Source organism: Laceyella sediminis, from assembly GCF_003003125.1.
GTDB classification, from domain to species: Bacteria; Bacillota; Bacilli; order Thermoactinomycetales; family Thermoactinomycetaceae; genus Laceyella; species Laceyella tengchongensis.
In genome coordinates this window covers 57,672-169,666 of sequence record NZ_PVTZ01000001.1, presented here as the reverse complement: position 1 = coordinate 169,666, position 111,995 = coordinate 57,672, and the positions used below count along the sequence as shown (strand labels likewise).

Here is a 111,995-nt window from a genome sequence, read left to right as displayed (position 1 = left end):
GAAAAGAATCACTCCGATGGAGATCTTTAATAAAGATTTCAAGCATGCCATAAGAGGGTACGATATCGAGGAAGTGAATGAATTTTTGGATTTGATCATAAAAAGCTATGAAGATGTATTGCAGGAAAACGAATATTTGAAGGAACAGCTTAAAAAGGCCAAAAGTGCCTCCAGCCGGCGCACGGGTAACACAGCGCCACATTCGGCTGTCGGTAAGAGCGGAGGGGAATATGACGAAGTGATCAAAAACATCCTTAACCGGTTGGAACATCTCGAATCATTGGTGCTCAGATAAAAGGGGGATGGTGATGTGTCCAAGCTACAGCGCTTTTTCAGCGGCGTGGTGGAAACCAGTGACAATGCCAAGGAGAACGAGTTGCGAACGAGGTATTACTGCGACCGTTTGTCAAACGCCGTGGCCGCGCTCAAACAGATTCCTGCTCAATCCCCTCGCTTTCGGCTGATTCATGTCGATGGCACCAGGGGAGAGGTTATGCTGGAATACGCCAATGGATTGGGGTTGAAGCATGATTTGGTGGTCACTGTGATTGAGGTGTCGCCAATGCGACTGGCGGTAGATGTGCATGCGGCTTTGCGGGCTCGTTTTGTCGATATGGGATGGAATGTGCAGGCGATCAGCGTCATCTATGCCATGCTGGATCGGCAGTTGGCTAAAGACGAGCGGTTGCATTGAAGGCGGCATGAGGAGTGCGCCTGCGCACTTCTTTTTTCGCAACAATATTCAGTTTATTCTATTTATATAATATAATGTGGTTATTCCGGTATTTATTGCGAAAAGTGAAGGGATTGGCGAGGGAAAAGGGGGAATCGATGTGAAACGTATTGGATTTATATCGTTGCTTATCCTTTTAGTGGCAAGCGCATGTCTTTCCGGTTGCACCTCTGGGGCCGGTCAAGGCACGGCGGACGACAAGACATTGCAATTAATTTTGAGCGGTGAACCAACTTCGCTTGACCCGGCTGATGCGTTTGACTCTGATACTTTGGACGTGACGCATAATTTGTTTGAAGGGCTGATGCGCTTGGACAAGACGCACAAGCCGCAACCGGCCGTCGCGGAAAAAGCGGAGTTGAGCGCAGATGGCCTTTCCTACACATTCAAGTTGAAAAAAACCTATTGGTCCAATGGCGATCCATTGACAGCCCATGACTTTGAGTACGCTTGGAAACGTGCGCTCAACCCGAAACGAGCTTACCAGACCGCTTTTTTGTTTTACTTTATCGAAGGGGCGGAGGAGTATAACACAGGCAAAGGTACGGAAGATCAGGTTGCCGTGAAAGCGGTTGATGATACGACGCTAGAGGTGAAATTGAAACAACCCACTCCGTCTTTTTTGGAATTGGTGTCTTACCCCGCTTTCTCACCGGTTAACCGGAAAGTGGACGCGCAAAATGCAAATTGGCATGCCGAAGCGAAAACATATGTGAGCAACGGCGCCTTCAAATTGACCGAATGGAAGCACGACGCTGAACTGAAGGCGGAGAAAAACGAAAAATATCACAACCAAGACAAGGTGAAGCTGGCCACCCTCCATTATTCCATCATTAACGATAACAAGACCGCCTACACGATGTTCAAAACGGGTAAGTTGGACGTTGTGTCTAAGTCGCAGGTTCCAGCCGACTTGGTTCCTTCCCTGATAGAGAGTGGGAAGCTAAAACCTTCTGATGGAAACGGACTCGCTTTTTTCCGGTTCAATGTTGAAAAAGAGCCGTTTACCAATCAAAAAGTGCGCAAAGCGTTCGCCCTTGCCATTGACCGTAAAACGATTGCCGAACAGATTATCGCTGGGGGAGAGCAACCCGCCTACGGCTATGTGCATCCATCGGCGCCTAACGATTTTCGCCAAATCGGTGGCAATATGATCCAGGATAATCAGACCGCCGAAGCGAAGCGGCTGTTGGCCGAAGGGATGAAAGAAGAGGGCTGGGACAAGTTGCCGGAAGTCACTTTGCTGTACAGCAATTCCAACGAAAAGAATAAGAAAGTAGCGGAAGCTGTCCAGGAGATGATCCGCAAAGGCTTGGGTGTGAACATCCGGTTGCAGGCCAAGGAGCGAAAAGTGTTCTTCGCCGATGAGCGGTCGCAAAATTACAAGATGTCCTTGGCCAGTTTCTTGGCGGATTATAACGATGTGTACAACTATCTGGAAAGCTTCCAAACGGGACATTCCATGAACCGAACCAATTGGAGCAATGCTAAATATGACGAGCTGTTGAAGGAAGCGGCCAATACGGCAGATATCAAAGAGCGAGACCGGTTGCTCCATGAAGCGGAAAAAATCCTGATTGAGGAAGCGCCGTTGACGCCTTTGTATTTCTATACGAATGCGGTGGTGGAGCAACGCGGGATTACCGGCATCCTTCGCCATCCGGTAGGTCCGTCAGATTATACGCAAGCCGACAAGGTGAATGAAGGCAACGATTAATATGTGTGGGAATAGAGACGGATTCCCATCTGCTTCATGCGCGTCGGGGGCGCTCTCTTTTACCACTCATGCGCCAAATCGGATGCGCTGGGTGCACGCTAACCTGTGTTGACGGTGGGAGCCACCGTAAGCAATCAAAAAACAACTTGCAAATAAGCCTGTTCCGGGTTTCCCTGGAAAATAAAAAGCCCGCGTGGTATTCCCGCGGGCTTTTTGCTTTTTTCGAATGGGGTTTATTAACAGGTAGAGCCCGAGGAAAACGGAGCATACTAACTGCAGGAAAGCGAGAAAGGAGGGGTAAGATGGCTGACAGACCAAATCATCATACAGACGAGGAAGAACGAGTGTCCAAATTGGATCATGATGAGGAAGTGGCGGCAGAGTTTTCACCGACTCCTGCGGGCATTCCCATTCGTACCAAAAACAAGGAACGTAATGAGGGAGAAGATGCGGATACAGAGAACAGCGGGGTGGGACTGGGAATTACCGCGCTTATTTTAGCAGTGCTCTCCTTTTTTATGTTGCCGTTCCTTCTCGCACCAGCGGGAATTATCATCGGTGCGATCGCGGCACGCCGTGGGAGCAGTTGGGGAATCTGGGCGGTTGCGGTCGGCATCATCGCGGTGATTGTTTCCTTGATCGTTTTGCCATTTCGGCTGATATTTTAAGCTCCCCCAAAAAGCTCCCGTTTTGGGGGCTTTTTGTGCTTGCCAACAGATTGGTTCTCTGTTAAAATATAAATTGTCAGCGAACATATTAACACGCGGATGTAGTTCAATGGTAGAACTCTAGCTTCCCAAGCTAGCAGCGCGGGTTCGATTCCCGTCATCCGCTCCACATTTTTTAGGAGAAGAGATGCCTGCAAAGGTATCTTTTCTTTTTATTTAACGCTAAAATTAATTTGTAGGATCACCAATTCAATAAAGGGGAGAAGTTGCTTGCGGGAACAAGAATATGTTCGTTCGCTATTCGCCCAAGAAGATGAAGTGCTTAAAAGCATCGCACCCGGTTTGGATGAGCGGGGTATGCCGCAAATATCGGTGCCGCCGGAAGTAGGCAAAACCCTATATCTGTTGGCCAGTTTATCGGGAGCCAAACGTGTGTTGGAAATTGGAGCGCTGGGCGGATACAGTACGATCTGGCTGGCGCGTGCACTGCCTGCGGACGGGCAAGTGGTTTCGCTGGAATTGAAGGAGGAGCATGCGGCATTCGCGAGGGAGAATGTGGCCAAAGCGGGGTTGGCAGATCGCGTCACGATTATGGTGGGTGATGCCACAGAGAGTTTGGCCACGCTGGTTGACAAGCAAGAGAAATTTGATTTTTTCTTTCTCGATGCTGATAAGCCTAACTATCCGCACTACCTGGAACAAGCGATTACATTGGCTTCGCCCGGCGCGGTGATTGCTGCCGATAATCTTTTCCAAAATGGCCGGATCTTTGATGAATCCTACCAAGGGCCTTCTCCAGTGACGATTCGTCGGTTCAACCGACAACTTGCCGAAGATCCGCGGTTGGAATCCATCATCCTGACCATCGGGGACGGCTTAGGCGTGTGCCGCGTCAAAAAATAAAAACTTCCCTGTGATGGGAAGTTGCCTTTGGTGATGCGGAAGTGTAGACGATCATCACTAAACCGGCGCCTACTCTGCGAATTGCGCAGGATGGGATGCGCCGGCGCCCAGCAAAACATTTCAAAAATCGGCTAGCAGAAACGTTCTTCTCAAGGAGCGCTGTCGCGCGTGAAGTGGGAAAAGGGGATGGCAACAGCTTTCATTCTTGGTCGGGGGAATTTGCACCCCAATTGCGTTTTTTCTTGTTGGGAGGAATGATCCAGCCTTCCACTCGATGAATCCAAGAGTCGAATGTGGCCGACAGCTTGGGGTAACGCGATTTCAAGCGTTCCAGCCATCGCTTGGCCCAAGGGGAGCTTTTTGACAAGAGATAAAGCCCAATCAAAAGGAAGAGGATACCCTGCAAAAACGGAAGGAATAATCCAAGCACGCCGAGAATGAGAAAAAACCAGCCAAAAATGTTATAGAGCAACATGCGTTTCGTCGAATTCATGCAACGAATCGAACTCCTTTGTGCGTGTTTTTTAACAGTATACCCGAGCCGCGCATGGATGAATATGAAGGATTTTTGGCAATGAACTGGGGGGATTCTGATGAGCCAATTGGAAAACATTTTGCAACACAATCGTGAATTTGTGGAGAATAAAGCCTATGATCCATATAAAGCAAACCGTTATCCCCTCAAGAAGCTGTTGGTCGTCACTTGCATGGACACGCGGTTGGTGGAATTGCTTCCTCGGGCGCTCAATCTCAAAAACGGGGATGCCAAAGTGTTGAAAACCGCCGGTGCGCTGATTTGTCAGCCATATGGTAGCATCATGCGTAGCGTGTTGGTGGCTGTCACGAAGTTAGAGGCTCAGGAGATCATGGTTGTCGGCCATCATGATTGCGGCATGGTCGGTCTGACTGCGGAAACGGTGTTGGAGGAACTGACCGAACGCGGAATCACGGACGCCGATCTTACCCGCTTGAGCGAAGCTGGGGTGGATGTAGGCACATGGCTGTGCGGGTGCAAAGATGTGGAGACAGGCGTGATGGAAAGTGTTAAAATGATCCAAAACCATCCTCTGTTGCCCAAAGATGTGCTTGTGCACGGATTGGTGATCCATCCGGAAACCGGAGAATTAACCTTGCTTCACGATGGAAGAAAATGAGTGGAGGGTATGGATATGGCATTGGCGACATTTGGTGCAGGATGTTTCTGGGGAGTAGAAGAAACGTTCCGCAAACTGCCGGGCGTTTTGAACACCGCCGTCGGTTATATGGGCGGGACGAAAGAAAACCCCACATATGAAGAAGTGTGCACAGATAAAACAGGACACGCAGAAGTGGTGCAAGTCGAGTTTGATCCGGAACAAATCACGTATGCAGATCTGCTGGACGTGTTCTGGAACAACCACAACCCAACCACTCTCAACCGTCAAGGCCCCGATGTGGGCACTCAGTACCGTTCTGTCATTTTTTATCATGATGAAACGCAAAAGGAACTCGCGGAGGCTTCCAAGCAAGAGTTGGATCGCTCGGGCCGCTTTAAAAACCCGATCGTCACCCAAGTGGAGCCGGCTACAACTTTTTGGCGGGCTGAAGAATACCATCAGCGCTATCTGCAAAAGCGTGGCATGGATTCTTGCCATCTGTGACGCTACCCCCAGCCGCGATGGGTTGCCCCTTCTTTGGGTCGGTCCGCGGGCTGAAGGCCGTTTTATAACTTGGAGCTGGGCCGCCCTCTTTTGGGCTGGCCCTTTTTCGTTCTCAGAAGGGAGATGATCTAGTGGGCGGGGTGTTTATTCACGGAGCTGTTGTCGACGAAGAAACCCGATGTGTCCACTATCGCAGCGAGCGGGATATCATCGCGATTCGTTTCGCGTGTTGTGGTCGTTATTATCCGTGCATCAAATGCCATCAAGAGGCGGAAAGTCATTTGGTCAGAACCTGGAAACCGGATGAGTGGGATCAAAAAGCGGTCTTTTGTGGCAGTTGCAAACAAGAGCTGTCCATACGGGACTACCTTTCAGCCGCAGGGGCTTGTCCGTCGTGTGGCCGACCGTTTAATCCGGGTTGCCAAAAGCATTGGCACCTGTATTTTGAGATCGGGCAACAGTCTGGATGCCCACGGTAAAAACCTTTTCGATCGATTGCAAGCTGGTTTAGCGCTGTTTAACCAGAAAATGTGTGGTAAGTGGAGTATAATGAAGGTGAACAATGATGGGTGAAGGAGCGCTTTTATGGTTACAATCAAAGATGTTGCAAGACGGGCGGCTGTTTCCCCTTCAACCGTTTCTCGTGTGATCGCGGGAAGCAACCGGATCAGCCTTCAAACGAAGCTGCGTGTGCAACAGGCGATGGAGGAGTTGAATTATGTTCCTAACGCCATCGCTAGAAGTTTGGCCAGAAGCCATACGCGTACCATCGGTTTTACGGTTGCCAGGCAAGCGGATGAAGCTTTTGCCAACCCTTTTTTTTCAGAAGTGATGAGAGGGATGTCTACGGTTGCCCAAGCGCGTGACTACAATATTTTGCTGTCGATTAATCCTTCCGCGGAGGAGGAGCAGGAAAAATGTATGCGCTTGATCAAAGAGCGGCGTGTCGACGGGTTAATTGTTTCTACCTCCCGGATGAAAGACCGCTTGATTGACGCCTTAGCAGAAGAACAGATTCCGTTTGTGCTCATCGGACGAAGTGCGGAAAAGTCGGTGCTGTCGGTCAACAATGACAATGTACAAGCGGCACGAACGGCGACGGTCCACCTGTTTGAACAAGGCTATGAACGGGTCTTATTTCTTGGCGGAGACCGCCGCCTTGTGGTGACGCAAGATCGCCTGGCCGGTTACAAGCAAGCATGTTACGAATGGCAACGCGCATATGATGAATCCCATGCGCTTGAAGCAGAGTTTTCGATCGAAGGTGGGTACCGGGCGCTTTTGGAAGCAAAAGAAAGAGGGATTGCCTTTGACGCTGTGCTAGCGGCGGACGATTTGTTGGCGCTGGGCGCGCTCAAATACGCTGAGACAAGCCATTACCGGGTACCTGAACAATTGGGTGTGGTTGGTTTCAACGACTCTCCGCTCCTTTCGTTTGTACGCCCCCCGATGACCAGCGTCAGAATATTGGCATACGAATTGGGGATTGAGGCGATGGAGCTGTTAATCGACACGTTGGAAAATCCGGCCAAGGCGGGGATGAAAAAAGAAATTCTGCTCCCTTCTGAACTGATCGTGCGCGCGTCAAGTGTTCGAAGCGGAGGAGAGAACACCGCCGGAAGGTAAGGAAGGTATGCTAGGGTGCGTCTGGCAAATCAAGTTGGTGGGGAAGAAGCACCGAAAAACCCTTTTCTCGAGGAGCGCTGATAAACAAGTGTAGCGAATGAGAAAAGGGTTTTGGAGCCCCTGGCCTATTGATCAGAAACGCCCTAGTGGGAAGAAAACCGTCAACATGAGACTGATTTGTCAATAAGCTCACACCTGACTGTCATGTCAGGTGTTTTGTTTTATGTTAGAATGGTGAAGTTATAGAAGTGAGGAGAATGAAAGGAGGGTTGTGCGATGATCTATTTGGACAACAGTGCGACGACGCAAACGGACGCCGACGTGATCAAGGTGATGGCAGATGTGATGGCCAATGTATACGGAAATCCGTCTTCTCTGCATGGGCTGGGGGTCAAAGCGGAACGGTTGATGGAGCAAGCCCGTAAAATCATAGCTCAAGAGCTCGCTGCCAGTCCGCAGGAAATCATTTTCACCTCGGGCGGAACCGAAGCAAATAATATGGCGATCAAGGGAGTGGCCGAAGCGTATCAGCACCGGGGCAAGCACATCATCACCACCGAGTTGGAGCACCCTTCAGTCTATGATACATGCAAACAGCTGGAACAGCGGGGATGGCGGATCAGCATGCTCCCTGTTGACCATTTGGGCCGCGTCAGCCCTGAGTTGGTGGAACAATCCATAACAGAAGACACTGTGCTTGTTTCTGTCATGCACGTCAACAACGAAATCGGAACCGTCCAGCCAATCAGTGAGATTGGGAAACGGTTGAGGCGTTATCCCAAAGTTTTGTTTCATGTGGATGCTGTCCAATCGTTTGCCAAGTTTCCCATTTATCCTGAACAATGGGGGATTGATCTATTATCGGTGTCAGGGCATAAATTTCACGGGCCGAAAGGGATCGGCTGTTTATATAAGCGGAAAAATCTACAATTGACTCCCCTTCTTGCCGGCGGTGGACAAGAGCAAGCCTTGCGATCGGGCACGCAAAATCTGCCCGGCATCGTCGGTTTGGCTAAAGCGACTGCGCTCGCAGGCAAACAAAGGGATGCCTTTATGGAAAGGTGCCGTGCATGGAAGGAGTGGCTGATTCAGCGCATAACCGCTGAAATCAAGGGGGTTCGCGTCAATGGTGATGTGACCGGTAACGGTGGGGCTCCCTACATATTGAGTCTCTCTTTCCCCGGACTGAAATCAGAGGTCATCGTGCATGCATTGGAGCAAGAGGGAGTGGTCGTTTCCAGCAAATCGGCGTGTTCATCCAAAAAAGAGGTGCCCAGTCGGGTGCTCAAAGCGATTGGCTTGGAGGATGAAGCAGCGGTGGGCTCCATACGCATCAGCATGGGCTTGATGACGACGGAGGAAGAGGTGCGCCATGCGGCGGATGCCTTGCTAAAAGTGATTCCATCATTACAACAAGTGATAAAGGTGCGTAAGAGATGAAAAGAAACTGCATTTTGGTGCGATATGGTGAGCTGGCCTTAAAAGGCAAAAACAAAGCGGAATTTGAAGACCGCCTGGTAAAAAATATCCGTGACAAAGTGAGACGGTTTCCAGGCGTTCAAGTGAACAAAACCCATGGGCGCATTTTTATTGAGTTTGGGGAACAAGCTGTCGAGCCTATTTTGGAAGAAGTGTCTCAAGTGTTTGGCTTGGTAGGCATCAGCCCGGCGATTCGTGTCGCCTCTGATTGGGAAGAAATTAAAGGGGCCGTGCGGGAGTTGGTTGAGTCACAACGCGATGCCGTCCGCACGTTCAAAGTGAACAGCAAACGGGCCAACAAAACGTTCCCCATCGGCTCGCAAGAGATGAATCATCGGTTGGGTGGCTATCTGTTGGGGATGTTTCCGCAGCTCAAAGTAGATGTGCACAATCCGGAGCTGACCGTTCATGTCGAAGTACGTGGTAAATATTCTTACGTTTACGGCAATGACATCAACGGGCCAGGAGGCTTGCCTGTCGGTGTGAGTGGGCGCGTGATGTTGCTCTTATCCGGCGGGATTGACAGCCCTGTCGCAGGCTACTTGGCGCTGAAACGCGGCGCTGAATTGCATGCGATCCATTTTCACAGTTATCCGTTTACCAGCGAACGGGCCAAACAAAAAGTGATTGACTTGGCGCAGACGCTTACGCGTTACGGCGGCCGCATCAAGTTACATGTGGTGCCTTTTACCGAAATCCAAACGGAAATTAACAAACACTGTTTTGAGTCGTACTCGATCACCGTCATGCGGCGCATCATGCTACGGATATCCGAAGAGGTGGCTAAGCGCAATGGGGCGTTGGCGCTGGTGACTGGGGAGAGCTTGGGCCAAGTGGCCAGTCAGACGCTTGAGAGCATGAATGCAATTAATGATGTAACCCGGATGCCGATTTTGCGCCCGGTGATCGGAATGGACAAACATGAGATCATGAATATCGCCAAGCGCATCGGCACTTATGAAACATCGATTTTGCCTTATGAAGACTGTTGTACCGTCTTCTTGCCCAAAGCGCCCAAAACCAAACCGGATAAAGAAGTGGCCCGTGCGCAAGAAGCGAAGTTGGACTTGGAGCGGTTGATCCAAGAAGCGGTTGATGGCGTCGAAGTGATTGATTTAGTTCCGGAACAGCCGGATGAGGAACTCTCTTATTTCTGAACGATCGCAGGCTAAAGTGCTGGGAAGCAGGCTACTTACGGTTGTACGCCTTCCTGTCATCGCGCGACCCTTTTTATCATAAGGATAGGGTGACAAGCCTCCCGGCGCCCTTTGACCGGGGCAAGTGCCGGCCTGCCGGTGTGAATCGTTCATTTGTGAGTATCCGTGTTTCGTCCCGGGTTGGGGGATGAGGATTCGGGGTGGATGGATTTGCAGATTACTGCTAGATGAGGGGCTGAACAATGGAAGCGATTGGGTTTATGGATTTGAAATTTTGGGTTGGTTTTTTCAACATCATTATCTTGGACCTTATTTTAAGCGGCGACAATGCGGTAGTGATCGGCATGGCTGCGCGGAATCTGCCGGAGCAGCAACGGAAGAAAGCGATTCTCTTTGGGGCGGGGGCGGCGATTCTGTTGCGGGCAACCTTGACTGCTGTTGCCACATATCTGTTGGAAATCCCGTTGTTGATGACGATTGGCGGGTTGTTGCTGTTGTGGATCGCCCTCAAGCTATTGCTGGAAGAAGATGAAGGCCCTCATGTTTCCGTGGGTACCACCTTGGCTTCGGCTATCAAAACGATCATCATTGCCGATGTAGTGATGAGCCTTGACAATGTGGTCGCCGTAGCCGCCAGCGCGCATGGGAACGTATTCTTGGTGCTGTTTGGACTGGCTCTTAGCATACCAATCATCATGTGGGGTAGCGGATTGGTGGCAAAGGTGATGAACCGCATTCCATGGTTGATGTATGTCGGATCAGCCATACTGGGTTATACAGCTGGTAGTTTGATCGTGGAAGACCCTTATGTTTCCAAAACATTGCTGGAAGGGCAGGAAGGCTGGAGCATCGGGATTCCGATCGTGCTGGCGGTTTTGGTCGTCTTGATCGGGTATACGCTTAAAAAAAACATGGGCAAACATAAAACGGCATAGTCTGTGAAGAATGGCTTCCATCTTGGGGAGCCATTCTTTATTTGTAAGTGTAGAATGAAAAAAGTGGTTGTCCCATATGGGTCAACCACTTTTTTTGGCTGGGGAAGTAGGATTCGAACCTACGCATCACGGAGTCAAAGTCCGTTGCCTTACCACTTGGCTATTCCCCATCGCCGGCATCATTATTGTATGCCGAAGGGGCCGATGTCATGCACCATCCATGAATTTTTTTATTCTTATTTTTTGAAATGGAACGAATAGACGTTCTGTTGTTGGTGAAAAAAGGCAGGATTTTTCATATTAAGGGAGAAAATGTCAAATTGACTCCAAATTTGCCTGGATGAAATGGAGAGATGGGATGGTGGGGAAGAAACACGATGTCATGCAGTTCATCAATCAGTTATTGACTAAAGCGAGCAAACAACGGGCGAGTGACATTCATATTGAGCCGCAGGCAACGCATGTGCGGATTCGACAACGCATCGATGGATTTTTGCTTGAGACGGATCAGATAGCCAAAGCATTTGCCAATGCCCTTATCTCCCACATTAAAATCACCAGCCAACTGGACATCGGAGAGAAGCGGATGCCCCAGGATGGAGCGATGCGGTGGGAGGAACAGGACGTTCGCCTAGATGTCCGTGTGTCTACTTTGCCGACGGCCCATGGCGAAAAAGTGGTGTTACGATTGCTCAAAACCGAGCAACAAGCCTATCAGCTGGATGATTTGGGGATGCCACCCGCAGAACGGGACAGAACGGAGCTTCTCTTGCGGCGGGGAAGCGGACTCGTCATTGTGTCGGGGCCAACTGGATCAGGCAAAACGACCACCTTGTACGCCATGATTCAAGCATTAAACCGGACAGAGGCCAATATCGTCACATTGGAGGACCCCATTGAATTGAAGCTACAAGGAGTTAATCAAGTCCAAATCCGCCCTAAAGCAGGTTTGACCTTTGCTCGGGGGTTGCGGTCGGTGTTGCGCCAAGACCCTGACATCATCATGATCGGGGAGATCCGGGATGAAGAAACGGCCAATATTGCGATAGGCGCGGCGCTATCAGGTCATCTGGTGCTCTCTTCGCTACACACATCTGACGCCATTCGGGCGGTCACCCGCCTGGTTGACATGGGCATCGCACCGTACCGGGTCGCAGCTGCGTTGTCGGGGGTGATCGCGCAACGGTTGGTGCGCCTGGTTTGTGACCAATGCGGTGGCAAGCGGTGTTCTGTCTGCCAACACACGGGATATCATGGGCGAACAGGTGCGTTTGAAGTGATGGGAATGGATGAGGATCTGGAACAGCTGATTGCTAAGGGCGCCTCGTTGGCCGACATGCGGGCCCTTTTGCGGGAACAAGGGGTGAGGGGGCTCAAAGAAGCGGTGAAAGCGTTGGTAGATCAGAATCGAACCACTTATGAAGAATGGATGCGGGTGATCGAAGGTGTGGAGAAAGAACAAATGGAGTGCTGAACAGTACATGTTATACAGCCAGCAGATGGCCCATTTGCTGGACAGTGGAATCCCGTTGTTGACCAGCCTGGATGTGCTCAAAGAACAACGGTTGATCTCCAAGCGGTTTTACAAGCGGCTGGTCCTTCTGTTGAATCAGGGATTCAGCTTGTCCATCGCTTTGGAAAAGTTGGCTTTCCCAGCTCTTTTCATCTCATTCATCCGGGCGGCCGAAGAACATGGGGATTACGCACATGGTTTTAAACAATGCGAGTCTTACTATGAGACGAGAGCCCGCTGGACCCGCGAGCTCGGCAAGTCGCTCATCTATCCGCTATTGGTGCTGGCGATTGCTAGTTTGGCCTTATTGTTCCTGTTGGGGGTCGTGTTGCCCCGGTTCACCGAACTGTACCAGATGATGGACGTGTCGCTTCCGGGACTGACCGCATGGCTGTTTTCCGTGCATGCTTCCGCAGGGGCTTGGATGCCCGAGGTAGCGGTGTGGGCCGGGGGCGGATTGACTGCTTGTGTGGGGACACGTATCGCTCCCAGACCGATTCGAGCGTGGTTGGCTAGAGGCTTGTTTTGCTTGCCACTGGTGGGAAGCATGCTGAAACATCGGCTGACCCATTTTTTCGCCATCCAATTGGGTTCGCTTTTAAAGGCGGGGGTTCCGTTGCTTGATGCGCTTCAGGCTTTACGCAAGATGACGCCGTGGCCGGTGCTCGATAGGGTTCTCGACGCCATCGTGGACAGTGTGATGGGCGGTGCTTCACTGTCGGAAGCGATTAGCAAAAGCGGTCGCGGTTTGTTTTTACCGTCGCTCGTGAAAATGGTGGCGTTGGGTGAGGAAAGTGGGAAGCTCGACCAAATCCTGCTCCATTTGTCTCATGGAACGGGGATGGTCATTAAAAACCGGTTGGAGCGGTTCACCCGCAGTGCTGAGCCATTGTTCATTTTTATCATCGGCTTGTTTATCGCCGTAATCATCATAGCGATGTTTTTGCCATTATTGCACCTGGTGCGGGCGATTTAAAGGAGGTGGAAGGATGAAAGGCAGGGGCTTTTTCGATGAGAGGGGTTTCACTTTGATGGAGATGCTAATCGTCGTGTTCATCATCGGCGTCATCTTGACCATTGCGTCTCCCAACTTGCTGGTGGCGGGGGAGAAGGCTAAACGGCAGGCGGACCGGGCCAACCGGCAGATGATCGCCGCCCAAGCCGACAATTATTATCTGGAGTATGGAGAATATCCAGGTGATGTGAAGGAGTTGGTACGCCGCGGATACTTACGTTCCGCTCCAAAATGTCCCTTCGGTGGCGAATATCAGATACGACGCTCTTTAAACATTACGGCGGAGCAGAGGGTGGTATGCGCCAAATGAAGGCCGGGGAACGGGGATGGACGCTGATTGAGTTGATTATGGTTATCATCGTGTTAGGATGGATGTTTTCTATCACTTATCCCGCTTTCGCAACCATGGGGGAACGAACAGAACGGCAATTTTTCCTTGGGGCGTTGGCCAGTGAGCTGTCTTTAGCGCAGACGGAAGCCGAGAGCAGGGAGAGGGAAGTGACGGTAATACTTGATAACGCTCGCAAGCGAATCACGGTTAGCCAAGGTACTAAGCGCCAAAGAATGTTGCTTATTCCGCCTAAATATGCTGTCACCAGCAATTATCCGAGCAATCAGATTATTTTTCGCGATACCGGACAAGTGCGTGGGGGGACGATCTGGTTAAAGCGCGAAGGGAAACCGATTGGCAAAGTCGTGGTCCATGTGGCTTCGGGCCATCCGAAGGTGGAGTTGGGGCCATGAATTGGCGGGAACGTGGCTTCACCTTGGTCGAGACGATGATGGCTTTTTTGGTGTTTGGGGTTTTAACTGCTTTTGCCGTTCCCTTGTGCCGGGAATTAAATCTGCAACTTCATGAACAACAAATGGAGATGGAGATGGTTCGCATCTTGGAACATAAAATGGAAAGTCTGGCGAGCGACGCGGGAATGGCGGGTTCGGGTGCGGAACGGCTTCCTGGTCGGACAGAGGGAAGTGGACCCTACCACGTTCATTGGCGGACGGTTGAGATTGAACCACGTCTGTATGAAGTGTGGGTGGAGGTGAAGGGAAAGGATCGTGGCGGGAAAATCCATAAAAAACGCTGGGTTACGCACCGGTTTGTCGAAGCGCGGTGACGACGCCGGCTTCACCTATGTGGAACTCATGATCGCCTTCATGCTTTTGTTGCTGTTGTTGCCGGCCCTGTTCTTCATCGCCCATGCGTTTGAAACCAACCTGAAGACGTTCGTCGGGCAGCAGGAATTACAACTTGAGTACATGGCTTTCCGGCCCTTGGTCGAGCGAGACATTGCCCAAGCGATACATATTGCCACCATGGAAGGCGGAGTGCTGGAGCTGATCCATCCCGATGGGAAAGCTGTTCGATACCAGACGAGCAATCGGCAAGTGATCAGGCGAGTCAAAGAGGCCGGTGCGAACCGGTTTTCAGGGGCGACGGTCGTGCTTCGGCACGTGTATTACATGGGGTTTCATCCCGAGCGGCGGGGCGTTCGATTGGATATGGGATTGCAGAATTGGCTGGCAGATTTGGATATAAAGATCTTCATTGCGGGAAGGATGGGCGTTCACCATGCGGCAGACCGATGAGCGGGGCATGGCGTTGCCAGCAGTGACGGCCGTGACCACTCTACTGTTCACCTTTGCAGCTCTTGTGGCCACCATGGCTGTGCGCGCTGATAAGGCAGCAACGCTGTACGAAGAGCGGATGAGGGTCAAATACGCGACCGAAACAGGGATTGCCAAAGTCCAACAGGAGCGGTCATTGGGAAAGCGCCAGGCGGAGACGCTACTCAATGTGGGGGGCGTGATGGTGGTCGTTCAGACCGAAGAAAAAGAAGACGGCACCTTGCGGGTGGTAGCGACCGGTCACGGCGAACAGGGAGTGCGGCAAACTATTGCCGTTTTGCTGGATCAAAAGACGCTGGCGATTATCAAATGGATTGGGTAACATGGTTAATAAAAAACGGAGGCAACCATGCAACACAACAAACGGCATTTGGCACTGATCGGGATGATGGGGACGGGGAAGACCACGGTTGGACGGGCGGTTTCAGAGCTACTTGACATGACGTGGAGAGACACGGATCAGGAATTGGTGGCTAAATGGGGATGTTCCGTTGCCGAATTTTTCGCCCGTTATGGGGAAGAGCGGTTTCGAGAGGAGGAAACGGCGATGCTACGCGCCTGCTTGGAAGAACAAAGGCTCCTGTTGACGACGGGTGGAGGGATCGTCTTGCGCGAGCAAAATCGTCAACTCTTGTCCCAATGGGCTTATGTTGTTCATCTAGACGCTGAACCTCATGAAATCATTGAGCGACTGCGACGCACAGAGGAGGAGCGTCCCTTACTCCGCGGTGATCTGTCTGCACGGGTACACGCTATTTACCAAGCCCGACGCGACTTTTATCGCTTCGCCGATTTGCGGGTGGACACGACGGGCCGCGCGATCAGCGATATTGCAGAGGAGATCGCCCGTGCATGGCGGGAGCATGTTTAAAGGCGGACGGCATCGGCTATGCTAGTGGTGAGGTGGGGCGATATGTCTTTCAAGGATTGGGTCTGTTATCTGCTGGAACGCTGGCTTTGGTACGTTGAGACACCCAAGCACGAACGGAAAGAATTAAAACAGATGAGCAGGGTGCCATGGACGGTCAGATGGTTTGGATTGATTCCTTTTTCTATGAAGATGGCCGTTGACAAACAACGGTCGCGGCTAAGAAGTCGCACCATGGCTAAGCGTTCCATCAGAGAAGCCGAATGAGTTGGCGCACCGCAAATGAAGTTGAAAATGAAAGATTATGTGAAGGAGCAGTTGATGCTCCTTTTCTTTATATATGTGTGGTATACTTTGTAATTGAAGTTTCCAAGTCCTAATTGATAATCATGAAACATGACGCCATGTTGTTGTAAAAAGGAGAGAATCCTTTATGTATCATCGTACGGAAACAAGAGTGGTTAAGGTCGGAAACATACAAATCGGTGGAAACGACCAAGTGGTCATCCAAAGCATGACCACAACCAAGACACATGATGTAAAAGCCACTGTCGCGGAAATCAAGCGTTTGGAAGAAGCGGGTTGTCAAATCGTGCGTGTCGCTTGTCCGGACATGCGTGCCGCGGAAGCGATTGCGGATATCAAAAAAGAGATAAACATTCCGCTTGTTGCTGACATTCATTTTGATTATAAGCTGGCCTTGAAAGCGATTGAAGGCGGCATTGATAAAATCCGCATCAACCCGGGGAACATTGGGCGCCGCGAAAAAGTGGAAGCGGTAGTGAAAGCGGCCAAAGAACGGGGTATTCCGATTCGGATTGGAGTTAACGCCGGCTCATTGGAAAAGCGGATTTTGGATAAATACGGTTATCCCACCGCAGATGGCATGATTGAAAGTGCCAAGCATCATGTGGGCATTCTGGAAGATCTCGATTTTAAAGACATCATTATTTCCATGAAGGCGTCGGATGTGCGTTTGGCGATTGAAGCGTACCGAAAAGCGGCGGAAGCGTTCCCTTACCCATTGCATTTGGGAATTACCGAATCAGGTACGCTTTTCTCCGGCACGATCAAAAGTTCTGCCGGATTGGGTGCCTTATTGGCAATGGGCATCGGTAACACGGTTCGTATCAGCCTGAGCGCCGACCCTGTGGAAGAAGTGAAAGTGGCGCGCGAGTTGTTGAAATCGTTTGGTTTGGCTGCCAATGTTGCTACGTTGATTTCTTGCCCCACGTGCGGCCGGATCGAAATTGACCTCATTAGCATTGCCAATGAGATTGAAGAATACATTTCGACCGTCAAAGCGCCGATCAAAGTGTCCGTGCTGGGATGCGCAGTCAATGGACCCGGCGAGGCGAAAGAAGCGGACATCGGGATCGCCGGTGCACGGGGAGAAGGGCTATTGTTTAGACACGGCCAGATTGTGCGCAAAATCCCTGAAAAAGACATGGTTTCCGAACTGAAGAAAGAAATTGACAAACTCGCTGAAGAGTATTACCGCAAGCAAGCGGCCGACGCCAAAGAGAAAGTGGAGGCGTGAGGGTCGTCTCATGCGCCCCTGTCAGGGCATCTCGTCCTGGCGGGGGCGTTTTTGCGTCATGGCGGGATGGTTATAAACTCCATGGCTTTAAGCCATACTATGAGTAGACCTCGCCATGGAAAGGAGGACAGGGAATGAGAAGTTTTGCCCTAACCTTGGTTATTATCGGAGCGTTGAATTGGCTGTTGATTGGATTATTTCAGTGGGACTTGGTAGCGGCGATATTTGGCGGCGACACGATTCGGGAATCTTCCGCATTCAGTCGGGTGATTTACAGCTTAGTTGGATTGGCGGGGATTTACGCTATTCGTTTCTTCTTTGATGAACGGGCGACAGTAAACGATTGAGTGACATGCGATATATGGAGCCTCAGGTAGATGCCTGGGGCTTTTTTGAATAACATGAACTTTCTCCAGAAGTTCTCGAGTGCGGCTATACACTCTTCACCCCCCTATTCTCATGAAAGTTGATCAACGGCACGGCGCAGGTCCTGGTCCCCTGGTGTGGTATAGATGGCCGTTGTAGCAATGTTAGGGCGACCGTCGGCAGTCATATGTCCTGCCAACATGGCAATCACGTCGAGGGATACTCCCTTGACCGCTAATTCATGACAAAACGTGTGTCGCAATACATGGGGAGTACAATGTTCCAGTCCCGCCCGTTGGCCATATTTTCGCACAACAAACTGAACCGCGCGAGGGGTCATCCGCTCAGACCTGGTGGAAACAAACAGCCAAGGACTTGAGGCAGGACGAACTTCCAACCACGATTCAAGCGCCTTTCGGACGTCACGGTTCAGCGGCACCTCTCGCCATTTCCCACCCTTTCCTTGGCGAACGATCACTTTGCCTTTCCGTTCAGACATCTCCACGTCTTCTAGGCGCAGGAGGCACAATTCCTCAACTCGGAGCCCCGCATGCAGGAGTAAGTACACTATTGCGATGTCCCGCGGCTTTCGCCCTTGTTGAACGGCCCAGAGAAGAGCACGTTGCTCTTTACGATCTAGCCATCGGGGAGCTCTTCGACCCTGCTTGACAGGTCGGATGGCACTCCAGGGAGATTCCTTTAACATTTCTTGTTTCACAAGCCAATCGAAGTACCGTTTCAGTGCGATACGGGTCTTGTTAACTGTGGCTGGTTTGGATCGATTCAGGAGATACTGTTTATATTCTGCTGCGTCAATTGGGGTTACGTTCTCAGGGTTAAATGGTTCCCCTGTCGTCTCTTCAAACCACCTGATAAACCGATGGATCACTCCCTCGTATGTTTTCAGGGTTTTCTGACTTCTTCCGTCCGATTTCAGGTCGAATAAAAAATTGGGAATCGTAGGATGCACAAACCGACCTCCTTTGAAAATCATTCTGCGATAAAAATTCCGAGGGATAATCTGCTCTTTGATCGGCGTTCTCTGATGGAACCCCTTCGATTATATCGCAGAATGGAGTTTCTACGATGGAAACACTAGAAAATTTCTTGGTTAAAAAAACCTGTGTTTAAACCCTAGATTAATGCGGTATACTATTCAATAGATTAGTTGAATAGTTGAAGGGGAGGTGAATGTTGTGAATTTAGATTCGCGTATGTTTAAGGACGCAGTATACGTCCAATTTGCCCGGATCGGCAAAGCTTTATCCAGCCCCCGTAGACTAGAACTTCTCGATTTGTTGTCTCAAAGCCCCAAAACCGTTGAGACATTGTCTCGAGAAACAGGCATGAGTGTCGCCAATGTGTCTCAGCATCTGCAAACCCTTCTGGAAGCCCGCTTGGTTCGATTTCAAAAGAAAGGTAATTACGCCATTTACCGATTATCCGATCCGAAAATCAACCGATTACTTCTTTTGATGCAAGAGCTTGGCGAAGACTTATTGGCCGAAGTAAAGCAACTTCGGGATGAGTTTCTAGCCAATCACGATGTACTGGAACCGATCGGAATCGACGAATTAAAGTCTCGGCTCCAAAATGAGGATCTGGTATTGATTGATGTTCGTCCCAGGGAAGAATTCGAATTCGCCCATATTCCGGGGGCCTTGTCCATACCGGTACAAGAGTTGGAACAACATCTGTCCCGACTTCCACGGGATAAAAAAATTGTAGCCTATTGCCGAGGACGATATTGTGTTTATGCAGCTGAAGCCGTCAAATGGTTTCGTTCCCATGGTATCGAAGCGATTCGTTTGGAGGATGGAGTACGAGAATGGAAAGAGATTCAGACCACTTCTTGATAAAGCATACAGGGAGGTTTTCACGATGATCTTTCGTCAATACTTGCACACGAATCCGATTGCTATTTCCTATCTGTTTGGATGTGGTAGCAAAGCGCAAGGGGTTGTAGTGGATCCTGTGGAAGACATAGACCTTTATATTGAGGAAGCCAAAAAACTGGGCTTGAACATTGAATATGTCTTTGATACCCACCTGCATGCAGACCATGTTTCCGGGGGAAGAAAATTGGCCGAACAAACCGGTGCCAAATACATCTTGCACCGTTCTGCGGATGTTCAATATGACTTTACCCCGGTGGATGACGGGGATGAAATCATGGCGGGGAATACCAAAATCAAGATCTTGCATACCCCCGGTCACACTCCGGAACACATTTCCCTTCTGGTATCGGATACCCCGAGAGGGGATGAGCCCTGGTTTGTTGTAACGGGCCATACGCTGATGGTCGGAGATGTCGGACGTACGGAGCTTGCATCCTCCTTGGAAAAAGGGGCTGGCGATTTGTACGACAGCCTGTTTAATAAACTGATGAAATTAGATGACCACATTGAAGTATATCCAGGAGCCTATTCGGGATCTGTCTGCGGTCGGTTCTTAAGCGGCAAACCTTCTTCGACCATCGGTTTTGAAAAGCGGCTGAATAAGGCCCTGCAAATACAATCCAAAGAAGAGTTTGTGGAATTCATGACCAAAGATATCCCCCCGAAGCCGGAGAACTATGAAAAAATCCGGAAAATCAATGAGGGAAAGGCAAATTAATAAAGGGAAGGCCCCAAAATCGGGGCCTTCTTCAAATCCAGCAGCTGGAGGAAGGTTTGATGAAATATCCAGAAACACGAGAACAAGTAAAAATTGGCTTAAAGGAAAATTTCGCGTTGTTTGCCTTGCTGGTCGTGATTAATTTGTTTGTCGGATCCATGGTCGGCTTGGAACGGACGGTTCTTCCCCTTCTCGGAGAAAAAGTCTTTGGTCTGGCGTCTGCAAGCGCCGCCTTGTCGTTTATCGTCAGCTTTGGATTCACCAAAGCCATTGTTAATTTCCTGGCCGGCCGGATTGCCGATTGGATAGGACGAAAGCAAGTATTGGTCACTGGCTGGATCATTGGACTGTTTGTCCCTTTGATCGTCATATGGGCGGACTCCTGGTGGTGGATCGTCTTTGCCAACGTCCTCTTGGGGATCAATCAAGGGCTGACATGGTCCGTGACCGTCAACATGAAAGTGGATCTGGTTACCGCTCAACAAAGAGGATTGGCCATCGGTCTGAATGAATTCGCGGGATATATCGGCGTTGCTTTGGCCACCGTCCTTTCCGGATATATCGCCTCGCAATATGACCTGCGACCGGAACCCTTTTATCTGGGTATCGGTTTTGTAGGAATTGGGTTGATTTTGTCTCTCATGGTAAAGGACACCGGCAAACATCTGAAACTGCAGTCCCGGCAACAAGAACAAACGGAATCGGATCAACAGATGTCAACCAGCAACGTGTTGCGGCAAACCACGTGGAAGGATCCAACACTGTCCAGTTGCAGCTTCGCCGGTTTATCCACCAATTTGAAAGACGGAATGGCCTGGGGACTGTTTCCGCTGTTCTTCGCCTCGGCAGGTTTGGCTGTCGGAAAAATCGGGATCATCGTCGCTCTCTATCCCGCTGCGTGGGGCTTTTTCCAGTTGTTCACGGGAGTGCTGAGCGACCGGATCGGCCGCAAATGGATGATCGCTTCCGGCATGTGGCTGCAAGCCATGTCCATCTGGTGGATTCTGTTTACGGATTCTTTTGTTTCGTGGATTATTGGAGCAATTTTATTGGGGTTGGGTACTGCCATGGTCTATCCTACGTTGCAAGCGGCGATCAGCGATGTGGCACACCCGGAATGGAGGGCGTCAGCCATGGGAGTGTACCGCCTTTGGCGGGACAGCGGTTACGCGTTCGGGGCCTTGATGGCAGGGATCCTTGCCGATGTATTGAACATCTCTTGGGCGATCGGGATGGTGGCGTTATTACCCTTGCTGGCAGGATTGACGATAGCCTTTCGCATGAAAGAGACATTGAGAAAATGACTTAGTAAACATCCAGGTTCTTTAAAAGAACCGGGAGACTGCTGAAAAGGTAGCAGGCTAGTAGTCTCAAACCTACCGGAGCCACTCTGGTAAAGAGTGGCCCCTGATTTTGTTTTTGGTTTCCGTACCCCGATTTTTATTCGTTCTCGGGTTTCTGGATATTGCATCAGACCTTCCTCCAACTGCTGGGTTTAAAGAAGCACCCGTATTTTGGGACCTTCCTCGAGTATTCTGCTTTCCCATTGATTCTCCGGATTTTTTTATAGTTCTCCGGCTGGGGTGGATTTCTTTGATCATGAATTCTACTCTAAGATTAGAAATGAATAAAAAACCCGATTTTTCACTACGTTAGCGAGAAATCGAGTTTTAGATAATATATCGTTTTAACCGTTTGTATTATCTGGTTTTGACTAGGAGATCCATGGCTTCTTTCAGTAATCTTGTGGTATCTGCGTTTTGATCTTTTTCCAATTCCTTGCGAATACATTGCTCCAAGTTATGAGTGAGAATATACGCGATCGACCGGTCCACAGCTGAACGAATCGCGGATAATTGCGATACGACATCTTTACAATCTTTATCTTCATCCATCATGCGTAATACTCCTCGAACCTGTCCTTCAATACGGCGTAACCGTCTTTTCACATCGTCATCATAAATCATTAGTCTATCCCCCTTACTTGCTTTTTCTGATCGGTCCTTTCCAACGCATGAGTCCACCTTGAAGATGAATCACTTGCTGGAACCCGAGCTTGCGTAATTGTCGAGCGGCTATCGCGCTTCGCGAACCGCTTCGGCAGTATAGATAAATGCTTTCGTTCGGATCCCATTCGGAAGACTTACTTTTTAATAACTCCATTTGGCTTAGCGGGATGTTTATAGCCCCAGGTATATGACCTGACTGAAATTCATGTTTTTCCCGAACATCAATCAAACGAACTTTTTTGTTTTCTGTGATCTTCATTAATTCACTCGGGCTTACTGTTTGAATGCCCCGATTCATGAGGAAAAAATAAAGAATCCCACCTAATAATACGATAATACCAATGAAAATACTATTCATTGAAGATTCCCCCTCCCTTGATAGAAAAATCCCCCATGAAGTTTTGGGGGGATTAAAGGAGATCCAACCAAATTTTTACCGATGTTGCTACAATTAGCACAGCCAAAATCACCTGTAAAACTTTGGGATTCACCTTTTTCCCAACACTAGCCCCCAGTGGAGAAGCGATAATGCTAGCGACAACCATAATGATGGATGGAAGGAAAAGAACCTGTCCTGTCATGATTTTGCCTACAGTTGAACCAATTGAAGAAATGAATGTAATGGCGAGTGAGGTAGCAATGGTCATCCGAGTAGGGATTTTCAAGACGACAAGCATAATCGGAACCAAAATAAAGGCACCTGCTGCCCCTACAATCCCAGAAGCTAGCCCTACGATAAAAGCCGAGACGGCAGCTAGTGTAGGATTAAATGTTACTTGATTGAGAGGAATATCATCAAGACCTTTTTTTGGTACAAACATCATGAGAGCGGCAATCGTAGCCAATATAGCATAAACAAGGTTGATTTGCCCTTCGCTGAGTAGCTTGGAACCATATCCACCGATGAAACTACCAATCAAAATGCTGATTCCCATATAGATGATGAGAGACTTATTTAGATATCCGCCTTTTCGATAAGCGAAAACACCACTAATCGTGGCAAAAAAAACTTGAATCGCGCTAATACCTGACACTTCATGGGTAGTAAAGGCAGCAAATCCCAGTAGAGGAGGGATATAAAGGAGCATTGGGTATTTAATGATAGAACCTCCAATCCCTACCATCCCTGATATGAAAGAACCGATAAATCCGATCAAAAAAATGAGTACCATGAATCCTATATCCATATCCGAACACTTCTTTCTTAGATAAACAAGTTAATGTTTGCCTCATTCGCTTCTGCAAGATAAGATGCAACGCCAGCATACTCAAGTCCGTCAATCAACTCTTCTTTCTTAATTCCCAGTACATCCATAGACATGGTACATGCCACCATTTTAATATCCAGCTCTTTTGCCATTTCGATCAGCTCTTTCAGAGTCGTAATGTTTTTCTTTTTCATGGTGTATTTCATCAATTTGGCTCCCAAGCCACCAAAGTTCATCTTAGAAATCCCCAACTTTTCAGGCCCTCTTGGCAACATCTTGGCAAACATCTTGTCCATGAATGATTTTTGTACAGGTACGTACTGCTCTTTACGAAGAATGTTCAGTCCCCAAAAGGTAAAAAACATGGTCACTTGGTTTCCCATCGCAGCAGATCCCGTTGCAATAATAAAACTCGCAATGGCTTTATCCAAATCGCCACTAAATACAATCAAGGTTGATTTATTGTTTTCCATCTATATCTCCCTCTCCCATTTGATATTTTTAAATGAGATGATCTCCTTCGATCCTTCTCCTTCATGGACAGGATGAAGGAGATCATCTTTGAATCCCTTAGCCCTTTTGGATCCAGAATTTATACACACCGTTATCTTCGCTTTGTTCGATCACTCGATGCCCGGCTGTTTTGGCCCAGGCAGGGATGTCACTTAAAGCGCCTGAATCTGTTGTATGAAGTTCTAAGATCTGGCCTGGTTTTAACTCATCGATCGCTTTTTTGGTGCGAACAACGGGCATGGGACAAGAAAGTCCTCTTGCATCTAACACTTTATCTGCGTTCATTTTTCATCATCCTTCCTGGACAAGTGAATTTAATCATGAACGGCACAACGGTTAGGGCCGATTTCCATTTCGCGTTGTTCATCTTCTGTAGGAGTCAATTTCCCCATATTGGTTTGACGAATTTCCTGATAAGCATTGGGCTGAGGCGGGAGATTCTGCGTCACCATTTTCCGGAATACCTGTTCATCTTCTACTTGCAGTCCTGCGTTTTTGGCATACAGATCTCCCAATTTGGCACACACGCGTCCTTGATCATCCATTTCACTTATTTTTCCAAAATGCGCCGGCAGAACGAGGAGTTCTGGTGAAAGTTGTTTATACAACTGATAGAGAGTGCGACGCAAATCTCCAACCCAGTCTTCGGCTTTTCCAGCCAGGTCAGGGCGCCCGATGGAATCCACAAACAAGATGTCTCCGGAAAGAAGATATTGATCATCCACAATGAGGGATGTGCTTCCAATTGTATGACCTGGTGAGTACAAGGGCTGAATCCGGATGCGCGTGTTTCCGACGAAAATATCTTCTCCTTCTTCTAACGGTTGGTATGAGAAGGTTACTTCTGTCGCATCTTTAGGCGGAAGATAATAGGTTGCCCCCAGTTTTTCAGCAAGTTTGCGACCACCTGAGATATGGTCGGCATGAAGGTGGGTATCAATCAGGTATTTAATCGCGAGTCCTTTTTCTTTGGCAAATTGCTCAAGCGTCTCGGTCATCCTTACTGCATCAATGATCGCCGCTTCGCCATTAGACTCAACCAGATAGGTAAGGCATCCCTTTCCAATCCGGTTAAACTGATAGATACTTCCACCATTCTTCAGATCCCCGATTTTGACCGAATAGAGGTATTCGCTCCACGCTCTCATACCGCCTTGCAGGTAATACACTTCATCCACACCCGCTTCATCCAATTGCTCCGCGACAAATTTGGATGAAGCTTCTTTTGCACAGACGACCAAAATATCTCTCTCATCCTTCGGCAATTTTTCCAATGCGTGTTCTACACCATCAATGAGATCAAAATATGGAATATTGATGGATTCCACGTTTTTGCCTTCAATTTTCCAGTTTCTATAATCCTCTTCATTGCGTACATCCAGGATAAAGAGCTCTTCATGAATCACTTTTTTGGCGGCTTCTTCTGCCGTCATCATTTTTACCATGGAAATGAACACCTCCTCATTAAAATGTGAGTGTGACATCGGCGTCTTGGGCAAAATGCAGGAACGTAGCTGCCCCGCCAACATCGACTCCGTCTACAAAGTCTTCTTTTTTCAAACTCATGACATCCATAGTCATCTGGCAAGCAATCAGCTTGACATTCATTTCTTGTGCCATCTGCAACAATTCAGGAATGGAAGGAACATTGGCTTTTTTAAATCCTTCCATGTAATGCTCTCTCCCTGTGGGGACGGGCAATTGTTGATGCGCGTCCTTATGGATGAGATTTAACCCTTCAAAGGTGAAGAAAATGGCTACTTCTGCATCTGCAGCGGCCGCAGCCGTAGCAATATTGAATACTTTATAGGCATCGAACAAACCGCCATTGCTCGCGATAATGGCAACTTTTCTGCTCATCAATCATCTCTCCTTATTTTTCTTCTTGTTCGACTGGACCTGTCCACTTGGACATTCCCGGAACGACATTAATCACATTTTTAAATCCATGCTTGGTTAACTGTTGGGCAGCCATGTCGCTACGGGTTCCTGTGCGACAGATGACATAAATAGGTTGATCCTTTGGGATTTCATTCATACGCTCTTCCAATTGACCAAATGGAATCGAACAAGCCCCGGGAATATGTCCAAAAGCATATTCCGCTGGTTCACGAACATCTATAAGAATAAATCCTTCATCGCTATCCAGTTTTTTTAATAACTCCTCGTTTTGAATCACATGAGGATGCTTCCGCTCTTCCTTTAATTCGGATTCACTGGCTTTTCGCAAATAATGCTTCAATACATCTCCTTCTTGTTTCGTGCCCAGGTATTGATGCCCCGTGCTTTTTGCCCATCCTTGAATATCTGCCAGGGATCCAGGGTCAGTCGCCTGTACCTCAATCACCTGACCAGGTTCCAGTTGATCCATCGCTTTTTTGGTGCGAACAATGGGCATAGGACAGGAGAGTCCTTTACAATCTAGCTGAGCATCGACTTTGATGGACATATTCTTTTCCTCCTTTTTTATTGCGTCTTTCCTTTCCAAGCGAGCATCCCACCGACCATGTTTTTCACTTTAAACCCTTGTTCTTGCAAAAACTCACAGGCCCGCTCACTTCTGCCACCTGAACGGCAGACCATGATGTATTCATTGCCTGGATCCAATTCATGCAGCCGGTCGGCCAGAGTCCCCAAAGCCATATGTTTCGCTTCCGGGATTTTTCCCTCCGCTACTTCTTCCGCTTCCCGAACATCAATAATGTTCAGTTTCTCTCCTTTTTGGAGCCGATGTTCCACTTCTTGCGGTGTAATGGTTGGAATGGTTTTTTTCATAAAAACTCCCTCCTTTCTTGTCGAAATTAAATTTTCCAAAGGAAGAGATCCTTATACACATACCCATATGGGTATGTGAAGGCGGATAAAAAATACCAACCTAAATGTCGGTGGTTTGGTTGATATACCTATACGCCTATGGGTATAATATAAAGGACACTGCTTTTTGTCAACACCCACTGGATCATTCATTTGAGACTGAAAATAGAAGGAATGAACCGGTCAGTGGTGGCCGCTTTCTTGAAATGATGGGGCAAGATCGGTGTTATTCAAGAAATCCCCATTTATTATCTTTAACAAATCTTAACATTCAATGGATAACATGAATTACAGGTTGAGGGGTTTACGAATGTTACTTCTTTATCCATGAAAAGTGATTTGAAAAGAGGGATTGAATGACTTTAAAGGGGAAGACCATCTTAATTGTAGAAGATGATCCAAACATCAGGCGTTTAATTAAAATTTGTTTAGAAAATGAGGGTTATGAAGTTTTGGAAGCCGGGGACGGAGAGGAAGGGATGAACGTCTTTAGCAAGTACGATCCTTGTTTTGTCATTTTGGACCTCATGCTTCCCAAGAAAAGCGGTGAAGAATTATGTAAGTGGATGCGCTGTGATTTAAAAAGTGATGTTCCCATCATCATGCTGACGGCAAAAGTGAGTGAACAGGAAAAAATCCAGGGTTTGCAGATGGGAGCGGACGATTATATCACAAAGCCGTTTAGCCTGAATGAATTAATCGCCCGTGTGGAGACCGTTCTCCGCCGTACTGCACACCGATGCAGCAAGATCAGCTATAGAGGCTTAACCATAAAACCACTCCGTGGAGAAGTGAAGTATAACGGAAAATCGATTTCGTTGACACAGCATGAGTTCAAACTACTGTACTTTTTCATGAGGCATCCCAATCAAATCTTAACAAGAAAACAAATCCTTGAAGAACTATATCCCCATGATGAAAAAATTGTCCTGGAACGGACGGTGGATGTCCATGTAAGCAAATTGAGGGAGAAAATTGAAACAGACGAATCCGTACCCAACTTTATCGAAACGATACGGGGAATGGGGTATCGTTTTGTTGCCTTTTAGCCGAATTTTTATTTGGAAAAAATCTTTGCAATGGAAATTAATTTTGATCAATGTCCTTGTCATCAGTGTTGTGATCTGGCTTGCCGGAGTTTCCGTGAAAGATTTTGCCTGTCTTTTGGTTGGACAATACCACCTTGTTGGAGAAGATAAGAGCCGTTTTTTCGATAGTACGATGCAATTTTATTTGCTAAGAGCCAGTCTATTGGCTATTGTCGTTGCTTCAGTCATTCATTATTTCTTTATAAATAGAATCTTGGTTCCTCTTCAAAAGCTAGTCGAATCCACCCGATTGATGACTGAGGGAAACTATCCAAAACCACTCCCTGTTTTGTCCCCAGATGAAATAGGAAGGTTAACACGTGATTTTAATCACCTGGTCTTTACATTAAAGAAAACGGAAGAAAGCCGCAAACAAATGCTCAGTGATATATCTCATGAGCTTCGAACACCGCTAACTAATTTAAAAGGATATCTGGAAGCGCTAAGTTCTGGAATTCTTCAGGGGGACCAGACCCTTTACCATATGCTTTACCAGGAATCCATCCATCTTACAGAACTGGTTGAAGAACTCCATCAACTAACCATTTGGGAAGCCAGAAAAATGAAGCCACTCTCCTTCGAAAAAGTGGATGTTCAAGAATTCATGGAAAACTGCCTTCAAAATTTTAAGTTGGAATTACAAAACAAAGAAATGAAGGTCCATGTTTCCATGACTCCTGAGACCGTCTGGATGGATAAAGACGGAATGAAACAAGTACTCAACAACTTATTAAAAAATGCCATTCAATATGATGTGGGACGAAAATTGACCGTGACAGGAAAATCGATAGACAAGAAATATATCATCACCATCACGAACATCGGCCAACCGATTCCCGAAGAAATGCAACCCCGCATATTTGAACCATTCTTTCGCGTAGATCCGTCTCGTCAACGCCATACAGGCGGTTCTGGATTAGGTTTAGCCATCGTGAAAGAAATTGTGGAACAACATGGAGGAAACGTAGGGTTACATTCTAACAAAAATGAACATTCGTTCTGGTTTAGCATTCAAAAAGTAGAATCTGCGTTTGATTGTCATGAGGCGGAATCAAGATGTGTATAGCAAGAACTCACTGTTTGACTTCATCATTTCTTAACAAAATGAGGTTAGGATCAAGAGTTAATCTGAAACTTGTTTTTTCCGAAAAGTAGAGTTAAGAAAAGCTGTTAATAAAACTGCAGCCATGTTATCTTCCATCTGACCCTGAAGGAGGGATGATATATTTTAGACCCGCAATTATTATCTCTGGGACCCTTTCTCGTTCCACTCCCCTGGTTGGTGGTTTTGAGCTTGATATGGATATCTATCAAGATGGTGGACCGGTGGTTCAATCTCGAAAAGAGCAAGTGGTCGGATCTAGCAGTACAAGCAATACTTGTCTTTTTCATCGTTTACAAGATGAGTCCCTTATTTTTTTCGTTCAGAAACATTTTGTCCCATCCGCAATCGTTGTTCTTTTTTGCTGGAACGTTAAAAGGAGCCCTTATCGCAGGTATCGTTACCATTTTCTATTTATGGCTATGGATCAAAAGAAACGGAGTTCCACTTCAACCCTTCCTGGACGCTTTTGCTCTGATTGCTTTACTTGTCTGCGCCGGGTACAACTTGATCTTTCGTGATTTAGGAGAAGCGACTACCATGCCGTGGGGATTAGGGATTCAGGGAGGCAGATATGTATATCATCCCCTCCACTATTATCGCTTCCTCCTCCTTACAGCTCTCTTTCTTTTTTGGTGGGTCAAAAGAAAAAAATGGAAGGAGGGAGAAACATTTCGATTTTTATTTGTGGCGGGAGGCGTTGGTTTATTATTCATTTCCTTTCTCGATTACAAACCGCCTTATATAGATGGACTCACTTTTGAACAATGGGTGTTTACATCTTTCGCGATCATAGGATGGGTTCAAGGATTAACGAAAAATGATTCAGTCAAAAGAAAGGAGAAATGACAGAATGAATTTGCGAAATATACTTATTGGTATTGTTATTGCCATTGCCATAGGAGGAGCGTTTTGGTCAGCGAATACGGGGCAAGGCCCTTCCATGCCACAAGACCCATCTTCAAATAAAACGGAAAACAAACCGGCTCAGTCCCAATCGGAAAAAGGCAGTGTCCAAAGGGATGAGGCACCTCAACAGGAGATGCGTGCCCCTAACTTTTCTCTAAAGACCCTTGATGGTAAAACGGTAGAAGTGAAAAAAAACAATGGAAAACCGACATTAATTAATTTTTGGGCCTCTTGGTGTCCACCGTGCAAAGTGGAGATGCCACATATTCAAAAAGCTTATGAGAAATACGGAGACCGAGTCAACTTTCTGATGGTTAATCTGACAGCGATGGATGATGAAACCAAGATGAAGCAGTATTTAAAAGAGGAAGGCTACAGCTTTCCGGTTCTGTTAGATCGAACAGGGGAAGTCAGTCAGATGTATCAGGCGATTTCCATCCCCACAACGTATATCGTCGATCGGAATGGGATCATCATTAAGCAAATCATCGGAGCGATGACAGAGGACCAATTGACAGAAATAATGGAGCAAATTTCCAAATAAAGAGGAGGGGAAATGATGGTGGAGGTTACCTGGTGGCTGGCGTTGGGAGCGGGCTTTCTATCATTTATTTCACCTTGTGTTTTACCTGTCTATCCTTCTTATCTTTCTTATATTACCGGTGTTTCAGTGGGACAACTAAAGGAAAAATCCCAACCGTGGAAATTGCGGAAAACAACCATGATTCACACCCTTTTTTTCATTCTCGGCTTCTCCATTATTTTTTATGCTCTTGGATTTTCGTTTAGCTGGCTAGGTCAGTGGTTTAAGGAATATCAGGATACTCTACGTATGTTGGGGGCTGTGTTCATTTTCACGATGGGATTATTTATGCTTGGGATTTTTAAGCCTTCGTTTTTAATGAGAGAAAAACGGTTTGAAATCTCTAATAACCGTCTCGGTTACATTGGATCTACATTGGTGGGAATCGGTTTTGCGGCCGGATGGACCCCCTGTATCGGCCCCATTCTGTCTTCCGTACTGGCTCTGGCTACGATAAATCCAAGTGCCGGTTTGGGGTATATCACCGCATATAATCTGGGGTTTGCCATCCCATTTTTTGTGATGGCCTTCTTTTTAGGACGGATCCAGTGGATTCACAGGTACTCGGCTTCGTTAGTAAAGGTGGGGGGAATATTGGTGATTTTCATCGGAATCTTACTTTACTTTAATCAAATGACTCTGATCATCAACTGGTTAAGCACTCAATTCGGTGGATTCACTGGTTTCTAAGGAGGACAAAAATGTTCATGCGAAAACTCGCGTTTCTCATGATTCTGATCGGTGGAGGGGTTGCTCTTTACAATGGATACCAATGGTGGGATCAGGCACAGTTGGTTCATATGAATCCGAAGTTGGCCAGACAGATTGCGAAAGACTGGGAGGATCGAACGTATCAAAAGGGACTGGCTCAAGGGGAAAAACCAAACTGGGAACCGAAAAAAGGAGAAAAAATCGGCGAGCTGATTATTCCACGGATAGGTGCCATTCTTCCTATTGTGGAAGGAACCGAGGCCGAAGAATTAGCGAAAGGTGTGGGCCACTATGTGGGATACGGTACGGTCATGCCGGGAGAAACCGGTCATGTCGTTCTTTCCGGTCACCGGGACACCGTCTTTCGGGAAGTGGGGAAGCTCCAAACCGGAGACCGTATTTATGCTAAATTAAAGAATGGAAAAACGTTTACCTACCAAATTCGAAAAACCTGGATTACCCATGCGGAAGATCGAAGTCCAAAGTAGGGGGAAATTTTCGTAAACTGCTCCCGTTGTTCTCTAACTTAACATATGGAAGAACTCTTTTATAATGGAGGTGAATACACTGCATGCAAATGATTCAGACAGATGGAAATATTCGGTTCAACATGCGTCCGCAAACATGATGAATCCAGACTGGGGAGTGTGGAGAATGAAACCGATCATTGGGATAACGATGTCTCGGGAACACGAACAGCAACAGATCCTGTCAAGAGCATACAGCGACGCAGTCATCCAAGCGGGCGGTGTGCCCCTGTTAATCCCGTATACCACTTCGGACAAGGTGATTAAAGAGATGAGCCGGGTACTGGACGGTCTGTTGTTGTCGGGAGGAGGTGACATCGACCCCACATTGTTTGACGAAGAGCCTTTGCCAGGATTGGGGAGGATCGATCCCGACCGGGACGAGATGGAGATCGCGCTCATTGAACAATTCATTTCTCAAGATAAACCGATCTTGGGCATTTGCCGTGGGTGCCAAATCCTGAATGTTGCTCTGGGCGGCGGGATGTTCCAAGATCTTCCCTCACAAAAGAGCGACTTGTTGCAACACGCTCAGCAAGCTCCGCGATACCACGCCTCCCACACCATCCACATCGAAGAAGGCACCCTTCTCCACCGAATTTATCGCAAATCGGTGGCTAAGGTTAACAGCTTCCATCATCAAGCGGTCAGGGAAGTGCTTGCTCCCTTGCGGGTAAGTGCGGTGTCCCGGGATGGCGTGGTGGAAGCGTTTGAAAGCGAACAGCATCGATTTGTGATGGCCGTTCAATGGCATCCAGAAGAGATGGTGCGCATCGATTCTGATGCTGCCAACTTGTTTTCGGCGTTTGTGGAAGCGTGTCGACAACAACCATAATCTTCGATGTGCATGCGAAAAGCCCCCCCGGTGAGTGGCCAGGGGGCTTTGGAATTATTTTTCGCCGCGCACATATTTGGCGTTAAACAAGAACAGCCACATCAACAGTGCGATGGAAGGGATGAGCAAGAATAGACCGGCGATAAAGGCGCCTACCAAGGCCCAACCCATGGTGCTGTTTGTTAGCGCACTCGAAATGGTGACGTAATCATATAACAGGTAAGGCATATGTGACATTCCGTAACCGAAGAAAGCGTAAGCAAATTGGAACATGACAAAGATAAATTGAATTCCTAAGTTCTGGCGCTTCCACATCAGATAGACTGCGACACAGAAACAGAGGAAGGAAGCGCCAAACATCCAGCCAATGGAGAGGGCATTCTCGAAATGAACCGGATTATGTTTGGACAAGCTCCAAAATACCAGCAGACTGGCGAGAATGGTAGGGCCGCTCCAGAATAAAGTGTATTTGCGCAACAGCTCGCGAGCAGCCGTGTCTCCAGCCCGATCAGCATAAAATGTGAGAAAGCTGGCGCTGATATACAAAATGCTCACCAGAGCTAAGAACACCACGCTCCAAGAATAGGGGCTGGTCAATAGGCGATCTGCGTGGAAAACCACTTCCGTGCCGACTTTTTCAATAAATCCACCTTCCGAAATGGTTAAGACGGTGGACAACGAAGCGGGAATGAACAAGCCGGTCATGCCATACAAGAACATATACACGCGGCTCTGGCGGGCGCCGTAATTGGCAAAAGCGTAAAAGGAGCCGCGGATCGTCAACAGGATCAACGCGATGGAACCGGGGATTAACAAAGCCGTGCCATAATAATAAGCGGTGTCTGGGAAGAAGCCGACGCATCCGACGACAAAAAAGATGAGAAAAACGTTGGTAACTTCCCAGACCGGCGACAAATAACGGCTGATAATGTTATTGATGATATGGTCTTTTTTGGTCAACATGCTGTAGTACGAAAAGAACCCGGCCCCAAAATCGATCGATGCCACAATTAGATACCCGTACAGAAAAACCCATAGGACCGTAATCCCGATGATTTCTAGTTTCATGATCTTTCACCCCTTTAGTTCCCCTGCGAAGGCATGTTCTCAAGCTCCGCTTCAGCGGGTTGGTTTTTGAAGAGGCGATTGAGAACGACCAATGCGACAATGGTCAGGATGAGGTACAGGATAGAGAACAAAATAGTCATCAGCGCGACACTGTCAGAGGTGGTCGCAGCTTTGTCCACGCGCATGATGCCGGTGATAATCCAAGGCAATCGACCGACCTCGGCGAATATCCAGCCACATTCAATGGCGATAAATGAAAGCGGACCCCCGAGGATAATTGCGCGCAACAGCCATTTGTTCCATTCGCTCCCTTTTTTTCTCCACCAACAGTACAGGAAGACGGCGGAGACTAGTGCCAGGTATACGCCGATCGCCACCATGATGTCGAAGAGATAATGGATGTACAGCGGTGGATGGTTCTCCTTTGGAATATCGTTTAAACCAATCACTTCCGTTTTGGTTGAATTGCCTGCCAGGATGCTTAAGGCATTCGGAATTTTGATGGCGTAGCGAACTTCGTTCGTTTCCTTATCCAGCACGCCTCCAAAGTAGAGGGGCGCTTCTGATTGCGTCTCAAAATGCCATTCGGCGGCGGCCAGTTTGGCGGGTTGGTGTTTGGCCAAGAACTTGCCGGAAATGTCTCCGGCCACAAATGTGAGCAAGGAGAAGATGAGACCGGCGATCATGGTTAACCGCAATGCTTTTTTATAATAGACGTGTTTATTGCCGCGCAAGATATGGTATGCCGCGATGGCAGCCAACAAGAAGCCGCTGGTCAGATAAGCAGATGAGACGACATGGGCCACTTTAGACGGTGTGGCTGGGTTTAACATGGCCGCGATGGGATCGATATCCATCAGTTTGCCATCGGCAGCGATGGTGAATCCGGTTGGCGTGTTCATGAAAGCGTTTACCATCGTGATAAACACGGCGGACATGGTTGAGCCGATGATGATGGGAATGGAAGTCAGCCAGTGGTAAATCGGCTTTTTAAACGTATCCCATGTGTACAGATAGATGCCCAAGAAAATCGCTTCAAAGAAAAAGGCGAACGTTTCCATAAAGAGTGGCAAGCTGATGATGTTTCCAGCTAATTGCATGAATTTGGGCCACAGCAGGGAAAGCATGATCCCGATGCACGTTCCCGTCACCACACCGACAGCCACCGTGATGACAAAGCCGCGGGTCCATCTTCGGGCAAGCAGGATATAGTGGGGATCTTTGGTGCGGATTCCCCAATATTCGGCAAGGGAGATGAAAACAGGTACACCCACCCCGATGGTCGCCCAGATGATATGGAACGCTAATGTCGTTTCCGTAAGTACGCGACTCCAGAATACTGAATCCATCCAATCACTTCCTACCTGTTCATTTTCTTTTTCATTATACGTTCACATAACTACTTTGTACACTGTTTCACTAACTTTGACAACAAAATTCAACAATTAAACATACAATTACATCTTAAATGTTCAATAATGAACATGAATACGCCAGAATACCGCGCGTCCAATTCGCCGGCTCTCTAGCACACCTATTGATCCGTCATCACTGCTTGATTGCGAAGGTCATAGCCTGGGTCGGTTTGATGCACACTAAGCGAAAAAAGGGAGTGCGGCGATGAACAAGAAAACGCATGTCATTTTGCTAATTCTCTTGGTGCCCTTGTTGATCTCGATGCCGTCTGTGCCTGTTGTGGCCGCGTCTTCTCCTGAGCCGGCGGCAGTGGATGCCGATTTATCTTTTGTTCCCACCTTGGTGTTGGAACATAGGGGCCAACGCTGGGTTTTCCCTTTGCGCGACATTGGGTTTGATGGGATTGATCCCACCACATTGAACCGCACGTTGGCGTTGGAGTGGATTGCCGGCGTTCTCGAACGAGACTTGAACCGTCCTGCGCGCTCCGCTTACTATCACGAGCGGCGGATTGTTCCAGAACAAGCGGGGTTGAAAGTGGATCGCCAACGCATCGAAGCGTGGTTTGATCGCATCCATGAGGTCATGGGCCAACCGCTCGCGGTTCCGGTGAACATAGTCAAACCAAGGCTGACTGCGGCGAAACTGCGGCGGTTGAAAGAGAAACAAATCGGGAGTTATCTTACTTATTACAATGAATGGAACAGAAACCGTGCGCACAATATTCATCTGGCGACAGAAGCGATTGATCATAAAGTGTTGATGCCCGGTGAGGTGTTTTCGTTTAATAAGACGGTTGGGCCGCGCTCGCAGGCTAGGGGTTACCGTCCCGCCCGCATCATCGTTAAAGGGGAATACAGTGAAGGGGTTGGCGGAGGAATTTGCCAAACCTCGTCTACTTTGTACAATAGCGTGGACAAGGCAGGGCTCAAAATTGTGGAACGGCAAAGACATAGCAAACAGGTGGCCTATGTGCCGAAGGGCCGGGATGCGACGGTGTCTTGGGGAGGGCCGGATTTTAAGTTTCAAAACCAGCTGAACGAACCGATTTTGATTGTGGCTAGAGCCAGCAACGGCCGATTGCTTATTTCTATTTATGGACCGGAAGAAATTCATGCTAAACCGCGAAAGGTTCCGGTTGCGCCCAAACAGGCGGCTTTACTAGAAGAAGTGGAATAAATTGCCGCGAGCGGTCATAAGCCAGGCTCCGTGGGCATAAATCTCAATTAAAATGGATGAATCTATGACAATCCTGCTAGAGTCATAGATAAGGAAGAAAACATCTGCTATAATGGCTTCATTGTTTAGGCTTTACTGCAGAAGGAGGATGTCGATGAAAAAGTTCCTTCTACCCAGCCTCGCGATGTTTTTCATCCTGCTCACGGGCTGTTCCGGTTCCTCACAAACAGTGAAAATTACTTTCAGCGATCAAGATAAAGCACTGCAATTTGAACGCTCAAGCGATACGTTGGCAGAAGCGCTGGAAGGCCAAGGCCATAAGATTGACGAGTTAAAACAGCGTTACCAGCCAAGCATCGGTTGGGATCAAAAAATCGAAGGCCACAGCGAGATCACATTGAAGTGCAAGTGCAAAGTCTCTTTGCGTGTGGCGGGCAAAGACCTCGGCACCTTTGAAACTTTGCAACCCACAGTAAAAGGGGTTTTGCAGGAGAAAAAGGTTGTTCTGACCGAGTGGGATGAGCTAAACATGCCGCTGGATAAGAAGATCATGAACGGTACCAATATCGTGGTCGATCGCATCGAGCAAAGGCTGCAGAAAAGAGTGGAAGAAATTCCTTATAGCACGAAAGAAGTAAAAACAGATAAATTAGCAGAAGGAAAAAAAGAAGTGAAAAAAGAAGGGGAGGAAGGGAAGAAGATTTACGAAGTCCTCCTCGTCTACAAAAACGGCATGCCAGTCATGGAAGACGGTAAGCCCAAAGCAACGGAAAGACTTGTCCAAACAATCAAACCCGTCGACAAAATCGTGAGCATTGGCACGAATAAAGAGATGGCGAAAAAAGATGATGTGGATCTGACTTCAGCCAAGACATTAACAGTGGAGGCGACGGGTTACACCCATACCGGAAGCCGCACGGCGACCGGCACCTACCCCAAGCGGGGCACCATCGCGGTGGATCCCAGTGTGATTCCGCTCGGAACCAAAATGTATATACCGGGCTACGGCTATGGTGTTGCTGAAGATACAGGCGGCGCGGTCAACGGTCACATCATTGACCTGTTCTTTGAAACGCGGGCTGAGGCCCTCAAATGGGGTCGCCGGACAGTAACCATCAAGATTTTAAAATGAGTGAAAAAAAACCTTGCGATGAGCAATTCATTGCAGGGTTTTTTATTTTGACATGGAATCATTAAATAAGAATCTTCCGTGGCTCCCTTTATCTCTCAATCATCCCTTTATCCAACTATCCATTTCTTCCATCCCTCGGAAAAATTTTCTTCAAAAGCGCGTTTTAAATCGTTAAAATAAAGGTATAGTTACTCCAGGATACAAAGCATTGGGAAAATGGCATTTAGGATGAGCAGAAGCGTGAATCGACTTCGGGGTCATGTTGCCGCCCCGATCGTGTGATTGTCCAGTGAATGGACAGGTGAGAAGGATATATGGAATGGGTTTTTGTGGAAAAACTCTTTGTCATATCCTAACCTTTCATATATACTTAATGGCAAGGAAACTAGCATCCGAGGTGTGAGTATGGTAGGCCGGAATGAACCTTGCCCCTGTGGCAGTGGGAAGAAGTATAAGAAATGTTGTGAGAGAGTTGTAGCGCTTGATTCAGTGGAAAAGGCCAGAGCTGAAAGAGAGAGCCGCTTAAAACACGACCTTTTGGTCGATCTGCAACATTGGTTTACAGGGCGGATCTCACCTGAGATGCAGAAAGAATGGGCACAACGCTTTAAAAAACTCATGCAGTTGCCTTTAGACCAGCCGATTTCCCAAGAATATGCCACTTACTTTCGCTTTTGGCTCCTGTTTGACGCACCTTGTTTAAACCGCCGGCGACCGGTAGAAGTGTGGCGCTCTACCATTCGCAATGCCCCGCACAAGGAACGCATGGCCCGCAACATGAGCGAGTCAACCTTTACCTGCTACGAAATTTCACAGACCGACGAACACACCCTGACCTTGACATCCTTGACAACGAAAGAGCAAGTCCAGATTCAAAAAGGGGAATCGATTCCCAGGGAAAAGCTTGTTTTCACTCGATTGCTTCGTGTTGGTCAACGATATGAATTCTTTGGCCCTTATACATCTTTCGCGCATGAGATGAGAGGGGAGATACTCGTGCAGCTTGAGAAATACAATCATCCAGAAGAAGAACGTCAAGAATACACCACCTGGGAAAACGGTTGGAAGGTTTTCGGTTGGTCTATCAAACGAACAGAAGAGGTTGAGCAAGGGATGTTATCTGCGCCTGTTGTGACTGAGCCCATGGTGGAGGAGACGGCTTTTTGGCCGGTCGTAGAGCCGAAAGAAGAGGAATTGCCTTTGCGAGTGATGCAACATTTGGAACAGTTTTATTTCAACCATGTGGCCACATTGCAAAAAGGAACGCAAACTTTGTACAGCCGTTCATTGGAATTGTTGTACAAGTATTTGTCTATGCGTTTTGGTCAATCGTTCGACTGGTCGATGCTGGATGAGGAAGTCCTGTGCCATTTTTTGAGCGTATGGTATTTGGATCAAGGCAAAGTAACTGCTCCCGGTTCAAAAATCTTCCTCAACACCCTGAAGCATCTGTTCCGCTGGTTGAAAGAGGAAGGCATCAGTGATGCGTACCTGTCATTCAGAAAGGTATATGCCTCGTTGATCCGTGCGTTGCCTGTCGCGGTTGAAGCTAAAAAATGGATGGAAGAGAATGGTGTCAAGCCAGACTATCGCAACAACGAGCAAACTGGTTCCACACAGATGGTGATGTTGGCTTTCTCTTCAACAGGTCCGGCGCTATTGATCGAAGACAAATGGCTGCCAGTGAATCTGCTTGGCGTGCCCACCATGTGGAGTGAGCATCGCTTCTGGGTTCACGGAACTGTGCAAATGGAACCGTCCGGCTGTTATTTCACACGGATCGATGGGCTTTATCCAATCATTTCATTGGACAACCAATTAAAAGTGTTAGGCCACAAGTGATAAGGTAGCCGTGCTGAACCAATGCATGGGCTACCTTATTTTTGCATGAACCTCTCCATCTGTTGAGATACTAACAGTACACTCAGCGTAAAGGGGGACTCTTCGCATGTTCGGCTTTTTGCGTTCAAAAAACAAGTTCAAAGAGATGATAAATGAAATGGCAAAAGAACTGGGGATCAAACAAGACGCGCGCGGCAAAAACGGCCAAGACGTGACCCAGCTCGCCGAAGAGTTCAGCAAGGAATTGGGTTTGAAACAGAAGCGCACCCCAGTGGGCCAAAAGGACTTGGTTAAAGAAGTCATGACCGAAGCGGGGAAAGAGTTGGGGATTACGGAGAATACGACTTCCACCAACATGAGTCCCGACCAGTTGGCCCAGCGGATCAATGAAGAGATTCAAAAACGGAAGAAATCACGCTGAGTGAAGCGAGCACCCAAATGGTTCGGGTGCTCGTTTACATTAGATTCACGATTTGTCTATTTTAGATAAGAAGCGATTTCTTCTAATTTCTCTTGAGCCGCCATAATTACCTCATTCGGAATCGCCAGGTTGCGCTGACGCCGCCGTAAATGGGACGCTGCCTCTAATTTCGGTTGCTCGAGGCTGAGTGTGGTTTCATTGCGGGTTTTCATTTGTCGGGTAGGAAGGGAAAGGCGATAGACTTGTCCGGAGGCCAGGTCTCTCATATGCAAGCGATAAATGGGTGCATGAGAGCGAAAACGGCAGAAACCTTGCATTCGCATTATTTTGTCCACTTGCTCATAGGCCGCACACACATTTGTCAGCGCTTTGGCGCGCAATTGCATAAAAATCCCTCCTTGCCGTTGTAGCCGCTTTATTACCCTCGCCAAGAGATATGTAATCCTCTTTTTTTTGGGAAATTTCCGCATGGTGCGGTACAATGAAATGGGTAAGGTGGCGCATCAGCCCAACAAGTCGGAAAGAATAAACACATTGTTTGACAGGAGGAATGAAGCGTGGGACGTGTAGATTTGCATGTACATACGACGGGATCGGACGGATTATTTTCTCCCTCCGAAGTGGTGAAATTGGCTAAGGAAGTGGGGCTTGCTGGCTTGGCGATCACTGACCACGACTCGGTCAGCGGAATAGAAGAGGCGTTATCTGCAGGACGCGAATGGGGTGTCCATGTAGTCCCGGGAGTTGAAATCAGCACGTTGTGGCAAGGGAAAGAGATTCATATGTTAGGATTGCATATCGATTATCGCGACCCGTCTTTACTTGAAAAGTTGAAGCGGCAACGTGAGGTGCGACAAACGCGCAATCGCATGATGATCGAAAAATTAAATGAGTTGGGGATTGAAGTGACCATGGAGGAAGTCATGGCCAAGAAGAAAGGGGAGGGCCAAGCTGACAATGTGGGGCGGCCGCATATTGCTGAGGTGTTGATTGACAAGGGGATTGTGCAATCAATGGATGAAGCGTTTGACCGATATTTAGGGCGGGATGGGCAAGCTTATGTAACGCCGCCGCGCATCAGCCCGATCGAAGCGATCCAATTGATCCACCAAAGCAAAGGGAAGGCCGTCATCGCTCATCCTGGATTGTATGAGCAAGACGACTTAATTCCTTTGTTGGTGGAAAATGGATTGGACGGCATTGAAGTGAACCATCCAGATCACACGGATGAAGCCAAACAGCGGTATGCCGAGATGGCAAAAACATTTGGGCTTCTCGAGACGGCCGGATCGGATTTTCATAGGGAACGGCACGGCTCGATGTATCATGCGATGCTCGGCACATGCACGGTGGATGAAGGCATTTTGACCAAGCTTTAAATCAGCTTCTTCATCGACACGTGCGGGATTCCCGCATCAACAAATGGCTCACCCATGACACGATAGCCCAACTTCTCATAAAACGGGATCACCGGCATTTGGGCGTGGAGGACGATCGCGTGGGCCTGTTCTTGGCGGGCTTGGGTTTCCAACGCTTCCATCAAGAGACGCCCGGCGCCGCTGTGGCGCTTGGATGGTAGCACAGCGACCCGTTCGGCTTTGGCCACTTTAGGGTCAACCCATCGCATCCGGCAAGCGCCCACCGGTTGCCCGTCCTCAAGCGCCACAAAATGCAACGATCGCTCATCATATTCATCTGATTCCCGCGTTTCAGGTACTTTTTGCTCTAGCACGAACACCTGGCGGCGAATGGCAAAAGCCCATTCCCTTTCCGTCGGTGTTTGAGCGATGATGACGGTGACGGCCATAGGACGACATCCTTTCGGATCAGATCATTTTTTCAACAGGAATGTTTGATGAATGCTCCAAGAGCCGTTTTCCAGCTGGTACATAAGGTGGAAACGGTCGATTTTCGATTCTAATTCAAATTGTCTCAACCGTAGGGCGCCATACACATCATGTAGCTCTTCTTCCGACATTTTCTGCCCAATGGTGAGATGTGGGATGTAATCATAAGGCATTGGAATGGGATCCAGGGAAGCACTGATCTGGTTGTGCAACGTTTCCAAAGGTTTGCTGTCTTTAATCGCCAGATAGATGGTATGGCTGGTAGGATAGAAATGGCTCACTTTGTGGAACTGGATGGTGAAGGGCTTGTTTTGCTTGGCGATTTCTTCTAATTTCTGGACCGCGTCTTCCACTTTTTCATCAGGCAGTTCGAACTTTTCCCGCAACGTGATATGGGGTGGAATGAGGCTGTAATGCGGGTCGTACCGCTTTCTATAGGAATTGACAAGGTCTTGTACGTGTTTTTGTGGAAAAACAGCAATGCCGAAAAACATAACACATTCCCTCCTTGAACAGAAAAATGGCGCATTTCTTATATTATATCTTTAAATTTTGGTTCACGCATCTTTTGTGGGCAATTGATTATGGTAAGATGGCTTATGGGAGGGAAACAAATGAGAAGAGTACACAGCAGTGAAGTGAAACGTACAGTGATGAAAAGCCTGGAAGACCGCGGAGTCAGTATCGAAGCAATTGCTGAAATTGTTCACGAAATGCAGAGCCCTTATAACCCGAATCTAACCATGGAGCAGTGCGTCGACAGCGTGCTGGCCGTGCTGAATAAACGGGAATTGCAACACGCCATTCTAGTAGGAGTCGAGTTGGACCGCTTGGCGGAACAGAATATGTTGTCTGAACCGCTCTTATCCCTTGTCAAAGGGGATGAAGGGCTGTTTGGTTGTGATGAAACATTGGCCTTGGGTTCCGTTTTGGGCTATGGGAGCATTGCCGTCACTACCTTCGGTCACTTGGACAAGCATAAAATTGGGCTCATTCGCGAGTTGGACACCAAAAAAGGTGGGCGGGTGCAGACGTTTATGGATGATTTGGTCGCCAGCGTCGCGGCTGCAGCTTCAGGGCGCTTGGCCCACCGTCTGCGCGATGAGGAAGAGCGGGCTTCAGCCCAACAGCTGGATGGTTAAAGCAAGTAGCAGGCCTATAGATGCAAATAAGCCGTTGTCACAATAGACAACGGCTTTACCATTTGGCCGTGAGGAGGGAATATTGGTCGGCTTGTGAACAGTTAAGCCCGACAAGGTTGCTTGGGTTAATATAGCATATGCGGGAAGGGGCTGCCCGCTCTGGACGAAACGGAAAATGTGCATGCGCCCTTAGGCATGAAAAATGGAAAACAGTGAAAAATAAGAGATGAAAGGAGGAAAGCATGATGCAATGGGTATATTGGGCCAAATTATATGACAGCCGCTTTCAAGCGCGTTGTTTGGCAGCACGAATGCAAGAGGACTGGTGGCTGTACGGGTATGATAGCCCGGAGCGCGTGGAGGTGTTTCGCTCCAAAAAAGGGCGTTATGGAGTTCGTTATATTTGGGATAAAAAATCTTAAAAAAAAGGCCTTGCACTTTTGAAGAAATTGATGTATATTAGTAAATGTCGCTGATGGCGATTAAAACAATTGATATCGCGGGGTGGAGCAGTCTGGTAGCTCGTCGGGCTCATAACCCGAAGGTCGCAGGTTCAAATCCTGTCCCCGCAACCAACTTGGAGCTGTGGTGTAGAGGCCTAACATGCCTGCCTGTCACGCAGGAGATCGCGGGTTCGAATCCCGTCAGCTCCGCCACTTCACCATCATGGGCCTATAGCTCAGTTGGTAGAGCAGTCGGCTCATAACCGATCGGTCACAGGTTCGAGTCCTGTTGGGCCCACCAACTTATCTAAAAACTACATATTTTTGCTTGGGCAGTTAGCTCAGAGGGAGAGCGCTTCCTTGACACGGAAGAGGTCGTAGGTTCGATTCCTATACTGCCCACCAACCAAACCCTTGCACATGTGCAAGGGTTTTTTGTTTGGTAGAGGAGTAAATTGCGTTTCTTTATGGTGACTTCATTGAACAGAGAGGGGTAATAACTATTGGATGAATTTATTGTCCGATATAAACCAATGAATCATAGAAAAGGATATATGTAGTACTGGTTGGATATGGTGTTCGACAAATTCTCATTTGATCCCCGTATTGTGCATATATAAATCGTACTCCTTAGTATATACTGATTATAATGACTACTTTGCAAGATAGGAGGTGGAAAAATGCTAAATGGAGATCCAAAGGTTGTCTATTTTTAACACTAGCGACTGTCTTTAACGACAGGCCAGGGATTAGAGCCTTATGTTCAATATTCGATTACAGTAGGTGTGTTGATTTCTTTTATCTTGATTGTTATCGCAACCATCCTTGCATTTAAAAACGCGCGCGGGAATAAGATTTGAACAGATACTGAAATAAAGGTATATATCTTTTCTAGGCTACTGCGCACTTTTGATAAAAATACTCAAATTCTGTTTTGAAGTGATGAAGTGAAAGAAGAGATAAAGACGACAGTAAGCATATGTATGGTGTGGGCTAAAGGCACAAAAAAGGTCTCCGCCGAGGGGGTGCGCTAGAATGGATCGACGGAGACGAGGAAGAGTTAAGTAAACCATTCATTGTGGGGATTCGAAGATAAGCGAGACAGTGCTATCCTCGAACGCTATTAAGTATAACATATTTATTCAATATGTTACAGTTTTTAATTGAGGAATGCATAAATTATTGATACTTATTTGCTCATAAATAGGAAATAAATACATGATGGCATCATCCATGCCCAGCACCCCTGAGGGCGAATGAAAGTAAAGGTGATTGGAAAGTTGGCGTTTTCGCTGATATGCATGCAGATGCGTTGGTGTGATGTGATGGTGGACGCTTTTTTTATTCACGGTGCGAGGCGACGAGGGTGGAGGTGGAATGTCTTCCCTGCTTGCGGGCGTGGTGAATCGCAGCTTCAAGGATCACGAGGGCGCGGATCAATTCTGTGTGGGAATGGAAGGCATGGATGGAAAAGCGGATGCCTTCCGGGCGCGGCAGATGGCGAATGTATAGATGGTGCTTTAGACAGTAGTCCACGATTTCCTCGTGGGCGAGGCCTTCTATACGGAAGCATACCAAACCGGAAGCGGAGAAGGAGAGGTCGGTAAATAGGGTGACACCCGGCAGAAGCAGAAGCTGCTGTTTGAACCAGGCGGCCAAATGATGGATCCGCGAGGTGATCGCGGGAAGATGGTATTGCTCCAAGAGTTCTAAGCTGCGAGTAAGTCCGGCATACAAGGCAATGTTTTTTGTAGATCCTTCCATTTTTTGTGAATCCATCTTCCAGTCTATCTGCCCGTCAAGGGAAAAGCTGGTGATGGATTGATAGCCTGCTGCAAGGGGCCATAGTTGCTCAACGAGCTTGGCGGTGATATAACAAGCCCCGGTGCCGGTGGGACCCAGCAACCACTTGTGGCCGGAGAGAGCATACGCATCGCAACCGATGGCTTTGACATCGACATCTACGTTTCCGGCGCCTTGCGCTCCATCGATAAGGGTGAGCACGCGGTGGTCCCGGGCTAGTCGGCAAATGTCAGCGACAGGCAGGATGCGACCCGTGTTCCAGGTAACGTGGCTTGCGACGATCAGGCGTGTGCGTTGATCGATGGCATTTGCTAATGCGTCGATCAGCTCTTCATCTGTTTTGCCTTCGGGATCGACAAGGGTGACAAAGAGACCGTACCGTTTTGCGATGTTGAAGCATGGCACGAGACTGCTGACATGTTCGTGTGCGGTGACGATCATTCCATCTCCCTCTTGCCAAGGGATGCCGGCGATGATGGCATTCATGCTGAACGTGCCGTTTTCCGTCAGCGAGATTTCGCTAGGGTGGGCCCCTAACAGAGATGCCAGCTTCCGGCGGGCTTCCATGCAGACTGATTCGGTAACCAACCATGGCTTGGGAGATGGGGATTGGAGGGAATGGTTAGCTTGGGTGATCGCTTCATGTATCGGTTCCAAAAGCGGTACGCACGTTCCTATGTTAAAGTAGAGGCTGTCACCCAAAGGGAGGCATAGGTCTTGGAAGTGTGGCCAACGGGTTGGCATTCGGGCATCATCCTTTTTATATAACTTGAAATTCGTTGTTTATATTATATAAATTTGTAAATAGGAGAACAATTCACTTTTTACATGAGATGGTAAAGTGGTTGGGAAATGGTTAAAACATTAATAAAATCACAAGAATTCATTCTGTTAGATCTGATTCTGGAGATGCCATGCACAAAGTGGCCTTCTCCTGCAAGGGGGAGTGAGCTGGATCGATTAGAATTCTATCTGTTTTGCTGGGGATTCACCAAAAATTTTTCCAAGTGATGGAGCGGATGCGTAGCCTCTCCATGGTGAAGCAGAGATAAGGCATGTAGAGACAACCTCCTTTTTAAATGGCCGTTTCCGGCGTAATGAGCGGAGAAGAGGGGCATACTGAAGCAAAAAAAGGAGGTTGCCATGAACAACAATCAACAGCAAAGCAGATTGGAAGGACAGATTGAGGAACAGGCGAAATGCTCGCCACGTATGGAAGAAGAGTGTCAGGATATTCGCATTCCCGCGCATCTGGTGGCGGAAGTGCAGGATGAGGAGCCGACGTCATCATGATTGACCGCTCCTGCCGTTACGGAGGAGCGGATAGCTAAGTTAATAAATAGATTGACAAAATATTATGTTTTCTCTAATATTAAAAAGAACCCCTTCTGATTGGACATGATGTGCAAACGGTTTAACCTATTCTTCTTAAGGTTAGACCAACGTCTTCAGGTTTCCGCTAGAGGCATGTTCCCCCCACGGGAAATAGCGTGCGTCCGTCGCGTCATCTCCAGCAATTATGATGCGAATACTCGGTTCAGCGATGAGTCTGTTTTGCGGTGAGGAAGAGCTTGCTTGTCAGCCAGCTCAGTGTAGACGAGCCCCTGCAGGAGCGAGATTTTTGAAAGCGGAGTCGCTTGTCGCTTAAGCAAACCACGGAACGCAGGCTCAAAAATCAGCTCCGGGCCACTTTGTCAACAAGTTCGAGCTTGCTAGCTGGGCAAGCTTGGTGTGTTCACACATCTTGGATTGAAAGGGGAACGTTTGGGTTGAGCATCTTAATTTTCAATCGCTTGCCTTATTATGATGTACCCTATGACAAATGGCTGGAGGACTTGAACGAACCGTTGGTGATCCTGACGGAACAAAAATTGGCGCCTGCGTTTCAGGCGAAAGCGCGCGCCTTATCTTTTGAAAATTATGACTATAACAATGCGGTTGAATTTGTCGCTTTACAGATGGCGAAAAAGAACCCATTTCGCCGGATTGTTGCTACTGCTGAGCGGGATATTTTGCGCGCGGCAAGACTTAGGGAGCATTTGGGGATCGAAGGCCAGTCTTTAGAGAGCGCGATCGCTTTTCGTGACAAGGTGAAGATGAAGACGTTGCTCAAAGCGGCCAATGTGAGGGTTCCCCCGTTTGCTGAAATCACTTCGGTGATCGATTTGGTTCGTTTTATCGAAGCAGAGGGATATCCCGTCGTGGTGAAGCCAGTCGATGGCATGGGTTCTCGAAATACAACGATTTTGCATGACGACGAAGACACCATCGCCTATTTAGCAGAGGGATTAACCCCCCATTTGGAAGTGGAGAAGTTTATCGAAGGTGAAATGTACCACATTGATGGTGTTGTGCTTGATGGGGTGATTGAGCTCTGTTGGCCTTCCAAATACTTGAACAACTGTCTTGCATTTCAGGAAGGGAAATATCTCGGTAGCTATCTACTGGAGCCGGAAAATCCGCTTACGCCCCGTTTGCAGCGTTATGTTACGAACGTGCTTCATATCTTGCCCACGCCGCAATACACCACTTTTCACGCGGAGGTGTTCCACACCCCCGAGGATGAGTTGATATTATGTGAAATCGCTTGCCGGACCGGAGGTTCCCGCATTTGTGAAGAATACCGCCAAGCGTTTGATTTGGATCTGACCAAACTGGCGGTGCAAGCCCAATGCGGATTGGCCGTGACTGTGCCCGAGCAAGTGCGGAGCGGGCGGGGACCTAAGACGCAGATTGGTTTTATCGGTATCCCGCCGAAGCAAGGGGTTTTTCTCTCCGCCCCCAAAGCGGACGAGCTTCCTGATTGGGTGACTGAATACCGTTTGCTAGCGGAGCCGGGCCAATATTTTGATGGGCCGCATACCAGTGTGGATTATACGGTGACGTTGGTGGTGACCGGGGAGACCGAAGGGGAAGTGTTGGCGAGGTTAGAAGAGGTGGCTGACCTGTTTGAACGGAACACGGTCTGGCAATCAAAGTGACGTAAACAGCGTGATCTAACTGCAATAAAGATGCCTGAGCAGTTGAAAAAGGAGCCGGGCCCTTTTTCAACTGCTTAGGCTTTTTTGATTGCGGTTTTAGGTTTCATTCCCGCTCGTCATTGGCCGCGAGTGGTAAGGCTTCTGAGCTACCCAGCTCGGGAAGGTTTTCCACCCGGTTCAGTTTCTTTTTCATCGTTTCCGTTTGCTTGGTCGCTTGGCCGATTGTTTTGCTGGCTTCGTCCAACTTGCGCTGGGCCTTGGCCAAGGTGTCACCAAACTTGAATAATTCTGTTTTTAATAAACTCAACCATTTCCACGCTTCATTGGTGTGCTTTTGGATTGCCAGCGTGCGGAAGCCCATGTGCAGGCTGGTCAAAAAGGCGGACAATGTGGTGGGGCCGGTAATCGCGACTTTGTATTGACGCTGGATATACTCCCACAGTCCGGGCCGCCGTAAGATCTCGGCGTACAAGCCTTCGATCGGCAGGAAGAGGATGGCGAAGTCAGTGGTTGTCGGGGGATTGATGTATTTATCCGCTATTTTTTTGGCTTCTTGCTTAATCCGTGCTTCCAAGCTTTTCAATGCTTCTTGAGCCTGATCGGCTTGTCCCCGCTCTTGTGCTTCGGTGAGGCGCTGGTAATCGTCCAATGGGAACTTGGAATCGATCGGGAGCAACAGATGTGAGCGTTCCGCGTCTTTGGCGGGCAATTTGATTGCGAATTCGACATTCTCTTTGCTATTTTCTTTGACCGTGGCGTTTTTGCTGTATTGATCCGGCGTTAGCAATTGTTCCAAAATGTTTTCCAGCTGGATTTCCCCCAAGACCCCACGGTTCTTCACATTGGACAAGACTTTGCGGAGATCGTCGACGCCGGTGGCCAGATGGTGCATTTCTCCCAAGCTTTTATGAACCCGTTCCAATCGCTCGCTGACCAATTGAAAAGATTCACCCAGTCTTTGTTCCAACGTTTGGTGCAATTTTTCGTCAACCGTCTGCCGCATCTGCTCCAGCTTTTGCTGGTTGGCTTCCTGAAGCTGGTTCAATTTTTCTTCCACTTTGTCTCGTAGCAGTTCCTGTTTGCGTTCGGTCATGATGGCCATTTCGTTGAGTTGCTTGGCAAAACTGTCCAGCAGGTCTTTTTGTTGACGTGAGCTTTCACGAATGGTGGTGATGGTGGATTGGGTGAGATTGCTGAAGGAGTTGCTCAGGTCGCGTCGGTTTTCAATGATCGAGCGGTTCCATTCCAATCGGTTGGCGGCGAATTCTTCGCGCATCAATTTTTCCAATCGCTCTTGGTTTAGTTCTAACCGTTCCACTTGTTTGCGCAAGGATGAACCACTCCCTTCGCGATCCGCCCGCCGGAAGATGAGATACAGAATCACCGCGTTCAAAAGGAGGGAGATGATCCCGATGATTGTCGACATGTCGAACACCTTCTTTTATGGAATCGAGCAACTTCCATTATAACTGATTTGGAAAATATTGTTCAGGTTCTTTGGCTGGCGCGCTGGTTCTTATTTTCCCAAGGAGGCGCTTTCTTGTGCGAATATGGTAAGATAATGAACGTATGCAGAGTCTAGACTGAGTTCAAAAGGAGAAGCGCACTTTCATGATTGACGTGAAATTCCAACCGGTTTTGCACCGCTTGGCGGCGGTGGAACAAGCCATGGGTGAGCGCCATGATGAAGAGCATCGGGAAAAAATGGCGGATTTGATGCGGAAAGTGGCCAAAGGGGAATGGACCATCGCATTTTGCGGGCATTTTTCGGCTGGCAAATCTTCTATGCTCAATGAGTTGTACGGTGAGTCGATCTTGCCGACCAGCCCGATTCCGACCAGTGCCAATGTGGTGAAAATCATGGCTGGCAAGGATGAGGTTACGCTATTGTTGAGCACCGGAGAAATCCATCGTTTTGCTGGGATCTACACTGAGCAAGAGTTGAAGGCCTTGTGCAAAAATGGGGAAGAGGTGCTGGCAGTTCATATCAAGCGCGAGACGGAAGCTTTGCCTGAAGGTGTCGCGCTGTTGGACACCCCGGGAGTGGATTCCGCCGATGACGCGCATCAGGCGGTCACCCTTTCTGCCTTGCATCTGGCGGATGTCATCTTTTACATGATGGATTACAACCATGTGCAGTCTGAAGGGAATCTTTCATTTATTAAGCAGCTGATCGCACGAAAAGAGGAAGTTTATCTGATCATCAACCAGATTGACAAACATCGCGACGCAGAGCTTCCGTTTGCCACGTATCAAGCGAATGTGGAGAAAACGTTTGCCGAGTGGGGAATTCAGCCGGCTGGCGTATATTATACTTCGCTTGCTGATCGGTCGCATCCGGCCAATCAATTGGCGGAATGCAAGGAACTGATCCGGCGACTGATGCGCAAGAGAGATCGTATGGAAGAGAGCGCGCGCAAAGAAGCCGAGTATCTGATCGGTGAACATCTGGACGCGCTTAGGATGCAGGAGCGTGAAGAACGGGCGAAGCTAGAGAAAATGTTGCACGCGGTTACGCCGCCTGCTGGCCGTAGCATGAGCGAGTGGCTCGCTGAGTGCGAAAATGAGTTAAGCCAGCTTGCCGGGCAAAGCGAACGGGAACGGGAGGCGTGGGTTCACGGCCTGAACCGTTTGCTACAAAACGCCTACCTGATGCCGGCAGATCTGCGCGAGGCCGCCCGCGCCTACTTGGAAACGGTGTTGACGCCGTTCAAAGTGGGTTTTCTGTTTAGCGCCAAAAAAACGGAACAAGAGAAAGAACGGCGTCGCCTTGCTTTTTACGAACAATTGCGCCAGACGGTGGAAACGCAACTGGAAGTTCATCTCAAGGCGCATCTCATGCAGTTCGCCAAAGAGCGGCAATTGGACACGGACCCCATCAGTGAAGCGATTTACCAGCCAGTCTCATGGGTGACCCCGGAATTGCCGGCCCAAGTGATCAAACCGGGAGCGGAGTGGTCAGGCGCCTATGTGTTGACTTACGCCGAAGATTTGGCGCAAGCGATCAAGAAACGGGCGCGCGAATGGGCGGAAACCATCTATGACCGTATGGCGGGAGAACAGGCTGAACGGATGCAAGCGCAACAAACGAAATTGACTGCCCAAATCAACAACATCAAGCAAGCGTTGGCAGCGGAACAGCAGTTGGCGGCGAAAGATCGAGAGCTGGCCGAATATGAAGCATATCTCCTTCAGGTAGTGCGTGGCGACATTGACGTCGCCGAGTCTGATCTTGCTTACCTGCTCCATGAAGAGATCCCAGGTGCCCGGCAACGATATGAAGTGAAGCTGGCCGAAGAGACGGTTGCACCAGAGCAGCCGACTATAGCGCGGGTGGCCGATGCGCCGCAAGCACCTAAAGCGGCGATGCGGACGAATTGGGTGCTACAATTGGTGAAACAAGCGGAACAAAGCTTGCAAGAGTTGCCAAACTTCGCTCAGCTGCGTGAGGAATGGGCGGAAAAACGGGCTCGCATCGAGGGAAAACAATATACGGTGGCGTTGTTTGGCGCGTTTAGTGCAGGGAAATCCTCCTTTGCCAATGCGTTGTTGGGTGAGCGCGTATTGCCGGTGTCTCCGCATCCTACGACGGCTACGATTCACCGTATCTGCCCGCCGACAGAAAGATATGCCCATGGGGAGGCGGTCATTCGTTTCAAATCGCGGGAAGCCCTTTATCAAGACCTTAAGCAAGTAGCTGCCTTATTCCAGCGAGAAGTGGAATCCCTGGAGGCGGCGGTGGCGGGGATCGAGGAGCTGTTGCGCGAACCGACCACTTTCACCAAGCAGAAGCTAGCGCTTCCCTTCTTGCGGGCTATCCAACAAGGATACGGAGAGTTAGCGGGCGAGCTGGGTGGCGAAAAAGTGGTTTCGCAAGCAGAGTGTGAAGCCTTCGTAGCCAACGAAGCGAAATCGGCGTTTGTGGAATCCGTCACTTTGTATTATGATGTTCCGTTGACCCGCCAGGGGGTCACCATCGTGGATACGCCCGGAGCGGATTCGATCCATGCGCGTCATACGGAAGTGGCCTTTCAATACATTAAAAATAGCGACGCCATCATTTATGTCACTTATTACAACCATCCTTTTTCCCGCGCCGACCGTGAATTTCTCATTCAGTTGGGCCGGGTGAAAGATGTCTTTTCCCTGGATAAGATGTTTTTTGTGATCAATGCCGCCGACCTGGCTTCGTCCGAAGAGGAGCTGGCCATGGTGCGTCAATATATCGAAAGCCAGTTGCAACAATACGGCATTCGTCATCCGCGCTTGTTTGCTCTGTCCAGCTTACAGGCTTTGGCCGATTCCGAAGACGAGCGTATGGCACAGTTTAAGCAAGCGTTTCTGTCGTTTATTCTGTACGACCTGACAGAGGTTTCATTGAAACAGTTGGGGAGTGAAGTGCAACGGACCGAGCACATGCTGGAACAGATGGGGCAAGCTCTAACGCAGAGCAAAGCGGAAAAGGAAGCGAGCAGGCAGGCGCTGATTGCCGAGCGGGAAGCGATGGAACGCATCATCAGTACCAGTGGTGGGAAAGCAGAAGAGCAGGCCTTAGAAAAAGAATTGAATGAGTTGTTCTATTATGTGAAACAACGGATGTTTTATCGCTACCATGATGTGTTCACTGAGATATTTAACCCGTCGGCGCTGAAGGAAGATGGACAGGTCAAAGAGAAATTACAAGGTTGCGTCTGTGAATTGGTTGAATTCATCAAACACGACCTGTCTCAGGAAATGCGGGCGACGGCACTTCGGATGGAAAAATGGATTGTACGGACGGAAAGTGCTTTGGCGCAGACCATCGCCAAGCGTTTGGAAGCCGTACGCCCTGACTTTCAAACCACTTTCCACAGTGAGGAGGGCATTGCTTCCCCCGTGCTGAAAGAACCGATGACCAATCTATCGCCCGCCTCGTTTAAAAAAGCGCTCAGCTTGTTCAAAAGCGCCAAAGCCTTTTTTGAAAAAGGGGAAAAAGCGCGGATGGAAAGCGAATTGAAGAGCGTGCTGGAACAGGAAGTGGCCGCCTATCTGGAACAGTGCAAGGCGGAGTGGGGCCGGCACTATGCCATGGCGTGGCAAGCGGCGGTGGACCGGGTAAAACAAACATTGCGCGATCAAGTGATTCATGAATATGAATGGCTGTTACAAGGATTTGACGAAACCCTCCCACTCGATTTGTTCATGGCAGCCCAACGGCGATTCGTCGAAGTGAGCGCGGAGTTGAACAAGGTATTGACTGAATAAGGCTATATGCGGCGAAAATGCCTGCTTGCGAAGAAGCGGCGCTTGGCTGCTCCGGCTACGAAAACCCTTCGCTCATGAGGTGCGAAGGGTTTTTACGGTTGAACGCAGGGCAACGCAATTTCATTGAATCGAAATATTTACGCTACAGAGAGCGGTTGACCCTCCATTTCGACTCAGCTTACAATGGTTAGGCAAAAGGGTAAATGGCTTGCATGCGTCAAGCTTGCCTATCGGTTATTCCAAAAGCCGCCGTTTAAGAGAAAAAGCCATTTTCCTTTCTCAAGATGTTGAAATAGCTTTTTTGTTCCTGACTGATGAGAAAAACGGCATGATCAAGGAGATGACCATGAACAAGGCATCTTTATTCATAACGATGGTAAGCTTGTTCGGACTGATTGTCTTTATGCCTCCAAGCAATAAAGCGTGGTTGCAAATGATGGAGGAATGGGTCAAAGCTGATTTGACGTCAACGGAATCCCCACTCTCGTCTGGGGAAAGACCCAAACCGATTGCGAAGCCCAAGACGCCTCCTGTCACGGCTAAACCTGATCCCAAGCCCGACGATGAGCAACCGAACCCTGGCAAACAGCAGGGCGTCGCTTTGACGGTGATCCACAAAAACGGGTCCGCCTACATCAAACTGGCTGAGGTCAAACGGCACCTGCCGATCAAGGGACGGGTTGATTTGCGGTCGGGCAAGATGACGCTCACCTACCGCGAGGCCCGGCTTGAGTTGGTTCGCAACATTGCGGTCATGAATCTGAACGGCATTTACGCGCCACTCAAGGAGCCGCCGCTCATCGAGGAGTCGGAGGTTTTCATTCCCGTGTCTATCCTGCAAGAGGTGTTCGGGCAATCACTCAATATCGAAGGTGGCAAGACGATATGGATTGCGGATGAGGATGCTGTACCGGCGTTCGCCCAGCAACCGGACTTGCCAAACTTCTCTGTCAAGGGCATGATCCGATATCTGTCTTTTGTCGAAAAGCCGCTTAAGGGCGCGCATGTCAGCACCAGAGCTTCCCATTTGCCTGGCGCTCCCCGGACATATCGCAATGGGGTGCATGAAGGGCTTGATTGGTATAGTTATGGCACCGGTACTCGGATCGACCGCAACACGCCCGTTTATTCCATCGCTGATGGAGTGGTTGTGCGGGCAGATCATGATTATCGGGAAATGACGACGCCGGAGAGGGAAGCGTTGTTGGCGAAAGGGGCCGAAAATGATGGACAAACCCCTGAGGACATTCTTGACCGCATGCGGGGCCGCTCGGTTTGGATTCAACATGACAAAGGGTTGATGGCTCGCTATGTGCATTTAGATCGGATTGATCCCCACGTGCGGGTAGGGCAAAAAATCAAAGCTGGTGACATCATCGGTTATGTGGGGAATTCCGGAACGAGTGACGGAGCGAAGGGCAACGACGAGGGATTGCATTTGCACTTAGATCTGTTTCTCTATGGTGAATGGTTCTGGAAACAATATAGTTTAAAAGAGCGCAGGATGATTTTGGAAGGTGTTTTCAATTGATAAACATAGACATGGGTGTTGATCTTCCGGCAAAGATTAACACCCCATTTACCTTCTCTTCAACTAATTTGATTACCATGGCAATGTATGGGAATTTTACGCTGAAGCGGGCGGAGGTGAGGCGGTTTGAAAGGGATTGCTTCGTGGGTGACCCGATATGACCATTCATTGATTCAACTGGTCAATTGTCATTGGAAATGCCGTTGGTTGGATTGGTTGATGCCGCGGATTACTCATCTGGGTGGCCCCACAGCTACGATCGGTTTTCTGCTTGTGTGGTATCTGTTTATGCCCGAAGAGTTTAAAACATGGGCGGTTGAAGGTGTGATCGCCCTCGCGGGTAGCCATTTGATCGTGCGCGTGCTGAAGATGTTGATGCCTCGAATCCGTCCTTATCTGCGGTTGGAGCATTTGCATACGTTCCCCAACCCGCTGACGGACTATTCTTTCCCGTCGGGGCATACGACGGCGGCGTTCTCCGTCGCGATAACGTTTATCCTGCATTCGACGGCATTCATGGCTATCTTACTGCCGTATGCCATCATTGTCGGATTTTCTCGCATGTACCTGGCTTTGCATTACCCCACAGATGTGTTGATTGGAACTTGCTTGGGTAGTGCGTTTGCTGCGGGTTCAGTTTACTTGTTTCAAGTGATATGAACCCCCTTCAGCCCCTTTCCTGGACAAGCTGCCTAGGAAAGGGGCTGAATCCTTAGCATTGACACTTACCATACACCGGTAATTATGCTACAATATAGAATAGACCAACTTTTCTTCATGCCCCTACCAGCCGAGTTTATGGGGCTTTTTTCTATCCAAATATGTCATAAACTTTCCCACTGATAAAAGTGATTGTTTCATCCATTTTGACCATGTGTCCATCGACAAAGTGGATGTGAATCTCCTCACCTGTGTCTGTGATCAACGTGATATGCAGTGGATTGCGATGGGTTGGTACAAACTGAAGCTGTGCTTCCACCTTTGCTTCTCCCGTTGGGGAGGGGGATTGTTCAATAGTGTGCAATTGCATATGATATTGTGGTTGTGTGGCAAGGTCAAACAGGAAGGGGTGTAGTTCTGAAGGTTTTCCGGAGATGAGCAATTTCAGCATCACTTCAATCCTTTCGTTTTATTTTACTGAAAATTTATTATTGTGATACGAAGAGTATACATCCTGGAAAAATTTATGTCAAACCGCCCTTCTATTTGAAACTCTAATAATCTTTCTATCAAATGGTTAGAATGCGGTAAAATTTCAATTAATTTGTTGGGGTTGCGATGCAATCCTTGATGAAGAGGTGAATGAGCGAATGGAGTATATTCATCCCAGCCAAATTGGTGAATTGTTGCGCAAACGGAGGAAAGAACTGGGTCTGAGGTTAGAGGATCTGGCCGATGACTTTATTTCCCCTTCCACGATCAGCAATATTGAGCGGGGCATCACCTATGTAAACGAGGAAAAGGTTCGGTACATCGCTGACAAACTGGGAGTGAACCTAGAGCAGATTCATGAATTGTGGGCAAAAGAAAAGCAGGAAGAAGAGCAAATGGAATTAAAGCTGGCAGCGGTGGAAAGTATTGTTGACTTGATGAATCCCGACAAAGGCTTGGAGAAATTGCGCAAATTGGCAGTGCCTAACAATCACTTGTCCACAGCCTATGTACATTTTTTGCGAGGGAAAATCTATTTGCAGAAGAAAAATTGGGTTAAATCACAAAATCATTTTCTAGAAGCGATTCGGATCGTCGACCAGAAGGGGGAGTGGCAGAAAAGCAACATAAAAGCGGCTAGTTATCATGAACTGGGGCGCATTGCGATGGAAGTGCATGATGCGGACCAAGCCTTGAAGTATGTAGAAGAAGGCATAGAGCATTTCCAAGAGGCGGGTGAGCGCAGCGATTATAAAAGCATGTTGCTAGCGGCGAAGGTGAAAGTGTTGGAAAAGCTGGATCGGATCGAGGAGGGACTGCGGCTGATTGAAGATTTGTGGCAACAGATCGATGAGATCAAAAATGTGGAAGTGGCGCTAAATTTGTCGCAGTCACGGGTTTCCATGCTGACCAAGCTCAAATTGTATGATGAAGCGGTTAGCCACGCTACCGCAGGGATCGAACTGGCCCGTATCAACAAAAAGCCAGAACATGCATCCGAGCTGTGGATGATGCTGGGCGGTATCCATTTGCGCAAGGGCCAATGGGATGAGGCGGAGGATTGTTTCCGCACGGCACTCTGCTTGCAAGAAAAAATTAAAGCGGATGAATTAAAAATAAAAACGCATACATATTTGGGGATGGTGTTGCTGGAACAAGGCAAAAGCGACGAAGCCAAACAAGTGTTGGAAGAGGCTGTGGCTATTTGTGAACGAAATCACCAAACCATGCCGCATCGGGAAACGTACATTGTTTTGGGGGACTGTCACGCTAAGCAAGGCGCTTACAGTGATGCGATTCAAGTGTATGAGAAAGTGTGGAAGATGGCGCGCAAAAAAGGGGACAAGCCACAAGAGCACAAGGTGATTCTCAAGTTGGCACGCTGTTACGAGCAACAGGACAAAGAGAAATTTGCCGAGTTTTTGCAAGAGTTGTACCGCGTGGAAAATGAGCTTGATCTGGAGTTGGATGTTCTGTATTGACAGTGAAGCTGATTCGGCAGGTCAACCGCTTTGAGCGCAAGTGAAATGAAGGCGCCCTGGGAGATTCCCAGGGTGCTTTTCATTTGCGCGGATTGTAATAAATGATGCGGCCGTTGAACAAGTGGAGTTCGCCTTTAAGCTGTTTGGCTATGTACTTGGAGAATTCGTTTCCTTTGGCGAGGTCGCCGTGCGTTGCTTGTTCCGGCAAAACCAATTGGACGTAGGGGATGCCGGAATCTTCTTCCTGGCTGACGCCAATCACTAAGCCGCGGTACAAGTGGGTTTCCGTTCCTTTCAGTACCAGATAGGGGACGCCGTCTTGTTCCTGTTCTTCGATGGTGTAAGGGAAGGCGGCCGCTTGATAATCCCAGTCCAGCTGTTGGCCGGTCAGCGAAGTCATATGTTGGTAGCGAACCAAGAGTTCCTTCACATCGGCCAGAGTAACGTCAGTTTGCGCAGAACCTTTCACCAGCTTGATGTATGCGCTTTTATTCAATGAAAACTCGCTCCTCATCCATGGCTAATGTTTTTTTACTTCCATCTTAGCACGGGGCGAAATGGTTGCGCAAATCAATCAAATCTCATTATTTGGACACTGATCGCATTGCGATGGTTTGAAGAGTGCTTTGCCGCAACATGTTTGAGGTTCGTTTTTTTCGGAAATAGGAAGGTAACGGAAAAATCGCGCGATTTTTGCAAGCTTCATGATGGATTCATCACGTTTTTAAAAAAATTGAAATATAATGACTTGTCCCGTGTATGCGGTCATGTTAAAATTCTTTCTATTCTACGGATTTGGAGGCTTTCTGATGCGTAAAGTGGATTTGCTCGACGAGTTACGCTCAGAGATCGGCGTCGTTTCAGATAAATGCGCGGATCAAGTGAACGATCTTTACCAATTTGTGTGTGAGTCATTGCAAAAAAAGATGCCCGGTTACCAATGGGTAAGCATATATTTGGTTCAGGATTATGCTTTTGTGTTACGTCACGATGAAGGGGAGCGACTTCTGCCACAGCGCATTCCTTTCGGGGAAGGGTTGATCAGTGTAGCTGCAGCTAGGGGGAGCATGGTTCGCGAACGATTGTCCGGAAGGGTCGAAGTGTATATGCCATTCTATCGAGGGCATCATTTGATCGGCGTGCTTGTTGTGATCGCCAGACGTGCTAATGTGATTGATGAAGAAGATGTTTCTCTGTTTATGGAGTTGGCGTCTCTTTTTGAAACGAAAGTAGAAAAATATAATTCATGAAAAAAAGGTTTCATTGATACGCGGGTGGGGAAATAAGTAATAGCCCTGTCCCACGGGCTTCTGTGTAAAACCACTTGACCGAGGACATTGCTTTTCGCAATGTCTTTCCCATTCTTCAAAGAAAGTGAGGAGGAGATTAGATGAGTCTTTATGAACGACTGTATGACGAGTCCGAAAAAGCGAAAGTGCGCTTCGTCGGTTTCATTTCCGAGCACGGCCGATACGACTTCGGAATCGTGTACACCCACATGTTTTTTGGTAAGCCGCTTGTTGTTTGCATGCAAACTGGACGCTCCTCTCTGCTTTCAATGGAGGATACTGAGAATTTGGAATATCTGCAGAAGATCTTTAATCTTCGTTCACGAGAAGAAGCGGAGGAGATTGCGTTGTTTTTCAGAAGCAACCTTCCCGCGATTACCATGGAAATAGAAGCAGAGCATTGATAGTGAGAGCAAGTCTTCGGATTTGCTCTTTTTTTGTGCGCTTTTTTTGGGAAATGGGCAAAATAAATCACCCTTTGACATAAATAGTATGTCATAATATAATATAAGTGACATCATAATAAGAGCGCTTACAAAATGCTTGCAAATCAGTTCGGGAGGGAACTTCAATGGAAGCGATTGTGTGCCAAACATGTGAAGAAGTGATTACTTATGTGCCGGCAGAGAAGGTGGGCACGTTGTATGGCAAATGCCCGGGCTGCGAAAATACGGAAACAGCTGCCACCGCGAAAAGCGAATAAGTGAGCGAATGGTCAGCTGGATCATGGCGGCCAATTGGCGCTGTGAACGTCTGTCACGATTTGCTAACGGGAAGATTGATCAAATAAAAAGCCCGCCGTTGAAACAGCGGTGTGGTTCACATAAACGATGAAAGCCACCGTCAATTAGACGGTGGCTTATTTGATTACACGAATCATGCGCATAGTGGGGTCTTCCGGCCCTTGGACGGGGAGCCCCGCTTGGAGATGTTCTTCGATATAGTAGATGTTTTCTTCGGTGATCTCTTCGCCTGGCGCCAAGATGGGAATGCCGGGAGGGTAGATCATGATGAACTCGGCAATCACCCGGCCGACTGCTTCCTTCAGCAAGATGGATTCTGTCTCACTGTAAAACGCTTCGCGCGGAGATAGCACCAATCTAGGAATCTCAGGAAGGCGAATCTCCACCGGAGAATGACATTTGTCTTGGTAAAAGCGATCAGCCATGTCCTTGAGCGCATTAAGGAGTTGATCAATGGTGTCTTGGGTGTCTCCAGGTGTGATCAAGCAGAGCAAGTTGTGCAAATCGCTGAGTTCTACTTCGATCTGGTAGTTTTCGCGCAGCCAGTTTTCTGCTTCATTCCCATTGATGGTCATGTTTTCCAAATGAATGAGAAGCTTGGTTTCATCCAAATCATAAAGCGCATCGCTTCCCAGCCATTCTCGGCCGACGCAGCGCAATCCGGCAATTTCATTGATTTGCCGTCGGGCATAATCGGCCAGGCGCAGGGTTTCTTCGATGATCGCTTCGCCGTTTACGGCCAAATAGCGGCGGGCGGCGTCCAGCGATGCCAACAGGATGTAGGACGTAGAAGTCGTAGTCAACATGCTGATAATGGATTGCACGCGCGCCGGGTTAACCAAACCCTCGCGGACATTTAACACAGAGCTTTGAGTGAGCGAGCCACCCAATTTGTGGACGCTGGTTGCGGCCATATCGGCCCCGGCATCCATTGCTGAGAGGGGCAAACGGTCATGGAAGTGGGTGAGTACCCCATGTGCTTCATCGACGAGCACGGGAATGCCGTGTCGGTGAACCAGATCGACAATCTCCTTGAGATTGCCAGCAACGCCGTAATACGTGGGATTAATGACCAACACTGCTTTGGCTTCCGGGTGGAGCGCCAACGCCTTTTCCACTTGGCTGGCAGTGATGCCGTGGGCGATACCCAAGGTTTTGTCCATTTCCGGATGCACAAAAATGGGCAATGCTCCCGCCAAGATGATCGCCGACAGGACGGATTTGTGCACATTGCGCGGCACGATGATTTTATCGCCGGGGCCGACGACGGACATGACCATAGTCATAATCGCTCCGCTGGTGCCTTGGATGGAGAAAAAGGTATGATCCGCGCCAAAGGCTTCTGCCGCCAGCTGTTGGGCTTCTTGAATAATGCCCTGGGGATGGTGCAGGTCATCGAGAGGGGCGATATTGATCAAGTCGATCGACAAGGCGTTCAACCCGATGAAATCGCGGTATTCGGGATCCATGCCCTGCCCTTTCTTATGGCCAGGGATGTGAAATTGGATCGGGTTGAGGTTTGCGTGTTCTCTCAATTTCGTAAATAAAGGAGTTTGGTATTGTTTATTGTTCATATGCGTTGCCTGCCTTTACCTTTATCGCTTTATCACATAAACCGCATGAACATACGGAAATTGTTGAGCATATGCACGACCGTTAGTATAACAAAAACGAAACGGCAACAAAAGAAAAATTTCATAAGTAAAATTAGACAGTTGGTTGAACGGTGAAAGGGAGGTGAAATACTGCAAAAAACGCCTGTAAGATGGCGTTTTTAGACTGCGGAGATTGCTTGGGGGCAAGGGAGTTGAAAGATGTAAGCGGATTTCGAAGGAGTTTCAATGTTAAATGCATGTGGGAAAGCGAAATGGGAAATGACGGGGCAATGGATGGGCTGGTTGACCGCCACTGGACCTTCTTGCGTAAACATATCGTTCTAACACGTGTCTGATAAAGGCAAGCGGCTTCAAAACCGTTTTTCTCATGCGCATTACACGTGACGAGGCGCTCATCGAGAAAAGGGTTTTTCCACCGCTTCTTTTCGCCAACTTGATTTGCCAAACACGCCCTAAGTAGCGTTGTAACCAGGCTCGATCTGGTTGCACAAGTGTTTCTAAAAAGAGGTGGCTGGTTTATTCCATCGCCAAACGGTACAGCGGGTTTAGCGTTTCGCAAGTGGATTCGATCTGCTTGATCAAATCGTCACCTGACAATCGACAAGCTTCTTGCCGTGGAATGACGCGGCCGCACAAAAACTCCGCCTTTTTCACTTTTTCCAAGCGCTCGAGCATCTTGTGAGCCTGCTCGTCGGTCAAGTCCGCTTTGCGGATGACATCGGGCCGGGTGTGGTCTTGGGAGAAATAGTATGTATCGGGAATCAGGGCCCAGTAGCGGTCGAACTCTTCGCGCAACCGGCGGGCAAAGGGTTGCTTCCGGTCGCATTCGTAGATCAGGGCGAACCAGATGAAGAGATGATTGTCGCGAATGCCTAATTGAAAGTGGGGCAATCCCTTGTATCCACGCTTGCTCGTGGACCAGGCTACCCAGGTTTCGTCCGGCGGATTGACGGTGCGGCGGGCGTGTTTGGCGATATGCGTGCTGACGGGTTCGCCCAATTGCACAGTCAGAAAGGAGGAAAGATGTTGCCCGATGATATCAAACTTGGGTTGAATGTGTTGTTTGATCGCGTTCATGCGAGGTTCGAGCCCATCAATGTCAAAAATCTGAAAGTCTTGTTCAATAAAACCGGGTATCGTCATGATCATCACCATCCGTATCATCAAACTGAGTCCGGCGGCTCAAGGACGTTGCCGGAACCAAAGAAAAGCGGTTGCGGACTTATCTTACCACATTCAAGAGATAGATAAAAATTTTAGAGAGTTAATTTCTAAAAATTTAAAAATTTATTTAAGTGGTTCACCGTGCCCCTTGCTAGGTTGATAGCGTAACATAATTGAGAAAGTTGATTTGTGTCCCAGGTTTAATTCACCTTGGTTGGGGCAATGCTGTATCCAAGCTAACCTTTAAGGTCGGCGGTTGGGACCCAAAGCCCAAGCATATAAAAGGGGTGTAGTGGACCATGGAAGAGGTAATCAGAGTCTACCGTTGCCAAGATGCGGAGGAGCGCATTCCGATTCTGCGAATGGAATTGGATGAGGAGTTGGAGAAGCTGTACGAAGCCCTAAAAAACAACAACTTTCACAGGATTGATCAAATCAAAGCTAGACTGGAAGAAATAAGAAAAGAGATGCTCATGTTGGAAGTTTTATAAAACAATTCCGTCTATTTTTGGAGAAAAGGAAATAAATTAGAATTTGTCGAAAGTGTAACATGTGAAATTCTAGATCGTGTGTTACACTTTTTATTTTTTTCTACTTATTCCAATTATTCAGGAGGCGTAATCATGGAGTGGAAATTGACGAGAGAGCCGTTGGCCTCTGTGGCGACGGACGCAATTATTGTATTTCATTCCAAAGAAAGAGAATCGACACAAGGCATGGCCCGTGAGATTGATGAGGCCCTCGGTTTTCGGATTTCCAGCCTGATCACGGCAGGGGAGATAACTGGCAAACTGGGGGAAGTCACCCAGTTGCACAATTGGGGTAAGATTCCGTCTGGGCGTGTGATTGTGGTCGGTTTGGGTGAAGGGGACCAGACTGATCTGCACCAGTTCAGACATGCGATTGCGGCGGCGAGCCGCGCAGCCAAGCAAAAGGGGTTAAAAAGCTTGGGTATCGGGTGTCCTTCTTCCGTCATTGACCGTTATAACGCGGTTGATGCGGTACAAGCGATTGTGGAGGGCGTCGAACTTGGGACGTATGAGCACCAGAAATACCAATCCGAAACGAAGAAGCAGGAACTGAAATCGGTGTTAATCAGTATTCCGCAACTGAATGAGCAAGCGGCTCAAGCAGGGATCGAACGGGGGCAGATTTTCGCCCGCGCTACCAATTTCGCTAGGTATTTGTCCCATGAACCAGCTAACTTATTAACACCCCAACAGTTTGTTGATCATGCCAAACAAGTCGCCGAAAAACGCGGATTGGACATGGAAGTGCTGGATGAATCGCGCTTGGCAGATTTGGGCATGCAAGCGCTATTGTCTGTGGCGCGTGGCAGTGAAGCTGGGGCGCGCATGATCGTGTTGTCTTATCGAGGGGCGCCTGAGAGCACCGAAGTGCTCGGACTGGTTGGCAAGGGTGTGACTTTTGATAGTGGCGGCCTCCAGTTGAAACCCTCACCGTTCATGTTGGACATGAAAGAAGATATGGCTGGCGCGGCGGCGGTGTTGGCGGCGATGGATGCGATTGGGGAATTGCGTCCTCACAGCAATGTGTTGGCGGTGATCCCCGTCTGCGAGAACATGGTCAACGGCCAAGCGTATCGCCCGGGCGATGTGATCCGGTCCTTCAGTGGCAAGACGATTGAAGTGGCTCACACTGATGCCGAAGGGCGGATTATTTTGGCCGATGCGATCTCTTATGCTAAACGGAAAGGAGCCACCCGCTTGGTCGATGTGGCTACACTGACCGGCGCCGTTGTGGTTGCCTTGGGGCATGAAGCGACAGGGATGATGAGTAACGATGAAGAATGGGCCGATGAAGTGAAGGCGGCGGCTCGCATTGCCGGCGAACGGATGTGGGAATTGCCGATGTACAAAGAGTATGGCATCTATGTTGAAAGTGAGATTGCCGATGTGAAAAATGAGGGGGGAAGCCCGGCGGGATGCATTCAAGGCGGCTTGTTTTTGCAGGCGTTTGCTGAAGAAACCCCTTGGGTGCACTTGGATATCGCCGGATCAGCCACAGCGCCGCGCGAATCAGGCATTTTTGCCAAAGGGGCAACGGGAGTGGCTGTGCGGACACTCATCCAGTTGGCGGTTCGTTTCGGTTAGGGCGAGGTTAATCGGAGTGATGGAGCGGATGCTCCTCCGCTCCGGTTTTTTTGTGTAAAATAGATGGGAATAAAAGAAAAGCGGGGCGGTTGAAATGCATATCGAGATATCCGCTGGGGCTCTCTCCCGGCTGTTGGAAGCCAAGCCGACAGAGGAAGCCGCATTGCGCGTTGCCGTGATCACCGAAGGGTGCGGTTGCGGTGCCGATGTCGTGTTTGAGATGAATTGGGATTATGTGAAGCCAGATGACTTGGTGGTGGCAGTGTCACCTGCCCTCCGCATGGTGCTGGACCGCGAGAGTACCCAATTTTTCGGTGCTGATTTGGCGGTGGATTGGCATGACCGGAACCAAGCATATGTTTTGAAAAACAAAGAGCAGATCTTCAGCAACCGATTGTTGCTCTACTGAGGGGCCTGTTCGAAGCCAAAGTGGAAGAGTTGTTGCCCCCTACGGAAGATGTTACAATGGAGAAAGTGGAACGGCGCCCGAAACAGCGGCGCTTTTTGTCTTTCAGGAGGAATCGAGATGAAAATAGGTTGCCATATCAGTGTTGCCAAAGGATTCGCCAAAGCGGCATCAAAAGCCAAGTCGCTGGGCGCCGAATCGTTTCAAGTCTTTACGAAAAATCCGCGCGGTTTAAGGCCGAAAAAGCTGGACACCGTCGATGCGGAACGAGGAAGAGCATTTTGTGAAGAGCATGGGATCGTGCTGGTTGCGCACACCCCTTACATCACCAATTTGTCCACCCCCAAGGCGGATTTGCATGAAGTGACGATTCGTTCAATCAAAGAGGATTTGTCCATTGCAGAGGCATACGGTGCAGTCGGGGCGGTCGTTCATTGTGGCAAGCATGTGGGCGAAGGGGAAGAGTACGGACGCAAACGGATGGTTGAGACGCTCAACCTCATTCTGGCTGAATACGAAGGAAGCACCAAATTGCTTTTGGAAAACACTGCGGGTCAAGGTAGCGAGCTTGGATTGACGATCCGTGAACTGGTGGAAATCCGTGAAGCGACGGATTACCCGGAAAAAATCGGTTTCTGCTTTGACACGTGCCATGCTTTCGCCGCCGGGATCTGGACGGAAGAATCATTTGCGTCGATGGTACAGGAAATGAAGGAGACCGGCTATCTTGAACAGCTAGTTGCCATTCACTTCAATGATAGCAAAGCGCCTTTTAACAGCCGCAAAGATCGCCACGAAAAAATTGGCAAAGGTGAAATCGGAGCGGCGGCCTTGGCCTTGTTTTTGCGTGATGAGGCGTTCGCTCACCTGCCGGTCATTCTGGAGACACCGGTCGACGATGAGTCGGAATACGCGGACGAAATTCAGTATTTGCATCAATTGAAACAAGAGGGTTGAGGAGGGAGAAGCGAGATGGATGCTGTGCAAACCTGGCTGAACAGCCTGTCGCCGTGGACGATCTATTTCATCATCGTGGTGTTGGCGGCCGTGGTGTATAAGGTGGCTTTCGCCATTCGTCTGCCGCTGTTGAAACAAGTCATCGTTTATGTGGTGCTGGCGGTGGGGTGCCTTTTGTTGACATTGTTCCATTACATGGGCTTCCCCGTGATTCCCATTCTCTTTTTCACCGTTATCCTTATTGCTGTCACAAGGATCAGGCTCTATTTTGTGCGAAAACAAAATTAGTTGGGGGGGGCGGCTAGAGCGATAGGTCAGTAAAAAAAGCGTTCTGGCCGCTCCCGATCCGCGGAAAAAGGGGCAACCGGACAAGCCCCTTTGCGCCGCCAGGAATGGGAGAGGAGAATCAAAATGCAGTTGAAAGACGCATTGTTTAATTGGTTGCAGATCCAAGTGGTGTGGGACAAACGGCCCAGCGACCGTTCCGCCAAGGAAACGGTGCATTTTTTTGAAGAAATGTTGCGTGAGGATCATCAGGTGACGATTGTGGAAAAAAAGGCGGAGGGCGATAATTACCTCATCACCTATGAGCAAGCGGGCGAACCGTCGCAAATTGCATTTCCGCGCGATCAGGCAGACAAATTGTTAAACGACATCATCAATGAACCGAAGTACAATCAATCTTTCGGGGATTGACTGGATAGAGCGTCAGCGGGGTGGCAAAGTGTGCTTCCCGTCTGGCCAGCAAGCCTGCGCTGCTCCACTTGCTGAGTAATGCGTTGGCGGCAGTCCGGGCAGATTTGAATGCGGTGCGGATGTTTCCTAATTTTTTTGGCGATCAGCTTCTCAGGTTGAAAAGGCTGATCACATAGGATGCAGATCACTTTCACGGCGATTCCGTCCTTTCCGTGCAGATGGTTACAGCTAGGGTGTGTCTGGCAAATCAAGTTGGTGGGGAAGAAGCGGCGGAAAAACCTTTTCTCGAGGAGCGCCTCGTCACGCGTGAAGCGAATGAGAAAATGGTTTTGGAGCCGCTGGCCTATACATCAGACACGCCCTAGTATACTACATGTCCGGGAGCTGAAGCCAACTTGGGTTGAAGCTTAAAAACGCAACAAACACAACTCCGCAAGGGAAGCCTGCGGAGTTGTGCCTTTTTGAGGTGTTTACAGGAACGGCAAGATTAAGGTCACTGACGGGCAGGAGCTCGCCGAGACTGGTTAAGCCGTTCCTGATTGATTTTGTCCGGTTTCTGTTCGGACTTCTCCGTCTCCCGGGAAGGCAACGGAGCGATGCGGGCGGCGATTTCGGCCAGTTCTTCCATCAGTCCGCCGATGGGCCGGCCTCGCCGGATGTCATCGTTTAGCTCACGTATGCGTTGCACCAGGTCGGTGTCAGCGGTAACCAGCGCTTTCGCCCCTTGCGGATCTTCCCGCAACGCTTCCGCCACCGTATATTTGATGGTGCCTACACGTCCCCGGTCCAAAGTGGGTTCCAGATCGATTCCCACCAGCGTGTATCTACCAATGACGATGGCATTGGCTCCTTTCACATGGGGCACGCTCGTCGCGATGCGCACCAACCGGTCGGCCACCGCCTGAGGAGAACGGTCACGGCGAGGTTCAGGTGCTGTTTGTTTGACACGGCGCACCTCAGGAATCTGTTTGTGTGTACCAGGAGCAGATTGATTGGCCGGAGGCTTATTCTCTTGTTGGCAACCCGCCAAGATGGCGAGTGAAACGATGAGAGGGATGGTCAGTCTATATAAAAACCGCATGCGCCACCTCTTCCTTTCTACGCGTTTGTCCCATAGTCTAACCCGTTTGTGCCGCCGCCATGTACCAGCTTTGAACCGAAGCAAAGTTCGTGTAGAATGGGGGATGGAAGAGTGAGGTTAGGAGGCTTAACCATGAAAATAGAGACCTTTGTCTTCGGTCCGGTGATGACCAATTGTTATTTGGTGTATGATGAAGGGAGCAGACGGGGATGGGTCGTCGATCCTGGTATGAACCCAGATGCGTTGCTCGCGCGTATCAGAGAGCTTGATATAAAGGTGGAAGCGATTTTGTTGACCCACGCCCATTTTGACCATATCGGTGGGGTTGAAGCGGTGCGCGAACGCTCAGGGGCACCCGTTTACGTGCACCGCGAGGAAGCGGACTGGCTGACGAACCCGGAGAAAAACGGTTCCCTTTTTTTTATGGGAGTGCCGATGAAGTGCCAGCCAGCGGAGCGAGTGCTGACGGGCGGAGAGTCGATCGAACTGGTCGGCCAAACGTTGAAAGTGTTGCACACGCCTGGTCATTCCCCTGGCAGTGTAACTTATGTCTGGGATGACGTGATATTTAGCGGGGATGTGCTGTTCCAACAATCGATCGGGCGAACCGATTTGCCCGGTGGGGATTATGAAACGCTGATGAAGTCTATCCACCAGCAATTGATGAATTTGCCCGAAGCAACCCGGGTGCTGTCTGGTCATGGGCCAGAAACGACGATTGGTCAGGAACAAATGACCAATCCTTTTGTCACGGGCGGCTTGACTAACAGGTAAAGGAGTCTAGGGGGATGAAAGGAAAAAACCTGATCATCTTTTGTGTCTTGCTCGTGTTAGTGGGCATAGCGGTGTGGACGGGGATCGAGGATCGGCAAGCACCGGCGAGCGGCGGCACGAAAACAGATGCAGCCATCCAGTGCAAAGGAGAAAGCAGGCCGGAAGAGGGGTACTGCGCGCCAAACTTCACTTTGCGTACGATCGATGGCAAAGAAATCGAGCTTTATCGCAACCAAGGAAAGCCCACCATCATCAACTTCTGGGCGACATGGTGCCCGCCGTGCAAAAAAGAAATGCCTTATTTCCAAAAGGCGTATGACCAATACAAAGACAAAGTGAACTTCATCATGGTCAATGAAACATCGCAAGAAAAAGATGAAACCAAGATCAAACCCTTCCTGGACAAACACGGGTACACGTTCCCGGTGGTGCTTGACCCGCTTGAAAACAAGCGGACGGTCGGATTCGACCAATACGGATTGTATGGCATTCCCGCGACTTATGTAGTGGGGGCCGACGGGAAAATCCAGTATCGCTTCATCGGGGGCATGGAGGAAGAGCAGATGGCCATGCTGATGCAAGAATTGTCTAGGTGGTAATGGGAGGAGAAATCATGGCAGGGTTAAGTGTTTGGCTGGCGTTTGGCGCGGGGATTTTGTCATTCATCTCGCCATGCTGCTTGCCGCTGTACCCTTCGTATTTGTCGTATATCACCGGGATTTCGGTGGCACAACTCAAAGAGCGGGAACGGTCCGCAGAGATAAAGAGAAACACGATGTTGCACACGCTTTTCTTCATTTTGGGTTTTTCCTTGCTTTTTTACGCGATCGGCTTCGCGGCCAGTTGGGTGGGTACGGCATTCAAAGCATATGACGATCTGATCCGGATGATTGCCGCGGTTTTGCTGATTGCGTTCGGGCTGTTTATGCTCGGCGTCTTCCAGCCGTCGTTTTTGATGCGCGAGTACAAATGGCAAGTGACCAAGAAAAACGTCAGTTATTTTAGCTCGTTCATCGTGGGGATCGGTTTTGCCGCCGGTTGGACACCCTGCGTCGGCCCGATCTTGGGGAGCATCATCACCATGACCACCCTCCGTCCGGAAATGGGCTTCACGTATTTGACTTCTTACATCTTGGGCTTCGCCATTCCGTTTTTTATCATGGCTTTTTTCATCGGCAAAACGCGCTGGATTTTGAAATACTCCAACCAAGTGATGAAAGTCGGGGGCGGCCTCATGGTTTTGTTTGGCGTGCTCTTGTACACCGATCAGATGTCGGTCATCGCGGCTTGGTTGACGCAAGTGACCGGATTTACCGGGTTTTAGCTGAAGTGGTGCGCCATTTCAGCTTTTTTGTTACAATTTGATGGGAAAGACAGGTGATGAATGTGAGCAAACAAACACGGTATTGGGTCAGACGCCTTTTGTTTGTCGTGATGCTGGGGTTGGTCGGTTATGCCTTGTACCAATCTGTGGCCCAAGGGGAAGGGAACCGTCCCGAACCGGGTCGTCCTGCTCCTGTTTTCCAATTGACGACGCTGGACGGCAAAGAGGTTTCGCTTGAAGATTACAAAGGAAAAGCGGTTATGCTCAACTTTTGGGGTTCGTGGTGTGAACCGTGTACCAAAGAGATGCCGGCTTTGCAAACCGTTTATGAAAAATACAAAAACAAAGGCTTTGTCGTGCTGGGTGTCAATATCGCGGAAACGGATTTCACGGCCAACGCATTTGCCAAACGGATGGGCATTTCGTTTCCGGTACTTATGGACCGGCAACGTGATGTGGTGAAATTGTACGATGTGGTGCCGATTCCTAGCTCATTCTTCATCGATCCAGAGGGAACGCTGAAGCAGAGGGTGGAAGCTCCACTTACGGTGGAACAATTGGAGCCGATCGTGCAGTCGATTTTACCAAAAAAATGATAAGGAGCGGTCATGATGGGACAATACAAAGATATTGAAGCAAGTCGGTTAAGCGAAGCGGCGGATGAATTGCAACAATATGTGCTAGTGGACGTGCGCACGGATGAGGAATACCAGGAAGGGCACATTCCGGGAGCGATTCACATCCCGCATGATCAAATGGAAGCGCGGCATGAGGAACTGGCACCGCACAAAGGGCAGAAAATCTTGTTGATTTGCCGGAGCGGCCGCCGTAGCGTGTTGGCGGCTCAAGTGCTGGCTACGCGCGGATACACGGAGTTGTACAACCTCAAAGGGGGAATGCTGGAGTGGACGGGTCCGCAAACCAAGGAGTAGAAAGCAAATCACAGCACGCGCGGGTGGCCCAGCAAGTGCTCGATTTAATTGGAATGACGCCGGTGGTCAAGCTGAACCGGCTGGTTCGCCCAGAGTGGGCAGAAGTGTATGTAAAGCTGGAAAAAATGAATCCGGGCGGCAGTGTGAAAGATCGAACCGCCTACAACATGATTCGCGATGCCGAAGAAAAGGGCCTGCTCAAGCCGGGTGCGACCATTATCGAGCCGACGAGCGGCAACACGGGGATCGGCCTGGCGCTGGTCGGTGCCGCCCGTGGGTACCGGACGATTCTGGTCATGCCCGACACAATGAGCAGAGAGCGGGTGATGCTGTTAAAAGGGTATGGCGCAGAAGTGGTGTTGACGCCAGGGAACGAACGGATGCCGGGGGCGATCAAAAAAGCGGAAGAGCTGGTGGCATCGATCCCTGGTTCGTTTATGCCATCACAATTTGAAAATGCCGCCAATCCCGATGTTCATCGGCGCACGACCGGCCCGGAAATTCTCAAGCAAACGCAAGGGCGGTTGGACGCGTTTATCGCTACGGCGGGAACGGGCGGTACCATCACCGGAGTTGGCGAGTATTTGCGTCAGCATATTCCGAGCATATTTATCGGGGTGGTGGAGCCTAAGGGATCACCAGTGTTGGCCGGTGGCGTACCGGGGCCACATCAAATTCCGGGTACCAGTCCCGGTTTTGTACCGCCTGTGCTGAACCGTTCCGTTTTTGATGAAATTTTCCATGTGAGCGACGAGGAAGCCCTCAATGTGACGCGTGCCCTCGCTTGCCAAGAAGCGTTGCTGTTGGGGCCTTCTTCCGGAGCTTCTGTCTGGGCGGCTCTCAAAGTGGCCGAGCGTCTCGGCAAGGGCAAGCGGGTCTTGTGCATGGCTCCAGACACGGGTGAACGTTATCTGAGCACCGAAGTGTTTAATTTTTCATAAGAGAGGGCTGTGCCATGACCCAACCGCTTTTAAATGAAATCGTCGCGGAGATCGAGCATTCCCCTCATCAGGCCATCCCGTTTTCGAGGTACATGGAATTGGCTTTGTACCACCCGGAGTGGGGTTATTACCAGACGAATCGAACCAAGTTGGGCAAAGAAGGGGATTTCTTCACCAACGCCCATGTCGGAACGGTCATGGGCCGGGTCTTGGGACGTTTGTTCTGGCGTATGGTGGCGATGACGGGAAACGAAGAGGAATGGGTGCTGGTGGAGATGGGCGCGGGAGACGGGCGTTTGATGGAGCAAGTGGCCAATGAATGGCTGGCTCAGGGCGGGAAGCCGGACAAGCTGCATGCGTACTTGGTGGAAACAAGCCCTCATCACCGCCGATTGCAACAAGAACGCCTGGGTTCGCATCCTATCTCGTTTCATTGGTCTAGGCGCCTTGAGGAAGTGCCACGGGCCAAATACTCTTTTTTATATACCAATGAGTTGGTTGACGCCTTCCCAGTGCATCGGATAAAAAAAGAAGGGGGAGCCATTTGGGAAGCGTATGTATCCAAGGGGAAGAACGGACGCCTAAGCGAATGTTGGTTTCCCCTGAAAGAATCTGACGATCCCGCCGTATGGGAGAGGGGCCGGCTCCTAGCGGAGGGGCAGATTGCCGAAGTGCCCGTCGCTGCCCGTGAGTGGCTCAGTCAAGTGACGGGCTGGTTGGAAAAGGGAATTCTCTTGACGATCGATTACGGCGGAGAAACGGAAGAACTGCTGGCCCGGAGGGAAGGCACGCTACGGGCTTACCGCGAACACCGGTTGTGGACAGACCTCTATCACACACCGGGGGAGATGGATTTGACAGCCCATGTGGATTTCACATTGCTTCGGCTGTGGGGGGCGGAGTTGGGCTTACACACATTTGCCTGTCTGTCCCAAGCCGAGTTTTTGCTCAGGGCTGGCGTATTGGATCTGCTACCGGCCACTCCGGCGCGTGACCCGTTCAGCGCCGAGGCGAAACAAGCGCGGGCCGTCACCCATTTGATTCATCCGCAAGGGATGGGCGAGCGCTTCCGCGTTTTGTTGCAAGGCAAAGGCGTGTCCGCGTCCGACATGGAACGGTTGGTTCCCAATTTATGAAAACGAAAGAGGATGGAAAATGATCATTAAGCCTAAATTCCGTGGTTTCATTTGTACGACGGCACATCCGGAAGGCTGTGCGCAACAGGTGCGAAACCAAATTGATTATGTTAAAAGTCAACCGGCCATCAATGGCCCGAAAAAAGTGTTGGTGATCGGTGCTTCAACCGGTTATGGATTGGCTTCCCGCATCACGGCAGCTTTTGGCGCTGGGGCGGATACGATCGGTGTCTTTTTTGAACGTCCGAGCTCGGGCAACCGTACAGCTACCGCAGGGTGGTACAACACGGCAGCGTTTGAGGAAGCAGCGCGCGAAGCGGGGTTGTTCGCCAAAAGCATCAATGGGGATGCTTTTTCCAATGAAATCAAACAACAAACCATCGAAATGATCAAACGGGAATGGGGCAAAGTTGATTTGGTGGTATACAGCTTGGCCGCTCCCAAACGGGTTCATCCGGAGACAGGAGAAGTGTTTTCATCCGTTTTGAAACCGATTGGCCAAACGTTCTCCAACAAAACGGTTGATTTCCACACCGAGGAAGTGTCGCACATCTCGATTGAACCGGCAACCGAGGAAGAGATTCGCCATACGATTGCAGTGATGGGCGGAGAGGACTGGAAGATGTGGATCGATGCTCTCCAAGAGGCCGACGTGTTGAATGAAGGTGCCAAAACGGTCGCATACTCGTATATCGGTCCCGTTGTGACGCATCCCGTGTATCGCGAGGGAACCGTGGGTCGTGCCAAAAACCACCTGGAGGCGACGGCTCATGAGCTGGACAAGCAGTTGAAGAAGATTGGCGGCGAGGCGTATGTATCAGTAAACAAAGCGCTTGTTACCCAGTCCAGTTCGGCGATCCCAGTAGTGCCGCTGTACATATCGCTTTTGTACAAAGTGATGAAAGAAAAAGGCCTGCATGAAGGATGCATCGAGCAGATGTATCGATTGTTCAACGAACGCCTGTACACCGGCGGCGAGGTGCAGGTGGATGAGGAAGGGCGCATCCGTATCGACGATTGGGAGATGCGGGAGGATGTGCAAGCGGAAGTGTCAGCCCGTTGGTCCAAGGTGGACTCGGACAATTTGAAGGAGCTTTCGGATATTGAAGGGTACCGCAGAGATTTCTTCCAACTCTTCGGATTTGAAACCGATGGGGTTGATTACGAAGCGGACACTGAAGCCAATGTGACGATTCAGAGCTTGGCCTGACGCATGTTGGGAAGGACTCGGACTCTTGATGTGTTCCGAGTCCTTTTTTGACCATAAAAATAAGCTCCCTGTGAATCCGGGAGCTGTGCACTGATTAATGCATCATAAATGTGGAATACCAGACCATGCCGACAAACGACACGAACATATATCCACCGAAAAGATACATATAGGTTCTTTCGGTCAGCTTCAGGTAGCCTAACACGACAAACAGAATCGTTTGTACCGCGAACAGGGCCGCCGGAATGTACATATGACCCGCTAAGAACATGAGTGCAATCACGAAAGTCCAGAAGCCGAGGACGCGAAACATGCGGTCCATGTGCCACACTCCTTCCTACTTGGATGCGTTATGTAAGGGCATCCACTGTCGCCATATTCTAACATGCTTATTATACCCTCAGGCATCGCTTGTATCAAGCAAAAGGGAAAGGATGTTCAAAATGCAGACACTTCTTGTGCGAAAACAAGGGCCGATCCAATGGATCCGTTTTCACCGCCCAGATGTGAGAAACGCGGTCAATCCGCAAATGATGGGGGAGCTAGAACAAGTCTTGACTGAGATCGAACAAGATCCACAGTGCAAAGTGGTCATTTTCTCCGGAGATGAGCGAGCTTTTGTTTCCGGTGGGGATTTGGATGCGTTGCACCAATATGGGCACAAACATGAAATCCAGCCGATCATGGAGCGGATGGGACGAATTTTGGAACGGGTCCATGGATTGGCGCCATTGACGGTTGCATTTGTCGAAGGGGCGGCTGTTGGTGGGGGCTGCGAAATCGTGGCTAGTTGCGATCTATGTTTTGCTTCGGCGACGGCCCGGTTCGGCATGATCCAAGTGAAGCTGGGCATTACCACTGGATGGGGAGGAGCGGGACGCTTGATGCGGAAGATCGGGCCAGCACGAGCTCTGCCCCTGCTACTGACAGGACAGATTCTGTCTGCGTCCGAGGCGAAGGCATCCGGGTTGGTTGATGTGTTGCTCGATGGAGAGCGGGCTGACCAGGCTGTACAGGAGTTCGCCGAACAAGTGGCGAAGGCGCCGCTGGAGATCATCCGATTTTATAAGGGGCTGGCTGAAGAGGTGAATCGGGGTGTGCCCTCGGCGGAGCTGTATGCCCGGGAGGCGGAACAGTGCGCCAGTCTGTGGGAATCAGAAGAGCATGCGCAAGCGGTACGCGAATTTTTGGCGCGGCGGAAATCATAAGCTGCAGCCAAACCGCTTAGGTTAAGGCGTATGACACCGGTAAGCCGCGGGGAATCGTGTATACTTCCTCTTCCACATGGCAATAAAAATTAGTAGAGCCATATACTATGTTTTATATCAATTGCATAAAGATAAAACGGAAACGTTTGTTAGACGTGCATGAGCTGTGGAAGATGGGAGGTACTCGTATGGCTGTAAAGCGCCAGGATGCGTGGACACCGGATGATGATATGATCTTGGCCGAAGTGACGCTCAGGCATATCCGCGAAGGCGGCACGCAACTCTCGGCATTTGAGGAAGTGGCGGAAAAGCTGGGGCGGACACCGGCTGCTTGCGGTTTTCGCTGGAACAGCACCGTGCGAAAAAAATATGAGGCGGCGATTCAAATTGCCAAGTCGCAACGACAGAAGCGATTGCAAGAACGGAATCGCAGCCAGTCTCACCGGGTCAAATCCGGCGAGGATGCGACCGGCGATTCCTTGTATACGATTGACAATATCATCCGTTTCTTGCGGCAATACAAGAATGAAGTGGCTGAGCTAAAACGCCAACAAAAATTGTTGGAAAAAGAAATTGAGGAGAAAGAGGCGCTTCTTAGCAAGCTAGAGGCCGAAAACAACGAAATGAAAGTGCATCTGGAACACGTGCAGAGTGATTACCGACTGGTGAACGATGATTATCGGACCTTGGTGCAAATCATGGAGCGCGCGCGAAAAATGGCTTTGCTGACGGAAGAAGACGAGGCACTCAGCAAAGCGAAATTCCGGATGGAGGAAAACGGCAACCTGGAGCGTCTGGACAAATAACGAAAAAAGACCCGCATACAACGTTTGTGTGGGTCTTTTTAAACGTTAATCTCTCCGTTCATCTCCTGGCGGGAGCCAGACATAAGGGCTTTCGTCGCGGTCGCGGGAAGGGGGGGCATAGACGGGGACAAAGCCCATTTTCAACCAAAACGGGCCAGATCGCCAGCGAGCGTTGGTTTTGATGGGCAACCCCATGCTTTGGGCGTGGGCGACCAATGCCCAGCCAAGTCCTCGCCCCCGATATTGCGGCAAGACTTCTAGTTTCCAGATTTCGTAGTGGTGTTGGGCTGGTTGGAAATAACGGTCGTATTTGGCATCAATCAGATACAGGCTGAGGCGTGCTGCCAGCTCCCCTTCTAGGTAGATGCCGTAGAATGGGGAGTGGCTATCGTTTTCGACCAGATTGGCACGTAGATCGTCCAACATGGATAACTCTTGCAAACCGTATTCGTAGAACTGAGTGAATTGTTCTAATGTTTTGTAATTGATCTTGAGGTGTTCCACCTGAAAAGTTTTCATGCGCTCCCTCCTAGGGATTCTTCGTTTTTCATTGTATCCTAAAAGTGATCATGTTATTCTGAGAAGGATTAAAATAAATAATTGTCGAATTTTTTGCGATAGAAATATTTTTAATAAGAATGCAATCAGGTGAGGTGAGGCTGGATTTGCGAAAAGTGCTGATTGCCAACCGTGGGGAAATCGCTTGTCGGATCATCCGCACGTGTCAAGAGCGTGGCTGGAAAAGCGTGGCTGTTTATTCAGAAGCGGATCGGATGATGCCGTTTGTGGAGATGGCGGATGAAGCCATCTGCATTGGGCCGCCGCCTGTGGCTAAAAGTTACCTCAACCAAGAGGCGATTTTGGGTGCGGCTAAGCGCACCCAAGCAGATGCTCTGCATCCCGGATACGGTTTTTTGTCGGAAAACGCCCAGTTCGCCAAACGGGTTCAAGAGGCGGGGATCCGATGGATTGGACCGGAACCGGAAGTGATCCAGATGATGGGAGACAAGGTGACGGCTCGTGCCACTATGAGTCAAGCAGGTGTGCCGATCGCTCCGGGGACGGGGGCGCTTGCATCGTTGGAGGAGGCATGCCAGGCCGCCGCGGAAATCGGTTATCCCGTCATGATCAAAGCGAGCGCTGGCGGCGGCGGAATCGGGATGCAAGTCTGTCCGAACGAAGAAGCGCTGAGGCAGTCGTATGCCTCGATTCAAACCAAAGCTCGCGCCTATTTCGGCGATGCGGCTGTTTATATTGAAAAGTGGGTCTCACCTGCCCGCCATATTGAAGTACAGATCGCCGCGGATGCGGATGGACAAGTGATCCATCTGTTTGAAAGAGACTGTTCTGTGCAACGGCGCAATCAGAAAGTGATTGAAGAGAGTTTGGCTCCAACGCTGGATGTGACGATAAGGAAGCGGATGTACCAAGCTGCCGTGGCCGCTGCCCAAGCGGTGAGGTATACAGGAGTGGGAACGGTTGAGTTCTTGCTCGGTTCGGATGGGGAGTTTTATTTTTTGGAGATGAATACGCGGTTGCAAGTGGAGCATCCCGTGACAGAAATGATCACTGGGTTGGACCTGGTTGCGATGCAATGTGATCTTGCTTGCGGAGTAGTGCTTGCTCTAAAACAAGAAGATGTTTCGGTGCAGGGACATGCGATCGAATGGCGGATTTACGCAGAAGATCCAGTGACGTTTTATCCTTCTCCGGGCATGATCACGGTGTTTGAACCGCCTACGGGTGAAGGGATTCGCGTCGATGCGGGAGTGAAGGAGGGCACGATGGTGTCACCTTACTATGATCCGCTCTTGGCCAAATTGATTGTAAGCGGTTCCAACCGAGAAGAGGCTCTCGCCAAGAGCCACCAGGCTTTGGAGGCCTTCAAAGTGGAGGGGATCAAAACCAATCTGCCCTTGTTACGCCGATTGGCCCAGGAGCCGATGTTTACGTCAGGCAAATACGACACGCAAATCATATCTCAACTCAAATAGGAGGGAATGCGTATGGCACAAGTAAAATCGACAATGGCAGGCGTGGTGTTAGCGATTCATGCGCAACTGGGGGAGCGGATTGAAGTGGGGCAAGATGTGATCTTGCTGGAATCGATGAAGATGGAAATTCCTATTCAGGCCGAAGTGGCAGGTACTGTGAAAGAAATCAAGGTGCAAGTGGGTGATTTTGTCGAGGATGGAGCGGCGTTGATCGAATTGGAATAAGCCAGGGGGGGAACGCATGCAGATCAAACTAGTAGAAGTGGGCTTACGGGACGGATTGCAGAATGAACGGATCATATTGGGAACGGAAGACAAAGTGAGAGTGGCGAAAGGGCTTTTGGCTGCGGGTGTTCGCCACCTGGAGGTAACTTCTTTCGTCTCTCCGCGTTGGATTCCGCAGTTGGCTGACGCTACCCAATTGGCGCATCAATTGCCTTCTCTTGCCGATGTTGTCTATCGAGCGCTCGTTCCGAATCGCAAAGGAGCAGAGCGGGCTGCGCAAACGCCCATTCACGAGTGGGCTGTCTTCATGTCGGCTAGTGAGACGCACAACCGCAAGAACATCAACAAGAGCATCAGCGACACGTATCCGGTGTTGCGTGAAGTCATGGAGATGGCCAAAGAGCAAGGTATCCGTGTGCGAGGGTATGTTTCGACGGTATTTGGTTGCCCTTACGAAGGAAAGGTGTCAACAGCGCAGGTGTTGCGCGTGTGTGAGCAATTGCTCCAGATGGGGGTGTATGAGATTTCGCTTGGCGACACGATTGGTGTGGCTACGCCCAAAGCGGTGAAAAGCCTGTTACAAGAGTGTCAGCAACATATTCCCCTAACGCAGATCGCGGGCCATTTCCATGACACCAGGGGCACGGGACTGGCGAATGCCTATACGGCTCTGGAGATGGGTGTGCACACGTTGGACACATCCTTAGGCGGATTGGGCGGATGTCCCTACGCGCCAGGCGCATCAGGAAACTTGGCCACGGAAGATGTCTTATACCTGTTGCAACAAGAGGGGATCGATACCGGCATCGATCTGGCGCGCGTCTGCGAAACGAGTGAATTTGTGCAGACCAAATGTCGCCGGCCGTTGCCTTCCAAAGTGTTGCAAAGCCATCTGGCGCAAAAAAGACAAGAGAAAAGGGGAGATGAGTCATGAACGCGATCCGCTTGGAACGGCGCGACGGAATTGCCTTGGTGACGCTTAATCGACCGGCATCCCACAATGCATTAAATCGCCTGTTGTTGCAAGAATTATCCCAATTGACGGAAGTGCTAAGGGAGGAGCGCGATACGCGCGTGGTCATTTTCACTGGTGCTGGAGAAAAGGCGTTTTGCGCCGGCGCGGATTTGAAAGAGCGCCAGACGTTCACAGAAGAGGATGTGCGCCAGTTTATTGTGCTGATACGCGACACTTTCACCCGCATCGCGGAGTTGCCTCAGCCTACCATCGCGGCAATCAACGGGGTTGCATTCGGCGGGGGAATGGAACTGGCTTTGGCGTGCGACTTGCGGTTGATGGATGAGGCGGCACGGATGGGATTGACAGAGACATCGCTTGGCATCATTCCGGGGGCGGGCGGAACACAGCGCTTGCCGCGGTTGGTTGGTGTGGCCAAAGCGAAAGAACTGATCCTCATGGCCAAACGGTTCGGTGCTGCCGAAGCATTGCAGATGGGTCTGGTGAATGCGATTTCAGCACCGGGGGAGGTGCTGAGCCTCGCTTGGGAGTGGGCTGAAACCTTGAAGCAAAATGCCCCATTGGCATTGATTCAAGCCAAATGGGCCATCGACCACGGATTGGAGACGGACATCGGTGCAGGACTTTTGTTGGAAACCAAAGCCTACGATGTCTTGATCCCAACCAAAGATCGCCTAGAAGGTCTGGCCGCTTTTCAAGATAAGAGAAAACCGCAATATCGCGGAGAATAAGGGGTGGAACCAATGAATGACCAATTGATAGCGAAACTGGCTGAGAGCGAAACCCGAGTGAAAGCGGGGGGAGCGCCCAAATATCATGAAAAATTACAGCAACAGCAGAAACTGTTTGTGCGCAAACGCTTGGAGCTATTATTTGATGATGATTTTCAGGTGGAAGACGGCCTGTTTGCCAATTTTTCAGCGGGTGACCTGCCGGCAGACGGCGTTGTGACGGCCATGGGCAAAGTGAACGGACAAATGGTTTGCGTCATGGCTAATGATAGCACGGTGAAGGCTGGCTCATGGGGCGCACGAACAGTCGAGAAAATCATCCGCATCCAGGAGACGGCGGAGAAGTTAAAAGTGCCGCTGATTTACCTAGTAGACTCCGCGGGGGCGCGGATCACCGACCAGATCGAGATGTTCCCAGGACGCCGGGGAGCAGGTCGCATCTTTTATAACCAAGTGAAATTGTCGGGCATGATTCCGCAAGTGTGCGTCCTGTTTGGTCCGTCTGCAGCGGGAGGAGCGTATATCCCGGCCTTTTGCGATATTGTCATCATGGTCGACAAAAACGCGAGCATGTACTTGGGATCGCCGCGGATGGCGGAGATGGTGATCGGGGAAAAAGTGACGCTGGAAGAAATGGGCGGTGCCCGTATGCACTGTACAGTAAGCGGTTGCGGCGATGTGTTGGCAGCCAGTGAAGAAGAGGCCATCGCATCCTGCCGCCGCTACTTGAGCTATATGCCCGCCAACTATCAAGCGCCTCACCGACCTGTTGTAGGCAAGTCGCCCGAACAGGGAGTCCGGCCGCCGTCCAAAGTAATCCCCGACCACCAGAATGCGCCATTTGACATGCAGGAGCTGATTCGGGGATTGATTGATGAAGATTCCTTTTATGAAGTGAAGGCGTTATTCGCCAAAGAGATGATCACTGGCTTTGCCCGGATTGACGGCCGGCCGGTGGGGATTATCGCCAACCAGTCCAAAGTGAAAGGCGGAGTGATATTTATCGACTCCGCGGATAAGGCGACGCGATTTATCAATTTATGCGATGCGTATAACATTCCTTTATTGTTCTTGGCTGATGTGCCGGGTTTCATGATCGGCACACAGGTGGAGCGGGCCGGTATCATTCGCCATGGAGCAAAGATGATATCGGCGATGTCGGAGGCCACCGTACCCAAAATCTCCGTCATCGTTCGCAAAGCGTATGGCGCCGGCTTGTACGCCATGGCTGGCCCGGCGTTTGAACCGGACTGCTGTTTGGCCTTGCCCACGGCGCAGATCGCTGTCATGGGCCCCGAGGCCGCTGTCAACGCCGTGTACAGCAATAAAATCGCCGAACTGGAAGAGCCTGAACGGACCGAATTTGTCATGGCCAAACGGGAAGAGTACCGTAAGGACATCGACATCTACCGGTTAGCGAGTGAATTGATTGTGGATGGAATTGTAGCCCCAGATGATTTGCGTGGGGAATTGATACGGAGATTTTCCGCCTACGAAAGCAAGCAAATGAAATTTAGTGAGCGAAAACATCCGGTTTATCCGGTGTGATAACATGTGTATGATAAAGGAGGAGCCTTCAGCTGTTGGCTCCTTTTTCATATGAGAGGAGGGGGCGAGATGGAGACGGCCATCATCGGTGGTGGCGCGTTGGGGCTTTTGTGGGGTGCCCGATTGGCACGGGCGGGTTTTCCGGTGACAATGATCGTGAGGACGCAAAGCCAGGCCGCCACAATAAAGAAGATGGGAATCACCGTGCAAAGCTTGTCGAGCGGCGAATGGACCGTGCCAGCAGAAGCGTGCGCCAGCTCATCCCTTCCAGCCGGTAAAGCCGATAGTGTGTTCGTCATGGTGAAGCAAATGGATCTGCCGGCGGTCACCCCGTTGATTGCGGCCTTGGCCCATGAGGAAACGCAGGTCTTGTTCTGGCAGAATGGATGGGGGCATGGGGAAATAGTCAAGAAACTATCTGCACAGTCTTGCACCTACTTGGCCGTGACCACGGAAGGCGCTTTGCGGTTGGGGGTGAATCAGGTGGCGCATACCGGCAACGGCGAAACGTGGGTCGGCCCGTATCCAGATTCGCGCAGGGAACCGCATCCCGCATTGGAGCGCTTATGGCAACTGGAACAAAAGATTGCATGGGATCCAGACATTTTGGTTCGGATCTGGGAAAAACTAGCCGTAAATTGCGTCATCAATCCCTTGACGGCGTTGGAGGACGTGCCAAACGGCGAAGTGGGACATCCGCGGTTCGAACAGATGAAGCGGGCGATCATTGAAGAGACGGTTCGCGTTGCCCGCGCGGAAGGCGTCCGGCTTGACCCGGCCGCTGTGAAGGAAAGGGTGGAACGGGTCATTCGTTTGACCGCTCGCAACCACTCGTCTATGTTGCAGGATATAAAGCGAGGACGGAAGACAGAAATTGCCCATATCAATGGGGCGGTGGCGGAACTAGGCGCCAAATGGGGCATCCCCACCCCCGTCAATGCAGAGTTGATGCGACGGGTTCAGGACAAAGAAGCGCAGATTGGATGTTGAACACGCTGGAGGGAGTATGTTGACACGTTTTAAACGGTTCACGTTGGAAACGTATATAGTGGCGATGGTTGCGATCACCATCGATGCGATCATCCTGGCTCCGGCCTTGCCTTTTGTGATGAGTGAGTATCATGTGCCCATTCATTGGGGAGTGTGGACCATCTCATTGCACCTTGCTGTTTTTTCCATGGCTTTGCCGGTGATGGAAAATGCGGCGATGAGCATAGGACGCATGAAAATATTGCATGTCGCGCTGGGGCTTTTGTTTGTGGGAACGTGGATGGTGTTCACGGTCAAGTCTTGGATGTGCTTGATGTGTGGAAGAATCATGCAAGCAGTGGGCATAGGTGGTGCCATTCCCTATATTTCCGTGCAGGTTCGCCGCATCATGGCCCAACAAAATCGACAATGGCAATGGATGGCCATGTTGGTGTTGGGGAGCGCGGTGGCTGCCACCCCGTGGTTGGTTTCAGGACTTATTGAGTTGCTCGGTTGGCGGTTCGCCTTTTTGTTCCACGGGTTGGGAGGCGTGGCTTTGTTTGCCGTCTCCCGCAGATGGGTTTGTTCCGACCGCCCCCAACGAATGCGCGCTACCGGAGGGGCGTCCATTTTCTTTTTCGGGCTGATCTTGTTTTTCGTCATGGCTGGATTGACGAAGACGGATTTGTTGGGTGGATGGCGCGCTATCGCGCAACCGGATGTGTTGCCTTTGTGGATCATGGGCGTGGGAATGATTGTTCCGTTGTTGATGATGGAACGGCAAAAAAGCCAACCGTTTTTTGAACCGCATCTTTTCGCCAATTGGCGGTTTTGGCTTCTGTACGGCCAAGCCGGACTATCTGGATTCATTTGGACGGGGTTCGTGCTAGTACCTTTTTGGGCTGCGTACAGTTACGGATTTGATTATATCACTGCTGGCGCATTGTTCAGTTACTTGATACTTTGCTCTTTGTTTGCACTGTCATTGGTGCAGTCGGTGGCGAGAGCATGGGGCTTTCGGTGGACGGCAGTGTTCGGGTATGGATTGAGTGCGCTGTCTTTTCTCGCTTTGGCGTTAAACCCGCCGTTTGTCTGGTCATTCACCGCGTTTGGTTTGCTTAGTTTCGGCCTGAGTTTTGTGTTAGCCGCGCCCGTTCATCAGCCGCTGTTTGCTTGGATGCCCAATCGACGCATGCGCAGCGGCATGATGGCGTTGGGGATGTTTCGCGTGGCGGGGGGAGCGATCGGCCTTCTCACCGTGAGCCGTATTTTCACCGCGGCCGATGCCCAGCTGTTGTTTTGGACAGCGGATGTGGCCTTGCCTCCGCAAGTGGTTGCCGCGGGAGTGTCAAGTGTCTATTGGTTTTCGGCCTTTGCATCGCTCGCAGGCGTTTTTCTCAGCATGTTGGTGCGATTTCAGCGTCCCGTTCTATGAACTTTTCGTGATATACTATAGAAAGGTAAGCAAAGTATACGATAAAGAAGGAGTCACATATGGAAATCAAAGCGAGCAGGCTACCCGTTGGCAACCCGTTTATGGAGCGTTATCTAGCTGATGACGAATGGGTGCGGGCTTTTTATGAGTACAATCCATGGGATGAATGTAGCGTTTCGAGTCGATTGGAATACATTGAGCGGGAGTGGCGCGGTGCAGATCGGGCCGAGCTGGCCGAGGTCATACGAGCGTATCACACTCCAGAGCTGTTGCATCCGGCTGTCGAGCGCAACCTTACCCGCTTAGCAGATCCCAAAAGCTTGGTTGTTATCGGTGGGCAACAGGCGGGGCTGATGACTGGCCCATTGTATACCTTGTATAAAGCGATCACACTGATCCAGTTGGCGAAACAGGAAGAAGCCCGATTAGGGCGCCCTGTCATTCCGGTGTTTTGGATTGCGGGTGAAGACCACGACAGCGAAGAAGTGAATCACATCCATGTGCATGACCGCCATGACGGCTTGACCAAAGTGGAATGGACAGGGCCGCTGTCAGGCAAGCAACCGGTGTCCATGCAAATGATGCAACCAGAGGAGATGTCAGCCTACCTGCAAACATTGACCCAGATCATGGGGGACGGTGCGGCGAAACGGGAATGGCTGGAGGAGATGCAAGAGTTATTGGAGGGCCCCGTCAGCTGGACACGGCATTTCGCACGGATCATGCACCGCCTGTTCGGTCGGGAAGGGCTTCTGTTGATCGACTCGGCTGATCCTGGCTTGCGCCGCTTGGAAGCGTCGTTTTTCACTGTTTTGATTGATCAAAGCGCATCAATTCAAGAGAGGGTGCAACAAGCGAGCGTCGGATTGGTGGCTTCCGGCCTTACCGAACCAGTACATTTGCAAGATGGGCAAGGTAATCTGTTTTTACTGGAAGCGGGTGAACGGCAAGCCTTGTACCGCGGTGTGGGAGGCTGGGTAACAAAAAACGGCGAAACGCGGTTGACGCAAGCCGAACTGGTCAACATCGCGCACGAGGCGCCGGAGCGATTGAGCAATAATGTTATCACCCGGCCATTGATGCAGGAATATCTATTTCCAACTCTTTATTTTGTGGGTGGGCCCGGTGAAGTGGCTTATTGGGGTTTGCTCAAGCAAGCCTTTGCACAAGTGGGTTTGCGCATGCCGATCGTGCTACCCCGCCTACAGGTGACGATTCTGGACCGCAGGGTGCAAAAGCGCATGAATGAGTTCGGGCTTTCTGCGACAGATGTGCTGGCCGGCCTCGATGACAAACGGGAAGCGTGGTTAGCAGAGCGGGTGCCCTTTGCGCTTGCGGAACGCTTTGCCACGGCCAAACAGATCATCGAGCAGGAATACGAGGCGCTGATCAATGATCTGGAGCAGGGGATTGGCAGAAATACGCGGGAAATCGGGCAAAAGAACCTGGGCAAAATATTGGCGCAAGTAGAGTATTACCAGCATTTCGCTGAGAGAGCAGTGCGGGAGAAACACCAGGTTGAATTGCGCCATTGGGAGGAGCTGTCGCTGGCAGTCACGCCTGAAGGCAAATTGCAAGAACGGGTGTATAACTTCCTTTCCCTTTGGAACGCTTGGGGATTGGATTGGCTACACCGCCTGTTGGAAACCCCGCTGGTCGGCGAAGGGCGGCGGCATGTGCATTATTGTATGTTCTTATAATCCGAATTTGTTAATGGGATTACTTGATGTATAATATATCTGTTGGTGAATAAAGTAACGCATGCATTTGAGGAGGAGCGAAATGAATAGTTTGGATAAAAGCACCATCCGCGATGTTAACCTGGCTCCGGCGGGACGCCTGAAAATGGATTGGGCCAAGGAACACATGCCCGTGTTAAACCGCTTGCGCGAACGGTTATCGGTGGAGAAGCCCCTGGCTGGTAAAAAAGTAGCGATCTCTTTGCATTTGGAAGCGAAAACGGCTTGCCTGGCGGAGTTGATTCGCGACGCTGGTGCAGAAGTGACAATCACCGGGAGCAATCCGCTTTCTACCCAAGATGATATTGCGGCAGCACTGGCGGTAGCGGGGATCACCGTTCATGCTAAATACGATCCTACGCCGGAAGAATACAAAGAACACTTGATCAAAACCTTGGAAGAAAAGCCGGATTACATAATCGATGATGGTGGCGACCTTGTAGGAATCCTGCATAGTGAGCGCCCAGACCTCCTGGAGAATGTTAAAGGCGGTTGTGAAGAAACCACGACGGGCATATTGCGCCTACGCGCGTTGGAAAAAGCAAAAGAATTGCGGTTCCCGATGATCGCCGTCAATGACGCTTGCTCTAAATTCCTGTTTGACAACCGGTATGGAACGGGCCAATCGGTGTGGGACGGTATCAATCGCACCACCAACTTGGTGGTCGCCGGCAAAACTGTCGTCGTGGTCGGCTACGGCTGGTGTGGACGCGGTGTGGCTATGCGGGCCAAAGGGCTTGGGGCTCGCGTCATTGTGACCGAAGTTGATCCAATTAAAGCGACTGAGGCGTACATGGACGGATACCTGGTCATGCCGATGAGCGAAGCGGCGAAGCAAGGGGATTATTTCGTGACCACCACTGGCAACAAAAATGTGGTGAACGCCGATCATCTCCGCGAGATGAAACATGGCGCGATTTTGGCCAATGCCGGCCATTTTAATGTGGAAATCGATGTAGAAGCACTGGAGCAAATGAGCGTCAGCAAACAAACGGTACGCAAGGACATTGAAGAGTACACCCTTGAAGACGGGCGGAAGCTGTACCTGCTCGCTGAAGGACGTTTGGTCAACTTGGCCGCGGGTGATGGACATCCAGCGGAAATCATGGACATGACCTTTGCACTCCAAGCGCTCTCGCTGTTGTACGTGGCGGAGAACCATGAACAGATCGGTCCGCGCGTGCTGGATGTACCGTACCAAATCGATGAGCAAGTCTCCCGGTACTTCTTGGAGGCTAACGGTATCCAAATCGACAGTTTGACCCCGGCGCAGGAAAAATACCTGGCTAGCTGGGAACTAGAATAAATGGAAAATGATGTAAATTGGGCTGTTAAATCCTGCACATGAGTGCAGGATTTTTTAATGGGCGTGTGGTATAATTACCAATGTGGTGGAAAGTGGAGGGAAGTGGTAGGGAAGGGGGAGAGAGGGGAGTGACAGTGGGATGTTCATGGGTGAGTTTCGGCACAATATCGATGAAAAAGGACGGATCATTGTGCCAGCCAAGTTTAGAGAGGGACTTGGCGATTCATTTGTTATAACCCGCGGATTGGACCACTGTTTGTTTGCATACCCTCAATCCGAATGGAAACAATTAGAACAGAAGTTAAAAACCCTTCCATTTACCAAAGCAGATGCACGTAAATTTACGCGCTTTTTTTTCTCAGGAGCTTGTGAAGCGGAATTGGACAAACAAGGCCGCGTTAACATACCCAACCATCTCCGCGAATTTGCTCAACTGACAAAGGAATGCGTCATCATCGGCGTCTCCTCACGCGTAGAGATTTGGTGCAAGGAGCGGTGGGATGAGTATTATGAGAGCTCCGAGGAATCATTTAATGAGATCGCAGAAAGCATAGTAGATCTGGATCTGTAGTCAAAGGATGAACAATGTGTTTGAACATGTAACCGTATTACGAGAAGAAGCAGTGGCTGGTTTAAATCTGAAGCCGGACGGGGTGTATGTCGACTGCACGCTAGGCGGGGCGGGGCACAGCCGCCTCATTGCTGAGCAGCTGGGTCCGTCAGGCACGCTGATCGGTTTGGATCAAGACCAGATGGCGCTTGCTCATGCCGAGGAGCGCTTGGTCGGCGTTTCTTGTCGGCTCCATTTGGTCAAAACCAATTTTCGGCACATCTCCAGTGCCGTTAAAGGGTTGGGATTTGAATCGGTTGATGGCATACTGTTTGACCTGGGGGTATCTTCTCCGCAATTGGATCAGGGAGAAAGAGGTTTTAGCTACCACCAAGAAGCCCCCTTGGACATGCGAATGGACAAAGAGCAGGAGTTGAGCGCCTATCAGGTAGTGAATGAGTGGCCTGAAGAGGAGCTCGTCCGCATCCTGTTTGAATACGGGGAAGAGAAGTTTTCACGTCGCATCGCTAAAATGATCGTGAAAGAGCGTAGCAAGGCGCCAATATCGACCACACTGCAATTGGTCGACATCATCAAGCAAGCCGTGCCCGCGCCAGCTCGCCGAACGGGGCCACACCCTGCACGACGCTCATTTCAAGCGATCCGTATCGCCGTCAATGATGAATTGAACGCGTTTCGCGATGCGCTTGCCGACTCGGTCGGGCTTCTCCGCCCACAAGGCCGAATCAGCGTCATCACATTCCATTCGTTGGAAGATCGCATATGCAAGCAGTTTTTTCTAGAAGAAGCCAAAGGATGCGTTTGTCCGCCTACCTTTCCGGTCTGTACATGCGGACAGACACCGCGGCTAAAGATCATCACGAGAAAACCGCTTTTACCAACAGATAAAGAAATAGAGAGAAATCCAAGAGCACGTTCTGCCAAATTGAGGGTCGCAGAGAAAATATAAAAAAAGAGGGATGAAGGAGAAGTCGGTAGCGTGAGGAGGATTTATATATGAGACGGGATCAATATAACGTTGCGGTTGCCCGCCCCTTTGAGAAGCCTTATACGAAAGTGCGGGACAAAAAACAAAAAGCGCCCCGCACTACCGTCACCATGGGCGAAAAGTTGCTATACCTGTCTAGCGTCATCGTCTGCGTGGCGTTAGCGTTGGTGGTTTTGTCCAAATATGCCAAAGTCAACGAATTGAATGTGGCGTTGCAAGAAACGAACGCGGCCATTGAAGAAGCACACAAGGTCAATTTCAAACTGGAGACGGAGAAAAAAAAGCTGGCGGATGTTGAGCGGATTCGAAAGTTTGCGGAGAGCAACGGCTTGGAATTGACCACCCCCAAATACCTCCCGTCGATTCGGCCATGATGAGAGATATTTCATCGACTAACAGCATCACCAAAGAAATGGATTCGTAGATGGGAGAGGCTGAATCATGGGCTCGCTGATTAAGAAGAGCAAAGAGCGTTCTCTTCTGATCGGACTCCTATGGTTGCTCTGTTTGGTTGTGCTGATTTTCCGCCTGTTTTGGTTGCAAACCTTTAACCATGATGAGCTGTTGGCTCAGGCGAAAGAAGAGTGGATCAAATCAGAAAAGATCAAGCCGAAGCGTGGCAGTATCTATGACCGAACCAAGGGACAACCATTAGCATGGGAAGTGGACGCTTACTATTTTGTTGCCGATACAAGCAAAGTCAAAGATGTGAAGGGGACGGCAAACGCGCTGTCGCCCATTCTGGGTATCGACCGGGATGTGTTGATTCGCAAATTGAGCGTGAAAGATGGTTCAGTTGAGCTTAGGGACAAAGGCAAATACAAATATCCCGAAAACGTGTACCGTCAAGTCGTAGCGTTGCGGGAAAAAGGGAAGATCCACGGTATTTATGCCTTCTCAACAACGATGCGTCAGTATACCCGTTCAACAGCTGCGCATCTTTTGGGGTTTGTGAATGTGGATGGCAAAGCCGTCGGCGGCGTCGAGCAGGTTTATGACAAGCTGTTGCGTGGCGAAGCGGGCTATGTCAAATATCTCAAGGCGAAAAATGGCATGATGATTTCGGACACGCCGGATGAAAACCAACCGCCGCAACAAGGGAGAGATCTCGTACTTACCATTGATTCTCAAATTCAATCGCAGGTCGATTTGGAGCTGGAAGAAGCGATCAAAAATTATCAAGCCAAAGGCGGAACGGCGATTGTAGCAGATCCCCACACTGGTGAGATTTTGGCCATGGCCAGCAGACCGACATTTGATTCAAACTCGTACGCATCCACATTGAATGACGAAAATCGGACCAACCGAGCGATTGAGAGCCAATTCGAACCGGGGTCAACCTTTAAAATCGTGACATTGGCCGCGGCGATTGAAGAGGGGATCTTCAACGCAAACAAGACTTTCCAATCGGGTGCGATCAACATCGCTGGCCAAATCATTCGCGATTGGAATGGCACCGGATGGGGGGAGATCAGCTTCCGGGAAGGTGTCAAGCAATCGAGCAATGTGGCATTTGTTCTGCTGGGCAAGGCGCTGGGGCCCAAGAAACTGGCTGATTACATTGACCGGTTTGGCTTCGGCAAGATTACAGAGCGATTTGGTAAAAAGACCGGAATCGATCTTCCGGCAGAGGCACGGGGCGTGTTTTTTGGTCGTGACCTCTATCCGGCAGAATTGGCCGCCACATCTTTCGGGCAAGGTGTATCTGTCACCCCCATTCAACAGGTTGCTGCTATTTCCGCTGTGGCCAACGGTGGAAAATGGATCAAACCCCATGTCTTGAAAGAGGTGTGGGAACCTCAGCTTAAACGCAAAGTGAAAGTGGTCAAGCCCGAGAGTAAACGTATTATTCAGGAGTCGACGGCCAAAAAGGCCCGTGAGCTGTTGCGTGAAGTGGTGCGCAGTGGAACGGGAACCAAGGCTGATTTGGCAGGTTATCGCGTAGCCGGCAAAACAGGCACAGCCCAAAAGCCGGACCCTGCCGGCAATGGATATTTGAAAGGCAAGCATATGGTCTCATTCATTGGTTTTGCTCCTTATGACCATCCGGACCTGGTTGTCTATGTGGCCATTGATGAGCCGTTTGTGGAAGGTGGAGAGGCGTCAGGCGGTACGGTAGCCGCTCCCGTCGCCAAAAGCATCTTGGAGAAAGCCCTGCCGATTCGCAAAGTCGAACGAAACCAGTATGCGGACGGCGTGAAATGAGAAGCGCCGCACTCCGTTGAAAGGCGGTCGGCCGGTCAATGATATAGATGGAAAGCCTGGCAGCGAGTCGGGCTTTGCCAACAAATCACCAGTTGCATCAAGGGCAACTGGTTTTTTATTGCCACGGGAAGCTTGTCATTTTTCTTTTCTCGTCCACATAGCTTGAAGGTAAGAAGAGACTCCGGAAGAGAGGAAGGAAAACATGCGTGGTCGACGGGTAGTAGTCAGGAAACGGTTGTTCTCCTTGTTACTCATCGCCGTCTTCATATTGACGGCGTTGATGGGTAGATTGGCTTATGTCCAATTATTTCAAGGTACGTGGTTAGCGGAAAAGGCGAAAGACCTGTGGAGCCGCGACATTCCTTTTGAAGCGAAGCGGGGGAAATTGCTTGATCGCAATCGAAAAGAGCTCGCTTACAATGTGAGCACGCCATCGGTCATGGCCATACCGGCACAGCTCAAGGACCCGGCCAAGACGGCGAAAATACTGGCCAGCATTTTGCAGGGGCCTGAAGAAAAAATCTATGAACAAATCACCAAAAGGGAAGTCATCAATCGCATCACGCCGTGGGGTCGGAAAATATCCGAAGAAAAGGCTCGTGAGATTCAAGGGCTTCGGTTGCCGGGAATTGCCGTCGTCGAGGACAGCAAGCGGTTTTATCCGTACGGCTCGATGGCAGCGCATGTCCTGGGGTTCACAGGTATTGACAATCAGGGGCTGGCGGGCATTGAACTCATTTATGATGAAAAGCTACGCGGAACCAAGGGCTACGTGTCATTCAGCACGAACGCCAGGGGGGAGAAGCTTCCCGGTGGAGTGGATCGCTACACACCGCCCCGTGACGGAATGAACTTGGTCACTACCTTGGATTATCAGATCCAAACCATCATTGAACGCGAGCTGGATCAGGCGATGGCTGAATACCAGCCGGAGAATATCTTGGCGATCGCGATGGACCCGCGGACGGGAGAGTTGCTGGGGATGGCCAGCCGCCCTACCTTTCGCCCCGATCAATACCGGACAACCAATCCGTTGATCTACAACCGCAATTTGCCAATCTGGAAAACGTACGAACCCGGTTCCACCTTCAAGATCATTACTTTGGCGGCCGCATTAGAAGAGAAGAAAGTACATCTCAACGAGTCATTTAGTGATCCCGGGTATATCATGGTCGGCGGTGCCCGCTTGCGTTGCTGGAAAGCGGGTGGGCATGGACATCAAAACTTTCGAGAGGTTGTGGAGAATTCCTGCAACCCCGGTTTTGTGACCTTGGGGCAACGCTTGGGCAAAACCACCCTTTTCTCATACATCCACAAATTTGGGTTTGGCCAGAAAACGGGCATCGATTTAAACGGTGAAGCCAAAGGCATTTTATTCAAAGAGAGCCGGGTTGGGCCAGTGGAGCTGGCTACCACCGCTTTCGGGCAAGGAGTGTCGGTGACACCGATTCAGCAAGTGGCCGCCGTATCCGCGGCGATCAATGGCGGAGTGCTGTATGAACCGCACCTGGCCAAAGGATGGGCTGATCCGGAAACAGGAGAGCTGGTGGAAGAGATTAAACCCAAGGTCAAGCGACGCGTGATTTCTAAAGAAACGTCCTATCAGGTTCGCAACGTTCTAGAAAGCGTAGTGGCACGGGGTACTGGCCGCAAGGCGTTCGTCGATGGATACCGAGTAGGCGGTAAAACGGGAACAGCGCAGAAAGTAGGGCCAGATGGACGGTACATGAGAAACAACCATATTGTTTCGTTTATCGGGTTTGCCCCCGCCGATGATCCCCGTTTGGTGGTGTACGTCGCGGTCGACAACCCGAAAGGCATCCAGTTTGGCGGTGTCGTCGCTGCGCCGATTGTGGGCGACATCATTGAAGACAGCTTGCGTTATATGAAAGTGCCTAAGCGCAAAAATCAGATTCCACCAGAAGACACACCGCTGACTCCGGCGTTGGTGGGCACACCCAATTTGACCGGACAAGATATTGAACGCATTCGCAACAGCTTGTTCTCATTTCCGCTTCAGGTGTACGGAGAGGGGCGTATTGTGGTCGATCAGATGCCAAAACCCGGCCAGCGGGTGAAAAAGGGCACCACAATTAAGATCTATCTAGGTGATGGGGAGAAGAAAAATGGACGGACTACTGCACCAAAGCAGGGAAATCGGCCCGATGCTTTGTGATTTCTTTGCAAACAATTTGCAAACAAAATGCAAACGGAGAGAAGCGGTAAACGGGTGCAGTTACTGGGTTTCCCCTGTTTGGCTGGCGTGAGCGGCCTGTCAACCCGCCGCCGCGGATGATGGCGTGACAAGTGACAAATAAAACAAAGGAGATTAAAATAGTGGATGTGCATCATCTTGTGCCAGGAATGATGAACCTGGCTTTTTGCTTGTCTGTCCGCTTTTTTGAAAAGGAGGAGCAACATGCAGTTGAAAGAGTTGATCCGGCCGTTGCTGGTACATACGGTGACGGGAGATCCCAATGTGGAAATCACCGGCATCCAAATGGACTCCCGTCTTGTGAAACCGGGAGATTTATTTGTTGCTGTTCGTGGTTTCACAGTTGACGGGCATCAGTATGTACCCGCCGCCATTCAAAACGGGGCTGCGGCCGTGATGGTGGAAAGTCCGGTTGACAGCGACGTGCCGGTCATCATGGTGCCGGATAGTCGGCGGGCGTTGGCGGTTGTCGCGGCGGAATATTACCGCCATCCAACGCGCGAATTAAAATTGATAGGCATCACGGGCACCAACGGAAAAACGACCACTTCCTATCTCATCGAGAAATTGCTCGGTGACGCCGGACATCCCACGGGGGTGATCGGCACAGTCCAGATGAAGATCGGAGACAAGATTTTTCCGGCCAAACATACGACCCCGGAAGCGCATGATCTGCAAAAAGGATTTCGGATGATGCGGGACGAGGGTTGTGAGTATTCAGTCATAGAAGTCTCTTCGCATGGTCTGGCATTGGGGCGGACACGTGGTAGTCAATTTCACATTGGCGTGTTCACCAATCTGACGCAAGATCATCTGGATTACCATAAGACGATGGAAGAATATCGCCAAGCTAAGGGGCTCCTCTTCAGCCAATTGGGCAACCGTTATGCGAGCGAGCCGGGGGAAAATGCGTTTGCTGTGCTGAATGCGGATGATGAGGCATCGGCCCACTACGCGGCGATCACACCGGCGCAAGTGGTTACCTATGGGATCGATCGCCCCGCGGATGTGCGCGCCTCGAACATTCGCATCACCGGGCGCGGGACCGCGTTCACATTGGAAACATTTCGCGGTTCTTGCGAGATGACGCTCCAATTGATCGGCAAGTTTAACGTGTACAATGCTCTTGCCGCTATTAGTGTCGGCTTGATCGAGGGATTGCCATTGGCTGAGATCAAACGGAGCTTGGAGCAGATTCCGGGGGTGAACGGTCGATTCGAGCCAGTGAATGCGGGCCAACCTTATACCGTATTGGTTGACTATGCCCACACACCGGATAGTTTGGAAAATGTGCTTACCACCATTCGCGAGTTTGCGCAGAAGAAGGTTACTTGCGTGGTGGGATGCGGTGGGGACCGCGACCGCACCAAGCGGCCGTTAATGGCTAGAATTGCGGCCAAGTACAGTGATTGGACGATTTTCACTTCTGACAATCCTCGTTCGGAGGAGCCGGAAGCCATCATCGAAGACATGTTGGCAGGTATCGACCCGGCTGAACGGGACAAAGTTGTCACGATTGCTGACCGCCGCCAAGCGATCACAGAAGCGATCCGGTTGGCTGAGCCGGGAGACATTATTTTGATCGCTGGGAAAGGGCATGAGACGTACCAAGAGATTCAAGGGGTGCGATACGATTTTGACGACCGCCAAGTGGCTCGGGAAGCCATCGAAGCGCGAGCGGAGGGAGGAAACGGCCAATGAGCATGGAACGGACATGTGAGTGGATAAGCCATGTCACAGGCGGAAAACTTGTCGGCCCCCCCACGGCGCGGCATCTGCTTGTGCGGGGAGTGTCGACGGACACCCGGACGCTTCAGGCCAACCAATTGTATGTCCCTCTGGTCGGAGAGCGGTTTGATGGGCATCAATTCCTGAATCAAGCGGTGGACAAAGGGGCGGCCGCAGCATTGTGGAGTTCTCACCAGCCGGTGCCGGAAACACCACCCATCCCACTGATCGTTGTGGATGATACACTGTCGGCTTTGCAACGCATCGCTTCCAGCTACCGGGATGAGATGCAAGTGCAGGTAGTAGCCGTGACCGGCAGCAATGGGAAGACGACAACCAAAGACTTGATCGCAGCCGTGTTATCGGAAGCGTATCGGGTGCATAAAACCAAAGGTAACTTGAACAACCACATCGGGGTTCCCTTGACGTTGACGTCCATGTCGGAAGATACCCAAGTGGCTGTGGTTGAGATGGGCATGAACCATGCTGGCGAAATCGAGGTTTTGTCACATCTCGCTAAACCGGATGTGGCCGTAATTACCAACATCGGCGAGTCCCATCTGGAGTTTCTCGGAAGCCGGGAAGGAATAGCCAAAGCCAAATTGGAAATTAAAAAGGGACTGAATGAGCGGGGGCCGCTCATCTATGACGGAGACGAGCCACTGTTGGCGGGATTGTTGGCCGATGATCCGCATCCCAAGGTGCGGGTGGGCTGGTCTGACGAGCTGGATGAGTCACCGGTAGATGTGGAGATGGTCGGCGTTGAAGGGTTCCGTTTCCGTTCGCGTCGATGTGGCACGCCGTTTGTTTTGCCACTTTTGGGCAGGCATAATGTCAAAAACGCCTTGATGGCCGTTGCGGTCGGCCGAGCTTTGGGCATGGAAGAGACCGCTATTGCCCGCGGACTGGCCAAAGTGCAACTGACGGGGATGCGCCTAGAATTGAAACAGGCAGCCAACGGCATGGACATCATTGATGATGCGTACAACGCCAGCCCCACATCCATGCGCGCAGCCATCGACTTATTGATGGAGCTGGCGCCGGAGAAGGAAAAGTGGGCGTTGCTCGGCGACATCAGAGAAATTGGAAGCACGGAAGAGCAATACCACAGGGAACTGGGAGCTTATGCCGTAGAAAAAGGGGTTTCGCGGCTGTATACAGTCGGTGAACGGGGCCGCTGGATCGCCGAAGGTGCGCGGTCGGCCGCTTCAGGGAGTGCGTGCGTCATCCACCATTTCTCTTCCCACGAAGAAGCGGCGCAATTGCTGTCCGCTGAGGGAAACGCGCATATCCTGTTGCTCGTAAAAGCTTCCAGAGCAGTGCAATTAGACATCGTGATACGAAAATTAACAGAAGGAGCGTAGAGGGAGACAATGGGGAATATAGATTATCGCATCTTCTTGGTTCCGCTTGCAGTGGCGTTTGGAATAGCGGTGATATTAGGCCCGGTGATCATTCCGATTTTACGCAGATTGAAGTTTGGGCAGAGCATTCGTGAAGAAGGCCCACAAGCGCATTTGAAAAAGGCGGGCACGCCGACCATGGGCGGGGTCATCATCATGACAGCGATCGCGCTTACGGCGGTTCCGTTTAGCAGCATTCAACTGTTGAACAAAAATGAGTCCGTCATTAACGCTGACTTATTCTTCTTGCTGTTTGCCACCCTGGGTTATGGGATTCTCGGGTTTTTGGACGATTACATCAAGGTCGTGATGAAGCGCAACCTGGGTCTGACGGCGAACCAAAAATTATTCGGGCAATTATTTATCGGTTTGGTCTTATTCTGGGTGTTGTTGCAAGTACGTACACCAAAGGGCGGGTTTATCTTCGACGTGACGGTTCCGGGAACGGATTGGACGATCCAGCTCAACTGGCTGTATCTGCCGCTCTTGTTGGTGATGATGATCGGGGCGTCTAACGCCGTGAACTTGACTGACGGCTTGGACGGATTGGTTTCAGGTACTGCAGTTTGTGCGTATGGCGCATATGCCATCATCGGTTACATGCAAAGCAATCCGACGGTTACCATCTTCTCTGTCGCTGTCGTCGGGGCATTGCTTGGTTTCTTGGTTTTCAACGCCCATCCGGCCAAAGTGTTTATGGGGGACACCGGTTCCTTGGCCTTGGGTGGGGGGATTGCCGCATTGGCGGTTATCACCAAGACAGAACTCTTGTTGCCGATCATCGGTGGGGTGTTTGTACTGGAAGCCATGTCTGTGATGATCCAAGTGGCTTCGTTCAAGCTGCGTGGCAAACGCGTCTTCCGCATGAGTCCGCTTCACCATCACTTTGAATTGGTCGGTTGGTCCGAATGGCGAGTGGTGACGACGTTCTGGTTTTGGGGATTGATTCTCGCTGTGATTGGAGTCGTGTTAGAGGTGTTCATTAAATGAGTCGTTTGACGAAGGAAAACTGGACAGGTCGTTCAGTTGTCGTACTGGGATTGGCAAGGAGCGGGGTGGCTGTCGCCAAGCTCCTTCACCGTTTGGGGGCGAAGGTCGTGGTCAACGACTTGAAACCACGTTCGGCTTGCCCAGAAGCGAGTGAGCTGGAAGCGCTCGGCATTCCGGTCATTTGCGGGGAACATCCTGATGATTTGATTCATGAGCATGTGGAAATGCTGGTCAAAAATCCGGGCATCCCTTACCGGGCCAAGCCCGTTCAGCAGGCGCTGGCGGCCGGTGTGCCCGTGGTGACAGAAGTGGAAATCGCGGGCGCGTTGTCTAAGGCGCCGATGATTGGCATCACTGGTTCTAACGGTAAGACGACCACGACGTCGTTGGTAGGGCAGATTTTGACGCGCTCCCAAGTGAAGTGCACCGTAGCTGGCAACATTGGTCAAGCGTTGGCCGATGTGGTGGAACAGGTGACAAGCGACGAATGGTTGGTCGCCGAATTGAGCAGTTTTCAATTGAAGGGAACCGAACAATTTCGCCCACGTATTGCGGCTTTGTTAAACGTATTTCCGGCTCACCTCGATTATCACGAAACCATGGAAGATTATGTGGCGTCGAAGCGCAAGATTTTTGCCAACCAAGAAGCCGGAGACATTGCTGTTTTAAACGCCGATTCACCGGTTTGCCGGGAAGTGGCGAAGACGATTTCCAGCGATATTTGGTTGTTTAGCCGCACTGCTCCGGTGGAGCAGGGGGTTTATGCACAAGATGGTGTGATCTACGTGATTAACGAAGGTCAGACGCAGGCGATCTTGCCTGTGGATGAAGTTGCGCTACATGGCGATTTCAATTTGGAAAACGCCTTGGCAGCTGCTGCGATCACACTGGCCGCCGGGGCCACGCTTGATGCAGTGGCGCAAACGTTGCGCGAATTTCACGGCGTGGAGCATCGGCTGGAATATGTGGCGACCATCAACGGTGTACGTTATTACAACGACTCTAAAGCGACCAACGCCCAGGCGGCTATCAAAGCGCTAGAGGCTTTCACAGAGCCGGTCGTGTGGATCGGCGGGGGCTTGGATCGCGGTGTTGATTTCAAAGAGCTGGTTCCGGTGTTACGTGGCCGCGCTAAAGCTGTCATCACTTATGGACAATCCAAGTCGATTTTGGCTGAACGTGGACGCGATGCCGGGGTGCCAGCCGTGCAGGTAGTCGATAATTTGGAGGAAGCGGTGACCAGGGCCGCTGGTCTGGCTCAAGACGGGGATGTGGTGCTTTTGTCACCGGCTTGTGCCAGCTGGGACCAATACACCTCTTTTGAAGAGCGGGGTAGCATATTTAAACAAGCCGTGCATAGGCTTCAAGTATAAGAAGCTTGCCCAAATCTGTAAGAGGTGAAAACGCCCATGAAAAATGTACGGACTTCTCCCGATTATGTGATTGTTGTCGCGATCTTGCTCTTATTATCCATCGGTGTCCTGATGGTTTACAGCGCGAGCGCTGCATTTGCTTATCACAAATACGGAGATGCCTTTTATTTTGCCAAACGGCAATTTCTGTTTGCCGCGTTGGGCGTTTTCGCGATGTTATGGATTTCTCGGCTGGATCCGCAGAAGTTTTATGAGTGGTCAAAACCCGGCCTTATCATATGTTTTGTTTTATTGATTGTCGTATTGATTCCGGGTGTCGGCATCTTGCGCAACGGAGCGCGCAGTTGGCTGGGGATCGGGGCGTTTAGCATCCAACCTTCGGAGTTTATGAAATTGGCGATGATCGCCTATTTGTCAAGGATGTACGCAAAACCCAAATTCCCCATAGCATCGTTTGCCAAAGGGTTTGTGCCTGGGCTGACTTTGCTGGGGCTGGCCTTCGGAGCCATTATGCTACAACCGGATTTGGGGACGGGAACTGTCCTGATGGGGACGGGTCTCGTCCTGATCTTTGCGGCTGGCGCGCGAATGAAACACCTGGTGGGCTTTATGCTGTTGGGAATTGTGGGTTTCGTGGGTCTCGTGCTGGCCGCTCCTTATCGAATCCAACGGATCGTGGCATTTCTCAACCCCTGGGAAGATCCGCTGGGTGCCGGCTATCAATTAATTCAATCGCTGTATGCGATCGGGCCGGGAGGATTGCTCGGATTGGGATTGGGAATGAGCAAACAAAAGCACCTTTATCTCCCGGAGCCGCATACTGATTTCATTTTTTCCATTTTGGCGGAAGAACTGGGGTTTATTGGCGCCGCAACAGTGATCTTGTTGTTTGCGATCATCGTGTGGCGCGGCGTGCGCGTGGCCATTACATCACCTGATCTGTTTTCCAGTTTGGTTGCGATGGGGATTACGGCGATGATTATGATTCAAGCGGTAATAAACATCGGCGTGGTATCAGGAGCCTTTCCCGTGACCGGCATCACTTTGCCGTTTTTGAGTTACGGGGGGTCATCGCTGACATTGACGTTGGCGGCCGTCGGGATTTTGCTGAATTTGTCCCGGTTTTCAAACAGATGATTCGGGTGAGGAGGAGAGAGGATGAAGCGCATTTTGCTATCTGGTGGTGGAACGGGTGGACATATTTATCCAGCATTAGCCATTGCGCGCACAGTGAAGAAACGATATCCTGATGTAGAAATTGCTTATATTGGAACAGAAGATGGACTGGAATCGCGAATTGTTCCCAAAGAAGGGAACATTCATTACTATACAATAGAGGTTCAAGGATTCAAACGGAGCATTTCTTGGAAAAATGTAAACACGATTCGTACATTCATCAGTGCAGTTAAACGATCCAAAGCATACATAAAGGAATTCCAGCCGGATGTGTTTGTGGGGACGGGCGGCTTCGTTAGCGGCCCACCGGTGTATGCCGCCCACCGCATGGGTATTCCTACGCTCATCCATGAGCAAAACGTCGTGTTGGGAATGACGACGAAGTTTTTGTCCCGATATGTGGATGTGGTGGCGATCAGCCTAGAGGAGTCGCAAAAATATCTGGGGCGTGCCAACCGCATTGTGTTTACGGGAAACCCCCGTGCGACTGAGGTGGTGCAGGCAAGTGCCACCCAAGGGCGCAAATCATTGGGGATTGCCGATGTGCATCAGCCGATTGTCTTGCTGTTCGGCGGTAGCCGCGGTGCCAAAGCGATCAATGAAGCGGTCCTGCAGATGGTGGACCGGATGAAAGAACTTCCCCATGTGCATTTTGTCTATGTCACGGGGGAAGTTCATTTTGACGCCATCCGCTCACGGATTCCGATGGAAGAATTCCCCAACCTGTCCGTCAAGCCGTTTTTGTACAATATGCCGGACGTTCTTGCGGCGACCACCCTTGTTGTGGGACGAGCTGGGGCTTCCACCTTGGCGGAATTGACGGCGCTGGGCTTGCCTTCGGTGTTGATTCCTTCGCCTTATGTGGCAAATAACCATCAGGAAGCCAATGCGCGATGGTTGGAAGAGCAGGGCGCTTCTAAAATGCTATTGGAGAGCGAATTGACCGGAGAGACGCTGTGGCGAGAAATTAAACGCCTGCTTGAAGATCCGGAAGAACATCATGATATGAGTGAAGCGGCACGTCGGTTGGGACGGCCGCAAGCAGCTGAGGTGTTAGTAGATGAATTGGAGAAAATTGCAACAGCCCGCTTTTAACAAGCGCATGCAAGCCAGTGGGCTTTTGTCACATTGCCTGCTCACTGGCATAAACTGTGGTAAACCACTGTCGGTTGGGTTGCAGTCGGAGATGTTTGGTGAGGGGGGACATAGCAAATGAAGCAAGTGATCGAGGAATTGAAGTTAGCGGGTGTGACCGATGTAAGAGAAAATGAACCGTTGTCCCGCCATACCACATGGAAAGTGGGCGGACCCGCCGACATGTTGATTTATCCGCGCAATGAAGAAGAGTTGGAGAATGCGATGCGGATTGTAAGAGAGCATCGGTTGCCTTGGCGCGCGATTGGTCGAGGCTCTAACCTGCTCGTCCGCGACGGGGGCATTCGCGGTGTTGTGTTCAAGCTGGACGAAGGATTTAACTGTCTTTCGATCGACGGCACCAAAGTGGTTGCGGGAGGAGGGTATTCCACGATCCTGCTGGCCACGATGACCGCCAAACAAGGCTTGACCGGATTGGAGTTTGCTGGGGGAATTCCGGGCAATGTTGGGGGCGCCGTCTACATGAATGCCGGGGCACACGGTTCAGAGATAGCCCGCGTGCTGGAATCGGCGAAGGTGCTTTTGGAATCAGGCGAATGGGTGACACTTTCCAATGCGGAAATGGCGTTTAGTTACCGGACTTCTATTTTGCAAACGGAGATGAAGGGGATTGTCACTGAAGCCACTTTCCGTCTGGAACGGGGCAACAAGGAGGAAATCACGGCCCAATTGGCCAAGTTCAAAGATCGCCGCAGACAGACCCAACCCCTGCAATATCCATGCGCGGGCAGCGTTTTCCGTAATCCTCCTGGCGACTATGCGGGACGGCTGATTCAGGAAGCCGGGCTCAAAGGGTACCGGATCGGAGATGCGGAAGTGTCCGAGATGCACGGAAACTTCATCATCAACCGTGGCAACGCGACGGCGGAAGATGTGTTGAACTTAATTGCTCATGTGAAGAAGACAATCGAAGAAAAATACCAGGTGGTGTTGGAACCTGAAGTGCAGGTGGTGGGTGAGGCGTAAACGGAGGTGACATATTGGGGAGATTTGTCATCGAAGGTGGAACGCCATTAACGGGGCGGGTGCGCATACAAGGAGCGAAAAATGCGGCCCTTCCTATCTTGGCGGCCACCGTGCTCGCTGCCGGAACGTACGAAATTCACGATGTGCCCCAACTGACGGACATCGATGCGATGTGCCGCATCTTGCAAAGCCTTGGCGCCAAAGTGGAACGCGCCGGGCACCGGGTCACAGTGGATACGGTTGGGCTCAATCAAACCCACATTCCGGATGATCTGATGAGCCGTATCCGCTCATCCATTTTTCTGATGGGGCCCTTGCTAGCAAGATTGGGCAAAGTGACCGTGTCACGCCCCGGAGGTTGTGCCATTGGCAAACGGCCGATCAATTTACACTTGAAAGGATTGGCTTGCTTGGGAGTGGAAGTGGCGGAAGTGGGGGACATCATCGCGTGTAGTGCCCCTGAGCTGAAGGGTGCAGAAATTGCCTTGGACTTTCCCAGTGTTGGAGCGACTGAGAACATCATGATGGCCGCGGTGTGTGCCACGGGGGAAACCGTGATCACCAATGCCGCGCGCGAACCGGAGATTGTCGACTTGGCCGCTTTTCTCAATAAGATGGGAGCCAGAGTGCAGGGGGCAGGTGAGTCCACCATCGTCATTCAGGGCGTCCCGAAGGTGCAGGCTACGAATCACTCGGTCATGCCAGATCGGATCGTCGCTGGAACGTTGATCATCGCGGCCGGAGCAACTGGTGGCGAGGTGGAGCTTGACAACGTGGTGCCGGAGCATCTGGAAAGTGTTATTGAATCGCTACGGCAGACCGGGCTCGCAATTGAAACGGCAAAGAGGGGATTGCGGGTGAAGGCGGAGCGAAAGCTAAATGGCATTCCGCACATCGTCACCACCCCTTATCCGGGTTTCCCGACGGATATGCAGCCGCAAATGCTAGCGCTACTCACCTTGTGTGAGGGAACAAGCCGCGTGACGGAAAAAATTTTCGATTCCCGCTTGAAGCACGTGGAGGAGTTGAAAAAAATGGGGGCCGAGATTCGGCTGGAAGGGGATACCGTGACTGTCCACGGTATCAGACGGCTGACGGGCGCCCATGTATGCGCGACAGACTTGCGCGCCGGTGCTGCCTTGGTGATCGCGGCGCTGAACGCGCAAGGAAGATCGGTGGTTGCCGGGGTCGAACATATCGATCGGGGATATGAGCGTCTCGATGAAGTGATCGCGCAACTGGGAGGACAAATCCATAGAGTGGCCTTGAAAAAACAGTAGCACATCCCGTGCTTCTGTTTTTTGTGTTAAAATTCATGTGAGCCCCGGTTGTTTGTGGTAATATATAGGGAAGACTATAAGATTCAGTGTGAATGAACAGACAGGCGATTGGTGTTGTGGAAAGGAGTCACTACCATGGATGAGCGTATTCCTCACTTTCGCTCACGGGTAGGAAGAAGACGTTCCCCTGCACCCTGGTTGTTCGTGTTCATCTTTGTGTTTTTTTCGGGAATGTTATTTATCCTATTCTTGCGTTCACCGCTTAGCAAAATAGAAACGATCCACATCAGTGGTCATCATCTGGTGAAAGCGGATGAAATATTGGCGAAAACACGGATGAAAAAAGGAATTTCTTATTTCAGCATCGATGGCGCACGCGCAGAGCAAGCGCTTATGCAGTTGCCTGAAGTGAAAAGGGCTAGCGTGATCACACGCTTTCCCAATCAGGTGTACATACGAGTAGAAGAGTGGCCTCCCGTCGCAATATTCGAAACAAATGATCAAAAACTCCTGCCCATACTCTCAAATGGAACGATTCTTGCCGCAAGGCCCTATCTGACGAGTCGGCCGCGTCAGCCGATTTTCAGGGGATGGGCCCGCATTAACCCGACTTTCACCTCAGCAGTAAAGCAAATTGCTCGATTGCCCGAACCAATACGTAAAAAATTTGTCACCATTTCCCCTGCCGCTACCGATGCGGAACAGGTGGAAATTCAGAGTGACCAGCAACACCGGATTTATGTCCGAGCTAAAGAATTAGCTGCCAAATGTGAATATTATCCCTCATTTTACCAGCATCCGCCAGGAGCGATCTACTTGTTGGAGAGCATCTGGTTTGCGCCGGAGAGGTCAGGGAAGCCCCAACTTCAAGCGGAGAAGGAATGAGGATATTTCCATGATTGGGAAAATATGTAAGTTTGAGGAAGAAAAATGAACAGTTTTAAGAGGGGAAATTCCCCCGGCTGTTGAATATGGTTTGTAAGTATTTCCTCCCTTTCCCTACTTACAGATCTCTTTATTCAAACAGAGTTTTACTTCTCGGGCAAGGAGGTGCCCAGGATTGAGCAATGAAGATTTTGTGATTGCTTTGGATTTAGGCTCATCACAGGTTCGCGTTATCGTAGCAGAAATCAATCCGGACGGAACAACGCACATTGTTGGTGTTGGAACAGCTGATTCACTGGGGATGAAAAAGGGAGCCATCATCAATATCGATCAGGCGGTTCAATCCATTCGTGAAGCGGTAGACCATGCCGAACGCATGGTTGGAATAGAGATTTCGGAAGTCTATATCGGAGTGTCTGGGCATCATGTCTCATTGCAACCCAGTCATGGTGTGGTAGCAGTGGCCAGTGAAGACAGAGAGATCGGCTATCATGATATTGACCGTGTTTTACAGGCAGCCCGTGTCATTGCCATACCGCCGGAACGGGCAATTGTCGAAGTGGTTCCGAAACAATTCATCGTTGATGGATTAGATGATATCCGAGATCCGAATGGGATGATCGGCGTTCGTTTGGAGGTAGACGCGCTCATTGTCACCGGAGCGAAAACGATTATCGAAAATTTACTTAGATGCATCGAACGTGCGAATTTGAGCATCGCGGGCATGGTTTTCCTGCCATTGGCGGTAAGCGAACTCTGTCTGTCCACGGATGAGAAGAACCTTGGCGTGGTCGTGGCTGATATCGGCGGTGGGACGACGACGTTGACGGTGTTCCAACAGGGACATTTGGCCGGCACTTCGGTGATACCCATCGGAGGGGAATACATCACCAATGACATCGCCATCGGCTTGCGAACGCAGACTAGCACCGCGGAAGAAGTGAAATGCAAATACGGTGTGGCCAGCAAGGATTTTGCCGATGTGAATGAAATATTTCAAGTGCAAACGATCGGCACGACGCGAGAGCGAACGGTCACCCAGCTGGAACTCTCGCAAATCATCGAGCCCCGGTTGGAGGAGATGTTTCATCTAATCAAGCAGCAAGTCAAAGCGATGGGATTCTCAGATGAGCCCGCTGGAGGGTACGTGTTAACAGGGGGGGTCATGGCCACCAAACAGATCATTCATGTCGCCCAGAGTCAATTGGGTGCCGCGGTACGCATCGCTGTCCCCAAAAACATCGGTGTCAAAGAGCCGGCGTATACGGGAGGGGTGGGGATGATCCACTATCTGCAGAAACGGGGCGTGCTCCAGCCGACCAACCCGAGACCTGCCCACCCTCCGCGACAGAAAGGGAAACGGCCGCCTTCTGCGTTAGAGAGAGTGAAGAGTTGGTTAAGTGAATTCATCTAGGTCATTCGATTATTGTTACATCAGTAGAGATTGTATTGGAGGGACAAGATCATGTTAGATTTTGATCTGGAAATGGAACAAATCGCCCAGATTAAAGTGATCGGTGTTGGTGGTGGCGGTAGCAATGCGGTTAACCGCATGATCGAAGCGGGGGTGCAAGGGGTCGAATTCATCGCTGTTAACACTGACGCCCAAGCGCTCAGCCGCGCCAAAGCCCCTATCCGTTTACAAATCGGGGAGAAGCTGACACGTGGCTTGGGGGCTGGTGCCAAGCCGGAGATTGGCAAAAAAGCGGCCGAAGAGAGCCGGGAGCAGCTTGAAAATGTATTGAAAGGCGCAGACATGGTGTTTGTTACCGCGGGCATGGGAGGCGGAACAGGAACGGGAGCTGCACCGGAAATCGCTTTGATCGCTCGGGAATTGGGTGCACTCACGGTCGGCGTGGTCACCAAGCCGTTTACCTTCGAAGGAAGACGGCGGGCGAGCCAAGCCGAACAAGGGGTAGCCGCGTTGAAAGAAAATGTGGACACGTTGATCGTTATCCCCAACGATCGGTTGTTGGATATTGTCGACAAAAACACGCCCATGCTGGAGGCGTTCCGTGAAGCGGATAACGTCTTGCGGCAAGGTGTGCAAGGGATTTCCGATTTGATTGCCGTTCCTGGCTTGATCAACTTGGACTTCGCCGACGTGCGTACGATTATGACCGAACGCGGTTCCGCACTGATGGGCATCGGGTCGGCAACGGGCGAGAGCCGCGCAGCCGAAGCGGCCAAAAAGGCGATTTGCAGCCCATTGTTGGAAACGTCTATCGATGGTGCGCGCGGGGTACTGATGAATATTACCGGTGGAACCAACTTAAGTTTGTACGAAGTGTATGAAGCGGCCGATATCGTGACGCAAGCCTCTCATCCGGAAGTCAACATGATTTTCGGTGCGGTGATCAATGAAGACTTGAAAGATGAGATCTTGGTCACGGTGATCGCGACGGGCTTTGACCATGAGCAACAAGAGAAACATATTTCAATACAACCCCCCAAATCCAGCAAGCCGATGTTTGTCAATCAACAATCGCAAAAAGAAGAATCGACTTTCTCCCCATTTAGCCGCGTTGAAAAGGAAAAACAAAACGCAAATAATGATTTCATCGATCCTTACGGGCATTTGGAAGTGCCGACATTCTTGCGCAACCGCAAAAAATAGAGGAGCGACCCAAGGCGGGGAGCTTTGCATCAACTGGGAGTTTTGTTCCAAGAAGCGACCACGGATCGCAGGATTTCATTATTGGAATCAGGCTACTTGTCAATCAGCGAGGAGATACCTTAAACAGGTATCTCTTTTTTTGTTGGGCTTTTCCAATCCCGAGTGCAGGACGAAGCTGGTACTTTGGTAGAAGTTCCCAGCATGGCATGCGCAGGGATGCCGGCAGGATTTAGCGGTGAACCTCAGCGTTCGACGAAACAAGTCAAAGAACCAATCCAAGAAGCGACAGACTTTGAACCAGAGCTTGGGATATACTGATCTCACTTCAATCTGAAGGGGGAAGGGCATGGTTGTTTACGCCGATATGATTTTCCTCCTCAACGGAACCATTGATTACTTGCTATTGTGGTTGACGGCGGGCATTCGCAAACAACCCACCAAAGTTTGGCGGTTGTTGCTGGCCGCGTGCGTGGGTGGCGCCTATTCGATGTTGCACTTATGGCCGCAATTTGCGTTGGCATATTTCTTTCCAGTCAAAATCTTGGTTTCTTTGGCGATGGTGTGGATCGCGTATGGATTTCACCACCCGTTGGCGTTCATCCGCAATCTTGGGGTTTTTTACTTGGTTTGCTTTATCGCCGGCGGAGCGATGATCGCTTTTCATTATGTCACTACGGGAGACAGCCAAGTAGCTGGTGGGCTGTTTTTGACCCACTCCGCTCAGGGCTGGGGATCTCCTGTATCATGGGCCCTCGTTTTGTGCGGATTTCCGCTTGTGTGGCTGTACACTAGGTTTTCGTTGCGTTCATTGAAGGAAAATCATCGGATTCAACAGTACATGACCGGGGTTCGCATCCATCTCAACCAGCACTGCTTGGAATGCGTCGGGCTTGTTGATACCGGAAACCAACTGCGCGATCCAATCACCCGGACACCCGTGATGATCGTGGAACTGGATCGATTGAAAGTCTGTTTTCCGGAAGAATTAGAACAGATGTTGCGCCAGTGGGATTGGGAAGCGGGCTGGTCCAATTTGCCGGCGGATTGGATAAACCGGATTCGGGTCATCCCGTACCGGGCAGCGGGGAAAGAACAGGCGATGATGATCGCCATCAGACCGGATGTTGTGGAAATTTTGCAGGGGGATGAGTGGCATAAAATTAAAAAAATTCTCATAGGTATAGATGTCGGGCGCCTTTCGTCTGATGGGACTTACCAAGCGATTATTCATCCGTCCTGTTATGATCTTGAGCCGCGGGAGCAGATAGAACAAATCGTTGGGGGGGTATGAGGATGTTTGTCAAATGGAGATTGGCGGTGCAATTGTTTTGGTACCGTCTACTTATGCAAATCGGCTTGAAAGGGGAAGAAGTTTATTATATCGGAGGGAGTGAGGCCCTGCCTCCGCCGTTGACTCGGGAGGAAGAAGAGCATCTGTTGGAAAAGTTACCGAGCGGGGATTCCGCCGTTCGCGCTTTGCTCATTGAGCGCAATCTGCGGCTGGTGGTCTACATTGCACGTAAATTTGAAAACACCGGGATTCACATTGAAGATCTGGTCTCGATCGGAACGATTGGCCTGATTAAAGCCGTCAACACCTTTGATCCCACCAAGAAAATCAAGCTGGCTACCTATGCCTCCCGATGCATTGAGAATGAAATCCTCATGTTTTTGCGGCGCAACAACAAAATCCGTTCCGAAGTCTCTTTTGATGAGCCGCTCAATACAGACTATGACGGGAATGAATTGTTGTTGTCGGACGTGCTAGGCACGGAGAATGACACAATCTACCGCGACATAGAAGATGAAGTGGATCGCAAGATTTTGCGGACGGCCCTGTCGAATCTATCAGATCGGGAGCGCAAAATCATGGAGTTGCGTTTTGGTTTAAATGGCGGCGAAGAGAAGACACAGAAGGATGTCGCTGATATGCTCGGAATATCACAGTCTTACATTTCCCGTTTGGAGAAAAGAATTATTAAGAGATTGCGTAAAGAATTCAATAAAATGGTTTAATTTCCTTCTTATTATAAATCCCCTTCCTCAGGACATACTGAAAATTAGTTCCAGCCTGAGGAGGGGAATTCATGGCGCGAAACAAAGTGGAGATATGCGGCGTTGATACTTCTAAACTCCCCGTTCTTAAAAATCAGGAGATGCGGGTACTGTTTCAACAGCTGCAAGCGGGTGACCGTTCCGCGCGCGAAAAACTGGTCAATGGGAATCTACGCTTGGTATTGAGTGTAATCCAACGATTTAACAATAGAGGGGAATGCGTGGATGATCTGTTTCAGGTTGGTTGCATCGGATTGATGAAAGCGATTGACAACTTTGATCTCGGCCAGAACGTCAAGTTTTCTACCTATGCCGTGCCCATGATCATTGGCGAGATCAGGAGATACTTGCGTGACAATAATCCGATCCGTGTGTCCCGATCGTTGCGAGATATCGCTTACAAAGCGTTGCAAGTTCGGGATTCGTTGACAAATCAGCATTCGCGCGAACCCACGATTTTGGAAATTTCACGTGCGTTAAACGTCCCGAAAGAAGATGTGGTGTTCGCATTGGACGCGATCCAAGATCCGGTTTCTTTGTTTGAACCGGTGTATCAGGATGGTGGCGATCCCATTTTCGTCATGGACCAATTGAGCGATGAAAAGTCCAGAGACGCCCAGTGGCTGGAAGGAATCGCTTTAAATGAAGCGATGAGCAAGTTGAATGACAGGGAAAAAATGATTTTGTCCATGCGCTTTTTTGAAGGAAAGACGCAGATGGAAGTGGCTGAAGAAATAGGGATCTCCCAAGCCCAGGTTTCTCGCCTAGAGAAAGCGGCCATTGCTCAGATGAACAAGTTTATCACCTAAATTGAATAGATTCGCAAGTCAATGCTTGCTCAAAAGCCCAATCGCCTAGGATTGGGCTTTTGTATAGAAATAGGCCGTACATTTGCGGGAATCAGCACATATACATATAGAAATAACCATTGCGCGGAAAGTGGGGAGACGTGTGAAAATATCAGAGTTGCAGGCGAAAGATGTCGTCAACATTGCTGATGGTCGTAAATTGGGCCAAATCTACGACTTGGATTTGGATTTGCGCCGGGGTGTGATCCATGCCATTGTTGTGCCGGGTGAAAGCAAATGGTTTGGTTTTGTTAGCAGTGGCCACGAATGGGTGATCCCATGGCGGCAAATTGTGAAGATCGGTTCGGATGTGATTTTGGTTCGTTTGGAAGAGAGTGTCGAGCGGCGCGGTTATTATCTGCCGGATGAGGCTGCTGTTGATTAAAAGTTACTGGCGGATCGGGAAAAGCGCTAGAGGGAGGCGGATCGCGCCTCCTTTGTTGACGAAGGAAGATATGGTAATATGAAACGAAGGGGGGGAGTGTATGGAACCATTTCAATACCGTGACAGCAAAGTGCCCATGTTTGAGCTGACTGCGTGGCAGAATCAATTTCCGCACCTCCGCGTCGGTTTTAGCGCGAGAAGGGCGGGCGAAGATGCCGACTGCCGCAACTATGCACTCCACGTGGGAGACCGGCCGCGGCAAGTGGTTAACAACCGCCGGGAATTGAGCGAAGAACTGGACTTTTCCTTTGATGCATGGACCTGCGCGGAACAAGTCCATGGCGTACATATTGAACAAGTGTCGGCGGCGGATCGCGGCAAAGGGAAGGATGGACGCCAAACCGCCTACCAAGAGACTGACGGCCTTTTTACCCGTGAGCCGGGGGTTTTGTTGGCAGCGTATTTCGCCGACTGTGTGCCTTTGTACTTTTATCATCCGCAATTGGACTTGATGGGAGTGGCTCATGCCGGCTGGAAAGGGACGGTTGGCCAAATTGGCGCCCACATGGTCAAACGTTTTTGCGAACAAGGCGCGAAGCCAGAAGAGATATGGGTGGCTATCGGTCCGTCGATCGGGCCTTGTTGTTATGAGGTTGATGAGCGGGTGATTGGCCCGATGCGTGAAGCGATACACAGCCAAGAGGCGCTAGAGCGGATTGCGGTGAGCCATGTTCCCGGCAGATGGCAATGCGATTTGAAGCGAGCCAATGCCGAAATTTTTTTGCAGGCGGGGATTTTGCCTGAGCATATGGCTGTAAGCAAATGGTGTACAAGCTGCGATCATTCCTACTTTTACTCCCACCGCCGGGACAAAGGAAAAACGGGACGGATGGTCGCTTGGATCGGAAAGCAGGAAAGGTGATTCTCATGAACGAATTTGGTAAACATTGGGAAAAGGTGCAAGAGCGTATTCAAGCAGCTTGCCGGCGGGCTAACCGGGATCCGCGCGAAATTGGGGTGGTGGCCGTCACCAAATACAGCGATGTGGAGGATACCGCACGCTTGCTTGACCTAGGCCTAACCCATGTCGGGGAGAATAAGGTACAGGATGCTGTTCCCAAATGGAAAGTGCTCGGCGACCGTGGCACTTGGCACTTCATCGGGCACATGCAACGCAACAAAGTAAAAGAGATCATTGGTCGGTTCCAATACCTACATTCACTGGATCGGCTCTCCCTGGCGCAGGAGATTGACCGCCGGGTGCGCCAAAAAGAGGCTGAGCCTTTGTCCTGTTTTTTGCAGGTGAATGTGTCGGGCGAAGAAAGCAAATTTGGAATTTCCCCGAAAGAATTAGAAGAATTTGCGAAAGAAGTGGCGAATTATTCTACGATTGAGGTGGCCGGACTGATGACCATGGCGCCCATCGTCGAAAATCCGGAGGAAGTGCGGCCCATCTTCCGCGAACTGAAGCGGTTGCAAAAACAATTACAACGGTTAGACCAGCCCCGTTTACGTGTGCCTCATTTGTCCATGGGCATGTCTCAAGATTTTGATATCGCGATTGAAGAAGGGGCCACATGGGTCCGGCTTGGATCCGTGTTAGTTGGAGGAGGCAAACGGGGACGGTAGCCTTTGAAGGAGGCGAAATCAATGACTTTCATGGAGAAGATCATGGGCTTTTTCGGTGTGAGCGAAGAAGACGAGCCATACGATGATGATGAGCTTGAACACGAAGATGGGACAAGCCATCATCTGAAGGGGAGGAGCAATATCGTATCCTTGCACACGCAAAAAAACATCCGCCTCGTCTTGTTCGAACCCCGTAGCTATGAAGAATCTCCCGAAATCGCAGATCACTTGAAAAGCCATCGTCCGGTTGTTGTCAATCTCCAACTCGTCCGCCGCGATCAAGGCGTACGCATCATCGACTTTTTGAGCGGAACAGTATATGCTTTAGGGGGCAACATTCAAAAGTTGGGCAACAACATTTTCATTTGCACCCCGGCCAACGTGGATATCACGGGCTCGATCACCGATTTCCTGAAAGATGATGAGCTAAAAGATTTGAGGTGAACAGAAAGCTCATGTTGATTTATCAAGTGGTTGACACGTTATTTACCATCTACCAATTTGTGCTGATTATTTACATCCTTGCGTCATGGTTGCCGCAGGTGTTTGAATCCCCCGTCGGACAATTGCTCGCGCGCTTGTCGGAACCGTACCTATCCGTCTTTCGCCGATTCATCCCGCCGATCGGATTTATCGACATCTCGCCGATCGTGGCGTTATTCGCCCTTCATTTCATACGATTGGGCGTCATGACCATCATCAGTTGGGTGATCTGATAAAGTGAGACGAGAGAAGGAAACATTGTTTATGCATTTCCGCCCGGAGGAGCGGATCGTGGTCGAACGCGCGCTTGATTGGGCGTGGAAAGTGGCGCATCAGC

General features: G+C 50.1%; 126 protein-coding genes, 6 tRNA genes and 1 pseudogene (2 of these 133 cut by a window edge). 106 read left to right on the top strand and 27 right to left on the bottom strand.

Annotated features, from left to right (window positions below; translation table 11 throughout):
- From CLV36_RS00905 to CLV36_RS00880, 6 genes are all read left to right on the top strand, one after another.
- Positions 1-295, top strand: the 3' portion of a protein-coding gene (locus CLV36_RS00905; protein WP_181352754.1) for a DivIVA domain-containing protein. Its footprint begins 2 nt before the window's first position; only the last 295 of its 297 coding nucleotides appear in the window; the start codon is cut by the window's left edge — 1 of its three bases falls inside, at position 1; it ends in the stop codon at positions 293-295.
- Positions 296-310: 15 nt separating this feature from the next.
- Positions 311-694: a hypothetical protein gene (locus CLV36_RS00900; RefSeq protein WP_102992935.1), complete on the top strand. Its 384-nt coding sequence runs from the start codon at positions 311-313 to the stop codon at positions 692-694.
- A gap of 139 nt (positions 695-833) precedes the next feature.
- Positions 834-2,450, top strand: coding sequence for a peptide ABC transporter substrate-binding protein (locus tag CLV36_RS00895; RefSeq protein ID WP_106341438.1), 1,617 nt, complete (start codon positions 834-836; stop codon positions 2,448-2,450).
- 302 nt (positions 2,451-2,752) lie between these two features.
- The gene (locus CLV36_RS00890; protein ID WP_102992933.1) at positions 2,753-3,118 is read left to right on the top strand and encodes a hypothetical protein; all 366 of its coding nucleotides are present in this window, start codon (positions 2,753-2,755) and stop codon (positions 3,116-3,118) included.
- Positions 3,119-3,213: 95 nt separating this feature from the next.
- Positions 3,214-3,287, top strand: a tRNA-Gly gene (locus CLV36_RS00885).
- A 101-nt stretch (positions 3,288-3,388) separates the two neighbouring features.
- Complete coding sequence (locus CLV36_RS00880; protein ID WP_219904882.1) at positions 3,389-4,021, top strand: O-methyltransferase; 633 nt, start codon at positions 3,389-3,391, stop codon at positions 4,019-4,021.
- A gap of 199 nt (positions 4,022-4,220) precedes the next feature.
- On the opposite strand, the gene CLV36_RS00875 is transcribed toward CLV36_RS00880, so the two are convergent.
- A complete protein-coding gene (locus tag CLV36_RS00875; protein WP_154987892.1) occupies positions 4,221-4,514 on the bottom strand; it encodes a PGPGW domain-containing protein in 294 nt (97 codons plus the stop codon).
- 100 nt (positions 4,515-4,614) lie between these two features.
- On the opposite strand from CLV36_RS00875, the gene CLV36_RS00870 reads away from it, so the two are divergent.
- The 7 genes from CLV36_RS00870 to CLV36_RS00840 all read left to right on the top strand — a co-directional run bounded on the left by CLV36_RS00870 (position 4,615) and on the right by CLV36_RS00840 (position 10,858).
- On the top strand, positions 4,615-5,175 hold the full coding sequence (locus tag CLV36_RS00870) for a beta-class carbonic anhydrase (RefSeq protein WP_102992931.1): 561 nt from the start codon (positions 4,615-4,617) through the stop codon (positions 5,173-5,175).
- Positions 5,176-5,190: 15 nt separating this feature from the next.
- Positions 5,191-5,661 (top strand): peptide-methionine (S)-S-oxide reductase MsrA, encoded by a 471-nt coding sequence (msrA, locus tag CLV36_RS00865; protein WP_106341437.1) that lies wholly within the window; start codon positions 5,191-5,193, stop codon positions 5,659-5,661.
- A gap of 131 nt (positions 5,662-5,792) precedes the next feature.
- Positions 5,793-6,140 (top strand): CHY zinc finger protein, encoded by a 348-nt coding sequence (locus CLV36_RS00860; RefSeq protein ID WP_342747992.1) that lies wholly within the window; start codon positions 5,793-5,795, stop codon positions 6,138-6,140.
- 106 nt (positions 6,141-6,246) lie between these two features.
- Complete coding sequence (locus CLV36_RS00855; RefSeq protein ID WP_106341436.1) at positions 6,247-7,287, top strand: LacI family DNA-binding transcriptional regulator; 1,041 nt, start codon at positions 6,247-6,249, stop codon at positions 7,285-7,287.
- Between the two features lie 276 nt (positions 7,288-7,563).
- Positions 7,564-8,727: a cysteine desulfurase family protein gene (locus CLV36_RS00850; protein WP_102992928.1), complete on the top strand. Its 1,164-nt coding sequence runs from the start codon at positions 7,564-7,566 to the stop codon at positions 8,725-8,727.
- On the top strand, positions 8,724-9,923 hold the full coding sequence (gene thiI, locus CLV36_RS00845) for a tRNA uracil 4-sulfurtransferase ThiI (RefSeq protein ID WP_106341435.1): 1,200 nt from the start codon (positions 8,724-8,726) through the stop codon (positions 9,921-9,923). The genes CLV36_RS00850 and thiI overlap by 4 nt, the downstream gene beginning before the upstream one ends.
- A gap of 242 nt (positions 9,924-10,165) precedes the next feature.
- On the top strand, positions 10,166-10,858 hold the full coding sequence (locus tag CLV36_RS00840; RefSeq protein ID WP_223247957.1) for a TerC family protein: 693 nt from the start codon (positions 10,166-10,168) through the stop codon (positions 10,856-10,858).
- A gap of 95 nt (positions 10,859-10,953) precedes the next feature.
- Here CLV36_RS00840 and CLV36_RS00835 read toward each other — a convergent pair.
- Positions 10,954-11,028 (bottom strand) — tRNA-Gln (locus CLV36_RS00835).
- 191 nt (positions 11,029-11,219) lie between these two features.
- Between CLV36_RS00835 and CLV36_RS00830 the strand changes: the two genes are divergently transcribed.
- The 11 genes from CLV36_RS00830 to CLV36_RS00780 all read left to right on the top strand — a co-directional run bounded on the left by CLV36_RS00830 (position 11,220) and on the right by CLV36_RS00780 (position 17,770).
- Positions 11,220-12,332 carry a GspE/PulE family protein gene (locus tag CLV36_RS00830; RefSeq protein WP_181352753.1) on the top strand — a complete coding sequence of 371 codons (1,113 nt, stop codon included), beginning with the start codon at positions 11,220-11,222 and terminating at the stop codon, positions 12,330-12,332.
- Positions 12,304-13,347: a type II secretion system F family protein gene (locus CLV36_RS00825; RefSeq protein WP_146130563.1), complete on the top strand. Its 1,044-nt coding sequence runs from the start codon at positions 12,304-12,306 to the stop codon at positions 13,345-13,347. The genes CLV36_RS00830 and CLV36_RS00825 overlap by 29 nt, the downstream gene beginning before the upstream one ends.
- A 13-nt stretch (positions 13,348-13,360) precedes the next feature.
- On the top strand, positions 13,361-13,696 hold the full coding sequence (locus tag CLV36_RS00820) for a competence type IV pilus major pilin ComGC (protein ID WP_102992924.1): 336 nt from the start codon (positions 13,361-13,363) through the stop codon (positions 13,694-13,696).
- Positions 13,684-14,130, top strand: coding sequence for a prepilin-type N-terminal cleavage/methylation domain-containing protein (locus tag CLV36_RS00815; RefSeq protein ID WP_181352752.1), 447 nt, complete (start codon positions 13,684-13,686; stop codon positions 14,128-14,130). Before CLV36_RS00820 ends, CLV36_RS00815 begins: the two co-directional genes overlap by 13 nt.
- The gene (locus CLV36_RS00810; protein ID WP_102992922.1) at positions 14,127-14,504 is read left to right on the top strand and encodes a type II secretion system protein; all 378 of its coding nucleotides are present in this window, start codon (positions 14,127-14,129) and stop codon (positions 14,502-14,504) included. Before CLV36_RS00815 ends, CLV36_RS00810 begins: the two co-directional genes overlap by 4 nt.
- A complete protein-coding gene (locus CLV36_RS00805; RefSeq protein ID WP_181352751.1) occupies positions 14,446-14,976 on the top strand; it encodes a hypothetical protein in 531 nt (176 codons plus the stop codon). The genes CLV36_RS00810 and CLV36_RS00805 overlap by 59 nt, the downstream gene beginning before the upstream one ends.
- On the top strand, positions 14,960-15,337 hold the full coding sequence (locus tag CLV36_RS00800) for a hypothetical protein (protein ID WP_106341431.1): 378 nt from the start codon (positions 14,960-14,962) through the stop codon (positions 15,335-15,337). The genes CLV36_RS00805 and CLV36_RS00800 overlap by 17 nt, the downstream gene beginning before the upstream one ends.
- Before the next feature lie 27 nt (positions 15,338-15,364).
- A complete protein-coding gene (locus CLV36_RS00795) occupies positions 15,365-15,886 on the top strand; it encodes a shikimate kinase (RefSeq protein ID WP_106341430.1) in 522 nt (173 codons plus the stop codon).
- 42 nt (positions 15,887-15,928) lie between these two features.
- Positions 15,929-16,150, top strand: a complete 222-nt coding sequence (locus tag CLV36_RS00790; RefSeq protein ID WP_181352750.1) for a YqzE family protein — start codon at positions 15,929-15,931, stop codon at positions 16,148-16,150.
- Between the two features lie 166 nt (positions 16,151-16,316).
- Positions 16,317-17,423 carry a flavodoxin-dependent (E)-4-hydroxy-3-methylbut-2-enyl-diphosphate synthase gene (gene ispG / locus CLV36_RS00785; RefSeq protein WP_106341428.1) on the top strand — a complete coding sequence of 369 codons (1,107 nt, stop codon included), beginning with the start codon at positions 16,317-16,319 and terminating at the stop codon, positions 17,421-17,423.
- Positions 17,424-17,557: 134 nt separating this feature from the next.
- Positions 17,558-17,770, top strand: a complete 213-nt coding sequence (locus CLV36_RS00780; RefSeq protein ID WP_102992916.1) for a DUF378 domain-containing protein — start codon at positions 17,558-17,560, stop codon at positions 17,768-17,770.
- 110 nt (positions 17,771-17,880) lie between these two features.
- Here the strand turns inward: CLV36_RS00780 and CLV36_RS00775 are convergent, their stop codons facing one another.
- Positions 17,881-18,759, bottom strand: a complete 879-nt coding sequence (locus CLV36_RS00775) for a tyrosine-type recombinase/integrase (RefSeq protein WP_245888258.1) — start codon at positions 18,757-18,759, stop codon at positions 17,881-17,883.
- 226 nt (positions 18,760-18,985) lie between these two features.
- Here CLV36_RS00775 and CLV36_RS00770 point away from each other — a divergent pair, with 226 nt between their 5' ends.
- The 3 genes from CLV36_RS00770 to CLV36_RS00760 are packed head-to-tail and all read left to right on the top strand — an operon-like array spanning position 18,986 to position 21,709.
- Positions 18,986-19,645, top strand: a complete 660-nt coding sequence (locus CLV36_RS00770; protein ID WP_245888257.1) for an ArsR/SmtB family transcription factor — start codon at positions 18,986-18,988, stop codon at positions 19,643-19,645.
- Positions 19,646-19,670: 25 nt separating this feature from the next.
- Positions 19,671-20,405 (top strand): MBL fold metallo-hydrolase, encoded by a 735-nt coding sequence (locus CLV36_RS00765; protein ID WP_106341426.1) that lies wholly within the window; start codon positions 19,671-19,673, stop codon positions 20,403-20,405.
- 59 nt (positions 20,406-20,464) lie between these two features.
- Positions 20,465-21,709 (top strand): MFS transporter, encoded by a 1,245-nt coding sequence (locus CLV36_RS00760; protein ID WP_106341425.1) that lies wholly within the window; start codon positions 20,465-20,467, stop codon positions 21,707-21,709.
- 396 nt (positions 21,710-22,105) lie between these two features.
- Here CLV36_RS00760 and CLV36_RS00755 read toward each other — a convergent pair whose 3' ends face one another.
- The 9 genes from CLV36_RS00755 to CLV36_RS00715 form a co-directional block, all read right to left on the bottom strand.
- Positions 22,106-22,372, bottom strand: a complete 267-nt coding sequence (locus tag CLV36_RS00755; RefSeq protein WP_106341424.1) for a metal-sensitive transcriptional regulator — start codon at positions 22,370-22,372, stop codon at positions 22,106-22,108.
- Between the two features lie 13 nt (positions 22,373-22,385).
- Positions 22,386-22,772: a rhodanese-like domain-containing protein gene (locus tag CLV36_RS00750; protein WP_106341423.1), complete on the bottom strand. Its 387-nt coding sequence runs from the start codon at positions 22,770-22,772 to the stop codon at positions 22,386-22,388.
- Between the two features lie 52 nt (positions 22,773-22,824).
- Entirely contained in the window at positions 22,825-23,601 is a 777-nt protein-coding gene (locus tag CLV36_RS00745; RefSeq protein ID WP_106341422.1) for a sulfite exporter TauE/SafE family protein, read from the bottom strand.
- Positions 23,602-23,618: 17 nt separating this feature from the next.
- Positions 23,619-24,095, bottom strand: a complete 477-nt coding sequence (locus tag CLV36_RS00740; RefSeq protein ID WP_106341421.1) for a DsrE/DsrF/DrsH-like family protein — start codon at positions 24,093-24,095, stop codon at positions 23,619-23,621.
- A 97-nt stretch (positions 24,096-24,192) separates the two neighbouring features.
- Complete coding sequence (locus tag CLV36_RS00735; protein WP_106341420.1) at positions 24,193-24,420, bottom strand: sulfurtransferase TusA family protein; 228 nt, start codon at positions 24,418-24,420, stop codon at positions 24,193-24,195.
- A 29-nt stretch (positions 24,421-24,449) separates the two neighbouring features.
- The gene (locus CLV36_RS00730; protein ID WP_106341419.1) at positions 24,450-25,580 is read right to left on the bottom strand and encodes an MBL fold metallo-hydrolase; all 1,131 of its coding nucleotides are present in this window, start codon (positions 25,578-25,580) and stop codon (positions 24,450-24,452) included.
- Positions 25,581-25,599: 19 nt separating this feature from the next.
- Positions 25,600-25,995 (bottom strand): DsrE/DsrF/DrsH-like family protein, encoded by a 396-nt coding sequence (locus CLV36_RS00725; RefSeq protein ID WP_106341418.1) that lies wholly within the window; start codon positions 25,993-25,995, stop codon positions 25,600-25,602.
- 13 nt (positions 25,996-26,008) lie between these two features.
- Complete coding sequence (locus CLV36_RS00720; protein WP_106341417.1) at positions 26,009-26,584, bottom strand: sulfurtransferase TusA family protein; 576 nt, start codon at positions 26,582-26,584, stop codon at positions 26,009-26,011.
- A 17-nt stretch (positions 26,585-26,601) separates the two neighbouring features.
- On the bottom strand, positions 26,602-26,910 hold the full coding sequence (locus tag CLV36_RS00715) for a rhodanese-like domain-containing protein (protein WP_245888256.1): 309 nt from the start codon (positions 26,908-26,910) through the stop codon (positions 26,602-26,604).
- 395 nt (positions 26,911-27,305) lie between these two features.
- Here CLV36_RS00715 and CLV36_RS00710 point away from each other — a divergent pair, with 395 nt between their 5' ends.
- The 7 genes from CLV36_RS00710 to CLV36_RS00680 all read left to right on the top strand — a co-directional run bounded on the left by CLV36_RS00710 (position 27,306) and on the right by CLV36_RS00680 (position 32,704).
- Positions 27,306-27,998 (top strand): response regulator transcription factor, encoded by a 693-nt coding sequence (locus CLV36_RS00710; RefSeq protein ID WP_106341416.1) that lies wholly within the window; start codon positions 27,306-27,308, stop codon positions 27,996-27,998.
- On the top strand, positions 27,925-29,103 hold the full coding sequence (locus tag CLV36_RS00705; protein ID WP_106341415.1) for a sensor histidine kinase: 1,179 nt from the start codon (positions 27,925-27,927) through the stop codon (positions 29,101-29,103). The genes CLV36_RS00710 and CLV36_RS00705 overlap by 74 nt, the downstream gene beginning before the upstream one ends.
- A gap of 252 nt (positions 29,104-29,355) precedes the next feature.
- The gene (locus CLV36_RS00700) at positions 29,356-29,988 is read left to right on the top strand and encodes a hypothetical protein (protein ID WP_146130561.1); all 633 of its coding nucleotides are present in this window, start codon (positions 29,356-29,358) and stop codon (positions 29,986-29,988) included.
- A complete protein-coding gene (locus CLV36_RS00695; RefSeq protein WP_106341413.1) occupies positions 29,960-30,592 on the top strand; it encodes a TlpA family protein disulfide reductase in 633 nt (210 codons plus the stop codon). The genes CLV36_RS00700 and CLV36_RS00695 overlap by 29 nt, the downstream gene beginning before the upstream one ends.
- A gap of 15 nt (positions 30,593-30,607) precedes the next feature.
- Positions 30,608-31,321 (top strand): cytochrome c biogenesis CcdA family protein, encoded by a 714-nt coding sequence (locus CLV36_RS00690; RefSeq protein ID WP_106341412.1) that lies wholly within the window; start codon positions 30,608-30,610, stop codon positions 31,319-31,321.
- 11 nt (positions 31,322-31,332) lie between these two features.
- On the top strand, positions 31,333-31,830 hold the full coding sequence (locus tag CLV36_RS00685) for a sortase (protein ID WP_106341411.1): 498 nt from the start codon (positions 31,333-31,335) through the stop codon (positions 31,828-31,830).
- Positions 31,831-31,996: 166 nt separating this feature from the next.
- The gene (locus CLV36_RS00680; protein WP_102992915.1) at positions 31,997-32,704 is read left to right on the top strand and encodes a gamma-glutamyl-gamma-aminobutyrate hydrolase family protein; all 708 of its coding nucleotides are present in this window, start codon (positions 31,997-31,999) and stop codon (positions 32,702-32,704) included.
- A gap of 54 nt (positions 32,705-32,758) precedes the next feature.
- On the opposite strand, the gene CLV36_RS00675 is transcribed toward CLV36_RS00680, so the two are convergent.
- Together CLV36_RS00675 and CLV36_RS00670 are read right to left on the bottom strand one after the other, a co-directional pair.
- Positions 32,759-33,772, bottom strand: coding sequence for a cytochrome d ubiquinol oxidase subunit II (locus tag CLV36_RS00675; protein WP_102992914.1), 1,014 nt, complete (start codon positions 33,770-33,772; stop codon positions 32,759-32,761).
- Positions 33,773-33,786: 14 nt separating this feature from the next.
- A complete protein-coding gene (locus tag CLV36_RS00670) occupies positions 33,787-35,121 on the bottom strand; it encodes a cytochrome ubiquinol oxidase subunit I (RefSeq protein ID WP_102992913.1) in 1,335 nt (444 codons plus the stop codon).
- 271 nt (positions 35,122-35,392) lie between these two features.
- Between CLV36_RS00670 and CLV36_RS00665 the strand changes: the two genes are divergently transcribed.
- The 5 genes and pseudogenes from CLV36_RS00665 (at position 35,393) to CLV36_RS00650 (ending at position 39,762) form a co-directional block, all read left to right on the top strand.
- A complete protein-coding gene (locus tag CLV36_RS00665; protein WP_106341410.1) occupies positions 35,393-36,367 on the top strand; it encodes a VanW family protein in 975 nt (324 codons plus the stop codon).
- 154 nt (positions 36,368-36,521) lie between these two features.
- A complete protein-coding gene (locus CLV36_RS00660) occupies positions 36,522-37,499 on the top strand; it encodes a 3D domain-containing protein (protein WP_181352749.1) in 978 nt (325 codons plus the stop codon).
- 405 nt (positions 37,500-37,904) lie between these two features.
- Positions 37,905-37,970, top strand: a pseudogene (locus CLV36_RS17985) (SEC-C metal-binding domain-containing protein); the annotation flags it as partial.
- Between the two features lie 111 nt (positions 37,971-38,081).
- Complete coding sequence (locus CLV36_RS00655) at positions 38,082-39,341, top strand: hypothetical protein (RefSeq protein ID WP_219904887.1); 1,260 nt, start codon at positions 38,082-38,084, stop codon at positions 39,339-39,341.
- Positions 39,342-39,447: 106 nt separating this feature from the next.
- Positions 39,448-39,762: a hypothetical protein gene (locus CLV36_RS00650; RefSeq protein ID WP_106341407.1), complete on the top strand. Its 315-nt coding sequence runs from the start codon at positions 39,448-39,450 to the stop codon at positions 39,760-39,762.
- A gap of 56 nt (positions 39,763-39,818) precedes the next feature.
- Here the strand turns inward: CLV36_RS00650 and CLV36_RS00645 are convergent, their stop codons facing one another.
- Positions 39,819-40,148: a hypothetical protein gene (locus tag CLV36_RS00645; RefSeq protein WP_106341406.1), complete on the bottom strand. Its 330-nt coding sequence runs from the start codon at positions 40,146-40,148 to the stop codon at positions 39,819-39,821.
- A 171-nt stretch (positions 40,149-40,319) separates the two neighbouring features.
- Here CLV36_RS00645 and CLV36_RS00640 point away from each other — a divergent pair, with 171 nt between their 5' ends.
- Positions 40,320-41,141, top strand: a complete 822-nt coding sequence (locus tag CLV36_RS00640; RefSeq protein ID WP_106341405.1) for a PHP domain-containing protein — start codon at positions 40,320-40,322, stop codon at positions 41,139-41,141.
- Here CLV36_RS00640 and CLV36_RS00635 read toward each other — a convergent pair.
- Positions 41,138-41,569 (bottom strand): GNAT family N-acetyltransferase, encoded by a 432-nt coding sequence (locus tag CLV36_RS00635; RefSeq protein WP_106341404.1) that lies wholly within the window; start codon positions 41,567-41,569, stop codon positions 41,138-41,140. The two genes, CLV36_RS00640 and CLV36_RS00635, sit on opposite strands and share 4 nt — an antisense overlap.
- 24 nt (positions 41,570-41,593) lie before the next feature.
- Positions 41,594-42,103, bottom strand: coding sequence for a 2'-5' RNA ligase family protein (locus CLV36_RS00630; RefSeq protein ID WP_106341403.1), 510 nt, complete (start codon positions 42,101-42,103; stop codon positions 41,594-41,596).
- Between the two features lie 120 nt (positions 42,104-42,223).
- Between CLV36_RS00630 and CLV36_RS00625 the strand changes: the two genes are divergently transcribed.
- From CLV36_RS00625 to CLV36_RS00605, 6 genes are all read left to right on the top strand, one after another.
- Positions 42,224-42,751 (top strand): phosphatidylglycerophosphatase A family protein, encoded by a 528-nt coding sequence (locus CLV36_RS00625; protein WP_106341402.1) that lies wholly within the window; start codon positions 42,224-42,226, stop codon positions 42,749-42,751.
- A gap of 242 nt (positions 42,752-42,993) precedes the next feature.
- Entirely contained in the window at positions 42,994-43,173 is a 180-nt protein-coding gene (locus tag CLV36_RS16910) for a hypothetical protein (RefSeq protein WP_132222414.1), read from the top strand.
- A gap of 76 nt (positions 43,174-43,249) precedes the next feature.
- A tRNA-Met gene (locus tag CLV36_RS00620) sits at positions 43,250-43,326 on the top strand.
- Between the two features lie 4 nt (positions 43,327-43,330).
- Positions 43,331-43,407, top strand: a tRNA-Asp gene (locus tag CLV36_RS00615).
- Between the two features lie 12 nt (positions 43,408-43,419).
- Positions 43,420-43,495: transfer RNA gene (locus CLV36_RS00610), tRNA-Ile, on the top strand.
- Positions 43,496-43,524: 29 nt separating this feature from the next.
- Positions 43,525-43,599, top strand: a tRNA-Val gene (locus CLV36_RS00605).
- Positions 43,600-44,535: 936 nt separating this feature from the next.
- On the opposite strand, the gene CLV36_RS00600 is transcribed toward CLV36_RS00605, so the two are convergent.
- Entirely contained in the window at positions 44,536-45,741 is a 1,206-nt protein-coding gene (locus CLV36_RS00600; protein ID WP_106341401.1) for an aminotransferase class V-fold PLP-dependent enzyme, read from the bottom strand.
- A 399-nt stretch (positions 45,742-46,140) separates the two neighbouring features.
- Between CLV36_RS00600 and CLV36_RS17090 the strand changes: the two genes are divergently transcribed.
- Positions 46,141-46,290 (top strand): hypothetical protein, encoded by a 150-nt coding sequence (locus CLV36_RS17090; protein WP_154987440.1) that lies wholly within the window; start codon positions 46,141-46,143, stop codon positions 46,288-46,290.
- 476 nt (positions 46,291-46,766) lie between these two features.
- Positions 46,767-47,978, top strand: a complete 1,212-nt coding sequence (locus tag CLV36_RS00595; RefSeq protein WP_106341400.1) for an ATP-grasp domain-containing protein — start codon at positions 46,767-46,769, stop codon at positions 47,976-47,978.
- Between the two features lie 103 nt (positions 47,979-48,081).
- Here CLV36_RS00595 and CLV36_RS00590 read toward each other — a convergent pair whose 3' ends face one another.
- Positions 48,082-49,404: a DNA recombination protein RmuC gene (locus CLV36_RS00590; RefSeq protein ID WP_106341399.1), complete on the bottom strand. Its 1,323-nt coding sequence runs from the start codon at positions 49,402-49,404 to the stop codon at positions 48,082-48,084.
- Positions 49,405-49,589: 185 nt separating this feature from the next.
- Between CLV36_RS00590 and CLV36_RS00585 the strand changes: the two genes are divergently transcribed.
- The 3 genes from CLV36_RS00585 to CLV36_RS00575 all read left to right on the top strand — a co-directional run bounded on the left by CLV36_RS00585 (position 49,590) and on the right by CLV36_RS00575 (position 55,413).
- Positions 49,590-53,222 (top strand): dynamin family protein, encoded by a 3,633-nt coding sequence (locus CLV36_RS00585; RefSeq protein WP_106341398.1) that lies wholly within the window; start codon positions 49,590-49,592, stop codon positions 53,220-53,222.
- Positions 53,223-53,568: 346 nt separating this feature from the next.
- A complete protein-coding gene (locus tag CLV36_RS00580) occupies positions 53,569-54,753 on the top strand; it encodes a M23 family metallopeptidase (protein WP_181352748.1) in 1,185 nt (394 codons plus the stop codon).
- 126 nt (positions 54,754-54,879) lie between these two features.
- Positions 54,880-55,413 carry a phosphatase PAP2 family protein gene (locus tag CLV36_RS00575; RefSeq protein ID WP_102992899.1) on the top strand — a complete coding sequence of 178 codons (534 nt, stop codon included), beginning with the start codon at positions 54,880-54,882 and terminating at the stop codon, positions 55,411-55,413.
- Positions 55,414-55,564: 151 nt separating this feature from the next.
- Here the strand turns inward: CLV36_RS00575 and CLV36_RS17085 are convergent, their stop codons facing one another.
- Positions 55,565-55,732: a hypothetical protein gene (locus tag CLV36_RS17085; protein WP_154987435.1), complete on the bottom strand. Its 168-nt coding sequence runs from the start codon at positions 55,730-55,732 to the stop codon at positions 55,565-55,567.
- A 331-nt stretch (positions 55,733-56,063) separates the two neighbouring features.
- Here CLV36_RS17085 and CLV36_RS00565 point away from each other — a divergent pair, with 331 nt between their 5' ends.
- Positions 56,064-57,386 carry a helix-turn-helix domain-containing protein gene (locus CLV36_RS00565; protein ID WP_106341396.1) on the top strand — a complete coding sequence of 441 codons (1,323 nt, stop codon included), beginning with the start codon at positions 56,064-56,066 and terminating at the stop codon, positions 57,384-57,386.
- A 79-nt stretch (positions 57,387-57,465) separates the two neighbouring features.
- On the opposite strand, the gene CLV36_RS00560 is transcribed toward CLV36_RS00565, so the two are convergent.
- On the bottom strand, positions 57,466-57,882 hold the full coding sequence (locus CLV36_RS00560; protein ID WP_102992896.1) for a DUF1885 family protein: 417 nt from the start codon (positions 57,880-57,882) through the stop codon (positions 57,466-57,468).
- A 313-nt stretch (positions 57,883-58,195) separates the two neighbouring features.
- On the opposite strand from CLV36_RS00560, the gene CLV36_RS00555 reads away from it, so the two are divergent.
- From CLV36_RS00555 to CLV36_RS00545, 3 genes are all read left to right on the top strand, one after another.
- Positions 58,196-58,636, top strand: a complete 441-nt coding sequence (locus tag CLV36_RS00555) for a GAF domain-containing protein (protein WP_102992895.1) — start codon at positions 58,196-58,198, stop codon at positions 58,634-58,636.
- 140 nt (positions 58,637-58,776) lie between these two features.
- Positions 58,777-59,079, top strand: coding sequence for a DUF3055 domain-containing protein (locus CLV36_RS00550; RefSeq protein ID WP_022736556.1), 303 nt, complete (start codon positions 58,777-58,779; stop codon positions 59,077-59,079).
- Positions 59,080-59,246: 167 nt separating this feature from the next.
- Positions 59,247-59,378, top strand: a complete 132-nt coding sequence (locus tag CLV36_RS00545; protein ID WP_022736555.1) for a GapA-binding peptide SR1P — start codon at positions 59,247-59,249, stop codon at positions 59,376-59,378.
- Positions 59,379-59,534: 156 nt separating this feature from the next.
- Here CLV36_RS00545 and CLV36_RS00540 read toward each other — a convergent pair whose 3' ends face one another.
- Together CLV36_RS00540 and CLV36_RS00530 are read right to left on the bottom strand one after the other, a co-directional pair.
- Complete coding sequence (locus tag CLV36_RS00540; protein WP_102992894.1) at positions 59,535-60,992, bottom strand: aminotransferase class I/II-fold pyridoxal phosphate-dependent enzyme; 1,458 nt, start codon at positions 60,990-60,992, stop codon at positions 59,535-59,537.
- 558 nt (positions 60,993-61,550) lie between these two features.
- Positions 61,551-62,177 (bottom strand): YktB family protein, encoded by a 627-nt coding sequence (locus CLV36_RS00530; protein WP_181352747.1) that lies wholly within the window; start codon positions 62,175-62,177, stop codon positions 61,551-61,553.
- 320 nt (positions 62,178-62,497) lie between these two features.
- On the opposite strand from CLV36_RS00530, the gene CLV36_RS00525 reads away from it, so the two are divergent.
- The 6 genes from CLV36_RS00525 to CLV36_RS00500 all read left to right on the top strand — a co-directional run bounded on the left by CLV36_RS00525 (position 62,498) and on the right by CLV36_RS00500 (position 66,371).
- Positions 62,498-62,689, top strand: a complete 192-nt coding sequence (locus CLV36_RS00525) for a hypothetical protein (RefSeq protein WP_102992891.1) — start codon at positions 62,498-62,500, stop codon at positions 62,687-62,689.
- 132 nt (positions 62,690-62,821) lie between these two features.
- On the top strand, positions 62,822-64,312 hold the full coding sequence (locus tag CLV36_RS00520) for a leucyl aminopeptidase (RefSeq protein WP_106341394.1): 1,491 nt from the start codon (positions 62,822-62,824) through the stop codon (positions 64,310-64,312).
- Positions 64,313-64,406: 94 nt separating this feature from the next.
- Entirely contained in the window at positions 64,407-64,721 is a 315-nt protein-coding gene (locus CLV36_RS00515; RefSeq protein ID WP_106341393.1) for an iron-sulfur cluster biosynthesis family protein, read from the top strand.
- Between the two features lie 117 nt (positions 64,722-64,838).
- Positions 64,839-65,675: a deoxyribonuclease IV gene (locus tag CLV36_RS00510; protein ID WP_106341392.1), complete on the top strand. Its 837-nt coding sequence runs from the start codon at positions 64,839-64,841 to the stop codon at positions 65,673-65,675.
- Between the two features lie 15 nt (positions 65,676-65,690).
- The gene (locus tag CLV36_RS00505) at positions 65,691-65,963 is read left to right on the top strand and encodes a YlaH-like family protein (RefSeq protein ID WP_022736490.1); all 273 of its coding nucleotides are present in this window, start codon (positions 65,691-65,693) and stop codon (positions 65,961-65,963) included.
- 123 nt (positions 65,964-66,086) lie between these two features.
- Positions 66,087-66,371, top strand: coding sequence for a hypothetical protein (locus tag CLV36_RS00500; protein WP_102992887.1), 285 nt, complete (start codon positions 66,087-66,089; stop codon positions 66,369-66,371).
- Here the strand turns inward: CLV36_RS00500 and CLV36_RS17080 are convergent.
- Positions 66,353-66,565: a YlaI family protein gene (locus tag CLV36_RS17080; protein ID WP_181352746.1), complete on the bottom strand. Its 213-nt coding sequence runs from the start codon at positions 66,563-66,565 to the stop codon at positions 66,353-66,355. The genes CLV36_RS00500 and CLV36_RS17080 overlap by 19 nt on opposite strands.
- Before the next feature lie 39 nt (positions 66,566-66,604).
- Here CLV36_RS17080 and CLV36_RS17790 point away from each other — a divergent pair, with 39 nt between their 5' ends.
- Entirely contained in the window at positions 66,605-66,736 is a 132-nt protein-coding gene (locus CLV36_RS17790; protein WP_281257219.1) for a hypothetical protein, read from the top strand.
- Positions 66,737-66,864: 128 nt separating this feature from the next.
- Here the strand turns inward: CLV36_RS17790 and CLV36_RS00490 are convergent, their stop codons facing one another.
- Positions 66,865-67,452 (bottom strand): YhcN/YlaJ family sporulation lipoprotein, encoded by a 588-nt coding sequence (locus CLV36_RS00490; protein ID WP_106341390.1) that lies wholly within the window; start codon positions 67,450-67,452, stop codon positions 66,865-66,867.
- Positions 67,453-67,584: 132 nt separating this feature from the next.
- Between CLV36_RS00490 and CLV36_RS00485 the strand changes: the two genes are divergently transcribed.
- The 8 genes from CLV36_RS00485 to fabV all read left to right on the top strand — a co-directional run bounded on the left by CLV36_RS00485 (position 67,585) and on the right by fabV (position 73,769).
- Positions 67,585-68,226 (top strand): MBL fold metallo-hydrolase, encoded by a 642-nt coding sequence (locus tag CLV36_RS00485; RefSeq protein ID WP_106341389.1) that lies wholly within the window; start codon positions 67,585-67,587, stop codon positions 68,224-68,226.
- A gap of 14 nt (positions 68,227-68,240) precedes the next feature.
- Positions 68,241-68,825: a TlpA family protein disulfide reductase gene (locus tag CLV36_RS00480; RefSeq protein WP_102992884.1), complete on the top strand. Its 585-nt coding sequence runs from the start codon at positions 68,241-68,243 to the stop codon at positions 68,823-68,825.
- Between the two features lie 14 nt (positions 68,826-68,839).
- Positions 68,840-69,550, top strand: a complete 711-nt coding sequence (locus CLV36_RS00475) for a cytochrome c biogenesis CcdA family protein (protein ID WP_022736484.1) — start codon at positions 68,840-68,842, stop codon at positions 69,548-69,550.
- A 62-nt stretch (positions 69,551-69,612) separates the two neighbouring features.
- Positions 69,613-70,146 (top strand): thiol-disulfide oxidoreductase ResA, encoded by a 534-nt coding sequence (gene resA / locus CLV36_RS00470; RefSeq protein WP_102993879.1) that lies wholly within the window; start codon positions 69,613-69,615, stop codon positions 70,144-70,146.
- Between the two features lie 15 nt (positions 70,147-70,161).
- Positions 70,162-70,482, top strand: a complete 321-nt coding sequence (locus CLV36_RS00465; RefSeq protein ID WP_223247955.1) for a rhodanese-like domain-containing protein — start codon at positions 70,162-70,164, stop codon at positions 70,480-70,482.
- Positions 70,483-70,505: 23 nt separating this feature from the next.
- Complete coding sequence (cysK, locus tag CLV36_RS00460; RefSeq protein WP_281257225.1) at positions 70,506-71,423, top strand: cysteine synthase A; 918 nt, start codon at positions 70,506-70,508, stop codon at positions 71,421-71,423.
- Between the two features lie 14 nt (positions 71,424-71,437).
- The gene (locus tag CLV36_RS00455) at positions 71,438-72,559 is read left to right on the top strand and encodes a class I SAM-dependent methyltransferase (RefSeq protein WP_106341388.1); all 1,122 of its coding nucleotides are present in this window, start codon (positions 71,438-71,440) and stop codon (positions 72,557-72,559) included.
- A gap of 19 nt (positions 72,560-72,578) precedes the next feature.
- Positions 72,579-73,769, top strand: coding sequence for an enoyl-ACP reductase FabV (gene fabV, locus CLV36_RS00450; RefSeq protein WP_102992881.1), 1,191 nt, complete (start codon positions 72,579-72,581; stop codon positions 73,767-73,769).
- A 94-nt stretch (positions 73,770-73,863) separates the two neighbouring features.
- Here fabV and CLV36_RS00445 read toward each other — a convergent pair whose 3' ends face one another.
- The gene (locus tag CLV36_RS00445) at positions 73,864-74,091 is read right to left on the bottom strand and encodes a DUF2626 family protein (RefSeq protein ID WP_022736478.1); all 228 of its coding nucleotides are present in this window, start codon (positions 74,089-74,091) and stop codon (positions 73,864-73,866) included.
- 121 nt (positions 74,092-74,212) lie between these two features.
- Between CLV36_RS00445 and CLV36_RS00440 the strand changes: the two genes are divergently transcribed.
- Both CLV36_RS00440 and CLV36_RS00435 read left to right on the top strand, forming a co-directional pair.
- Positions 74,213-74,977, top strand: coding sequence for an enoyl-CoA hydratase/isomerase family protein (locus CLV36_RS00440; RefSeq protein ID WP_181352745.1), 765 nt, complete (start codon positions 74,213-74,215; stop codon positions 74,975-74,977).
- A gap of 188 nt (positions 74,978-75,165) precedes the next feature.
- Entirely contained in the window at positions 75,166-75,783 is a 618-nt protein-coding gene (locus CLV36_RS00435; RefSeq protein ID WP_106341387.1) for an RsfA family transcriptional regulator, read from the top strand.
- 45 nt (positions 75,784-75,828) lie between these two features.
- On the opposite strand, the gene CLV36_RS00430 is transcribed toward CLV36_RS00435, so the two are convergent.
- Positions 75,829-76,302 (bottom strand): N-acetyltransferase, encoded by a 474-nt coding sequence (locus CLV36_RS00430; protein WP_102992878.1) that lies wholly within the window; start codon positions 76,300-76,302, stop codon positions 75,829-75,831.
- A 146-nt stretch (positions 76,303-76,448) separates the two neighbouring features.
- Between CLV36_RS00430 and CLV36_RS00425 the strand changes: the two genes are divergently transcribed.
- The 34 genes from CLV36_RS00425 to CLV36_RS00260 all read left to right on the top strand — a co-directional run.
- Positions 76,449-77,777, top strand: a complete 1,329-nt coding sequence (locus CLV36_RS00425; RefSeq protein ID WP_106341386.1) for an acetyl-CoA carboxylase biotin carboxylase subunit — start codon at positions 76,449-76,451, stop codon at positions 77,775-77,777.
- Positions 77,778-77,789: 12 nt separating this feature from the next.
- Complete coding sequence (locus CLV36_RS00420; protein ID WP_102992876.1) at positions 77,790-78,002, top strand: biotin/lipoyl-containing protein; 213 nt, start codon at positions 77,790-77,792, stop codon at positions 78,000-78,002.
- A 16-nt stretch (positions 78,003-78,018) separates the two neighbouring features.
- Positions 78,019-78,936 (top strand): hydroxymethylglutaryl-CoA lyase, encoded by a 918-nt coding sequence (locus CLV36_RS00415; RefSeq protein WP_106341385.1) that lies wholly within the window; start codon positions 78,019-78,021, stop codon positions 78,934-78,936.
- The gene (locus CLV36_RS00410) at positions 78,933-79,709 is read left to right on the top strand and encodes an enoyl-CoA hydratase-related protein (RefSeq protein ID WP_106341384.1); all 777 of its coding nucleotides are present in this window, start codon (positions 78,933-78,935) and stop codon (positions 79,707-79,709) included. Before CLV36_RS00415 ends, CLV36_RS00410 begins: the two co-directional genes overlap by 4 nt.
- 12 nt (positions 79,710-79,721) lie before the next feature.
- On the top strand, positions 79,722-81,257 hold the full coding sequence (locus tag CLV36_RS00405) for an acyl-CoA carboxylase subunit beta (protein ID WP_106341383.1): 1,536 nt from the start codon (positions 79,722-79,724) through the stop codon (positions 81,255-81,257).
- A gap of 69 nt (positions 81,258-81,326) precedes the next feature.
- A complete protein-coding gene (locus tag CLV36_RS00400; RefSeq protein ID WP_181352744.1) occupies positions 81,327-82,247 on the top strand; it encodes a ketopantoate reductase family protein in 921 nt (306 codons plus the stop codon).
- Positions 82,248-82,266: 19 nt separating this feature from the next.
- Complete coding sequence (locus CLV36_RS00395) at positions 82,267-83,661, top strand: MFS transporter (protein WP_181352743.1); 1,395 nt, start codon at positions 82,267-82,269, stop codon at positions 83,659-83,661.
- 59 nt (positions 83,662-83,720) lie between these two features.
- On the top strand, positions 83,721-85,361 hold the full coding sequence (gene bshC / locus CLV36_RS00390) for a bacillithiol biosynthesis cysteine-adding enzyme BshC (protein ID WP_106341380.1): 1,641 nt from the start codon (positions 83,721-83,723) through the stop codon (positions 85,359-85,361).
- An 82-nt stretch (positions 85,362-85,443) separates the two neighbouring features.
- Positions 85,444-86,706 carry an adenosylhomocysteinase gene (locus tag CLV36_RS00385; RefSeq protein ID WP_106341379.1) on the top strand — a complete coding sequence of 421 codons (1,263 nt, stop codon included), beginning with the start codon at positions 85,444-85,446 and terminating at the stop codon, positions 86,704-86,706.
- A 139-nt stretch (positions 86,707-86,845) separates the two neighbouring features.
- Entirely contained in the window at positions 86,846-87,277 is a 432-nt protein-coding gene (mraZ, locus tag CLV36_RS00380; protein ID WP_022736466.1) for a division/cell wall cluster transcriptional repressor MraZ, read from the top strand.
- Between the two features lie 16 nt (positions 87,278-87,293).
- Positions 87,294-88,226, top strand: a complete 933-nt coding sequence (rsmH, locus tag CLV36_RS00375) for a 16S rRNA (cytosine(1402)-N(4))-methyltransferase RsmH (protein WP_425436507.1) — start codon at positions 87,294-87,296, stop codon at positions 88,224-88,226.
- A gap of 47 nt (positions 88,227-88,273) precedes the next feature.
- Positions 88,274-88,639: a cell division protein FtsL gene (ftsL, locus tag CLV36_RS00370; protein ID WP_106341377.1), complete on the top strand. Its 366-nt coding sequence runs from the start codon at positions 88,274-88,276 to the stop codon at positions 88,637-88,639.
- A 67-nt stretch (positions 88,640-88,706) separates the two neighbouring features.
- Positions 88,707-90,470, top strand: coding sequence for a peptidoglycan D,D-transpeptidase FtsI family protein (locus tag CLV36_RS00365; protein WP_106341376.1), 1,764 nt, complete (start codon positions 88,707-88,709; stop codon positions 90,468-90,470).
- A 202-nt stretch (positions 90,471-90,672) separates the two neighbouring features.
- The gene (locus CLV36_RS00360; protein ID WP_106341375.1) at positions 90,673-92,646 is read left to right on the top strand and encodes a stage V sporulation protein D; all 1,974 of its coding nucleotides are present in this window, start codon (positions 90,673-90,675) and stop codon (positions 92,644-92,646) included.
- Positions 92,647-92,889: 243 nt separating this feature from the next.
- The gene (locus CLV36_RS00355; protein WP_106341374.1) at positions 92,890-94,386 is read left to right on the top strand and encodes a UDP-N-acetylmuramoyl-L-alanyl-D-glutamate--2,6-diaminopimelate ligase; all 1,497 of its coding nucleotides are present in this window, start codon (positions 92,890-92,892) and stop codon (positions 94,384-94,386) included.
- Positions 94,383-95,777 (top strand): UDP-N-acetylmuramoyl-tripeptide--D-alanyl-D-alanine ligase, encoded by a 1,395-nt coding sequence (locus tag CLV36_RS00350; RefSeq protein ID WP_054095996.1) that lies wholly within the window; start codon positions 94,383-94,385, stop codon positions 95,775-95,777. Before CLV36_RS00355 ends, CLV36_RS00350 begins: the two co-directional genes overlap by 4 nt.
- Before the next feature lie 9 nt (positions 95,778-95,786).
- Positions 95,787-96,806: a phospho-N-acetylmuramoyl-pentapeptide-transferase gene (mraY, locus tag CLV36_RS00345; RefSeq protein WP_022736459.1), complete on the top strand. Its 1,020-nt coding sequence runs from the start codon at positions 95,787-95,789 to the stop codon at positions 96,804-96,806.
- Positions 96,803-98,179 carry a UDP-N-acetylmuramoyl-L-alanine--D-glutamate ligase gene (gene murD / locus CLV36_RS00340; RefSeq protein WP_022736458.1) on the top strand — a complete coding sequence of 459 codons (1,377 nt, stop codon included), beginning with the start codon at positions 96,803-96,805 and terminating at the stop codon, positions 98,177-98,179. The genes mraY and murD overlap by 4 nt, the downstream gene beginning before the upstream one ends.
- A gap of 36 nt (positions 98,180-98,215) precedes the next feature.
- Positions 98,216-99,316 (top strand): stage V sporulation protein E, encoded by a 1,101-nt coding sequence (gene spoVE / locus CLV36_RS00335; protein WP_106341373.1) that lies wholly within the window; start codon positions 98,216-98,218, stop codon positions 99,314-99,316.
- 21 nt (positions 99,317-99,337) lie between these two features.
- Positions 99,338-100,450: an undecaprenyldiphospho-muramoylpentapeptide beta-N-acetylglucosaminyltransferase gene (murG, locus tag CLV36_RS00330; protein ID WP_022736456.1), complete on the top strand. Its 1,113-nt coding sequence runs from the start codon at positions 99,338-99,340 to the stop codon at positions 100,448-100,450.
- Between the two features lie 117 nt (positions 100,451-100,567).
- The gene (gene murB, locus CLV36_RS00325) at positions 100,568-101,476 is read left to right on the top strand and encodes a UDP-N-acetylmuramate dehydrogenase (RefSeq protein ID WP_106341372.1); all 909 of its coding nucleotides are present in this window, start codon (positions 100,568-100,570) and stop codon (positions 101,474-101,476) included.
- Positions 101,477-101,490: 14 nt separating this feature from the next.
- Positions 101,491-102,756: a UDP-N-acetylglucosamine 1-carboxyvinyltransferase gene (gene murA / locus CLV36_RS00320; protein WP_106341371.1), complete on the top strand. Its 1,266-nt coding sequence runs from the start codon at positions 101,491-101,493 to the stop codon at positions 102,754-102,756.
- Positions 102,757-102,891: 135 nt separating this feature from the next.
- The gene (locus CLV36_RS00315; RefSeq protein WP_106341370.1) at positions 102,892-103,641 is read left to right on the top strand and encodes a cell division protein FtsQ/DivIB; all 750 of its coding nucleotides are present in this window, start codon (positions 102,892-102,894) and stop codon (positions 103,639-103,641) included.
- A 175-nt stretch (positions 103,642-103,816) separates the two neighbouring features.
- Positions 103,817-105,055: a cell division protein FtsA gene (gene ftsA / locus CLV36_RS00310; RefSeq protein WP_106341369.1), complete on the top strand. Its 1,239-nt coding sequence runs from the start codon at positions 103,817-103,819 to the stop codon at positions 105,053-105,055.
- Between the two features lie 51 nt (positions 105,056-105,106).
- Positions 105,107-106,258, top strand: coding sequence for a cell division protein FtsZ (ftsZ, locus tag CLV36_RS00305; RefSeq protein ID WP_106341368.1), 1,152 nt, complete (start codon positions 105,107-105,109; stop codon positions 106,256-106,258).
- Between the two features lie 346 nt (positions 106,259-106,604).
- Positions 106,605-107,549 carry a sigma-E processing peptidase SpoIIGA gene (gene spoIIGA, locus CLV36_RS00300; RefSeq protein WP_106341367.1) on the top strand — a complete coding sequence of 315 codons (945 nt, stop codon included), beginning with the start codon at positions 106,605-106,607 and terminating at the stop codon, positions 107,547-107,549.
- Positions 107,550-107,551: 2 nt separating this feature from the next.
- Positions 107,552-108,274: an RNA polymerase sporulation sigma factor SigE gene (gene sigE, locus CLV36_RS00295; RefSeq protein WP_022736449.1), complete on the top strand. Its 723-nt coding sequence runs from the start codon at positions 107,552-107,554 to the stop codon at positions 108,272-108,274.
- A 71-nt stretch (positions 108,275-108,345) separates the two neighbouring features.
- A complete protein-coding gene (gene sigG / locus CLV36_RS00290; protein WP_106341366.1) occupies positions 108,346-109,122 on the top strand; it encodes an RNA polymerase sporulation sigma factor SigG in 777 nt (258 codons plus the stop codon).
- 142 nt (positions 109,123-109,264) lie between these two features.
- On the top strand, positions 109,265-109,546 hold the full coding sequence (locus tag CLV36_RS00285) for a YlmC/YmxH family sporulation protein (RefSeq protein WP_223247953.1): 282 nt from the start codon (positions 109,265-109,267) through the stop codon (positions 109,544-109,546).
- Between the two features lie 100 nt (positions 109,547-109,646).
- Positions 109,647-110,468 (top strand): peptidoglycan editing factor PgeF, encoded by an 822-nt coding sequence (gene pgeF, locus CLV36_RS00280; RefSeq protein ID WP_106341365.1) that lies wholly within the window; start codon positions 109,647-109,649, stop codon positions 110,466-110,468.
- Positions 110,469-110,473: 5 nt separating this feature from the next.
- Complete coding sequence (locus tag CLV36_RS00275; protein WP_102992852.1) at positions 110,474-111,175, top strand: YggS family pyridoxal phosphate-dependent enzyme; 702 nt, start codon at positions 110,474-110,476, stop codon at positions 111,173-111,175.
- A gap of 21 nt (positions 111,176-111,196) precedes the next feature.
- Positions 111,197-111,619, top strand: a complete 423-nt coding sequence (locus tag CLV36_RS00270; RefSeq protein WP_102992851.1) for a cell division protein SepF — start codon at positions 111,197-111,199, stop codon at positions 111,617-111,619.
- 11 nt (positions 111,620-111,630) lie between these two features.
- A complete protein-coding gene (locus tag CLV36_RS00265; protein WP_106341364.1) occupies positions 111,631-111,891 on the top strand; it encodes a YggT family protein in 261 nt (86 codons plus the stop codon).
- Positions 111,892-111,895: 4 nt separating this feature from the next.
- Positions 111,896-111,995, top strand: the beginning of a protein-coding gene (locus tag CLV36_RS00260; protein WP_146130559.1) for a YlmH family RNA-binding protein. The gene runs 686 nt beyond the window's last position; 100 of the gene's 786 nt are visible here — the first part of the coding sequence; the start codon lies at positions 111,896-111,898; its stop codon lies beyond the right edge, outside the window.

Coding starts and splice junctions, on each gene's coding strand:
- CLV36_RS00890 (WP_102992933.1), top strand. CDS start 2,753: ATGGCTGACAGACCAAATCATCATACAGACGAGGAAGAACGAGTGTCC.
- CLV36_RS00875 (WP_154987892.1), bottom strand. CDS start 4,514: ATGAATTCGACGAAACGCATGTTGCTCTATAACATTTTTGGCTGGTTT.
- CLV36_RS00870 (WP_102992931.1), top strand. CDS start 4,615: ATGAGCCAATTGGAAAACATTTTGCAACACAATCGTGAATTTGTGGAG.
- msrA (WP_106341437.1), top strand. CDS start 5,191: ATGGCATTGGCGACATTTGGTGCAGGATGTTTCTGGGGAGTAGAAGAA.
- CLV36_RS00855 (WP_106341436.1), top strand. CDS start 6,247: ATGGTTACAATCAAAGATGTTGCAAGACGGGCGGCTGTTTCCCCTTCA.
- CLV36_RS00850 (WP_102992928.1), top strand. CDS start 7,564: ATGATCTATTTGGACAACAGTGCGACGACGCAAACGGACGCCGACGTG.
- thiI (WP_106341435.1), top strand. CDS start 8,724: ATGAAAAGAAACTGCATTTTGGTGCGATATGGTGAGCTGGCCTTAAAA.
- CLV36_RS00840 (WP_223247957.1), top strand. CDS start 10,166: ATGGAAGCGATTGGGTTTATGGATTTGAAATTTTGGGTTGGTTTTTTC.
- CLV36_RS00820 (WP_102992924.1), top strand. CDS start 13,361: ATGAAAGGCAGGGGCTTTTTCGATGAGAGGGGTTTCACTTTGATGGAG.
- CLV36_RS00815 (WP_181352752.1), top strand. CDS start 13,684: ATGCGCCAAATGAAGGCCGGGGAACGGGGATGGACGCTGATTGAGTTG.
- CLV36_RS00810 (WP_102992922.1), top strand. CDS start 14,127: ATGAATTGGCGGGAACGTGGCTTCACCTTGGTCGAGACGATGATGGCT.
- CLV36_RS00800 (WP_106341431.1), top strand. CDS start 14,960: ATGCGGCAGACCGATGAGCGGGGCATGGCGTTGCCAGCAGTGACGGCC.
- CLV36_RS00795 (WP_106341430.1), top strand. CDS start 15,365: ATGCAACACAACAAACGGCATTTGGCACTGATCGGGATGATGGGGACG.
- CLV36_RS00790 (WP_181352750.1), top strand. CDS start 15,929: ATGTCTTTCAAGGATTGGGTCTGTTATCTGCTGGAACGCTGGCTTTGG.
- ispG (WP_106341428.1), top strand. CDS start 16,317: ATGTATCATCGTACGGAAACAAGAGTGGTTAAGGTCGGAAACATACAA.
- CLV36_RS00780 (WP_102992916.1), top strand. CDS start 17,558: ATGAGAAGTTTTGCCCTAACCTTGGTTATTATCGGAGCGTTGAATTGG.
- CLV36_RS00765 (WP_106341426.1), top strand. CDS start 19,671: ATGATCTTTCGTCAATACTTGCACACGAATCCGATTGCTATTTCCTAT.
- CLV36_RS00760 (WP_106341425.1), top strand. CDS start 20,465: ATGAAATATCCAGAAACACGAGAACAAGTAAAAATTGGCTTAAAGGAA.
- CLV36_RS00755 (WP_106341424.1), bottom strand. CDS start 22,372: ATGATTTATGATGACGATGTGAAAAGACGGTTACGCCGTATTGAAGGA.
- CLV36_RS00750 (WP_106341423.1), bottom strand. CDS start 22,772: ATGAATAGTATTTTCATTGGTATTATCGTATTATTAGGTGGGATTCTT.
- CLV36_RS00745 (WP_106341422.1), bottom strand. CDS start 23,601: ATGGATATAGGATTCATGGTACTCATTTTTTTGATCGGATTTATCGGT.
- CLV36_RS00740 (WP_106341421.1), bottom strand. CDS start 24,095: ATGGAAAACAATAAATCAACCTTGATTGTATTTAGTGGCGATTTGGAT.
- CLV36_RS00735 (WP_106341420.1), bottom strand. CDS start 24,420: ATGAACGCAGATAAAGTGTTAGATGCAAGAGGACTTTCTTGTCCCATG.
- CLV36_RS00730 (WP_106341419.1), bottom strand. CDS start 25,580: ATGGTAAAAATGATGACGGCAGAAGAAGCCGCCAAAAAAGTGATTCAT.
- CLV36_RS00725 (WP_106341418.1), bottom strand. CDS start 25,995: ATGAGCAGAAAAGTTGCCATTATCGCGAGCAATGGCGGTTTGTTCGAT.
- CLV36_RS00720 (WP_106341417.1), bottom strand. CDS start 26,584: ATGTCCATCAAAGTCGATGCTCAGCTAGATTGTAAAGGACTCTCCTGT.
- CLV36_RS00715 (WP_245888256.1), bottom strand. CDS start 26,910: ATGAAAAAAACCATTCCAACCATTACACCGCAAGAAGTGGAACATCGG.
- CLV36_RS00710 (WP_106341416.1), top strand. CDS start 27,306: ATGACTTTAAAGGGGAAGACCATCTTAATTGTAGAAGATGATCCAAAC.
- CLV36_RS00695 (WP_106341413.1), top strand. CDS start 29,960: ATGATTCAGTCAAAAGAAAGGAGAAATGACAGAATGAATTTGCGAAAT.
- CLV36_RS00690 (WP_106341412.1), top strand. CDS start 30,608: ATGGTGGAGGTTACCTGGTGGCTGGCGTTGGGAGCGGGCTTTCTATCA.
- CLV36_RS00685 (WP_106341411.1), top strand. CDS start 31,333: ATGTTCATGCGAAAACTCGCGTTTCTCATGATTCTGATCGGTGGAGGG.
- CLV36_RS00680 (WP_102992915.1), top strand. CDS start 31,997: ATGAAACCGATCATTGGGATAACGATGTCTCGGGAACACGAACAGCAA.
- CLV36_RS00675 (WP_102992914.1), bottom strand. CDS start 33,772: ATGAAACTAGAAATCATCGGGATTACGGTCCTATGGGTTTTTCTGTAC.
- CLV36_RS00670 (WP_102992913.1), bottom strand. CDS start 35,121: ATGGATTCAGTATTCTGGAGTCGCGTACTTACGGAAACGACATTAGCG.
- CLV36_RS00665 (WP_106341410.1), top strand. CDS start 35,393: ATGAACAAGAAAACGCATGTCATTTTGCTAATTCTCTTGGTGCCCTTG.
- CLV36_RS00660 (WP_181352749.1), top strand. CDS start 36,522: ATGAAAAAGTTCCTTCTACCCAGCCTCGCGATGTTTTTCATCCTGCTC.
- CLV36_RS00655 (WP_219904887.1), top strand. CDS start 38,082: ATGCAGAAAGAATGGGCACAACGCTTTAAAAAACTCATGCAGTTGCCT.
- CLV36_RS00650 (WP_106341407.1), top strand. CDS start 39,448: ATGTTCGGCTTTTTGCGTTCAAAAAACAAGTTCAAAGAGATGATAAAT.
- CLV36_RS00645 (WP_106341406.1), bottom strand. CDS start 40,148: ATGCAATTGCGCGCCAAAGCGCTGACAAATGTGTGTGCGGCCTATGAG.
- CLV36_RS00635 (WP_106341404.1), bottom strand. CDS start 41,569: ATGGCCGTCACCGTCATCATCGCTCAAACACCGACGGAAAGGGAATGG.
- CLV36_RS00630 (WP_106341403.1), bottom strand. CDS start 42,103: ATGTTTTTCGGCATTGCTGTTTTTCCACAAAAACACGTACAAGACCTT.
- CLV36_RS00625 (WP_106341402.1), top strand. CDS start 42,224: ATGAGAAGAGTACACAGCAGTGAAGTGAAACGTACAGTGATGAAAAGC.
- CLV36_RS16910 (WP_132222414.1), top strand. CDS start 42,994: ATGATGCAATGGGTATATTGGGCCAAATTATATGACAGCCGCTTTCAA.
- CLV36_RS00600 (WP_106341401.1), bottom strand. CDS start 45,741: ATGCCAACCCGTTGGCCACACTTCCAAGACCTATGCCTCCCTTTGGGT.
- CLV36_RS17090 (WP_154987440.1), top strand. CDS start 46,141: ATGAACAACAATCAACAGCAAAGCAGATTGGAAGGACAGATTGAGGAA.
- CLV36_RS00590 (WP_106341399.1), bottom strand. CDS start 49,404: ATGTCGACAATCATCGGGATCATCTCCCTCCTTTTGAACGCGGTGATT.
- CLV36_RS00585 (WP_106341398.1), top strand. CDS start 49,590: ATGATTGACGTGAAATTCCAACCGGTTTTGCACCGCTTGGCGGCGGTG.
- CLV36_RS00580 (WP_181352748.1), top strand. CDS start 53,569: ATGAACAAGGCATCTTTATTCATAACGATGGTAAGCTTGTTCGGACTG.
- CLV36_RS00565 (WP_106341396.1), top strand. CDS start 56,064: ATGGAGTATATTCATCCCAGCCAAATTGGTGAATTGTTGCGCAAACGG.
- CLV36_RS00555 (WP_102992895.1), top strand. CDS start 58,196: ATGCGTAAAGTGGATTTGCTCGACGAGTTACGCTCAGAGATCGGCGTC.
- CLV36_RS00550 (WP_022736556.1), top strand. CDS start 58,777: ATGAGTCTTTATGAACGACTGTATGACGAGTCCGAAAAAGCGAAAGTG.
- CLV36_RS00545 (WP_022736555.1), top strand. CDS start 59,247: ATGGAAGCGATTGTGTGCCAAACATGTGAAGAAGTGATTACTTATGTG.
- CLV36_RS00540 (WP_102992894.1), bottom strand. CDS start 60,992: ATGAACAATAAACAATACCAAACTCCTTTATTTACGAAATTGAGAGAA.
- CLV36_RS00530 (WP_181352747.1), bottom strand. CDS start 62,177: ATGACGATACCCGGTTTTATTGAACAAGACTTTCAGATTTTTGACATT.
- CLV36_RS00525 (WP_102992891.1), top strand. CDS start 62,498: ATGGAAGAGGTAATCAGAGTCTACCGTTGCCAAGATGCGGAGGAGCGC.
- CLV36_RS00520 (WP_106341394.1), top strand. CDS start 62,822: ATGGAGTGGAAATTGACGAGAGAGCCGTTGGCCTCTGTGGCGACGGAC.
- CLV36_RS00515 (WP_106341393.1), top strand. CDS start 64,407: ATGCATATCGAGATATCCGCTGGGGCTCTCTCCCGGCTGTTGGAAGCC.
- CLV36_RS00510 (WP_106341392.1), top strand. CDS start 64,839: ATGAAAATAGGTTGCCATATCAGTGTTGCCAAAGGATTCGCCAAAGCG.
- CLV36_RS00505 (WP_022736490.1), top strand. CDS start 65,691: ATGGATGCTGTGCAAACCTGGCTGAACAGCCTGTCGCCGTGGACGATC.
- CLV36_RS00500 (WP_102992887.1), top strand. CDS start 66,087: ATGCAGTTGAAAGACGCATTGTTTAATTGGTTGCAGATCCAAGTGGTG.
- CLV36_RS00490 (WP_106341390.1), bottom strand. CDS start 67,452: ATGCGGTTTTTATATAGACTGACCATCCCTCTCATCGTTTCACTCGCC.
- CLV36_RS00485 (WP_106341389.1), top strand. CDS start 67,585: ATGAAAATAGAGACCTTTGTCTTCGGTCCGGTGATGACCAATTGTTAT.
- CLV36_RS00480 (WP_102992884.1), top strand. CDS start 68,241: ATGAAAGGAAAAAACCTGATCATCTTTTGTGTCTTGCTCGTGTTAGTG.
- CLV36_RS00475 (WP_022736484.1), top strand. CDS start 68,840: ATGGCAGGGTTAAGTGTTTGGCTGGCGTTTGGCGCGGGGATTTTGTCA.
- CLV36_RS00465 (WP_223247955.1), top strand. CDS start 70,162: ATGGGACAATACAAAGATATTGAAGCAAGTCGGTTAAGCGAAGCGGCG.
- CLV36_RS00455 (WP_106341388.1), top strand. CDS start 71,438: ATGACCCAACCGCTTTTAAATGAAATCGTCGCGGAGATCGAGCATTCC.
- fabV (WP_102992881.1), top strand. CDS start 72,579: ATGATCATTAAGCCTAAATTCCGTGGTTTCATTTGTACGACGGCACAT.
- CLV36_RS00445 (WP_022736478.1), bottom strand. CDS start 74,091: ATGGACCGCATGTTTCGCGTCCTCGGCTTCTGGACTTTCGTGATTGCA.
- CLV36_RS00440 (WP_181352745.1), top strand. CDS start 74,213: ATGCAGACACTTCTTGTGCGAAAACAAGGGCCGATCCAATGGATCCGT.
- CLV36_RS00435 (WP_106341387.1), top strand. CDS start 75,166: ATGGCTGTAAAGCGCCAGGATGCGTGGACACCGGATGATGATATGATC.
- CLV36_RS00430 (WP_102992878.1), bottom strand. CDS start 76,302: ATGAAAACTTTTCAGGTGGAACACCTCAAGATCAATTACAAAACATTA.
- CLV36_RS00420 (WP_102992876.1), top strand. CDS start 77,790: ATGGCACAAGTAAAATCGACAATGGCAGGCGTGGTGTTAGCGATTCAT.
- CLV36_RS00415 (WP_106341385.1), top strand. CDS start 78,019: ATGCAGATCAAACTAGTAGAAGTGGGCTTACGGGACGGATTGCAGAAT.
- CLV36_RS00410 (WP_106341384.1), top strand. CDS start 78,933: ATGAACGCGATCCGCTTGGAACGGCGCGACGGAATTGCCTTGGTGACG.
- CLV36_RS00405 (WP_106341383.1), top strand. CDS start 79,722: ATGAATGACCAATTGATAGCGAAACTGGCTGAGAGCGAAACCCGAGTG.
- CLV36_RS00400 (WP_181352744.1), top strand. CDS start 81,327: ATGGAGACGGCCATCATCGGTGGTGGCGCGTTGGGGCTTTTGTGGGGT.
- bshC (WP_106341380.1), top strand. CDS start 83,721: ATGGAAATCAAAGCGAGCAGGCTACCCGTTGGCAACCCGTTTATGGAG.
- CLV36_RS00385 (WP_106341379.1), top strand. CDS start 85,444: ATGAATAGTTTGGATAAAAGCACCATCCGCGATGTTAACCTGGCTCCG.
- mraZ (WP_022736466.1), top strand. CDS start 86,846: ATGTTCATGGGTGAGTTTCGGCACAATATCGATGAAAAAGGACGGATC.
- ftsL (WP_106341377.1), top strand. CDS start 88,274: ATGAGACGGGATCAATATAACGTTGCGGTTGCCCGCCCCTTTGAGAAG.
- CLV36_RS00365 (WP_106341376.1), top strand. CDS start 88,707: ATGGGCTCGCTGATTAAGAAGAGCAAAGAGCGTTCTCTTCTGATCGGA.
- CLV36_RS00360 (WP_106341375.1), top strand. CDS start 90,673: ATGCGTGGTCGACGGGTAGTAGTCAGGAAACGGTTGTTCTCCTTGTTA.
- CLV36_RS00355 (WP_106341374.1), top strand. CDS start 92,890: ATGCAGTTGAAAGAGTTGATCCGGCCGTTGCTGGTACATACGGTGACG.
- CLV36_RS00350 (WP_054095996.1), top strand. CDS start 94,383: ATGAGCATGGAACGGACATGTGAGTGGATAAGCCATGTCACAGGCGGA.
- mraY (WP_022736459.1), top strand. CDS start 95,787: ATGGGGAATATAGATTATCGCATCTTCTTGGTTCCGCTTGCAGTGGCG.
- murD (WP_022736458.1), top strand. CDS start 96,803: ATGAGTCGTTTGACGAAGGAAAACTGGACAGGTCGTTCAGTTGTCGTA.
- spoVE (WP_106341373.1), top strand. CDS start 98,216: ATGAAAAATGTACGGACTTCTCCCGATTATGTGATTGTTGTCGCGATC.
- murG (WP_022736456.1), top strand. CDS start 99,338: ATGAAGCGCATTTTGCTATCTGGTGGTGGAACGGGTGGACATATTTAT.
- murB (WP_106341372.1), top strand. CDS start 100,568: ATGAAGCAAGTGATCGAGGAATTGAAGTTAGCGGGTGTGACCGATGTA.
- CLV36_RS00315 (WP_106341370.1), top strand. CDS start 102,892: ATGGATGAGCGTATTCCTCACTTTCGCTCACGGGTAGGAAGAAGACGT.
- ftsZ (WP_106341368.1), top strand. CDS start 105,107: ATGTTAGATTTTGATCTGGAAATGGAACAAATCGCCCAGATTAAAGTG.
- spoIIGA (WP_106341367.1), top strand. CDS start 106,605: ATGGTTGTTTACGCCGATATGATTTTCCTCCTCAACGGAACCATTGAT.
- sigE (WP_022736449.1), top strand. CDS start 107,552: ATGTTTGTCAAATGGAGATTGGCGGTGCAATTGTTTTGGTACCGTCTA.
- sigG (WP_106341366.1), top strand. CDS start 108,346: ATGGCGCGAAACAAAGTGGAGATATGCGGCGTTGATACTTCTAAACTC.
- pgeF (WP_106341365.1), top strand. CDS start 109,647: ATGGAACCATTTCAATACCGTGACAGCAAAGTGCCCATGTTTGAGCTG.
- CLV36_RS00275 (WP_102992852.1), top strand. CDS start 110,474: ATGAACGAATTTGGTAAACATTGGGAAAAGGTGCAAGAGCGTATTCAA.
- CLV36_RS00270 (WP_102992851.1), top strand. CDS start 111,197: ATGACTTTCATGGAGAAGATCATGGGCTTTTTCGGTGTGAGCGAAGAA.
- CLV36_RS00265 (WP_106341364.1), top strand. CDS start 111,631: ATGTTGATTTATCAAGTGGTTGACACGTTATTTACCATCTACCAATTT.